This window comes from Vibrio bathopelagicus (assembly GCF_014879975.1).
GTDB lineage: Bacteria > Pseudomonadota > Gammaproteobacteria > Enterobacterales > Vibrionaceae > Vibrio > Vibrio bathopelagicus.
Map to the genome: position 1 here is coordinate 980416 of NZ_CP062500.1, position 115343 is coordinate 1095758.

Below are 115343 nucleotides of genomic sequence, written 5' to 3' on the forward strand. Positions count from 1 at the left end.
AAACGCCATATTCTCGTATGGGCGATGGACGTGCTGTTATTCGATCAACCGTTCGTGAGTACTTATGTAGCGAAGCGATGGCAGGGCTCAATATCCCAACCACTCGCGCGTTGGCGATGATGACCAGCGACACACCCGTATATCGAGAGAAGCAAGAGTGGGGCGCATTGTTGGTGCGTGCTGCTGAGTCACACATCCGTTTCGGTCACTTTGAACATCTGTTTTATACCAATCAATTGGCTGAGCATAAGTTACTGGCTGATAAAGTTATTGAGTGGCATTTCCCTGAATGTCTCGATGAAGAAAAGCCCTACGCTTCAATGTTTAATGAGATTGTTGATCGCACTGCAGAAATGGTCGCATTGTGGCAAGCGAATGGCTTTGCTCACGGAGTAATGAACACCGATAACATGTCGATCATCGGCCAAACCTTCGATTATGGCCCGTTCGCCTTCTTAGATGAATATGATCCAAGATTGATCTGTAATCACTCCGACTACCAAGGTCGTTATGCCTTTAATCAACAGCCTAGAATTGGATTATGGAATTTGTCGGCACTGGCTCATTCTCTTTCGCCACTGGTGGATAAAGCCGATTTAGAGGCAGCGCTAGAGCAGTACGAACCACAAATGAATGGTTATTTTAGCCAGTTGATGCGTCGTAAGTTGGGATTGCTTTCGAAACACGAAGGTGACAGTCGCCTGTTTGAATCGTTGTTCGAACTGATGTTGCAAAATAAAGTCGATTACCCAAGGTTCTTTAGAACGCTGTCTGACCTAGATACCTTGCAGCCGCAAGACGTGATTGACATGGTTATCGACCGCGAGGCCGCAAAGCTATGGCTGGATAACTACTTGCAACGCTGTGAACTGGAAGAGAGTTCAGTGGCAGAGCGCTGTGAAAAAATGAGACAGGTAAACCCTAAATACATCCTCAGAAACTACCTAGCTCAGCTCGCGATAGATAAAGCCGAGCGTGGAGATAGCAGTGATATTGATGCGTTAATGGTGGTGTTGGCAGACCCTTATGCGGAACACCCTGACTACGAATATCTTGCTGCCTTGCCACCTGAGTGGGGCAAAGCCATGGAAATCAGCTGTTCCTCTTAACCTTCTATGATTCTTTGAGTCGCTAAGTACAGGTAGAGGTCACTAAGATGTGATCTTTATCTGTTTGCTCGTCTAACTTTACAAATATGTCAATAATCAAATAATCGGCCAGCCTATACACTATGTGAATAAGTTGTAAATTTAATAGGTTTGGGCGATGCCAACAAATACTCGAATTCTCGTGGTGGATGATGATCAAGAAATCCGCGAGCTGCTGGAAGAGTACCTCACAAAATCTGGTTTCGATGTTTCCTCCGTTGGAGACGGTATCGAACTCGATACCCACCTGCAAAACCAAGGTTATCCTGATCTGATTCTTCTTGATGTGATGCTACCCGGTGACGACGGTTTTACCTTGTGTCAGCGCGTCCGAAAACAATCAAATGTGCCTATCATTATGCTGACTGCGGTATCGGATGAAACCGATCAGATTATCGGCTTAGAAATTGGTGCTGATGATTACATCGCAAAGCCGTTTAGTCCTCGTCAGTTAATGGCGCGTATTAAAGCGTTGTTGCGCCGCGTTCAAGTGGTGGAGGATAAGCCAAGTGATGCATTACCAAAACAGATCATTTTTGGTGATTGGACGCTCGATACGCTAGCACATCGAATCTCTCACAATGAAAATTCAGAAGAGATGGATTTGTCGGGCAGTGACTTTTCTTTGTTGATGTTGTTCTTAACTCGCCCTAACGAAGTTCTTGACCGTGACACCATCTCTTTTGCGACCAGAGGCCGTGAAGCGCTGCCTTTTGAACGTGGCATTGACGTGCAGCTTAGTCGTCTGAGAAGCCGATTGGGCGACAGCGGTAAATATCCTCATTACATCAAAACTATGCGCGGCAACGGCTACATTCTTGCTGTGCCTGTTCAGTATGAACACTAAGAATGACCTACTGTTAATCAAGTAATGCTAATAAAGTATTTCCAATGAAGTATCTCGTATGAACTGGTTGAGCCGGTTAAAGCCAAACTCTTTGGTCGCAAGAACCTTGTTGTTGACCTTGCTAGCGGTGGTGATCGCTCAAGGTATCGCAACGTCTATTTGGTATAGCGAATCCAAAAACAAAGAACTGGAGGGGATTCGTTCTGCCTCTTCGAGCATGGCGAATATGTTTGCCTCGACGGTGACTTTCTTCCAGTCTCTGCCCGTTAAATATCGTCATATCGTGCTGGATCAAATTCGAAATATGGGCGGTACGCGTTTCTTTGTTTCTTTCAATAAAGAGGCGCTGATTGTTGAGCCGATCCCTGACACTCGCTTAAAAAACGCCTCAATTGAGGCCATAGAAAGTGTTTTGAGTAGCAAACTTAATAAAGTGGAATCGGTTCGGGTAGATTTCTCACGTCCAGAACACCTTCGTTTGCTTAAAAATGACATCTACTTGAGCGATCTCCCGCGATCATGGGCTCATCACACGTTAACCTTAGAGCCTCTTAATCCACCTATTCTTGTTGTTCAAATAGAATTAACCAGTCATGAATGGGTGTACATTGCGGCATTGTTGCCAGCGCCATATGTGAAACTCGACGATACGATTCTTGGCAGAGAGCAGGTGATCTTCTTAGTTTCTTCAACGCTCATTCTACTGGTGCTGACTTACTTGATGATTCGTCGCCAAGTGCGACCTCTCAAAAAACTGGCTAGAGCGGCCAATGAAATGAGCATGGATATTCAGCAGCCCCAATTGAAAGAAGAAGGAGCGACTGAACTGGTCACGGCAACCCGAGCCTTTAATCGCATGCAGCAGCGGATTCGTCGTTATGTTGCCGACCGAGAGCATTTGTTCTCGGCTATTTCTCATGACTTGAAGACACCAATCACCCGCCTTAGGTTGCGTGTAGAATTACTGGAAAGTGAAGTAAAGAAAGACAAATTCAACAAAGATCTTGATGAGCTTGAGATGATGGTGAAAGGCGCATTACAAGCGGTAAGAGACACAGACCTTCATGAAAACAATGCCATTATCGATCTCAACGAGATGATGCTCTCCGTGATTGAATTGCACAACCAATACCAAACTCAGGTCGAGTTTGAACCTGCTGTGATTGAGCCTTTGGTTGCCAAACCTTTGGCGATTAAACGCGTGCTCACCAATCTTATCGATAATGCTGTGAAATACGGAAAGTCAGCTGAGGTAGATATCAGCAGTGACTCAGTGTGGGTCATTGTGACGATTCAGGATCACGGCAAAGGTATCCCTGAAGATAAGTTAGAGTTGGTTTTTGAACCCTACTTTAGGCTAGCAACCGACGACCAAGGACACGGTTTAGGGCTCGGGATTTGTCGAAATATTCTGCATGGACATGGCGGAGATCTCATTATTCGTAACTCCTCTCAAGGTGGCTTAGAAGCCAAAGTCTATATACCAAGAGGCCTAGAAGTGTAATGTAACAATTGTGTTACATAGGACTTACCTTTTGTTTCAATCTTATAAATCAGAATAAGTAGACTCTTTATTGAACCGGACGTCGAGTCCGCTAAAACATGGAAGATAATAATGAAAATCAATAAAACCCTACTTACTCTATCTCTTCTTGCTGCCTCAACATTTTCTCAAGCTGGTGAAGTGGAAGTTCTTCACTGGTGGACTGCCGGTGGCGAAGCGAAATCCGCAGCGGTACTGAAAGAGATGATTGAAGAACAAGGCCATACATGGAAAGACTTTGCAGTGGCTGGTGGCGGCGGTGAAAGTGCGATGACCGTTTTAAAAACGCGAGCAGTATCAGGCAACCCACCATCTGCAGCGCAGATCAAAGGTCATGATATTCAGGAGTGGGGTGGTTTAGGTTTTCTAACGTCTCTCGATGCAACTGCGAAACAAGAACAGTGGGATGAACTACTACCAGAAGTAGTGACTAAAGTGATGAAGTGGGATGGCGAATATGTGGCGGTTCCTGTCAACGTTCACCGTGTTAACTGGCTTTGGGCTAACCCTGTTGTTTTAGAAAAATCAGGCGTTACGGTTCCAACTACGTTAGATGAGTTCTTTGTTGCTGCAGACAAGATTAAAGCGGCTGGCTTTATTCCACTGGCTCACGGTGGTCAACCTTGGCAAGACGCAACAGTATTCGAAGCTGTGGCTCTCGACGTACTGGGCAGTGAAGATTACAACAAAGCGTTTGTTGATCTTGATATGGACGTATTATCTGGCGATAAAATGGTGGAAGTGTTCACCAAATTCAAAAAGATGCGTGACTACATCGACAGCAACTCACCAGGCCGAGATTGGAACGTAGCAACCTCAATGGTTATCAATGGTGAAGCCGCGATGCAGATCATGGGTGATTGGGCAAAAGGTGAATTTACTGCAGCAGGTAAAGTACCAGGTAAAGACTACATTTGTGCACCAGCACCGGGTACTGACGGTCAGTTCACCTTCAACATCGATAGCTTTGCGTTCTTTGAGTTGAGTGACAAAGAGAACCAGAAAGCGCAACAAGACTTAGCGAAAACCATTCTTACTAAAGACTTCCAAGAAGTCTTCAACCTTAACAAAGGTTCTATCCCTGTACGTCTAGATATGGACATGTCTAAATTCGACCAATGTGCGTTGGATTCAATGGCAACCTTCAAAGCCAGTGCTGAATCTGGCGATCTTGTTCCGAGTATGGCTCACGGCCTAGCGACGACAAGCTACGCTCAAGGCGCTATCTATGACGTAGTGACTAACTTCTTCAATGAGAAAGATGCCGATCCGAAACAAGCGGCAGCTAAGTTAGCAAAAGCAGTGAAAGCGGCTATCTAATCTAACTTGGTCTAACACCAAACCCCCAGGGTGGGTAGGCTCGTAGGGAGCCTATCTACTCTTCATTCCCAATTCTGATATGCGTGATGCTGATGTGGTGCCGAGAGGTAAGCCATTGGCTCGATTGTGCAACAAGGATAAGTTATGGAGCATGTTTTGACTGAGTCGACTCCAAAACCCACAAGGAGCCAGCCTGCGCCAAAACCAAGTTTTGCTGACAGGTTGCAACATTGGTTACCTAAAATTGTATTGGCGCCCACCGCGTTAGTGACCGTGGTTTGTATCTATGGTTACATTTTTTGGACGGCAGCGTTGTCGTTCACCAACTCTCGATTTCTGCCGAGCTTTAACTTCGTTGGTTTAACCCAATATGAAAAGCTGATGGACAATGACCGTTGGATTACCTCGATCACCAACCTCGGTGTGTTTGGTTTTCTATTCATGGCGATTGCTATCTTATTAGGTGTTGGTTTAGCGGTGCTGCTTGACCAGAATATCCGCCAAGAAGGCGCGATTCGTACTATCTATTTATACCCAATGGCGTTGTCATTCATCGTGACGGGTACCGCTTGGAAATGGATTCTTAATCCAGGTCTTGGCATTGAAAAACTGATGCAAGATTGGGGCTTTACTGACTTCAAATTCGATTGGTTAGTCGATTCCGAAATGTCAGTGTATACCTTGGTTATTGCGGCACTTTGGCAGTCTTCTGGATTCGTAATGGCGATGTTCTTAGCAGGGCTACGCGGTATTGATTCATCAATCATCAAAGCGGCACAAATTGATGGAGCAAGCTTACCCACTATCTATCTCAAAATCATTTTACCTTGCTTGCGCCCTGTAGTTTTCAGTGCGGTAATCATCACCTCACACATTGCGATTAAGAGCTTCGACCTTGTGACCGCAATGACAGCGGGTGGCCCCGGCTATTCATCGGATTTGCCTGCGCTGTTCATGTACGCACACTCCTTTACTCGTGGACAAATTGGCCTTGGTGCTGCCAGTGCCATGATGATGCTTGCCGGTATCTTAGCGATTCTCGTGCCTTATCTTTACTCTGAACTTAGGGAGAAAAAGTCATGATGAATAACATCAACTTTGCTCGAATCTTTATTTATTCAGCACTGCTTTTCTTCTGCTTAGTTTATTTAATGCCGTTGTTTGTTATGGCTCTGACGTCATTCAAAACTCTGCCTGATATCAAGGGGGGTAATTTGATGAGTTTGCCGAAAGAGTGGGTGTTCGATGCTTGGTATAAAGCGTGGGATACCGCCTGTACTGGCGTGAAATGTGAAGGCATCAAAGGCTACTTCTGGAACTCGTTCCAAATGGTGATTCCTGCGGTTGCAATTTCAACATTGCTCGGTGCATTCAATGGTTATGTTGTGACGAAATGGCAATTCAGAGGTTCAAACCTGTTCTTTAGCTTGTTGTTATTCGGCTGCTTCATTCCATTCCAAGTAGTGCTGCTACCAATGGCAACCATGCTCGGCAAGATGGGGCTAGCAAACACAACCATCGGTTTGGTTATTGTGCACGTTATCTACGGCATGGCGTTTACCACACTGTTTTTCCGTAACTTCTATATCTCGATACCTGATGAATTGATCAAAGCGGCAAAGCTCGATGGTGCTGGCTTCTTTACGATTTTCTTCAAGATATTATTGCCGATCTCTACACCGATCATCATGGTGACGGTGATCTGGCAGTTCACCGCTATCTGGAATGATTTCTTGTTCGGGGTGGTGTACTCAGGTTCAGAAACTCAGCCGATCACCGTGGCATTAAACAACTTGGTGAACACCAGTACTGGCGTAAAAGAATACAACGTCGACATGGCTGCTGCGATCATCGCCGCACTGCCAACATTGCTGGTTTATGTCTTCGCAGGAAAATATTTTGTTCGTGGCCTAACGGCAGGATCAGTAAAAGGATAATTACCCATGGCAACATTAGATTTAAAGCAGATCCGTAAAACCTATCGCAACGCGGACAACGAAACGTTAAAGGGCATCGACATCAGTATCGATTCGGGGGAATTTTTGATACTTGTCGGCCCTTCGGGGTGTGGGAAGTCCACCCTAATGAACACCATTGCTGGGTTAGAAAATATTAGCTCAGGTGAGATTGTGATCGACGGTGTAGACGTGGCGCAGGTTGAACCCAAAGACCGCGACATCGCGATGGTATTCCAATCCTACGCGCTTTATCCGAACATGACAGTGCGAGGCAATATCGCTTTCGGTTTGAAGATTCGCAAGATGCCGCAACAAGAGATTGATGCTGAGGTCAATCGAGTGGCAGAAATGCTGCAAATTGAACAATTGCTGGATCGTAAACCGTCGCAACTTTCTGGTGGTCAGCGCCAACGTGTCGCGATGGGTCGCGCTTTGGCTCGTCGTCCTAAGCTGTATCTATTTGATGAGCCGCTTTCTAACTTGGACGCTAAGTTACGCGTTGAGATGCGCCACCAGATCAAGCGTTTGCACCAAAAGCTCAACACCACGATTGTTTATGTAACCCATGACCAAATTGAAGCGATGACACTCGCTGACCGTATCGCAGTAATGAAAGACGGTGAACTGCAGCAGCTCGGCACGCCACAAGAGATCTACACTAAGCCAAATAATATGTTTGTCGCAGGTTTTATGGGTTCACCGTCAATGAACTTCATTAAAACCATGGTGGATTTGGATGAGGAACAGAATCCGATCATCAAGGTGGTTGGCACGGCAGATCAAGAGCACCATATTCGTTTGCCACAAAGTATGCGTGATCAAGATGGCAAGGAGTTGGTGATTGGGTTGCGTCCAGAGCACATCACCGAGCAGCAAGGTGATGATCTGTCAGCAACCACAAAATTGGATTTACAGTTAGAAGTTCTAGAGCCGACAGGGCCAGATACTATCGCGATGGTCAAAGTAAACGACCAAGAAGTGGCGTGTCGCTTATCGCCAGAGTTTGAAGTGTCAGTAGGGCAAATGGCTCCACTTCATTTTGACCTATCAAAAGCGGTTTTCTTTGACGCGCAGACCGAAGCCAGAATTGATTTTTAATTTCTAGACACACCCACACGACTATCTAACACCTCATCACTTGATGAGGTGTTTTGCTTCTAGCCACCTCTTACTTACATTAATGATAAAATCATCAGTAGCGACTATGCTTTATTTGATACTTATTCCTAGGAAAAGGAAAGTTGTAATGAGAGTTCATATAATTGCAGGAGCGGTGACACTCGCTCTGTTTTCCTCTTCTGTCTTGGGGGTGGTAAACCAAGATTTAAGAGATAGCTATATTGTTGTGTTGAAGAATAATACCTCCGTGTCGCGAGCGAGTGATATTGCCCGTGAAGTTGCTAACGGGCACGGTGTGGTTGGATATCAATATAGCCATGTTCTGAAAGGATTTTCACTCAAGGTGCCTGAGCAAGCACTCAAAGGTCTTAAAAATAGGTTCCCTGAAATTGAATACATAGAGCCAGATATTGAGATGCATGCTTTACCGCGAGGAGGAAAACCCGGTAGAGGTGGCGGCGGAGGTGGCAATGTTGAACGAGCTGATCAGCAAACGCCGTGGGGTGTAACGAGAGTGAATGGTGGGACTGTGGATATGAGTAGTTCCTCATCCGTTGCATGGGTGATTGATTCAGGTATTGACAGTAATCATCCTGATTTGAACGTAAATAAATCACGCGGTGCTAATTTTACCCGTGGTAAGAAGACCAACACGAATGATGGGAATGGCCACGGTACACATGTTGCGGGAACGATAGGAGCTTACGACGATGGCTTTGATGTCATCGGTGTTGCGCCCGGTGTGGAAGTGATCCCTGTTCGAGTCCTAGATAATAGTGGCAGTGGTTCAATGTCTGGAGTTATTGCTGGTGTTGAACATGTGGCGATTAATGGTAGTGCGGGTGATTGTGCCAATATGAGCTTGGGAGGTTCAGGGTATTCGGCCGCATTGGAAACTGCTATTCAAGCTGCTGCTGCACAGGGGATCTTTTTCTCTATCGCTGCGGGTAATTCTGGGTTAGATGCGAATGGTTTTACACCAGCGAGTACGAATGGCACAAATATCTTTACGATCTCTGCATTTGAAGAGCTCAATGATAATTTCGCTTACTTTTCAAATTATGGCGCCGATGTTGATTACGCTCAACCGGGAGTCGATGTGTTATCGACCAAAGCGGGTGGAGGCACTGTTTCTTATAATGGTACCTCAATGGCAGCTCCTCACTTCTGTGGCGTCATATTAGCGAGTGGGTTAGGTCATGGTGAAATACCATCAACAGATGGAACGGTAAATAATGACCCAGATGGCAATGCTGATCTTATCGCTGTGAAGTAAGAGACTCCGGCTGGGAATTGACGAAGATCTTTTTGATAAGTGATATACCAGTATCGACATAATAAAAAGCGACCTGATGGGTCGTTTTTTATTGTGAATAATCATCGAGTAGACAGTTAATTATCATCAAAGCTGATATTTAGTGTGATGTGGCTATATAAAGCTGACGTAGAAACGCGTAGGATCGAGCTACTTTAGACTCAATACTAGGTTGCACTTTAGTGCATAAACAGAAGAATACATGAAACTAACAGCAAAACCCTCAGCTAGTAACGCTTTACTTATTTCTATTACGACACCGGATTTTAAAGGTGACGAAGCAAAAGAGTCTCTTGCCGAACTTGCTCGCTTAGTGACAACCCTAGGGTTTAAAGTCGTAGGCACACAATCGCAACACCACAGCTCATCACAACGACAAAACGTGTTGGGTGCTGGTAAGCTTGCTGAAATCGCTCACCTAACTGGTTACCAAGGCTCTATTGAAGAAGCTGAAGATGAAGATTTTCTTGATGAATCAGGCCTGTTCGATTCTGAAATCGACGAGTTAGATTTTGATGATCTTCCAACGGGCAATTTCCAATACGGTGCCGCTGATGTTGTGGTATTCGACTGTGATTTAAGCCCATCTCAACTGCGTACTGTTGAGGCTAGTTTGGGTGTGGAAGTATTTGACCGTACTGGCATCATTATCGAAATCTTCAGTCGTCACGCTCGTACTCGTACTGCTCGTCTGCAAGTTGATATCGCTCGTCTAAACTACTTAGTTCCACGACTTCGTGAAGTGGCTGAGGGTGATAAAGAGCGCCAAATGGGTCAGGGTGCAGGTGAAACTTCACTAGAGCTAGATCGTCGTAATGTACGTGACCAAATTGCTGCGCTTAAGCGTGAGCTGGTTAGTGTACAAGATGAAATGAAGACCCGACGCACAAGGCGCGCGGAGCTTTTCACTGTTGCTCTAGTTGGCTATACCAATGCCGGTAAATCTTCGATGATGCGTGCAATGACCGCAACCGAAGTGGTAGGTGAAGATAAACTGTTCGCAACGCTAGATACTACGGTTCGTGCGCTTCAGCCGATTACTCAGCCGCGTATCTTAGTTTCAGATACCGTTGGTTTCATCAAGAAACTGCCACACGATCTTGTTGCTTCATTTCACTCAACGCTAGCAGAAGCGCATGATGCTTCTTTGTTGCTTTATGTGGTTGATGCTTCAGACGTTTCATTCCGAGCACAGCTTGATGTGGTACACGACGTATTAGCGCAAGTGGGCGTTGAAGGTAGCGAAAAACTATTAGTGCTGAATAAGTGCGATAGATTGACTGAAGAACAGCAATTAGCGCTGATTGAAGAGTTCCCAGATGCGATGCTGACGTCAACTCGTGATCCGTTAGATATCACTAAACTGCATAAATACATCGTTGGTGTTGCTGAAGAAGGCATGATCGAAGAAGAGATCACTATCCCTTATTCTGGACAAGGCATCATCGGTGAGATTCGCTCAAACATGAGTGTGGTTAAAGAAGAGTACGACTACGAACATATTAAATTAACGGTTCGTTCAAGCGCGATTGATTTAGCGCGTTTGAAAAAGCGTATGCAGAAGTCTTAATTGTCTATCTAGTTGAGATAAGAACGTCCAAAAAAAGCGACCTAAGTGGTCGCTTTTTTTATTCGTTGAGCCTAGCTAATCTAAGTTTAGCTAAGTTATGAGTTACTTACGCCATTCTTTGGGTCGGCTTCCAGCGTGCAAGTTTTGGATCAAGCTTGATACCTTGCGAAGTCAGCAGGTTAACACGTGCTAAGTAAGCCGCACCGTGCATCAGGTGCTTGGCTAGGTCTACTGCATTACGTTGTTGGTAATCATCTAGGTAGCTGTCTTTTGCCCATGCGTTGAATGCGCCAAGTGCAGGGCCAGCCCATACTTGATAATCCATTTCACGGCCTTGTTCGCCTGTGTTTGACCAACGGCTAGAAAGACCCAAGTACCAGCGGAAAATCAACGCCATTTTACGTTTCGGGTTGCCTTCAGCACGTTCGATCTGTTTCGGGTCGCGTTCGTTAAAGTGAGCCACAGTGCCAGCCCAAATATCATCCAGTGTTGAACGGAATACTTGCTTCTCTAGTTTCAGACGCTCTTCTACTGGAATCGCTTCAATTGAGTCGTAACGTGTGTATAGCTCATACAGTTTGTTTGCACGCATTGGGAATAAAGTGCCGCGTTTAACCACTTGCAGTTTCACACCCATTTCGAACATGTCTGCCGCTGGGGCCATAGTCACGTCAGCCATTTCAGTTGTCGAAAGCAGCTTACGTGTGTGTTCGCTCGCGCCAGCCTCAACACACGCTTGGTTGATTGAACCAGTAACAATGTAAGCTGCGCCCATGTTAAACGTCGCTAGAGCCGCGTCAGGCGTACCTACGCCACCACCACAACCGACACGTAGCGGAGTTTTGAATTGGTACTGTGCTTGAATTTGCTCTTTCAGTGCAAGTATTGTTGGCAGTAGGGTAACCAGTGGACGGTTATCTGTGTGACCACCAGAATCGGCTTCTGCTGTAATGTCATCAGCCATAGGAACCAGCTGTGCCAGTTCCATCTGTTCTGTTGTGATTCTGCCTTCGTCGACCAAAGCTTGCAGCATTTTCACAGGAGCAGGCTGCATGAACTTACTTGCGACTTCAGTGCGGCTTACCTTAGCAATCACTTTGTTGCCAATCTGAATCTCGCCTTGTGCATCGCGGCTAAGGCCAGCGGCACGATAGTGAACGATTTGCGGTGTTAAACCTAAGAATGCAGAAGCCTCAACCGTTTTCACTTTGTGCTTCAAAAACAGCTCTACACTGCCACGTTCTAGCGCGGGTTCACTTGGACTGTGAATCAGGTTAAACGCGTAAGGGCCGTTTGGCAGTGCTGCTTGAATACGGTTAATCGCTTGCTCAACGCGAGACGGGATTAGGCCTGCCGCACCAAATGAACAAAGAATGCCAGCCTGACCAAGTGCAATCACCAACTCTTCAGATGAAATGCCATTTGCCATTGCACCTGCATAGTAAGCGTATTTTACGCCGTGGCAGCGACGAAAATCTTCGTCGCCTAGGCTTTGTGTACCAAGAGCTGGAGCAAAGGCGCTGACAGGTTGGCTGTTCGCAGAACTTGCTGAATCGCCCGATGCAATCTCAGCTTGTTGGCTTACGCCTAAGCCTTTTTCTGGGTGGTTCACTACGTAACAAGCAAGGCTTAAGTCTTTTAATATTGTCGACATTGCTGCGTTATCGAAATGGGTAGTGCTCCCTTCAATCTGCCAAGGCCACGGAGATAGCTTTTCGTTATTGATAGTGGTTTGAGTTGTCATACTAAATTCTTTCCTAATTCTTTGTCTCTAATGGCGGCTTAAGCTTTATTGATAGCAGGGGCTTTATCGATAACAGGAGCTTCTTCGATACAAATTGCGATGTCTTTCACTTCGTAAATACGCAGACCATCTTTGCTCAGGTTTGCGTCGCCAACGATGATGCGTTTACCGTCTTCGTCTTTAATCGCAGTGATGTGTACATCCAGAGACATCTGCTTGTTCAGAGGGTTAATCTGACCACGGTATTTCCATTTCACTTCAGATTGGATTTGACCAAACTTCGGATTGCGGAAGCCAGCGCCAAGATCTTTGTTTAGCGCGTAGGTTTGCATCAGTTCGATGATCGCTTCGACACCTAGAGAGCCAGGCATTACCGGATCTTGATGGAAGTGGAACTGGAAGAACCAATCGCTTGGGTCAATCGTACGCTCAGCGTATAGGTAACCTAGACCGTCTTTACCACCATCGCTGGTGATCTGCACAGTATCGATAAAGTTCAAGCGACCGCCAGCCAGTTGGTAGTGCTCTTGCACTTCACCAGTAGCAGAAACAGGTGCATTGAAGTAACGAGTCGTTTTGTCTAGCAGGTTGATGTTTACATCTGGTGTGCGGTTGTTATCAACGTGCCAAGGGTGAGTCACTTTACCGTTGTCCAAACCAAGCTGATCTTTCAGTGCTGCGCCTTTGAAGTAACCAAATACCGCGGTACCTTGGTAGAAAGGCACGCCGTCAGTGCTCAGTTCGAAGCTGAAGCTCTGTACGATGTTGGTGCCCATCATTACGGTTGAAAGTAGACGAGAATCGTTGGTGATCGTTTTACCGCGTAAGTCGACGTTACGTAGCATTTTGCCACTGCCATCTAGGTTGCGGAAAAACAGCTCTTCACCTGGGAAGCCCAGTGTTGTACCCATGTAGCCAGAGATAAAGCCGTTTGGCTGCAATGAAATCTCCATCAGTACCGAATAAGGCATCAAGGTGTGGTGGCTGTTTTCATCAAAGTACCATGCATTTTCTGGCACTTCGTATTCTGCGATACATGATGAAGGTTTCTTAAAGTCGCCACGCTTACCATCGATCTCAACCACACGAGTGGTTAGCTGTAAGTCACCACACGGAGTACGTGGTGGAATCATGCCGCGGTAGATTGAGAAGTCAGGGCCGAAACATTTCTCGATATTACCGGTTGCGAACTCGAACATGTGGTATGGCGTGAACGGAACCGTATCGGGTGTGCGGTTCGGGTAATCAGGCGTTACCGGAGCTTCAACGTGTTGAAGAGGTACCACCCCTTTATTTGATGCAGTTTCTAGATCTTCAATTTGCGCCATCAGTGGTGCATTTGCTGAAGCCTGCTGATTAACGGCTGGTGTATGGCCCAAGTTTTCGATGACAGGGGTCGCGACAGCTGTTTCTAAAGAAGGTAGGTAACGAGTACATTCGTCGTCTTCTTTGATCATCACACCCAAGTTTTGGAAATCAACAATCACTTTGCCGTTCAGCAAAATATCGATGTTAGCTTTCGCGTATGGGCGAGGGCTTAGACCAATCTCGGTCACTTCCATGCGGTAAGTCAGTTCTGCTGATTGCGGTAGAACTTGGCCACGACAACGTACTTGTTGAGGTGCATTTTCAAGCGGTTGGAAACGACCATTTTTAACAAGCGTGTGCATGCCAAGGTGCATCATGAAGAATTGAAGCAGTTGACCACAACCTTCTGCCATCAAAGAGCCAGCCATTACTGAGTCATCTTTGAAGTGACAAGGGAAGTACCAATGCTCAGGTTCTAGCTGTTTGTGACCTTCAATCAGACCAAGTCCCCATGTGCCACCTTGTGGTTCAACACGGCTAACCTTTTCGATCATCATGAACTTCTCAGAGCTGAAGCAAAGAGAAGGCTGGTGGCGATCAGATTGGTGAGTCGGGCCAAAACATTCTGCGATATTTGCGCTAAGCAGGTTACGCAGTTCTTGGTGGTTAAACTGGGTTTTAGGGCAGTGCAGAATCGGGTCGAAGCGTTGCTTAGTTGCAAGCTTACGAGCCTTGATTTCGTCTTCTGTGTGGATAACACCTTTGCCGTCAGCCAGTTCTTCGTCTGTGAAGAAGCCAGCACAGCCGTTATCCATTTTCAGGATCATCTTGTCGCCAACGAAACACTCGTACGAGAAGAAGAAAAGTAGCGTGTCGCCATTGCGAGCAAAGCTGTTGATTGAGATGTCGTAACGGAGTGTATCGCCACCACGAGGCAAGTCGCCAAGGAAGGTCAGCGTACAATCGAGTAGGCGATAAACGCGCTCGCCTTTGTTTTCGAAATCAATGCCTAAGTAGCTGATTAGCATTAGGTCACATTGACCAGATTCTACCGCTACTGCCCAAGGGATCTGACCATCAACAAGATACGGCGCATCAACTGGGATGTCGTATTCGGTGGTCATTGTGCTTGGCTTGTACTCGTTCACTGTCGCGTTGAGCTTAGTCACACGAGATACCAATAGGTAGTCGGTGGTTGGCAAACGAACGCGGCGCGAGTAGCTATCGATGATCGCGTAATCAGGGCCAAATACGTTAGCGATGTCGCCTTCAGCGTATTCAACCAGATCATCGTAATCCCAGATACATGGCTTACGAACGGGCTTCACAGGTGCAGGAGTCGCTAATACGTTGACTGGCACTGACTGGACCTGAGCTGGTTGAGCTTGAACAGGCTGAGCTGATGTTTGTTGACCATTCGTTTGTTGAGAAACGGCTGAGCTATCTAAACCAGCCGTAACTGCGTTTAGCTGTGCTTTTAATAGTGCATCAGCCATCTGCATACCTTGGGCACGAGTGTGCAAGAATGCTTTGTGTACTTGCTGCGCTGCTTGCTGATTTTGAGCAAAAGCTTGGTTGTATGGTGTTACAGACGGCTGTGATGCTGCATCCGTATTAGCGTCGATGTTCGATACGCCATTTTTAGCTGATAGGACATGAGTCATATTGCTGTGGTTACCTGTTTGCTGACTGTGGCGAGTTGGCGCCAGAGTAGGGGATACTGATGTAGGAGTTTCAATTACTGGCTCTATCGCATTCTGCGCTAATGCTTTCTTCTCTAACTCTTTTTGCGCAAGGGCTGCTTGAATGCTTGCTGTCGTTGGAGTCGACGCCACTCTTGCTGCTTGTTTGCCAGAAGCTTTCTGCTGAATCGCAGCCAAGTTGGTCACTGGGGTTTGGGCAATATGTTGATAAATATCGCGACCACCTAATGTTACTTGCTTAACCAATTGACGCTTAGCATCACTCGCCAGCTCACTGCTTAAACGAACAGAAAGTGATTGAGATTCAACACTCGATTGGCTTAGTAGCAGCTGTGAACATTGTCCTTCGCTGATGTTGGCAACAATCGCGTTCTTAGAACTGACATTCGGATTCAGAGGTGCAAGGTTCAGGTTGAGCAGACCGTGTAGCAGGCTTGCCATGCCAGAAGCAGCAGAGCAGTGGCCTACACGTTGACTTGCTTGAGTCGTCTTTGTGCTCCCTAAACTTAGAGACGAAGACTGATCTGATGAAAACAGATGTAATGAAGACTCTGGTGCATGGTTAAGCTCAAGCAGAGAAACATCGTTCGAGCTCATGCCAACTTGAGTTAGTAACTCATCAGCAACGGCATTGTTACGCTCGCTTGAACCAAAAGCCAAAGCGTTGATGCTGCCGTAAGCCGTGTCTTGGTTGCTAGCTACTCGACCTTCTTCAACAAGAACAACCGCACCTGCGCCTTCGCCCACATTCCAATTGCCGTCTTGTGGTTGTCCGAACTTTGAAGCAAGCGATACTGTGCTCACGCTGTTCTTCAGAATCACATGCTCTGCACTGCCGCTTAGGTCAACGGCTGCAATCACGACTGCGTCCATTGATTCTTGCGACATTAAGTTTTGCGCGACATCGATACAACGAGCAACCGACTGTTCAGCGGCTGAAATCGTAAAGGCAGGGCCATTAAAGTCCCACAATGAAGAGATACGCGAAGCCATGATATTGCCGATGAAACTGGTGTATTGGTTCAGCTTGGCTGCGTCCATCACACTGTCCATCGCGATGGTTTCTAGCGATTGGTATTCGTCTTGTGTTAGCTCAATACCCATGTTGGCAAAGCTGTCAGCCAGTTGGCTATGCAGGTTTACGCGTCCACGGAATTGGTGCATCTCAAGCTCAGTTTCCATTGCGACGAGTACAGCAACTTTTTGACCAGCAACAAGCTTGGCATCTTTGATCGCTTCGTCTGCAACTTTCATCAGTAGCAACTGCTGAGAGATCAAGCGGTCATCTTCATTAGGTGGCACTTTAAAGCGTAGGAAATCGAGATCGAATTGATCGATGTACGCTCCGTTTGGAATGCCGTGTAAACCAAACTGATTCAGTAGCTCTGGGTGTTGGTCTAAGCCTTTCCAGCGTTTCTTAGGCAAAGTAATGAAAGCATCGTTGTTGGTTTCAATCGCAGTGCTCAGCGCGTTGATATTTTGCAGAGAACCGAAGTGAGATGCTAGGCCAGTAATGCTTAAATTAGACGGCTGTAGGCTTGGGGACGCTGGCTCTAAAGTCTGGTTTACATTACTCGTGTCTGAATACGCTTCAAGCAGTAAGTGAGCGTTACACCCACCGAAACCAAAGACAGAAACACCCGCGCAGCGCTCTGAGTTGCCCGCTTTACTTGGCCAAGGTTGAACCTGAGTTGGTAGGGTCTGTGAACCAAATAAACCTTCTGGCGAAGACAGTGGTTTATCCAAGTTAATACTTGGAGGAAGTACGCCTTCTTTCATCGCAAAGATCATCTTCATGATCCCTGGCATACCTGCCGCAGTCAGCAAGTGGCCGAGGTTTGACTTCGCAGAGCCAATCAATGGCGGGTTAGAACCATTCAACTTGTCAGCAAAGAATCGCTCCATTGAGGTTAACTCAACCTTGTCACCTAGTGGTGTGCCGGTTGCGTGACACTCAATCACTTCGATGCTGTCTGGTGATAAGTTCGAAGCCTCGTAAGCGCGTTCAAAGGCTTGTACTTGTCCTTTGCTATTTGGGCTTAATACGAACTGGCCACGGCCATCGTTCGACAAGCCAATACCGCTGACAACTGCGTAAATATTATCGCCATCACGCTCTGCATCAGCTAAGCGTTTTAGGACTAAAACACCGGCACCTTCGCCAGCAAACAGACCTTTACTGTTGCTATCAAACGGAACCGAAACACCGTGGTCTGGGTAAGCGTGGAAGATGGAAAAACCCATGTTGATAAAGAATGGGTCAGCACCGGATACCGCGCCTGCCAGCATCATGTCGGCTTTGCCCGTGTTCAGGTAATCACACGCTAACTTCAATGAATACACCGAGCTTGCACACGCTGCGTCTAGGCTAAGTTGCACGTTGCCTAGACCCAATGCATCAGCCACTAACTTAGAGGCGTTATGAGCTGCAGCACCATTGATAGGGTTGAGGTCTTGAGCGGTTTCATTGGTTGGTAGCAGTGAAAACTGGTCATTAGCTAATTTATCTTTAAGTGCTTTCTCGACCACCGAGTGATACATCGGCAGAAACAAGTCGTTTGAACGTGTCGTTGGGAACGAAAGGGCACCCATGATCACGCCTGTGCGCTCTAAAACATCGGCATTTAAATCAATACCTGCGTCGGCTAAAGCCTTACGACTGGTATCCAAAGCCCAAAGGAAACTCTGGTCAACACCGTTGAATGACTCTGTTGCTAAGCGATAGCCATTGCTATCGAAATTGAAGTTTTCGATGTAGCCGCCTTTATCACAATAAAAGCGATCCGACTCACCTTGCACACCCTGATAGCTTTCAGGTTTAGCGCCTAACTTTTCGGCGCTTAATGTGGTTCGAGAATCTTTTTTATTCAGCAAGTTTTGCCAAAAGTCTTTTGGCGTATCAGCTTCTGGGTATTGGTTAGCAATACCGACAATCGCGATCTTAGTGCACTTCACTTGCTGTTTGTTCTGATATTGAGAACTCATACTAGCTCTCCTTGATGATTTACTGCTCTGCCTTCAGGTACACCACTTACTTGCTTAGCGGCGGTCATCTGTTGTTCTAGCCCTTGAAGAAGTGGCTCGACAGACAGTGGGATTTGATGAGTAATGAGCTGACCAATGCACTTGATGAGCGTGACAACATCGTCGCCCCCCTTGGCATTGGAAGCGATTGTGCAGTATTGGTCTGCTACGTTGTCGCTACGATTGATCTTGTCGATCAATGTGCTGGTTTGACGATCGGCACCCACTTCGACAAACAAACGCGCGCCTTGTTGACGTACACTCTGGACCAACGCGGTGAAGTCCAGCGTTGAACAGAAAGTGTCGGCAATCGAAAGGGCAATGCTGTCGCTGTCGATATTGATTGGTGAGCCCGTCGGTAGACCTGCAGCGCTGATAAAGCGGATATGCTTTGGCAACTTGTCGAACAGTGGTTGAGTGTAAAACTCACGCACTTGGCTATGCTGGCTCAACGCTGGCGTGGTGTGCATTGCAGTAACACGGTTAGCGGCAATGCCACGTTTACCAAGCTTTTTAAGCAATGCTCGACAAGTATTTTCACAGCCAGCAAGTACGCAAGTGTCACCTTGGATAATTGCAAGATAAGCGCGTGGGAACTCTGGTAACAGAGCCTCAATCGCTTGTGCATCACTGCGAACAACAAAGCTATTCCACTGGATGCTTTCGTCGCTGTTCAGCTGCCAATTTTGACGTACTGCTGTGAGTTCGCCAGAAATAGCCGTCGTGAAAATAGGGCTAGTTTGGGTCATCTCAATCAGTGCATGTGGGTTTCTCCAAACGTTTAAGCTGGCCCACATTGAGGCTTCACCCTTGGAGTAACCCAAGGCGAAATCTGGCTGCACTTTGAATTCATCACACAAGAGCTGAGTCAGTAAATAACTACTGCCCACACCTGCAATGGCTAACTCACTGAGCGACATTTCTTGCGCATCGTCAGCGTAGGTTTTCTCAGCCTGCAGCATCTCTTTCAAGTTACCTTCGCGTTCTAAGCGAGCAAATAACTGTGGGAAATGGTGGTGAAATTCGCGCAACATGCCAGGATAAACCGTGCCAACACCAGGGTAAACAAATGCAACACTACCTTTGCTTTGAGGCTTCGGTGAGAAACAACTGCCTGCTGGCGTTTTGTAGTGGCTATTGTCTGCCATTACTTTTGGCAACGCATTTTCTATCGCTGTGATCTCTTGTAGTGCAGCATCAATTGACGCCGCTTGAATCACGATGTTCGCGCCAAGGTCAGCATTGTGCTGAACGCTTTGGAAGTGATTTAGGTTTGAATGCATCAGGGTGGCGATAGCAAGTTCGCTGTCCGCCGAATCGCTAATGCATTTAAGCTCTGCTTTTAACGAGGTTAACTGAGAAACCAATTCGGCTTGCTCATTGCCTGAAACCACAAACATCAAACGTTCGCTCGATAGCAATGGTTTTGGTTCTTGCAAACCGGTCGCTTGAGTCAATATCAGGCTGGTGGATTTCTGGTTTTCTTCGCTGAAGGTTAACGCAGCAACACGTGCTTTGTTCGGTTCAGTGAACCAATAATGGCTCGGTAATGAACGGCTCGATATCGCCTCAATCATATTCAACAACTCATTAAACTGCTGCGAAGCAGATAGGGTTGAGTATTGCTGTTGATGGCTTAAATCCGAAGTTGGGCGGCGTGCAATATCCAGAGCAAGCTGAACGCTATCTCCATTATCTAGATCAAGAGCTTCGGCAAAGCCCGCCAAATTTGCGTGTGGGTGAATCTTATTCTGAGCAGCATTCAGCGCACTTAACATCAACAATGATGGTGAGTGAGAATCCAAACAGAGTTTAACAGCAGCGCCTTGATTTATAGTCTCAATCGCACGGCTAAGTGCTTGCTTAAAATTGCTGTCAACTACAACAGTAACCATCTCAGGAAACGAAGGTAATAAGTCGGCAGAAAGCCCAGCCGCGTTTGCTGGCTGAGCTAAAAGAGCGATGCGCAATGGCATCGCTTTATTAGTAGGAACAGTCACTATGACAATTGCTCCTTTTCTGCGTTCTTAGTAGCCTCTTTCTTCGACACTGCTGAGCTAGATTTTGGCAAAAATGCGTCATTTAAGCTCTTGCTGATGGTGACTTTGGCACCTTTCATTACCGCGCTTAAACGACCATCTTGGTGGTAAAGCGAGATATCAGCTTGCAGCGAACGAGCCGTGCTTTTTATCACGCTGAGCTCTAGCCAACCTTGGTCACCATTGTGCATTGGTGCGTAACAAATAAACTCACCAATTGCAGACGGTAGGCTTGCCGCGCCGTACTTCAATCGAGCCCATACCAGCATTGCTTGCAACAGATAATCTTCAGCAAATGGTTGGCTATCGCCAAAGTCTTGCTTAGGAATAAATGATCCGCAGTCGCTGTTTTCAATCTGAGGCAACTGGCACTGAGCCAATAAGCCTAAGTCGTCAAAGCGTTCAACTGAGGTAATACCTTGCAATCTTGGTCCATGAAACAGAGTGCCGTCACTGTATAGAGCTTGTGCCGTTGTTACGGGTGCTGAAGTATTGGCTTCAAAACGCTTTACTGACGCTTGTTGAACATCTTCAGACACTTGTACAGAGGCGACTTGCAACTGAGCTTGATACTGTGGTCGCCCTTGGCAACTGATCACCGCTTTTAGCTGATCTTTTGATTTAGCGTCAGAGGAAAGAACCAGTTTCAGCTCTTGCACTTCATCGGTATCAAAAATCACACCTTTCAGCAGTTTGTATTGGTGAACGCTAACGTTCACCCCTAACAGTTGCTCAGCCACTTCACGCATCCATTGGATGGCACACACTGTCGGTAACACTGGGTTACCGGCAATGCAGTGATCTTGAATGAAAGGCAATGCCTTCGGATCAAGATGACGTGTCACAGTGATGCTTGTATTCAGCGGACTCTTTGCAAGATGCATAGACTCCGCATTAAGCTTTTTTACAGCAGCTTCCTTGTTGTCAGAACCTTGCATGCTCGTACCAACCAGCAATTGAATGCCAGTTTCGTTCAGTAGCTGAGAACTAAACAGCTCTGCACCCGCCTGAAGAGGGATCACGTAAACACCGCGCTCTGTAAACATACGTTTCAGTGCTGCGTTGACCATGCCACCGTCCCACGGTCCCCAGTTGAAGCTCATCACTTTCGCTTGAGGGTTACGCGCAGACAATTGCAGAGCCGCTTTGTTTAGGATCTCGTTAGACATCGAGTAATCACTTTGGCCTGTATTTCCGTAGAAACCCGCTGCCGAAGAGAACATCGCAATCAGCTTTAGCTTGCTGCTATCAAGACCACCAAGAACCGCTTCTAATCCACCCACTTTCGTGCCGTAAACCATGTTCAGTTCATCAAGCGTTTTATCTTGAATGTGTTTGTCAGCCAGTACACCTGCACCGTGGATAAGACCCGTAATGCCGTCGAAGTTTGCCAGCGTTTTCGCTACTGACTCATGGTTCGACACATCTAGGCTTAGGTATTCAGCGCTCGCGCCAATCTCGTTGAAAGCGGCAAGTGCTGCGTTGATTTCAAGGCTGCTCAATACAGGTTTTAGCAAGGCATCAACTTTCTTCGGCGTTGGTTTGTCACCTGTTGCTTGTAGGTGAGCGATAGCCGCTGGTTTTAGCTCTTTCTCTTGCTTGCCTTGTGCCCACTGAGGTAGCTCAGCTGAAGTAATATGCTTACTACGACCTGCAAGAATGAAGTGAGACTTACATTGCTTAGCAAGCGTCAGTGCACATTCAAACGTCACGCCTTTAGCACCACCCGTGACGAGAACTTTGTCGCTCTTGGTTAGTTGAGCGCCTGTGTTTTTCGTTTGAGCAGCACCTGGTGTTGTCGCAATCAATGTTGCACGACCAGATTCACCACTTTCCGCTTGGCTAAGGCCGATTTCCACCGTGTTGGTGTCGATATCGAACAGTTCGCCAGTGATAGCTTCAGCAAGGTGACGAGCATCAATAGAAGCATCAGCATCCAATGCACGGCAGAACACGTTTGACCATTCGTGGCTCAGTGTCTTAGTTAGACCAGACAGCGCTGCTTGGTTAAGTTCTGCATTCGCTAATTGCTTAGCCTCTAGGTAACCAAAGCCACCATCGATACGGCTTAGTGTGAAGAACACGCTGCGACCAGAAACCGCATTCAGTTGGCCATTTAGGTGCTTCGCGAATAAGAACGCTGTCGTCAGTGAAGTTCTTGAGTCTGCATTCAAGTTAACAGCTTGCTCGTTGCTTTGCTTAGCATCAACGATAGCTTGTAGGTGAATGAAGCCAGCAATCACTTTCTTTGATGTTTTCAGGTCTGCTTCGATGTCGTTAATAACTGCAGTCACACCAGCATCATCAACACTGTTGAGTGTGTAGCTTGTGATTTCACTGTTTAAAGGTGAAGCGGCAGAAAGAGCACTACGTACTACAGCAACTTGAATGCCGTTAGCGGTCAACTTTTCTGCTAGAACACCGGCGTTGTGACCATCATCGGTGATCACGACACAAGCGTCTTTTGAGAAACAATCGACGAGTTTATCTGCCGCTGGTAGCTTTTTTAGCGCTACCTCATTGTGTGGAGGAAGTTCTGTTGTCGCTGCTTCTGTGATAGGCGTTACAGGTTGAGCTTGAGGAGTCGCTACTGGTGCAGCTGCCGATAGCTTGCTTTGCATGTAAGTAACGATTTCACCCAAAGTACGACACTCAGCTAGGTCTTCAGGGTTTAGTTCTGGCAGCGTTGGTAGCTGGTCTTGAACCGTACCCAGGATCTCAACACGTTTGATTGAGTCGATGCCAAGGTCAGCTTCCATGTCCATCGCTAGGTCGAGCATTTCTGCTGGGTAACCAGTTTTGTCGGCAACCACTTCCATCATGGTTGATTGAACATGAGCAGGGTTTAGGTCGTTGCTCGCGCTTTCTACAGCAGGAGCTTCTGTCGCAGTTTCCGAACTAGGAGCTAGCTTACTGTTCATGTAGTCAACGATTTCACCCAGAGTACGACACTCAGCTAGGTCTTCAGGGTTCAGCTCTGGCAATGTTGGTAGCTGGTCTTGAACCGTACCAAGGATCTCAACACGTTTGATTGAGTCGATGCCAAGGTCAGCTTCCATGTCCATTGCTAGGTCTAGCATTTCTGTTGGGTAGCCAGTTTTATCAGCCACTACGCTCAGCATTGTGCCTTGAACTTGTTCTGCGTTTAAACCGTTTGATACTGCTTGCACTGGTGCAGATACTTGAGTTACTACTGGAGCAGAAGCTGGAAGCTTACTGTTCATGTAGTCTACGATTTCGCCTAGAGTACGACACTCAGCGAGGTCTTCAGGGTTTAGCTCTGGAAGAGTCGGTAGCTCGTCTTGAACCGTACCTAGAATTTCAACACGCTTGATTGAGTCGATACCAAGATCTGCTTCCATGTCCATTGCTAGGTCTAGCATTTCAGTCGGGTAGCCCGTCTTCTCTGCTACCACTTCTAACATGGTTTTTTGAACGACAGCGGCATCTAGTCCGTTGTTAGATGTTACCGGAGCAACTGCTGTTGCTTGTGAAGACACTGGAGCAGAAGCTGGAAGCTTGCTGTTCATATAGTCAACGATTTCGCCAAGAGTACGACACTCAGCTAAGTCTTCAGGATTTAGCTCTGGAAGAGTAGGCAGTTCATCTTGAACCGTACCAAGGATCTCAACACGTTTGATTGAATCGATACCAAGGTCTGCTTCCATATCCATTTCTAGATCAAGCATTTCCGTTGGGTAACCTGTCTTCTCAGCAACCACTTCTAGCATGGTTTGTTGAACGACTTTTGCATCAAGACCGTTAGCTGCTTGAACAGGAGCGGTTGCGCTTGGCTGTGCTGCAACAGGCGCTGATGCTGGCATCTTGCTGTTCATGTAAGTAACGATTTCACCAAGAGTACGACACTCAGCTAAATCTTCAGGATTCAGCTCAGGTAGGTTTGGCATTTCGTCTTGAACGGTACCAAGAATCTCTACGCGTTTGATTGAGTCGATACCAAGGTCAGCTTCCATGTCCATTTCTAGATCAAGCATTTCCGTTGGGTAACCCGTTTTCTCGGCTACCACTTCGAGCATCACTTTTTCAGCATCGGCTGTTTGTACTGCTGCTGGTGCAGCCACAGGAGCTGGTTGCGCTTTAACTGGCACAGGTTGAGCTGCAACAGGCGCTGCCGCTTGAGCCGCTACTTGTGGTGCAGGAGCGGCTTTCTGTACTGGAGCTTGCTGAGCGACTGAATTTTGAACTGGCGCAGCTTGTACAGCGGCTGTTTGCACTTGAGCTACAGGCTGTTGGACGACAGCTGCTGGAGTCGATGGAGCTTGAATCGCTGGCTGAGCATTTACTGGCGCAACGAAGGTTGGTTGTGCCGTTTGCACTGAACCTTGCGTCAGCATATTGAGTGCCGAGTTGTTGTTGTGCGATTGCATCTCTAGGTAATGAGCGTGAGCTTTTAACGTCTCAGCTTGGTGCTGATGGAACATATCCATAGAACGTTGTAGGTTCTCTGGGATTGCTACGCCTGCCGTTGCCATTTTTGCTTGCTCAGACATTAGCGTGTTGAACGTGTCACCGTATTGCTGAGGAATAGCCAAGAATTGCTGATGTACTTCGGCTGCTTGTTGTTGAGCGTTGAAGAACGACTGCAGTGAAGATTCATCAACCGTTACTTGGGCTGCTGGCTGAATAGTCGTTGGTGCTGTTTGCGCGACGAGAGGCTGCTGCGCTGCTGATACTGGCGTACTTGATGCTGGTGCAACTGACGGTTGTACATTTGAAGCTTGAGGAGCCGCAACAGGTACTTCAACGATTTCTGTTTTTATCACTTCTTTTTCCACGATTTTCTCGACTTCAACTTTCACTTCCACAATCTCAGTCTTTTCGGTGACGTTGCCCGAAGCCAATGATTGATCCATTTTCTTACGAGTAGCAGGGCTGATGTAGTTGGTTGCGTTCAGCTTGATGTTCATTGGTGATGCCTTTGCAGGTTCAGCAATGTCAGCTTGGTAAGGGTCAATGTTGTCTAGTGAAACACCTGCCACGCACAGTTGAACCGCAGCTAGGCGAAGCTGTTGGTCACTGTCGCCTTTAGGGCTTGGGTTAATGCTGATTGCGTAAAGTTCTTCGTTCTTATCAGCCAATGTTTTCTCAACCAGCTTTTGAAGAATGTTTTTCGGACCGAACTCAACGAATACACGAGCACCTGCTTCATACATCGCTTCAATTTGCTCGCTGAAACGAACCGATTGCAGCATGTGTTGCTTGAACGCTTTCTTAATAGCTTTCGCGTCTTTGCTGTGCAGTTTGCCCGTTGCGTTTGAGTAAAGCGGCAGCGTTGGAGCGCTAAATGAAGCTTTATCAATTGCAGCAGCAAACGGTTTTTGAGCGTGAGCAACAAGCGGCGTGTGGAAAGCACCAGATACTGGCAGAGCAATTGCTTTGAAGCCTTGTTCTGTTAGCGCTTGTGCTGCTTGTTGAACCGTCGCAGTTGGGCCTGCAATAACCAGCTGAGTCGGAGCGTTGTAGTTGGCAATACTCACGCCTTCGAATTGGCTAATGCAGCTTTCAACGGCTGGAAGCTTGTCTGCGTCTAGGATGACCGCAAACATAGTACCGCTGTCGCCTTGTTCAGGTGTCGCTGCCATCGCATCGCCACGAGCGAAAGCTAGCTGGTAGTAATCGTCTTGCGAGATAACACCCGATGCACATAGTGCACTTAACTCACCAAAGCTGTGGCCCGCGACCATGTCTGCTTTGAAGCCAGCTTGAGTCATGATGTCGAACTGACCCATAGACACAGTACCAATTGCACTTTGCGCATTGGCGGTGTTGGTTAGTACAGCTTCTTGAGCTTTGGTTGCTTCTGGTGTGAAAGTTGGAATTGGGAACAGAATTTGCGACAGAGCCGTTTTCTTGTGCTGACCAAATACTTGATCCGCTTGAGCAAGCTGTTGGCGCATCTCAGGGTAATGACAAGCAAGCTCGCGACCCATGTTTAGGTATTGCGACCCTTGACCTGCAAATAGCGCTGCCACTTTACCTGCGCCGTTTTCTGCAATCAGTGCCGACTCTCGGTAGCTAGTACCGTTTGGCATCTGCCAATGTGCTTTGGTTTGGCTCTCAAGCATAGAAACCGCTTGAGTCAGTTGCGCTTGAAGGTCTGCTTGGTCAGTAACGACTAAACCAAGACGTGCATGCTTAGCGTCAACTTCGCGTAGAGCGTGTTGCTCAGCAAGCGTTTCCAGTTTGAACGCAACATCTGTAGCTTGAGTTGAAACCTGCTTGAGCTCATTGATCAGTGCTTGGCGAGACTCTGCGCTGAACAACAGAGTTTGAGGTACTTGGCGCTGACGGTATTTGTCACCGCGAGCGTGTTCTGGTGTGTACTCTTCCAATACAACGTGGAAGTTAGTGCCACCAAAACCAAATGAGCTAATACCTGCACGGCGCGGTGTGCCGTCGATACGTTTCATCCAAGGACGCGTTTGTGTGTTTAGGTAGAACGGTGAGTTCTCGATATCTAACTTAGGATTCGGAGCTGATACGTTAATCGTTGGCGGCAGTACTTTGTGGTGCAGTGCTAATGCAGCTTTGATTAAACCTGCAGTCCCCGCAGTTGATTTGGTGTGACCTATTTGAGATTTCACAGAACCTAACGCAATGTGTTGCTTCTCTTCGTTGTTCTCACTGAATACTGAGTTTAAGCCACCAAATTCAGCAACATCACCCGCTGCAGTACCAGTACCGTGCGCTTCTAGTAAGCCAAGCGTGTGCGGTGCAAAACCTGCATCATCGTAAGCACGTTTCAGTGCTTTAGCTTGCCCTTCAGGGCGAGGCGCGTAAATACTCTTGAACTTACCATCCGACGAAGAACCCACACCTTTAATTACCGAGTAGATTCTGTCGCCGTCACGCTCAGCATCTTCAAGACGCTTAAGTGCAACCATGCCGATGCCTTCACCAATCATCATGCCTTTTGAGTCGATATCGAAAGGTTGAATGGTTTCATTGGTGGTGAATGCTGGGGTTTTAGAGAAGCTCATGTACATGGTTGGTGAGTTATCAGTACACACACCACCTGTGATCATCATTTCACTGCGGCCTTCAACCAGCTCGCTCAGTGCCATGCGCATAGCGGCTAGAGAACCTGCACAAGCAGCGTCTACTACACAATTGATACCACCAAGGTCAAAGCGGTTAGCGATACGACCTGAAATTACGTTACCCAATGAACCAGGGAATGAGTTCTCTTCCCAGTGGATGTATTGGTCTTGGAATTTTTTGATCAGCATTTCGCTGTCTTCGTCGTTGATACCACTGCTCTTGAATACTTTTTTCAAAACAGGGTATTGAAGACGAGCGTTAAGGCTTTGAGCGATCTTCTGACCACCACCAACACCCAGCGTGATACCGATCTTATCGCGGTCGTAGCCTTCAGGCAGCTTGGCATCTTCAAGTACTTCTTTTGCAACGATCAGAGAAAGCAGCTGTGACGTATCAGTCAGTTCTAGGATATTTGGCGGAAGGCCGAACTCCATTGGGTTGAAGTCCACTTCAGGGATGAAACCACCGCGCTTACAGTAAGACTTGTCTGGCGTAGTACGATCTGAATCGTAGTAATCTTCTGGACGCCAGTGCGTATCTGGCACTTCAGTAATTGCATCGATCTTTTCGCTAATAAGGTCCCAAAATTTATTCAGGTAACGAGAGTTTGCAAACATGCTCGCCATACCAACGATAGCCACAGGCATATCTTTAAGGCGTTTATTCAGTCGAGAATCGTCGACTGATTCCGGTGTATTTGTCTCGGGTTGGCTCATTATGAGTCTCCACTAGAAATCACAGAAAGTGATGTCGTGTTTTGAGGCTGCGCTTTTAAAGCTATAGAAAGAAAATCTGAAACAGATTTAGGGAAGCGCAGCTGAAAATTCAGGTTGCTGAGTGGCGGCAACCAGATAGAAATTAGGCTTTCGAAGTGCGTTGACTTACGAGAGTAGGGGAGGTGTTTCATGCGCGACGGTGGCATTCAAATGTTGAGGCGATGTCCATTAAAATCCTGTTCAAAGTCTGACTAAATGACAAGTCGGTATCCGCAAAGAAAACGTGTGAATTTGTTTAATGGTTGAGCAGGCTACCCGAGGTGAGTTGTCGATACAATGCTCCCAGAGGCCACTATGATCTGTTCAGACCAGATGAATTTGGCATGGTTTTGATTTTTGTATTTTTAATTTAATTAACTTATTGATAATTAATGGGTATGGGTTGTTTTTTAGTGTTTTTACTCTATATTTTGACTTGGTGAGATCTATGTCATATTTTTGTAAGTAACATTTAATGGATGCCTCTTGTCTAAGGCTAAGTGTGATCTGTGTTTTAATTTGTTATTATTTGAAAAATTAGTTTTAAGTCCGTATATGAAGGGTGTTTCCCTCCCGTATTCTCTAGGTTCCGCTTAAATCATAGATGAGTTAAATTTGTTCGATTTGGTTGTTCCAATCGTGTTTTGAAGAGTGGTTTATAGAAGTGAGTTCGAGTTAAATGAAAACTCCAGTTATTGATTTGTGGCTATGCTCTCTGAGTAATTTAAATGACCAACCAAACAAGGTATCGCAGCTCAAAAAGAGACTGACAGCCGATGAGATAACCAAAGTTGAGCGGTATCGAATGCCCTCATCTCAGACTCAAGCTTTGTATGTACGAAATTATCTGAGAGCGATCTTATCGCGCTACGCTTGTTTGTCGCCTGAAGAGTGGAGATTTGAATATGGTGAGAAAGGAAAGCCAAGCTTAATTGAGAAACAACAAATAGAAACCGGCCTGAATTTCAATATCAGTCATAGCAAAGAACATTTGTTAATCGCGGTTTGCCAGAAAGAAGGGAAGCAAGTTCAACTGGGTGTAGATATTGAACATGCAAGAAGCTCAACCAATATCGACTCAATCATGAAGCACTGTTTTTCAGATACAGAATTGACGGATTTACTTGAGCTCAGCAAAGAAGAACAGAGAGAGCGTTTTTTCGATCTGTGGGCATTGAAAGAGTCCTACATCAAAGCGACGGGCAAGGGTCTAGCGACATCGTTGCGAAGTTTTTCGTTCGATTTTTCTAACCTGACGGAACAAACACTGCCACTTCACGCTTCGGATTTTCAACCAAACTTGCAGGATGAAATTAGATTGCATGGTGGAATCCGTGTATATGCCGGAGTTGATTTGCGTGTTGCTGAACAAAGCGATATTTCAACAACATGGCAATGTAGCTTAGGGCGATTGGATGACCAGTACCGATTTGCTGTTACGCTTGGTGGAGTGAGTCTTCCAATGCAATTCGAGATGAAAGTTTTCCCTCCATCTCAATTGCTGGTTTAACGTCTGTTGTCCGAATGTCAGTGATCTCAGTTGAATCACTGACTAAAACTAGAATTAACTCGGCTGCCCAAGCATCGCTTTTAATACTTCAGCAGGCACTGGCTGGAGTTGTTTGTCTTTATCTAAACAGACCATTTCGATATCACCAATCACCGCGGGTTTGGTTGCATCTTTACGCCACACTTCCTGGCGCCATAGCGTTTTGTATTTGCCATCGAGTTCAAAAGAGGTTCGGATGTCGCAGATCTCAGCGAACTCAACCCCATCTTGAAAAGTCATGTTGGCTTTATATACCGCAAAACCTAATCCGTGTTCATTCCACAATGTTGCCAATTTATCGCTACCCAATACATGTTCGCGTGCACGCTCAAAGTACTTTAGAAAGTTAGGGTGATAAACCACACCTGAGTGATCGGTATCTTCATAGTAAATTTGTACTGGGTGATGGTAGATCTGGCTCATTGATATCAACTCTTATTAAGTAGCGTTGTAGTAAATCTGACTAAGTTGTGCAGCACTCTACAGGATAGGTTGAAATTACTTCAAGGCATCATCGGTAAAGTCGCTTTTGGTCAGACCTCATTCATTAGTGATACGTTGGTCAACTCCCACCCATTTACAAATATTCTATGTGTCATTTCCCACCCATTAATATTTACATCAGTTAGTCGATTAGAGCTTATCGATCTTAAGAAGCCTTATGGTTAAAGGCTTGTTAATGTTTTGTTTCAATGTGGCGCGCTAATTGCCTTAGTGAAAGCACGCAGTTCCCATTGATGGGCTGTTTTGTTTACTAAGGAGAATAATAATGTTTAAGCCTCTTACCCTGCTGTCTGTATCTGCTCTGGCACTCACTAGCTTCAATGCTGCCGCTAACTGTGATCCAGGTGAAATTGTGATTAAGTTCAGTCACGTAACTAATACTGATAAGCACCCGAAAGGCATTGCTGCTTCTTTACTAGAAGAGCGAGTAAACACGGAAATGAACGGAAAAGCTTGTATGCAAGTTTTCCCTAACTCAACGCTTTACGATGATAATAAGGTACTGGAAGCCCTGTTAAATGGTGATGTTCAAATGGCGGCGCCATCGCTGTCTAAATTTGAGAAGTTCACTAAGAAATACCGCATTTTTGACCTTCCTTTCCTATTTGAAGATGTAGAAGCCGTTGACCGTTTCCAAAACTCAGAGTCTGGTGAAAAGCTGAAGAATGCGATGAAGCGTCGTGGTCTACAAGGCCTTGCGTTTTGGCACAATGGTATGAAACAGATGTCGGCAAACAAACCTCTTATCAATCCTGAAGATGCGGAAGGTTTAAAATTCCGTGTTCAAGCTTCAGACGTGCTGGTTGCTCAGTTTGAACAACTGGGCGCTAACCCACAGAAGATGTCTTTCAAAGAAGTATACGGTGGCCTGCAAACTAAGGTTATCGATGGCCAAGAGAATACATGGTCAAACATCTACGGTAAGAAGTTCTTTGAAGTACAAGACGGCGTAACAGAAACTAACCACGGTATCCTTGATTACCTTGTAGTAACGTCGAACGACTTCTGGAAAGACCTACCTGAAGATGTACGTACGCAACTTGGCACTATCGTTCAAGAAGTCTCTGAGACGCGTAATGCTGAATCTTCAAAAGTTAACCTAGCGAACAAAAACAACATCATCGAAGCTGGTGGTGAGGTTCGTACTTTGACGCCTGAACAGCGTGAAGCATGGGTAACTGCACTTCAACCAGTATGGAAGAAGTTTGAAAAAGACATCGGTTCAGATCTTATCAATGCAGCGTTAGCTTCAAACCAATAACACCGCTAAGGAGTAGCGACCATGGTTCGCTACTCCTCATTAAAACAATTATAAGCGGAGTCAATTATGGATAATCCTCAAATGGAACAACCAAATTCTAACGAAGCAGCATTAGAGCCTTCTTTTTTTTCTAAAGTCGGAAAAGTTACTGATGTGATTGAAGAATCTTTGATTGCATTTTTCCTTGGCGCAATGACGCTACTTACCTTTGCCAATGTGGTATTTCGGTACGCATTCAACGACAACATTTTGTGGGCATTGGAACTGACGGTATTCATGTTTGCATGGATGGTGTTGGTCGGTGCTTCTTATGGTGTAAAAAAACATTTTCATATCGGCGTCGATGTCATTATTAACCTCGCGCCAGAAAAGCTAAGAAAGATCTACGCGCTGATCGCCGTGACTTGTTGTTTAGCCTTTTCAATCTTACTTCTTATCGGTTCTTGGAATTATTGGTACCCGTTCGCGACTGAACGTGCATGGTATGAAACCGACGATATTCCAATGCCTGAAATGCTGCAATTTATGGCTGATTGGCTTAACGAAGGCGAACGATATGAAAAACTGCCTCGCTTTATTCCTTACATGGCACTGCCGATTGGTATGGCGCTACTGACTTTCCGTTTTGCTCAAGTCGCGTTTCAAATCTTAACTGGAAAACTGGACCGCATGATTGCAGGACATGAAGCCGAAGAAGAGCTGGATGCACTTAAAGCTGACGTACTAGCGGGTTCTGACGAAGATGCGACAGCGGTATTGGACTCGAACACGTCAAATAAGACGAGCGAATCAAATACAAAATCTAACGGTAAGGAAGACTAATCATGGCAATGTTATTTCTATTTTTGATGGTAATTGCGTTCATGTTGGTTGGTGTACCAATCGCGATATCCTTGGGTTTATCTAGCATCCTATTTTTGCTGATGCACTCTGATGCTTCTCTGGCATCCGTTGCACAAACGTTGTTTAACGCATTTGCTGGCCATTACACATTATTAGCAATCCCATTCTTTATTTTGGCCTCTAGCTTCATGTCTACGGGTGGCGTTGCAAAGCGTATTATCCGTTTTGCTATTGCGATGGTGGGCTGGTTCCGCGGCGGTTTGGCGATGGCATCGGTTGTGGCATGTATGATGTTCGCTGCGCTGTCAGGTTCTTCACCGGCTACGGTAGTGGCGATCGGTAGTATTGTTATTGCGGGCATGATCAAAAACGGCTACTCAAAAGAGTTCGCGGCAGGGGTTATCTGTAACGCGGGTACGCTGGGTATCTTGATTCCACCATCAATCGTTATGGTGGTTTACGCAGCGGCGACGGATGTATCTGTAGGTCGTATGTTCTTAGGTGGAGTTATTCCTGGCCTATTGGCGGGTGTGATGTTGATGATTGCTATCTACATTGCAGCGCGTATTAAGAAGATTCCGGCACAGCCGTTTGTGGGCTGGGGTGAGATGTTCGCAGCAGCGAAAGACGCAAGTTGGGGCTTGCTGCTGATTGTTATCATTCTAGGTGGTATCTACGGCGGTATCTTTACTCCGACAGAAGCCGCGGCGGTCGCAGCGGTTTATGCGTTCTTCATTGCCAATTTTATCTACAAAGATATGGGGCCGTTTGCAGACAAAGAGAATAAGAAACCAGCCTTGGTAAAAATCGTTCAAACCTTCGTTCATAAAGACACCAAAGACACGCTTTATGATGCAGGTAAGCTGACTATCATGTTGCTGTTTATCATTGCCAACGCTTTGATTCTTAAACACGTGCTAACAGAAGAACGTATTCCTCAAATGATCACAGAGTCTATGCTTTCTGCAGGTTTAGGGCCGATTACCTTCTTGATCGTGGTGAACGTTCTGCTATTGATTGGTGGACAGTTCATGGAGCCGTCAGGCTTGCTGATCATTGTTGCTCCGCTAGTATTTCCTATTGCTATTGCACTCGGTATCGACCCAATTCACCTTGGTATCATGATGGTGGTGAACATGGAGATAGGGATGATAACGCCGCCTGTGGGGCTTAACTTGTTTGTGACCGCAGGGGTTGCGAAGATGTCGATGATGAACGTGGTCAAAGCAGCACTGCCTTGGGTGGGCGTAATGTTCTTGTTCCTAATCATCGTGACTTACGTGCCATGGGTTTCAACTTGGTTACCAACCACCTTGATGGGGCCGGAGATCATCACCAAGTAGCCAATTGGTTAGATAAATAATTTATCTAGTCAGCGCTCCTATCTTAGTAATGAGCAGCGATAGATGAAGAGTTAAACTTCTTCATCTATCGCTTTATGCTCTGTACGCCTCAATTTATGACGTAAGCGCCTGTCATAGCCTTTCCAGCGTGTCTTCTTCTTTCTTCTATCACGCCCTGATCGTCTTTCCACTTCATAATGGTCGTCGATCAAAACGGTCTCTACGATAATCGGAATGGAGGTTTTTTCATTCATATGCAACTTATTTTTCAGGTTTGCCATATGAATTATGGAAGAGGAAACTTCACTCTTCCACTTTCAATCCGTATTCACTTCAAGTTGCTACTGAGTTATTGAACATTGAGGTTATTTGAAGTTGTCTTTGTCGATTTGATAACGCTGCATTTTATCGTAAAGGGTTTTTCTTGCGACGTTTAATTGAGACATGGTGAGCTTGATACTCCCTTCGTTCTCAATCAACGCCCGTTCAATCGTTGATTTTTCAAATTCTGCGACTTGATCTATGAGGCTAACGTTACTGTTTGCTCCGTTCTCTGGTTGAGGTTCATCAACCAGTTGCGACAATTTACCTAGTAGAATAAAGCGTTCAGCAATGTTACGTAATTCACGCACATTTCCCGGCCAATCATGGGCTAGAAGCTCATGTAGCTGTTTTTGTGGAAGCGCAGGGGCTGTTTTCCCATAGCGAGCCGCAGCAACAAGCAAGAAGTGGTGGAACAGTGCAGGGATGTCTTCTTGGCGACTTCTTAGAGGCGGTAAATCCAAGGTGACGACATTGAGTCGGTAATAGAGATCTTGTCGAAAGGTCCCTTCTTCAGCCGCTTTCTTTAGGTCGACTTTGGTGGCGGCAATCACACGAATATCGAGAGGCACCAAGCTATTGGATCCAACTCTTTCAATGACGCGTTCTTGCAATACTCGCAATAGGCGAATTTGCGCCTGCATCGGCATGGATTCAATTTCATCTAAGAATAAGGTTCCGCCCTGAGCAAACTCGAATTTACCAACGCGTTTGCTTTCAGCGCCAGTAAACGCGCCTTTCTCATGACCATACAGTTCGCTTTCAATCAGGTTCTCAGGAACTGCACCGCAATTGACGGCGACAAAGTTGTGCTCTCGACGACTGCTCTGTTCATGCAGAGAGCGTGCGACCAACTCTTTGCCCGTGCCAGTTTCACCGAAGAGCAAAATATCAGCGTTGGTGTCAGCTACATGAGTGATGACCGAACGAAGCTCGGTCATCGATTGAGTATCACCAATGATTCTCGGACCAAGCGCTTGGCTGGCTTTGAGAGAGCGTTTTAGTTCGAGGTTTTCGAGGGTCAGTTGACGTTTTTCAATTGCTCGCTTGGTGGTTTCAATTAGACGTTCGTTGGCGAACGGCTTCTCAATGAAATCATAGGCGCCGTCTTGGATCGCTTGCACCGCCATGGAGATGTCACCATGGCCTGTGATCATGATGACCGGGAGTTCTTTATCTTTGTGCACTAGGGTATTGAGTAGATCATGCCCTGATATGCCCGGCAAGCAAATGTCAGTGATGATGACATGAGGGAGGCCATCCGCTTGGATAGCGAGCAAAGCGGATTCTGCATCTGGAAAGAATTCAGCATCGATATCAGCAAGTTCAAAACTCTGCGCGATGGCCATTCTTAAATCGGATTCATCATCAATGAAATAGACGTGACACATAGTTATTCCTTTAATCTTTTATTCTTATTATTGGTGAGCGTGTAATGGTTAGCTTAGCGACTAATCTGATTCTTTTGTTGGAACGATGGGTAACTCGATACTAAATCGAGCGCCGCCTTGTGGGCTGACTCCGGTTAACAGCTTTCCGTTAATTCCGCTGATTATTTGTTGAGAAATCGACAGCCCTAACCCAAGCCCATTCTTCTTCGTGGTATGGAAAGGTTCAAAAAAATCACCGTTCGACGGTGAAGAAAATCCCGGACCGTTGTCATCGATATGAATAAGCAGTGTACTCGTTGTGTCTGTGCTTGGTGGTCGTATCTCCAACAAGATAGACAATTGCTTATCGTCTTGTTGATCCATTGCTTGAATGGCATTGGTCAGCAAGTTAATGACGACTTGTTCCAGTTGAATGGCATTGGCGACCACACGAACATTAAAGGCATCGGGTAGCTCATTGATTTTAACCCTCTCGCTCTTGAGTTGAGGCTTCATTAGTTCTTTTGAGGAATGAAGAACCGGTAAAATTTGTAACGTGTGTAGCTCTTCTGCGGTCGATTTCTTGGCAAAGGAACGAAGTTGATGACTGATTTTTGCCATTCGATCGGTGAGCGCTGAGATCCGAGATAAGTTGTCATCAACACGGTCGGTCTTTTCTTTGGCGAGAAAAAGTCGGCCATTGTCTGCATAACTGCGAATCGCTGCCAATGGGTTATTCAGCTCATGACTGATGCTTGCGGACATCTGCCCCAGAACTGCCAATTTTGCGGCTTGTATGAGTTCATCTTGGGTTTGTCTGAGCACGCGCTCTGTTTCGATACGTTGCTTGATCTCTATATGTAGTTCAGAGGTTCTTTCGAGCACTTGAAATTCAAGTTTCTGGTTCGCTTCAGATTGCAACCTGTCGATTTGAGTACGCCTTTGCTGACGATGCGTATTGAGTTGTATTGCTAGATAAATAATTGCGAACACTAAGCTCAAGACTACAAGGTAGGCGATCAAATCCCACCAAACTAAGTGGGTAGGGGAAAAGACTCTGACGGTCAACCTAGGGTCGGATAAGAAGCGTGAAGAGGTAAAGAACTGCTCCTTTACCAATTGATGAGGCGACTTAATGCTACTGGTGGCGCTTTCTAAATCGCCAGAAAAATGCAGACTCTCGATGTTGGTATCTAGGTATTGTTGGCTTTCTTTAATGCGAGATCGTTGCTCTTCGTCCAAAGGCTGAAGGCTTTTGAACAACCATTCCGGGTTACTCGACATGAAAACAATCTGGTCTTTATCATCAGCGACAAAAAAACTCTGTTTGCCTTTCCAACTGGCTTCAATCAGAGAAAGATCCATCTTTACGACGATAACCCCAATAATTTCAGCGGCATAAGAGACAGGGTAAGAGTAATAGTAACCACGCTTTCCAGAGGTTGAACCTAATGCAAAGTATTGGTTTTCATGACCCAGAATGGCCTGTTGGAAATAGGGGCGAAAAGCAAAATTACGTCCAACAAAAGAGCGCTGTTGACTCCAGTTACTGGCTGCAATTGTGGTGCCGATGCTGTCGAGTAAATATGTGTCTGATGCTTGAATCACTGTGTTTACATGGCGTAGGTAGCGATTCGTGAGTTCAATTTGCGCAGAATTACTGGGTGAATGCAGGGCATCAATCAACTCTTTGTCTTTTGATAATAGCTCTGGAATGTGCGCGAATTTGTCGAGTTGGCTCGAAATATGAACCGAAAAACGGTCGAGTTTGGATTGATGATCATTTAACAAACTTTGATGGCTGGTGTTCCATACCCAGTGGCCACCGACAATCATCAACAAGCTATAAGTGATCAATAGTAAAACAGGCACTCTTAGAGCTTGAAACATGGTGGATCTCCGCTAAATCTGGGCAAAATCAACAAGCCTGCATTCTCTGGTTCATGACCGTAAATAATGGTTATTTTTACCGAAATTTAAGAGTTAGCAGCTCAGAATAGGTTAAGGCCTTGTAATGGAGATTGTTGAAAAAGTTATCGACTCTGAGGGGTAAAACAAGAGCAAGATCTCTTTTTAAGGTTTTTAGCAAAAAAAGCCCTCCATTCCCTTGAAAAAGTCGCTATTGTCCCCATTTCTGATGTGCTAAGTGATGATTTGATCGTTTTTGTATCATTTAGTTGGACGAATTTAGAGCATTCATCACCAACCAGAGGTGAACGGCTCGACAGAGATTAAACAGATCGCTAGAATGTCGCGTCTAAAATTTCTGTCCTGAGGCTAATCGGAGATACCTTTCTTGTTTCTGAAAACAAGCTTTATTGCGTTTTAATCGACGCGTGAAGAACGAAGATATCGCTGATTAGTCTGGTGTTTGGTTGAATAATCAATTCAGACATCAATGCTCAATTTTAAATTAGGTGTTCGGATAGAGCACTACACAAGGATGCAGCCAACAACGTCGGCTTTGAATAAAAGCTAAGTTACGGCTCATATGCTCAGATTACTGAGCCAGTTTTGAGGTTTATATAATGCAAGTTACTGTTGAAACGCTAGAAGGCCTAGAGCGCCGTCTTAATATTACTGTTCCTGCTGCTAACATCGAAGATGCAGTTACAGCTGAACTACGCAACATCGCGAAAAACCGTCGTTTCGATGGTTTCCGTAAAGGCAAAGTGCCAATGAAGATGGTTGCTAAAATGTACGGCCAAGCAGTACGTCAAGACGTGATGGGCGAAGTAATGCAACGTCACTTCATCGAAGCGATCGTTAAAGAGAAAATCAACCCAGCTGGCGCACCTACTTTCGCACCAGTTGAAAACAACGAAGGCGCTGACCTAGTATTCCACGCAACTTTTGAAGTTTACCCAGAAGTTGAGCTGAAAGGTCTAGAAAACATCACTGTTGAGAAACCAGCAGTAGAAGTTAAAGAAGCTGACGTTGAAGAGATGATCGAAACTCTACGTAAGCAACAAGCAACTTGGACTGAAGTTGAAACTGCAGCTGACGCTGGTTCTCGTGCAACTATCGACTTCGTTGGTTCTATCGACGGTGAAGAGTTCGAAGGCGGCAAAGCTGAGAACTTCCCACTAGAGATGGGTGCTGGTCGCATGATCCCTGGTTTTGAAGACGGTATCGTTGGTAAAACAACAGGTATGGAATTTGAAATCGAAGTAAACTTCCCAGAAGATTACCACGCAGAAAACCTAAAAGGTAAAGCTGCTAAGTTCGCAATCAAGATCAACAAAGTTGAAGCTCGTGAACTTCCAGAACTAAACGAAGAATTCGTTTCTAAGTTTGGCGCTGCTGACGGTGTTGAAGGTCTTAAAGCTGAAGTTCGTAAGAACATGGAGCGTGAGCTTAAGCAAGCTGTTAAGAACCGCATCAAAGAGCAAGCAATCGACGGTCTAGTTAACGAAAACAACATCGACGTACCTTCTGCTCTTATCGATCAAGAGATCGGTGTTCTTCGTCAACAAGCTGCTCAACGTTTTGGTGGCAACACTGAAGCTGCTGACCAACTTCCACGTGAGCTGTTCGAAGAGCAAGCTAAACGTCGCGTAGTTGTAGGTCTTCTTCTTGGTGAAGTAATCAAGACTGAAGAACTAAAAGCTGATGACGAAAAAGTTAAAGCTATCATCCAAGAGATGGCTACAGCATACGAAGATCCAACTGAAGTTATTGCTTACTACGAGCAAAACGAGCAAATGATGAACAACATGCGCAATGTTGCTCTAGAAGAGCAAGCTATTGATGCAATCATCGCTAAAGCTCAAGTTTCTGATAAAGAAGTTAGCTTCAACGAGCTAATGAATCAGCAACCTGCTTAATATAGTAATATCTGACGTAGAAGGTTGACGTACGGTCAACAATTCTGCTAACAATGGTCCGTATGATTTAATCATTCGGGCCATTTATTTTAGGGACATAAGAATATGAGCTACCAAGAAAAAAATACAATGCCATCGATTATGGACGCACTAGTTCCTATGGTGGTTGAACAGACTTCCCGTGGTGAACGTTCTTACGATATTTATTCTCGTCTATTAAAAGAACGTATCATTTTCTTAACAGGTCAAGTGGAAGACCACATGGCAAATCTTGTCGTGGCTCAACTGCTTTTCTTGGAATCAGAAAACCCAGACAAAGATATCTATCTTTACATCAACTCACCTGGCGGTAGCGTAACAGCAGGCATGTCTATCTACGACACAATGCAGTTCATCAAGCCAAACGTGAGCACAGTATGTATGGGTCAAGCTTGCTCTATGGGTGCATTCTTACTAGCGGGTGGTACTCCAGGTAAGCGTCACGTGCTTCCAAACTCACGTGTAATGATTCACCAGCCACTTGGCGGCTTCCAAGGCCAAGCGTCTGATATTCAAATTCACGCGCAAGAGATCCTAACGATCAAGCAAAAGCTAAACAAACTATTGGCAGAGCATACAGGTCAGCCTCTAGAAGTTGTTGAGCGTGATACAGATCGTGACAATTTCATGTCTGCTGATCAAGCAGTAGAATACGGCTTAGTGGATTCAGTTCTTAATCACCGCGGTCAATAATTGTACGGCAATTGTTTAACGCAAAGTGATTCAAATTGATATACACTCAAGCATAGAGAGTAAAGGCTAAGAGGTTAGCGAATGACAGATAAAAGCAAAGAGGGTGGTAGCGGTAAACTGCTTTACTGCTCTTTCTGTGGCAAAAGCCAACACGAAGTTCGCAAGTTAATCGCAGGTCCTTCTGTTTACATTTGTGATGAATGTGTCGATCTTTGTAACGACATTATTCGTGAAGAAATTAAAGATGTTCTTCCTAAGAAAGAATCGGAATCGCTGCCAACGCCGCGTGAGATTCGTGAGCATCTTGACGACTATGTAATCGGTCAAGAATACGCGAAAAAAGTGCTAGCAGTTGCGGTATACAACCACTACAAGCGTTTGCGTAATGGTGACACGACAGCTGAAGGCGTAGAGTTAGGTAAGAGTAACATTCTTCTTATCGGTCCTACTGGTAGTGGTAAAACGCTACTGGCTGAAACACTGGCTCGTTTCCTAGACGTTCCATTCACAATGGCAGATGCAACAACACTGACCGAAGCTGGTTACGTGGGCGAAGATGTTGAAAACATCATCCAGAAGTTGCTTCAAAAATGTGATTATGACGTAGCGAAAGCGGAACGTGGCATTGTTTACATCGATGAAATCGATAAGATTTCTCGTAAAGCTGAAAACCCATCAATCACGCGCGACGTGTCTGGTGAAGGTGTACAGCAAGCTCTGCTAAAACTTGTTGAAGGTACAATTGCTTCAGTTCCACCTCAAGGTGGCCGTAAGCATCCACAGCAAGAGTTCTTGCAAGTGGACACGTCTAAGATCCTATTTATTTGTGGCGGAGCGTTCTCTGGCCTAGATAAAGTGATTGAACAACGTGTAGAAAAAGGTTCGAGCATTGGTTTTGGCGCAGAAGTGCGTTCAAAAGACGAAGCAAAAACTGTGGGTGAATTGTTCACTCAAGTTGAACCTGAAGATCTCGTGAAGTACGGTCTAATTCCGGAATTCATTGGTCGTCTACCCGTGACGACGACATTGACAGAACTTGACGAAGAAGCTCTAGTTCAAATTCTTTGTGAACCGAAGAATGCGCTTACTAAGCAGTACGCAGCATTATTTGAAATCGAAGATACTGAATTAGAATTCCGCGAAGATGCCCTACGTGCAATTGCGAAGAAAGCAATGGAACGTAAAACGGGTGCTCGTGGTCTGCGTTCTATCTTAGAGGGTGTTCTACTAGAAACTATGTACGAACTGCCATCTTCGACAGATGTAAGCAAGGTTGTGATTGATGAGTCGGTAATTAATGGTGAGTCAGAACCACTATTGATTTACAGCAACTCAGATAACCAAGCCGCGGTTGCAGAGTAGGTCTTTTTTAGACAAGTCACTCAAATTGAAAAAGGAGGTAAGCAATTACCTCCTTTTTTTTATTCTTCCATTGAATCCAGTCGTTTAAGCCCCATATACTGCTTTATAAGTTAAAGCGGAAGAGAGAAATATATGAACTTGGAACGTTCCGAGCGTATCGAAATCCCCGTGCTACCTCTACGTGATGTAGTGGTTTACCCACACATGGTTATTCCATTGTTTGTCGGTCGTGAAAAATCGATTACTTGCCTTGAATCGGCAATGGAAGCTAACAAACAAGTACTACTTGTAGCGCAGAAAGAAGCGGACACTGATGAGCCTTCAATCGAAGACCTATTTAATGTAGGTACCGTTGCTACCATTCTTCAGTTACTTAAGCTCCCTGACGGTACTGTAAAAGTACTTGTTGAAGGTCAGCAGCGTGCAAAAATTCACAAATTTAAAGAAAGTGAATTTTTCCTAGCGGATGCCGAATACCTTGTAACCTCAGAACTTGACGAAAAAGAACAAGAAGTGGTTGTTCGCAGCGCGATCAATCAATTCGAAGGCTTTATTAAGCTAAACAAAAAAATTCCACCAGAAGTTCTCACTTCTCTGAACGGTATTGATGAGGCTGCACGCCTAGCCGATACGATTGCAGCGCACATGCCACTTAAATTGGTAGATAAGCAGCACGTTCTAGAAATTGCAGATGTGACTGAACGTCTGGAATTCTTAATGGGCCAAATGGAGTCAGAAATTGACATCCTACAAGTTGAAAAACGCATTCGTGGCCGCGTTAAGAAGCAGATGGAGAAATCTCAGCGTGAGTACTACCTGAATGAGCAAATGAAAGCGATTCAGAAAGAACTGGGCGAGATGGATGACGCACCTGATGAATTCGAGACTCTGAAGAAGAAGATCGAAGACTCAAAAATGCCTCAAGAAGCTCGTGAAAAAACCGAGCAAGAACTGCAAAAACTGAAAATGATGTCGCCAATGTCTGCTGAAGCAACAGTAGTACGTAGCTATATCGATTGGATGGTTGGTGTTCCTTGGGCTAAGCGTTCAAAAGTTAAGAAGAATTTAGCGAAAGCGGAAGAGGTCTTGAATGAAGACCACTACGGCTTAGAGCGTGTTAAAGAACGTATCCTTGAATACTTGGCAGTACAAAACCGAATTAACAAGCTAAAAGGTCCAATCCTTTGTCTTGTTGGTCCTCCTGGTGTAGGTAAAACCTCACTAGGTCGCTCGATTGCCGCTGCAACGGGCCGTAAGTACACTCGTATGGCTCTAGGTGGCGTACGTGACGAAGCGGAAATCCGCGGTCACCGTCGTACTTACATCGGTTCACTTCCGGGTAAGCTGATCCAGAAGATGTCTAAAGTTGGTGTTAAGAACCCACTGTTCCTATTAGATGAAATCGATAAGATGTCATCTGATATGCGTGGCGACCCATCTTCAGCGCTTCTAGAAGTGTTAGATCCAGAGCAAAACGTTGCATTCAACGATCACTATTTAGAAGTAGATTACGATCTGTCAGATGTGATGTTTGTTGCAACATCTAACTCAATGGACATTCCTGGCCCGCTATTGGACCGTATGGAAGTGATTCGTCTGTCGGGTTACACAGAAGATGAAAAGCTGAACATCGCTAAGAGTCACTTACTGGACAAGCAAGTTCAACGTAACGGTCTTAAGCCTCACGAGATTAATATCGAAGATTCAGCAATCGTTGGCATTATTCGTTACTACACGCGTGAAGCGGGTGTGCGTAACCTAGAGCGTGAAATCTCTAAGATCTGCCGTAAAGCAGTTAAGAATATCCTGCTAGACAGCAGCCTTAAGTCTGTAACGGTTAACATTGATAACCTGAAAGAGTACTTGGGTGTTCAACGTCATGACTTCGGCAAGGCGGATGAGAGCAACCGTATCGGTCAAGTGACTGGTTTAGCGTGGACTCAAGTTGGCGGTGACCTACTGACTATCGAAACTGAATCTATGCCAGGTAAAGGTAAGCTAACGCAAACCGGTTCTCTTGGCGATGTGATGAAAGAATCGATTCAAGCGGCAATGACTGTGGTTCGTTCTCGTGCGGAAAATCTGGGTATTAATTCAGATTTCTACGAGAAGCGTGATATTCACGTTCACGTACCTGAAGGTGCAACACCAAAAGATGGCCCAAGTGCGGGTATCGCAATGTGTACTGCACTTGTTTCTAGCTTAACGGGTAACCCTGTGAAAGCTGAGGTGGGTATGACAGGTGAAATTACCCTACGAGGTGAAGTTTTACCTATCGGTGGCTTGAAAGAAAAACTGCTTGCTGCACACCGTGGTGGCATCAAAACGGTCTTGATTCCAAAAGACAATGAGCGTGATTTGGAAGAGATTCCAGACAATGTTATTGCTGACTTACAAGTGATCCCAGTCCAGTGGATTGATGAAGTACTTAAAGTCGCGCTAGAACGAGATCCGTCAGGGGTCGAGTTTGACGTGAAAAAATAGTGATGCGTAGCAAAAACTAGTAAAGAATTACGCTGATAGGCCCGAAAAGGCTTGTCAGCGTTTTTTTTGGACGCTAAGTTATTCCACTAAAGCGGCAATCCCTTTTGTAATAAGGCTTGCGGCTAAATTAAAACCAAAAATGGAACGTACAGTCATCGAGAAGTAGTCACAGATGACACATAGGGGAAAAACAGTGAATAAAACACAACTAGTAGAATCAATCGCAGAAAACGCAGACATCTCTAAAGCTTCAGCTGGCCGCGCTCTAGACGCTTTCATCGAAGCAGTTGGCACAACGCTACAATCAGGTGACCAAGTGGCACTTGTAGGCTTTGGTACTTTCAGTGTTCGTACTCGTGCTGCTCGTACAGGTCGTAACCCAAAAACTGGTGAAGAGATCCAAATCGCAGAAGCTAAAGTACCTGGCTTCAAAGCGGGTAAAGCACTTAAAGACGCATGTAACTAATTTTTGTTGCTGAAACCTCGAACTTTACGAGGGGAAGGCAGTAATATGCGTTTACTGTTTGAAAAATGATGTTTCATTCTTAGACAGTATATGTGCAAAGCACATTGAACTTATTTAAATTATGCGCATCCTACTGATGCGCATTTCTTTTTCTGATAATATCGCGTGAATAGATTTTTATTTTGAAGCCAATGCTTCATATCCGGAGAGCACTTAAATTATGATGGATCGATTACGCGAAGGCGTGAATAGCATCGCGGTAAAAATTATCCTTGGGTTGATTATCCTGTCATTCGTATTCGCAGGTGTAGGCAGCTACATCACCGGTGGCGGTAACAACGCAGCAGCTAAAGTTGGCAATACAGAAATCGCTCGTGGTGAGTTCGAACAGGCTTACCAAAACGAACGTAATCGCATGCAGTCTCAACTAGGCGATTACTTTGATCAAATGCTTGCAGACCCTGCATACGTAGAGTCTTTCCGTAAATCAGTTCTTGATCGCATGATCAATGACGTTCTACTTGAGCAGCAAGCTGAGTCTTTAGGTCTACGAATCAGTGACACTCAAATCCGTACCATGATTCTAGAAATGCCTCAATTCCAAACGGCTGGTCAATTCGACCAAGAAGTTTACCAATCGGCATTACGTCGTGCAGGTTTCAGCGCGGAAAGCTTCGCTGAATACATGCGTCGTGATCTAATGCGCAACCAGCTTGTTACTGCCCTACAAGGCAGCGAATTCGTTCTTCAAGGTGAGATCGATACGCAAAGCAAGCTTATTGCTCAAACTCGTGACATTCGCACAGTGACATTGTCTGTTGCTGACCTAGCGAAAGATATCGAGTTAACTGACGAACAGATCGAACAGTACTACCAAGAGAACCCAGCAGCTTACACTCGCCCAGAGCAAGCTAAGGTGTCTTACATCGAGCTTTCTGCTGAAGCACTTAAGTCTCAGCTTGAAGTAAGCGATGAAGAAGCTCAGAAATACTACCAAGAGCACCTAGACAAGTACTCAACTGAAGAGCAACGCAAAGTTAGCCACATTTTGGTTGAAGGCGATGACGAAGCGAAAGCCCAGTCTATCCTAGACGAGCTAAATGCAGGCGCTGATTTTGCTACGCTAGCGGAAGAGAAATCTGACGACTTCGGTAGTGCAGACGTTGGCGGTGACCTAGGTTGGATTGAACGTGATGTTATGGACCCAGCATTCGAAGACGCGGCTTTCGCTCTTGAGAATATTGGCGATACTACTGGCCTAGTGAAATCTGATTTCGGCTACCACATCATCAAGCTAGACGAACTAAAAGCATCTCAAGCTCAGCCTTACGCTGAAGTAGCGGCAGAGATTAAGACAGAGCTTCTAGACCAACATGCAGTTGATCAGTTCTACGAGCAACAAACTGAACTTGAAAAAGTAGCGTTTGAATTCCCAGATTCTCTAGACGATTCTGCAGAAGCTATCAATGCGAAAATTACGACGACTGATTTCATCTCTCAAGCTGATGCTCCAGAAGTTCTGATGACGCCTGCAGTAATGCAAGCCATCTTGAGCCCTGAAGTGAAAGAAGACGGTCTGAACTCTGAAGTTATTGAAGTTGCACCTGAGCACGTGATTGTTGTTCGTGTAGAAGAGACTCGTGATGAAACAGTTCTTCCTCTAGCTGAAGTGAAAGATCAAGTTGTCGCTGCACTGTCTGCGGTACAAGCAGAGCAACAAGCGGTTGAGCTTGGTGTATCTCTTGTTAACGAACTTAAACAAGGCAACGAAGCGGTACTTTCAGACAACAACCTTGAGTTCACTGAACTTGAAACGATTGACCGTAACTCTCCACTTGCGCCTTCTGTGTTCGCACTATCGAAACCAGAAGAAGGCCAAGCAGTATTTGGTCAATCTAAAGACCAAGACGGTAACATCGTAGTTGTTGAGCTTTCTAAAGTGACGGCTGAAATCAACCCAGCTTACAGCACTCAAATCGGTGCTCAGTTAGAGCGTGTTGGTAACCAACAAGATCTAACTAACGTATTAAACGTACTACGTAAAAATGCAGACGTTGAATACTACATCGTTGGTCAAGCTCAATAAGCTTTGAATTTACTCGGTGGTCTTCTGCTGAGTAATGCAACTTGAGAGTAGTGCAGCAACTCGGTTTGCGAGCCAATCAACAAGTTGATGAAAATTAGATGTATAACAAAGCGGGTCACTTCGGTGACCCGCTTTATTTTTATCTGGGGTTTGTGTTATCTGCAGCGGTAAATGCATAAGTTACCTTTTTTGTACAAAGGAACGGTTTATGCGCGCGATATATTCAACACTACTTCTTTCATTTCTTATTACCCTGAGCTCCGCAGTGTTTGCTGATAGCCCGACTAAAGCTGAGCTATACGATGGCATTGAGATCACGGTAAACATCAACACAGCGACAGCAGAAGAGCTATCAGCCTTATTAGTGGGTGTGGGCGATAAGAAAGCAAAAGAAATCGTTGATTACAGAGAGAAGAACGGTGAGTTTGCCACTGCTGACAGTTTGGTGAACGTGAAAGGAATAGGTGAGGCCACGGTCGAAAAGAACCGCGAGAGAATTCAGCTTTGATTCGTTCTTTTATTCGTTAGAAATACAACAACAGCCATAAAGCCCCCAGCCAGTGCACCTGCTAGGTGGGCTTCAATGGCGACACGAGCATTAATCAGTTCGCCAGTCGTGCTAGAAGGGCCAACAAACTGCTCCCACGCTATCTTAGCGATTAATCCTAACACCAACAGCCAACTAGAATTCCTGCCGTTTAACGCCTCTCTGAGCGCGAATAAACCAAACAGCCCATGCAAAGTCCCCGACAAACCGACATAGATTTGAATACTCGAAAATAACAGAGCGCCCCCTGTAACTAAACTAATGAAAAGCAATGTGCTGATCAGTTGTTTTTTATTGGGTTGGAACAGATAACTGATGATCCATAAGCCGGCTAAATTCATCAGAAGGTGCGAGTAGTTGGTATGTGAAAAATTTCCTGTTAGGATTCGCCACCATTGCCCATCGGCAATCGCATTGTTATCCCAAACGACCCAAGCTTGTATTGGCTCAAATTGGAATAAGACGCATAAAAGTGAAGTGAAAATTAAAACAGGGTACACATTAAATCCATGTCTCGTTATTGCCGCCAATGCAGCAAGGCTTTGAAAGCTTGTATATGTCAGTGGGTTATGCCACTAGAATCGAACGTTGAGCTTATCATTCTTCAGCACCCATCAGAAGAGCATCGCCCAATGGGAACTGCGCGTATTCTGTCTTTATCTCTAAAAAACAGCGTGACGCTTGTGGGTGAAGACTTTTCAGAGAATACACAACTTAATGAGTTGCTGGCTGATGAGCAATATCAGCATGTGATTTTATACCCAAGTGAGCATTCTGTTTCGGTTGAGTCCGCCACGTGCCCAAGTAAGAAGTTACGTGTGATCTTATTGGATGGCACGTGGAAGAAGGCATTCAAGATGTGGCAGGTATCGAGTAACTTGCATGCGTTGAACACGGTTCATTTGCCGAAAGACCTCAAGGGCAACTATCGAATTCGCAAAGCGCCCAGCGAAAACAGCCTTTCTACCGTTGAAGCTGGTTATCATTTGCTTAGCTTGTTAGAGAGCGACCGAGATTTCAGTCCGCTGCTAACGGCATTTGACCAAATGATTCAGTTTCAAATCAATCAAATGCCCCCAGGTGTGTTTGAGAAAAATTACTTAGATTAAGATTAAGCCGTTTCACTAGAACGAGTCATAAATTAAAACTCGGTATGAGCCGAGAACAATTGCTGGTGCATTTTCTGCGCAAGATCATCGGTCATTGATGAGATGTAATCGGCTATCACGCGCATCTTTCTCGATTCATCTTCATGCAGCAGCCATTGCTTCTTGATTGGCAGTGGCAACAAACGTTCAGGATCTGCACTGAATGCTTCAAACATGTCCATGATGATCTGCTGCCCCTTATATTCGATCACTTGAACCTGTGGAACTTGGATTACAAACTCGCTGACAAAGCGCTTAAGCCTATCCAACGTGCCATCCATACTCGGCTCAAGAAAAGCGTTATAAGCCAGCAGTACGTTCTCAAATTCTGTATCAACGGGCTTGATAGAGATACTAGTGAGTAGCGCGTTGACTATCCCACCTATCGCATCTTTTCTACGATATTGCTCTCCCGAAAAAAGCATTTCAGTAATTGAATCTAAATGCTCACAAATCCAAGGGTCAGCCATCTCTTTGAGTTGAGGGTAAGCTGACTCGGTCCATTGTGCTTTAGTGACCGATCCAAGCACAATTGCATCTTCCAAATCATGCACGCCGTAAGCGATGTCATCAGCCAGTTCCATAATCGAACAGTCGAGTGATTTGTATTTGGTTTTGTTGTGTTCAAGTGGTTCGGTATGCGACTTTCGCTTCTGCTTCAGACGTTGTTGGTCGTTGTCTGAAAGTGGCTCAAGCACCCAGTTGAACAACTCTTCATCATGATCGTATATGCCCTTTGCTGGCATCCAATCCTTCGCACGCAGTTGTCTTTGGTGCTTAACGGGTTGATGTTGAGATTGGGAGTGAACCTCGCTCAGTAGCGATGGGTATTTGATCAAACCTAGTAGGGTGCGTCTTGATAGGTTCATTCCATGATGCTCAGTATAGGGTTCTAGCTGAGTCACTATTCGGAAGGTCTGAGCATTACCTTCAAAACCACCATGATCGCGCATCATATAGTTCAACGCGACTTCACCACCGTGTCCATAAGGTGGGTGGCCAATGTCGTGAGCCAGACATAATGAATCGATCAAACTGTCTGAAGGCAACAATTCACGAAACTCAGGCTGTTTTTTCTTTAGCTGAGCGACAATCCCCGTACCAAGTTGAGCAGCTTCTAGTGAGTGCGTTAAGCGGGTACGGTGAAAATCATTCACTGTGGTGCCATGCACTTGCGTCTTCGCTTGTAAACGACGGAATGCAGCGGAGTGAAGCACGCGAGCACGATCGCGTTGATATGGGCTACGGTGATCGTCTCTTCTGATCTTATGCTCATCGTTGTTTCGATCTTGCCATTCTTGCTCGAGTACAAATGGTGGTTCGATTGGAGAAGTCAAAATAGCACCTATCAAATTGATTTTATTTAGATAATTACACTCAACTTATACCTAGCTAGCTGATTTCGTCTAGTGATAATTCGAAACTGGGTGCAAATGTCGTCAGAAAGTAATCCATCTCCGGACTTTTGCGTTGTGATAGCGTTTCTTCAAGCCTGCGTTTGGCCTGTTCGTATTCGTGGTTTCCGGCGCTGAGTTCTTCCAAGCATTTGAGGTAAGCACAGATAGTATCAGCTTGTTTGACGATGCTTTGTTCTTCTTTGTTTGCCGTACCAGATATTAAAAAAGGGGCGAAATCTTCTTGAAACTCTTCCGGCAACATAGAGAGTAACCTTTGTTCTGCTGCAGCCTCGATTTTCTTATACTCCAGAGCAATGTCTGGGTTGTAATATTTGACGGGTGTAGGCAGGTCACCAGTGAGTACCTCGCTGGTATCGTGGTACATGCCAAGCAGAGCAATGTGCTCGGGGTTGAGCTGACCATCAAACTTCTTATTTTTAATCAATGCCAAGGCATGTGCGACGAAAGCCACTTGCAGGCTGTGTTCTGAAATGTTCTCGCTTGAGATTGAACGCATCAGCGGCCAGCGCTGGATGAGTTTCATGCGTGCTAAATGGGCAAAGAAATGGCTTTGTTTCATAAGAGTCCTTTCTAAACAATGATCCACTCGTACTGGTGTTCAATACAGAGATACGAGACAGCGGATACAAAAAAGGCTCCCAAACAGGAGCCTTTTAAGCATAGAAGTGATTGATTACAAGTTAAAGTCTTTTAAAACAGCAAATTGTAGTCATAACTCTTTGTGTCAATTAAGCCTCGGTGAGATCGTCTTGACTGTAAGTCTGCAAGAAGCGCTCAAGACGGCCAATGGCAACTTCAAGGTCTTCAATGTGCGGCAGAGTTACGATGCGGAAGTGATCCGGTTTCGGCCAGTTGAAGCCAGTACCTTGAACCAATAGCACCTTCTCTTGCTTAAGGAAGTCGAGCACAAACTTCTGATCGTCTTTGATGTTGTACATGTTGGTGTCAATCTTAGGGAACAGATACATAGCGCCCTTAGGTTTCACACAAGAGACACCTGGAATTTTGTTGATCAGTTCCCATGCACGGTCACGTTGCTCAAGTAAGCGACCGCCAGGCAGCAACAGTTCGTTGATACTTTGATAGCCACCCAGTGCAGTTTGGATTGCATGCTGCATAGGTACGTTGGCACACAAACGCATTGAGGCGAGCATCTCTAATCCTTCGACATAGCCTTTCGCGATATGTTTTGGACCGGTTAAGAACATCCAACCACCACGGAAACCACATACACGGTAAGCCTTAGACAGGCCGTTGAATGTCACCATGAGTACATCTTCAGCTAGCGTTGCGATCGAAGTGTGTACTGCGCCATCGTAAAGTACCTTATCGTAGATCTCATCGGCAAAAATGATCAGATCATTTTCACGAGCGATATCAACCACTTTAAGTAGGAAGTCGCGACTATAAACGGCGCCCGTTGGGTTGTTTGGGTTGATCAGTACAATGCCGCGCGTCTTTGGCGAAATCTTCGCGCGCATGTCGTCTAGATCTGGATACCAATCAGCATCTTCATCACACATGTAGTGAACAGGTGTGCCGCCAGAAAGCGCAACAGACGCTGTCCACAGTGGGTAGTCTGGAGCGGGAACTAAGATTTCATCACCATTATCCAGTAGCGCCTGCATAGACATAACGATAAGCTCTGATGCGCCGTTGCCAATGTAAACGTCTTCTACATCAAGGTTACGTAGGCCTTTTTTCTGGTAGTGCTGAACAACCGCTTTGCGGGCTGAATAGATGCCTTTTGAGTCGCAGTAACCTTGAGATGTCGGTAGGTTACGGATTACGTCAACAAGGATTTCATCAGGGGCGTCAAAACCAAATGGGGCGGGGTTACCGATATTAAGCTTCAGTATTTTATGCCCTTCTTCTTCCATGCGCTTAGCATGTTTGAGTACAGGCCCCCTGATTTCGTAGCATACGCTGTTGAGTTTTGACGACATCCCGATATTTTGCATTGCCGATTTCCTGAAATTAATTTAAATACTTTATTAAAGTACCGCAAAATGGGGTTTGATAGAATAAAAATCTGATGAATGTCGCATTTCAGTGTCACGTTTGGTCTTTTTGTTGTCACTCTTTTCTAAATCTTAATTAATCGCTTTCTTTGTTATTAGCTAAGATGAATAAAGAGGCTGGATTGCTTAAAATCACAGGAATGTTCAAAAGATATAGTACATTCTTGATCTAAGTGGGTGCTGCCCATAAAGTATCAAACTAATATAATAATAATTTAGATGTGAACGAGGTCGATTTGTCACATTTCCAGCAAACTATCTCCGCTTTGATTGAGCGAGTACAAAATGCCCAAGCAAGTGAAGTTCGTTGTGTTGAAGTTCTAACGCAAAAACCATCGTTTGCATTTATAGAATGGCTTCATGCTCAACCGCTCTTTCCAAAGTTCTACTGGCAGTCACGCGACACTCGTGAAGAAGTGGTCGCGCTCGGTCAATTGCACACTTTCTCCGATCCTGCTCCCGCGTATGCCATTCTTGGTGAAGACCAGCGAATTTGGGGTGGACGTTCATTTGATGGACATACCGCAAAGAACCGTCGTTGCATGGAATCATTTTTTTTCCTTCCTCAGGTTGAATTAATTCGCTTTGACGACACTTGGTCGCTAGCGGTTAATTTGTCTCCTGATCGCGTTGCTTCCATTAATGCTTTGAATAAGCTTTCTGTAGAAGCAGCGATATTGGCCCCTTTGTCGGCGCACATTGAGCAGATTAACCACATTCCAGAACGAGAACAGTGGGGCAATCTGGTCGATAAAGTGCTTCAGGGCATCAGCGATGAAGAATATAAGAAAGTCGTATTAGCTCGTAGAACCACATTGCAATTGGATGCGCCAATCTGTGCGGCTCAGTTACTTAAGGCCAGCTACCTGCAAAACCATCACAGCTTTCACTTTATGTTGGTATTGGATTCCAAACACAGCTTTATCGGCTCAACGCCAGAGCGTTTGTACAGTCGATATGGCACAGAGCTTGATACTGAAGCGCTGGCAGGAACCATTGGTCGTGGAGAAAACGCGACAGAAGATATGGAGTTAGCCAACTGGCTTTCTCAAGACAGTAAAAACCTCAATGAAAACCAATATGTGGTTGACGATATCATTGAGCGTCTCACTCCTCATTCTCAAACGGTACACGTTGAAAAAGAGGCGCGACTTGTGCGTTTGCGTAAGGTGCAGCACCTCAAGCGTAATATTCACGCTCAACTCAATACTGGCGTTAACGGTGTGCAGTTGCTTGCGTCATTACAACCAACAGCTGCCGTTGCGGGATTACCTCGTAAAGAAGCGATGGATTTCATACTTGAACATGAACCGTTTGCGAGAGGCTGGTATGCAGGCTCTGTTGGCTATATTAGCCATCAACGTGCTGAATTCTGTGTCGCGATTCGAAGTGCCTTGGTTGTAAACGATCAAGTACAACTGTTTGCAGGTGCGGGGATCGTGCCGGGATCAGTTGCTGAACATGAGTGGCAAGAGTTGAACAAGAAGATGTCGACTCTGCTCAGCTTAATTTCAGATCACCCACCTTTGGGTGTGGCGTCATGAACCACGACCAAGCCGTATTAAATAGAGTTTGGTGTCACACGTTACTTGAAGAGTTAGCCCGTAGTGGCGTTGAACATGTTTGTGTCGCGCCGGGATCGCGCTCAACACCATTAACACTTGAAGCTGAAGCCAATCCAAAACTGACACTGCACACGCACTTTGATGAGCGTGGGCTTGGTTTTCTTGCGTTAGGTTTAGCAAAAGCCAGCGATAAGCCAGTTGCGGTAATTGTTACCTCTGGTACTGCTGTTACAAACCTTCTTCCTGCGACGGCTGAATCTGGGCTGACACGAGAAAAACTGATCTTGTTGACCTCAGATAGACCCATCGACTTGGTCGACTGTGGTGCTAATCAAGCGATTCAGCAGCAAGGCATCTTTTCTTCCCATGTTGAAAGTGCTTTAAATCTACCAAGCCCGAGTACACAAGTTTCTTTGAACTGGCTACTGACATCGGTTGATAACGCGCTGGCGAAACAATGCAATGTTGGTGGTGCGATTCATATCAACTGTCCGTTCCCAGAGCCTCTATATTCTGCGAATAGCGCTGAAATGTATGCAGAATACACCTCCAGTGTCGCTGGGTGGAAGTCGGGAACAGGTTGTTACAGCCAAACGTTTTTACCTAATCAAGTGAACACACAACCTATCGCACCAGGTGAGTATCTTGGACGCAAGGGTGTGGTTATTCTCGGTTCGCTAGATATTGAACAAGCAAAAAAAGCTCAGCAGTTTGCCACAGCATTAGGCTGGCCAGTTTTTTGCGATCCTCAATCCGGTGTCAGCAGTGATTGGAAGCATTATGATCTGTGGTTGCAGAGTGACTCAGTTAAAGAGCAACTTAATCAGTGTGATTTCATTCTGCAGTTTGGTGAGCGCATAGTTTCCAAGCGATTAAACCAGTGGATGAAGTCACAATCAGCATCCTTTGATTGCACGCAATATGTTGTGGTTTCAGCTGATGCACATCGTATCAACCAAGATCATCTGCCTCAAACCCATATTGTCGCCAATATCGAGTCATGGATAACAGAGCAACACCTGCCAACATTGTTAGGCAAACATTCGGGTTGGGCGGCACCTTTAATAGAGGTAGCAAATACCGTTCAGCAACTCGCACTCGCACAAATATCCAATAATGACCAACTGACAGAGTTGAGCGTTGCAGTTGACTTGTCGACTAGACTTAAAGACAGAGAGCTATTTGTGGGAAATAGCTTGATGGTAAGGCTGGTGGATATGCTGTCATCAATATCTGCAAATCAAGTTTACAGTAATCGTGGCGCATCGGGCATTGATGGCTTGGTGGCGACGGCTGCGGGCGTGGTAAAAGCCAACCAGACTCCTTTGATTATGTTGATTGGTGATACCTCTTTGCTGTATGACCTCAACTCACTGGCTCTGCTTACTCACAATGTAACGCCGATGGTTATTGTTGTGACGAATAACGATGGCGGTGCGATCTTTGACTTGTTGCCGGTTCCAGAGCAACAAAAACAGTCTCTATATCAAATGCCTCATGGTTTCAGTTTTGAGCACGCGGCTGCGCAATTTCAGCTTGGCTACGCTGCGCCAGAAACCTTGAATTGCTATCAAACGATTATCGAACAACATTTTGAACAGGGTCAGGGTACCTTGCTCGTTGAAGTTAAGACGCCTCCCGAACAAGCGTCTACTTTACTGAAACAATTCAGTTCAATGCTTACCGAGGCATTAGCCTAAGGACTTTACATGCTTTACTCCAGTTATTACCCAGCTGTACAAGAGTCTTCTGACAAACCGTTGCTTGTTTTTTTACATGGTTTACTTGGGAGTGGGGATGATTGGAGCGCATGTCATCCATATCTAGAGGACTTTCCTCGTCTTTGCATAGATTTGCCCGGGCACGGACAAAGTCGCTTTATTGATCCGGTAGGCTTTGATCATTGCTGCAAGAAAATCGTTCAGTGCATTACTGCTCAGCTTGCTCTTAACGATCTTCCGGCGGATTACCCTATCGTGGTCATCGGCTACTCTATGGGAGGAAGGCTCGCCATGTATGGGGTGACAAGCCCTTGCTTCGAAACACTCAACCTAGAGAAAGTCATTATTGAAGGTGGCAACTTTGGTCTGGAGCATGATGAAGAACGAGCACAAAGGTTAGTACATGATACGCAATGGGCCGTTCGCTTTGCGCAGCAGTCGATCGAAGATGTTTTAGACGATTGGTATCAACAAAGCGTCTTTTCTTCACTAAATCATGAGCAAAGACAAACTTTGGTCATAAAGCGTAGTGGTAACCTTGGAGTATCCGTAGCAAATATGTTGTTATCTACGTCGTTAGCTAAGCAACCGGATTTACGTGCCACATTGAAATCTCATGAGCATCAATTGCATTATGTGTGTGGTGAAAAAGATCGTAAATTCATGGAGCTAGCTGAGAATAGTGGCTTTGAATATAGTCAGGTTGATTACGCTGGTCATAATGTTCATTTCGAGCAACCAGAGTTGTTTTCCAACCTGATCATCCAATGTATCGCCAGTCGCCGCTAAATTGACTGAGCGATTCTCTCGTATCAAGCACTATCAAAAGCAGAGCAACACCGTCACGACTATTCGTTAGTCGTGGTCTCTAATAGAACAATGGGAATCACCATGGCTAAAACAGTAGGCATCACAGAAGAAGAACTTTACGCAGCAGTTAACTGGCGCGATGAAAGCAGTCAATTTGAAGATATTCAGTACCATAAGTCTGACGACGGTATTGCGAAAATCACGATTGCTCGTCCTCAAGTTCACAATGCGTTCCGTCCACAAACCGTAAAAGAGATGATCAATGCACTGGCGGATGCTCGTTATGACGAGAAGGTTGGCGTAATCATTTTGACTGGTCTTGGTGAGAAGGCATTCTGTTCTGGTGGTGACCAAAGTATCCGTGGTGACTACGGCGGCTATCAAGATGATTCAGGTACACACCACCTGAACGTGCTTGATTTCCAACGTCAAATTCGTACTTGTCCAAAACCAGTTATCGCCGCGGTATCTGGCTGGGCAGTCGGTGGCGGTCATGTTCTTCACATGATGGCAGACCTTACCATTGCAGCTGAAAACGCACAGTTCGGTCAGACGGGCCCTAAAGTAGGTTCATTCGATGGCGGTTGGGGTGCTTCGTACATGGCTCGTATCGTTGGTCAAAAGAAAGCGCGTGAAATCTGGTTCTTGTGTCGTTTCTACGATGCTCAAGAAGCATTGGACATGGGCCTAGTGAATACCGTTGTACCTGTTGCTGATCTAGAAAAAGAAACCGTTCGTTGGTGTCGTGAAGTACTTCAACACAGCCCAATGGCACTGCGTTGCTTGAAAGCGGCACTCAATGCTGACTGTGATGGCCAAGCTGGTCTTCAAGAGTTGGCAGGTAACGCCACCATGATGTTCTACATGACTGAGGAAGGCCAAGAAGGTCGCAATGCGTTTAACGAGAAACGTCGACCTGATTTCGACAAATTCCCGCGTAACCCATAGCCTTTTCCTCTTCAGAATGAGTCGCTAAATAGCGGCTCGTTTTGTTTTGATGTTCCCGTTTTTAGGACACCTTATGAACTCAGTGAATTCTCAGCGTCACGCTAAACTCTATCGTTATCAATTACCTATGGATAGTGGTGTAGTACTTCGTGATAATAAGTTGAGCGAACGAATTGGTTACATTATCCAACTTGAGTGTGATGGTAAAACTGGTTTTGGTGAAGTTGCGCCTCTGCCAGGTTTCAGCCTAGAAGATGCCGAGCAAGCCGGTATTCAACTGCAACACGAATTAGAGCTTTGGAGCCACAACAACCCTCAAACGCCATTTGATGAGTTATATCCTTCTGTCGCATTTGGCTTTTCGATGGCGATGATGGAACTACGCGGCGATCTTAACGCAGAAGGTAACTATCAAGCTGCGCCTTTGTGTACTGGCGATCCTGATGAGTTGATCCCTGTGCTCAATGAGATGAAAGGCGAGAAGGTTGCTAAAGTAAAAGTTGGCCTTTATGAAGCGATCCGTGATGGCATGTTGGTGAGCTTATTCCTTGAATCGATCCCTGATTTAACCCTAAGACTTGATGCTAATCGCGCGTGGAAGCCGGAAAAAGCTAAGCAGTTCATCAAGTACATTGCGCCTTCACTGCGTCAACGTATAAGTTTTATTGAAGAGCCTTGTCAGAAGCCAGAAGACAGCTTGGCATTTGCCATTGACCATGGCGTTGCGATTGCATGGGACGAGACACTACAAGAAGCGGTAAGAAGCCCTGAGTTTAACCTCAGCGATCTTACGGGTGTTAAAGCGGTAGTGATTAAACCAACTTTAATTGGCTCAGTAGAGCGCTGTGTTGCTATCATTGAACGCGCGCAGCAACTCGGTATCAAACCAGTACTAAGCTCAAGCATAGAGTCTAGCCTTGGCTTAACTCAGATTGCACGATTAGCGCAACAATACTTGCCAAATGAAGTTCCAGGGCTTGATACGATTGGCTTGTATCAGCAACAGCTAGAAGTCTCTTGGCCTGGTTGTCAGCTTCCAGTTTCAACTCTTGAGCAACAAAATCTGATTTGGTCTTCTTAGACCGATCTGTTTTATGAGCTAGTTTAATCACTATTTAATTAGCTCAGTCAGTTCCTAATCTATTTTTTGGTTATCTTATGATGCGCCCACAATCTATTCATCACCCGCTCTGGGTACAGTGGGCGCAGCAGAACCCACATCAAACAGCGTTAGTGACTCCTAATCTCGCATACACTTGGCTGCAAGTCTCAGTGTTAGTGAGTGAGTACCAACAACAATTATCCCATCAAGGTTTATCTAAAGGTGATGTACTGACGATTGTCGGTAAGAACCAAGCTGAAGTGATTCCTGTGTATTTTGCAGCCTTAAATCTAGGTGTGGTTTGTGCGTTTACAACGCCTCAACCAGCAGCTCGTTTAACGCAAAAGCTTGAATCTCTCTATGGTTCACCGGATAGACGGTACCTGTGGTTGTTAGATAGTTGTGGGTTAGATCATTCTGATGCTGTTGACCTCAGGACTATATTGGTGACGTTACCTTGCTTGAACGAAGTGAAGGTCGATGGTGATGACAAGCCAACAACACCGAAAAATCCTAACTTTAATCCTCAATCTTTAGCGAGTATCGTCTTCACTTCTGGCTCTACCGGAAACCCGAAAGCGGTGGCGCATACGTTGCAGCAACACTTACGTTCGGCAGACGGTTTACTCGACGTTTTCCACTTTGAATTGGGTGATACTTGGTTGCTTAGCTTACCGATGTACCACGTGTCAGGATTAGCGATAGTTCACCGTTGGTTGGCTGCTGGTGGTTGCATCAAAATAGGTACAGGTCAGCTTGAATCAGACATCGAAGACTGCAGTCATGCATCGCTAGTTGCGACTCAGCTACATCGGTTACTAAAGAGTAAGCAAGCACTTACTTTAACTCATGTGCTGCTGGGTGGTAGCCATATCCCAGAAGCGCTAGGGCTTGAAGCGCAACAAATGGGTATCGAAACATGGCTCGGATACGGCATGACAGAAGCCGCTTCGACTGTGACCGCGAAGCCCGTCGATGGTACCAAAACGGCAGGCTTTGTTCTCGACCAGCGCCAATTGAAAATTGAAGATCAGCGCATCTATATTGGCGGTAATACACTTGCTTCTGGTTATTACTATCAAGGTAACTTAATGGCATTGGTTGATGATCAAGGGTGGTTCGATAGTAAAGACCTCGGTGAATGGGATGGCGAACAAGTGTCGATTATTGGCCGAGCGGATAACCAGTTTATTTCCGGCGGTGAAAACATTCACTGTGAAGAAATTGAGATAATACTTAACCAGTTATTTGAAGTTAAACAAGCCTTTGTGGTACCCGTGAAAGACAGTGAGTTTGGCTTTAGACCTGTAGCGATTGTCGATTGTGACGAGCTACCGACTAAAGAGTGGTTTGCAGAGCAACTGAAAGGAAGCCTAGAGCGATTCAAATTTCCTATCGAGTATTATCAAATGCCTGAGCAAGAACAGCAGGGTATTAAGGTCTCGCGCGCAGGGTTGGCGCAATGGTTACAGCAGATGCATTCTAAATAGAACTGAGAGCAATAAAGCGAAGCGCAATACACGGTGACTAGTCGTAATTGCGCTTCAGGGGGTTGTGATGGTGGTGAAGCCATCACAAATTCTTAGCATTTTATCTTTGGATCTAGCTGTTTAGCTTAAGCGAGTGCCTTCTTCATTTGTTCAGCAACCTTATCTACTTTACCTAAACCGATGATGACTTGTAGGCCACCTTTTCCAATAGGAACAACGCCTGCAGCACCTAGTTTTTTCAGTTTGTCACTGTCTGCTGCTGAAGAGTCTTTTACTGTTAAGCGTAAGCGTGTAATACAGTTATCCACTTCTAGAATGTTGTCTGCACCACCAATAGCTTCGATGTAGTTGTTGGTTAGGCTAACTAATGCTTCTGGAGACTTTGTTTCGCTTTCTGCTTCCATCTCTTCACCACGACCCGGAGTACGTAGATTGAACTTGATGATAGCGAAGCGGAAAATACCGTAGTAAAGCGCGAAGAACACCACACCTTGAACTAATAACATGTACCAGTTAGTCGCTAACGGGTTTTGGCTTGATAGCACTAAGTCAACAAAGCCCGCAGAGAAGCCGAAGCCTGCCATCCATTCCATGCTTGCTGCAATGTAAAGCGACAAACCTGTTAACACAGCGTGTAGTAGGAACAACACCGGAGCTAGGAACATAAAGCTGAACTCTAGAGGCTCAGTGATGCCTGTGAAGAACGAAGCCATGGCTGCAGCAAGCATGATGGCGAATACTTGGTTCTTGTTTTTCGCGTCAGCGCAGTGGTACATCGCCAATGCTGCTGCAGGTAAACCAAACATCATGATAGGGAAGAAGCCTGCTTGGTACATGCCTGTTTTCCCCGGAATACCCGTACCGTTAGCGATAGATTGAGCACCACCTAAGAAGTTTGGAATGTCGTTGATACCAACAACGTCGAACCAGAACACAGGGTACAACGCATGGTGCATACCTATTGATAGGAATAAACGGTTAAAGAAGCCAAACAGACCTGCCCCCACCGCGCCCATGCTTTCTAGTTTAATACCTAGAACGATCAGAGCATCATAAACAGCTGGCCAGATGTATAGCAGAGCAAAAGAGAGTGCCATACCAGCGATTGAAGTAAGGATAGGAACTAAACGCTTACCGCTGAAGAACGCTAAAGCTTGAGGAAGCTCGACGGTTGAGTAGCGGTTGTAGATCTCAGCAGAGATGATACCCACGATGATACCCACGAATTGATTGCTGATTTTACCAAATGCCGCTGGAACTTCACTTAATTCAACATCCAGTAATTGAGCGACAGAGCCCGGAGCAAGCAATGTGGTAACGACCAAGAACATCACAAAGCCAGACAATGCGGCTGAGCCGTTTTTATCTCGGCTTAAACCAAAAGCCACACCCACAGCGAAAAGTACTGCCATGTTGTCGATGATTGCGCCGCCAGATTTGATCAAGAATGCGGCTAAGATACTTTCTGACCCCCAACCCACAGGATCTAACCAGTAGCCGATCCCCATTAGAATTGCTGCCGCAGGTAATGTTGCCACTGGAACCATCAGTGCCTTACCTACTTTTGCATATATCCGAGTATATTCATTTGAACCCCTAATATGTATTAATTATTTTAATGTGCTAATTGACGACCACTTCCGAATAAAGGTTGATGTCACTAGCAATTTAAGAATCTTCGGATATTAGAAACTTATTTATCGATGCAAACAAACGAAACGAGTAGTACCATGGATTAAAAATTTTAATGGGTATTGATGTGGCTAACCAACAACTGCTACTCAGAAACTTACACACATTTAATGTGGCAGCCAAAACCATGAGCTTTACTTTGACGGCACAAGAGCTGCACTTAACACAAGGCGCTGTGAGCCATAGGATTAAGGTTCTTGAGCAAGAACTCGGGTTCAATTTGTTTGTAAGAGGAACTCGTAAGCTTGAATTGACCAGTGAGGGCTATCGTTTTCACTCGACGCTCTCTAAATCGTTGCACAGTATTTTTTCAGAAATTGATGAGATCAATGCAACAGAGATGGCGGGTGAGATCAACATCGCTACTTCTAGTGGGTTTGCTAATGGCTGGCTGTTACCACGTTTAGCCGATTTCAAAGCTAAGTATCCGAAGTTCAATATCAATTTGTTTGCTCATGAGGAGCAGCAGGATTTCCACATTAATGATATTGAAGTTGCTATCTACTTCGACTCAGAGCATCACACAAATGTGTATCGAAAGCGGTTGTTTGGCGAGAAATATATCCCGATATGTTCACCTAAATACGCGAAGCAACATAATATTTATGAGGATGGGTTAGAGTCTCTAAAGCGTATCAACTTCATTCATGCTTTGGGATCAGATGCTTGGCAACGTTGGGTCAATCATATGGATCTGGACGTTGATATTTTCAAACAATTTTATTGTGTGAGTCACCGAGAAATGGGTTTCTTAGGAGCAACTCATGACTTAGGTGTCGCGATGGGGCGCTATCATTTTGTTAAGCAGTACATTGAGACTGGTGAGCTCATAACGCCTTATCCGAGCATGGATACAGACAAAGGGTATGATTTAATTTGCCCGCTAGGTACGGAAAAGCGCCCTAAGGTAAGAACCTTTATTAAGTGGTTAGAGGGGCAATTACGCTAGGTTAGTTAATTTAGCAATTAGATAGTTCAAAACAGAATTTATTATCTTTATAACCATCCATCATAATAAACCCTATAAATAACGGATTATAGAATAAGGTCTTATTATGAAAATTGCCCTCATCATCGCGGTTTTACTGCAGATAGGCCAAGCAGTGACTTCGGCTGGGCTGACTCGATCGTTGGCTGAACTCACAGCATTTGTATTGGTTGTGCTACTTGTTTTGATGAAAAGAGAGAGCAAAAAGAGTGAAAAGCCCGTGTTTGACTAGTGATTGTTGTAGCAATGTATACATACGATAAAGGCAAAGCCCATTTGAGCTTTGCCTTTTTGTTTTGTCGCTCGCTAATCTGTTTGTCTGGCTAACACACAAACCAATCTAAAGTGCTTCTTTGCGTATTAGACGTATTCGGCGAGAGTTAACCACGCTAATGAGCCTGTCGAAATCATCGTCCACATTGTAATACCAAACATTAATGGCTTCGGTCCTGCTGCTTTAAGTTTCTCAACTGAAATACCGCAACCAATCAAGAATAGACACACCACCAATGCACGCTTAGATACATCAAAAATACCTTGGTAGACCATCTCAAATTGTGGCAATAAGTCACTGACAGCGATAGCAGCGCAGTAGAAGAAAATGAAGTAAGGAATCGTAATCTTCTTTTTATCGTTCTTGAAGATCATCGCACTGACCAAGGCGATCGGGATAATCCAAAGTGCACGTGCTAGCTTCAACGTTGTCGCTGTAGTCAGTGCTTCTTCGCCATAAGCTGATGCTGCACCAACAACTGAAGATGTATCATGAATCGCAATTGCAGCCCATGTACCGAAAGTTTGCTGGCTTAACTCAAGAGCATGGCCAATCATCGGGAACAAGAAAAGGGCGACCGAATTCAACACGAAAACAGTGGCTAATGCCAAGCCAATCTGTTCATCATTTGCTTTAATTGCTGGTGCTACGGCGGCAATGGCGCTACCACCACAAATTGCGGTACCAGAAGAGATGAGATAACCCGTAGTGCGATCCAGCCCCATTCGTTTAGCCAAGAACCAACCAATGACTAATGTACCAATAATCGTCGTTACAATGAGACCAATACCATCGCCTGTTACCGCTAATGCTTTTTCAAACTGAATACCAAAACCTAAGCCGACAATAGAGTAGGCCAGTAGTTTTTTGGTGAGTTTGCCTACTTCAAGGTGCTCAGGAACTAAACCTAAACTAGCAAGTAGGAAACCGATAACGAGGGCTGTCGGTGAGCTAACCCAAGGCGTTAAGCAAAACAGTGCAGCAAGATAAAATGGAACGGACTTTTTTAGGTTCATTGTATTTAGAGTCTTGTTTTGTTGTGGCGTTATTGTGATGAGACCACTATACGTTCAATAAAATGATAAGTAAGTCTAAATGAATTGAACAAACGTTAAGGAAAATTTAACGCTTGTTCAGTTGATATGAATAAAGGGTCGATTACTTAGCGTAGCGATCCACGAAGATCAGAGACTGACTGTCGAAGAGTTTCGCATGAGGCATCTTTAGGTAAAATAGGCTCGCCAACTTCAATCTCTAGCTTAGTCCAGAAGCGGGTTGGTAACCCTTTGCAGGCTCTGCCTTTGTAACGACTGAAGTAGCTACCCCATAACCCTTTGAGGGCCATTGGAATGACAGATACAGGAGAACGTTTGATAATCAGCTCCATTCCACGCATGAACTCTGCAACCTCACCATCAGACGTTAGCTTTCCTTCTGGGAAAATACACACGATGTGGCCTTCATGCAGGGCATGTTCTACTTCTTTGAAAGCATTTCGAATCGAGCTACGGTTCGTTGCGGAGATTGGAATAACCCCCGCTCTTTTTAAGAAACGTCGAATTGGCGGCAATTCGGTGTAATCTTCTTCCATCACAAAGCGGATCAAGCGAGGGCAAACGGCATTCAGCAATAATGCATCCATATAACTCACGTGGTTGCAGACAATCAGCGCCCCGCCTTTCTCTGGTAAGTGGTGAAGGTTCTTATGCTTTACTCGGTACATGGTGTGAGTCACCACCCACGTAAAGAAACGGAAAGCGTAAATAGGCACCTGATAAAACAGGTAAAGCATAACTAAAGTGTTTCCCACCGCGAGCAACACAAACAGTTGTGGAATCGAAAACTCTAGAACGCTGAGGCAAACAATACCTAAGACTGCACTTCCAACCATGAACAGTGAGTTATAGATGTTCAAGCCCGCGATAACTTGCGCTCGTTCATTTGGTTTGGCTCTAAACTGCATCAAAGAGTACAAAGGCACGATGAATATGCCGCCCGATATGCCAAGCAGCAGTAGATAGGCAAATAGAGGCCATAATTCTGAGTAAGACACGAAGCTTTTGAACGAATCGAATTCAGGAAGTGCATCTGGTATCGACACGGCCATTAAAAATCCGAAAATAGAGATGCCTAGGCTGCCCATGGGTACAATACCGATCTCAATTCTGTGGTTGGATAACTTGTCACAAGCCAATGAACCAATGGCAATACCGACTGAAAACAGCGCTAATAAAAACGCGACAGCACTTTCCGTACCGTTTAGGTAAACCTTGGTGAAGTTGGGAAACTGAGTGAGATAAGTAGCCCCTAAGAACCAAAACCAGCTTATCGCAATCAGTGCTTGGAACGTAGGTCGATCCTTCTTAGCAATCGCAAGTGTTTGGCGTGTCAGTGTAATTGGTTGCCATTTCACTTTTAGATTAGGCGCATTGCTTGGCGCTTCAGGAATGAAGTGACTGGCTAAATAACCGAGCACCGCAAACGTCACGATGCAAACTGCGGCGATCAGCTTTGAATTCTCTTCTGAGGCAATAATCCCAGCGCCTAAGGTGCCGATCAAAATAGCTAAGAAGGTGCCTGTCTCGACCAAAGCGTTACCAGAAACCAGTTCTTTCGATTCTAGCTGCTGAGGAAGTAGGGCGTATTTTACAGGGCCAAAGAAGGCACTTTGTGTTCCCATTAAAAACAGCAATAGAAGCAGAATCGCGTAGCTTTCGTAGATAAAACCAATGGCACCCAGTGACATGATCACGACTTCAAGAAGCTTAACCTTACGGATGAACCAAGATTTTTCGTACTTATCCGCCAAGACACCTGCTAAAGCAGAAAAAAGAAAGAAGGGCAGAATAAAAAGACCAGCGGCCAAGTTAATGAACAAATTGCTGGAAATTGGCAAGGTGTCTACGCTTGCGAAGGCAACAAATAGCAGCAGGACATTTTTGAAGATGTTGTCGTTAAAGGCTCCCAAAAATTGGGTAATAAAATAGGGTAGGAACCTTTTTTGGGCTAACAGCGAGGATTGGCTGTCATTGTTCATTATCTATCCTTCGATGATTACCAGTTAGTGAGGTAGTTTGAGATTAGGTTATTAATCAGTTCTTTACCATCAATGGGTTCAGAAGCGAAAAATTTATCATCAACACTCAGCAGGGTTATTCCGTGAACACCAGACCATAACACACGGCTTGCTTTCACAACTTCACTTTCGGTGTGTTCAGGCGCAATGGCCATTAATAATTGCTCTAGCATGCCCGTCATTTTATCGATTCGATTAGATTGCCACTCAGGAAGGTTTTCACCATTCATGTTGTGTTCGAAGATAAGCTGCCAGCGATGAGGATTTTTCTGTGCGTAGTCGTGGTAGCAATAAGCGAGGTTGAATAAAGCTTGCTGTGGATTACTTGATTTTTCTACGGCTGATGCGGATTCAGAGGCTAGTTCGTCTAGTGTTTGAGCGACAACGTGCAAAAGCAACAGGTTATAGTTACCAAACACATTCACAAGAGTACTAGGTACATACCCAATCATATTGGCGATTTTTCGTAAACTTAACTCGTGATAAGAGTGCTCTTCTAGGAAGTCCGTCACTGTCTTTAAGGTGAGCTGAACCAGTTGTTCTCGAGTGTGATCGTTTCTTCGTGCCATGAGTAGTATCTAGTAAATGAACATCGTTCAATATTTTAATGCTGCCCCAGAGTGCCGTCAATCCTTTAGCTACATTAGTAAACAATTAATAACCGCAATATTATGATACATGTGTAAACGCCGTGAATATTTCATTGTTCTTTGTTAACGAGTATGATTAAGGTGTCGAAAGATAAAGAAACCTATAAAGGATAATAATGAAACGATTTTTCTCACTAGTCGCGATCCTGTTGGTAACAGTCGCGGTGACGCCAATCGCGGAAGCGAAAAAGTTTGGTGGTGGTAAGTCATTTGGCAAAAGCTTTAAAACGGCTCCAGCACCAAAGCAACAAAATACGAATTCGATCCGACAAGATCAAACTGGTAAGAACACAGCAGCTAACTCTAGCAAGAAAGGCCTTATGGGTGGTCTGCTAGGTGGTTTGCTTGCTGGTGGTCTATTAGCTGCATTCTTCGGTGGCGCATTTGAAGGTATTCAGTTTATGGATATTCTGATTATGGGTCTGATTGCTTTCCTTGCGTTCAAATTCCTACGCGGAATGTTGGGGGCGAAGCAAGGCTCCATGAATCAGCAGAATGCACGTGGCCAACAGCCAGCATTCGGCGGCATGGGTCAGAACAAGTTTGAACAACCGCAGCAAAAGCCTAATGTTCATAACTTCGAGCAAGCACAACCTCAATCTCAAGGCGCTGCTGGCGGCTTTGGTTTTGGTGCGCAAAGCGATGTTCCACACAATTACCCACCGGGCTTTGATCAAGCAGCTTTCATCAATGGCTCGCGTGAACACTACCGTACACTGCAAGGTGCATGGAACCACAACGAGTTGAATACAATTGAAGAATACGTTTCTCCAAGCCTATTCGAAGACCTGAAAGCTGAGCGTGATAAGCTTTCTGGCGAGCAACATACAGACGTAATGTACGTTGATGCTGAAATCGTTCGTGCTGACCATGACGGTAGCAAGGCTCAATTAAGCCTACAGTTTAGCGGTCGTTACCGTGATACTGCGGATGGTGTTGAAGAAGATATTACAGATATCTGGCACTTAGAGCGTGATCTAACTACTGACAATGCGCCTTGGTTAATTGTTGGTATCCAAGGCTAATTCCAAGAGTTAACTAAACATCAATATGATGTAGTTATTAGGAATGACACCCAATAATAGAAAGCCCCTGCTGAGAAATCAGCAGGGGCTTTTTTGTGTTTAATGATATGTATCTGTAAGTCGCTGCAGGGAAGTTGGCTTTGAGCTTGTGGGGGAGAGTTTTAGTTTCACGGGGGCAATGCCAATATGACGAAAAGTGCGGAACAGACAAAGAACATGAGTGGAGGAAGAGTGTCATCACGACAAATATTAAGAGATGCATCTTGCTCAAAGAGTGGATTAAGCTGAAGGTAATCGACTGATTTTATTTGGATGTAATTAGCAATGACAAAGTTCTTTGAACTCGTATTGGAGTCTGAGATTACTTTGCAGCAGAAACAGGTAATTGCGAATGAATGCGAAGAATATGTATCGACCAGTTGTTTAGGCTACGCTGCTTGTCTGGTTTGTGAGCGTTATGCTGAAGTATGGATCACTGATGTTTGAATGAGCTAGATCGCTTAGTCTTTTTTGTAGTAGTAGGTTGATGTTTAGGAAGTTGAGGGCAGTGTTTATAAAGATACAAAGCTCAGAAACGAAAAAAGCCAACTCAATGAGTTGGCTTTTCGATTTTCCAATTAAGGAGAATATGGTGGAGGGAGACGGATTCGAACCATCGAAGGCAGTGCCGGCAGATTTACAGTCTGCTCCCTTTGGCCACTCGGGAACCCCTCCAGGGTGTGTCTTACTCTTCACAAAGTAAGCCTAAATTGATGTTTTCCCATAAGCCCATCAACTAGGTTGTTCTCTTAACTCTCGAAAGAGGTAAGAAGAATATGGTGGAGGGAGACGGATTCGAACCATCGAAGGCAGTGCCGGCAGATTTACAGTCTGCTCCCTTTGGCCACTCGGGAACCCCTCCAGGGTGTGTCTTACTCTTCACAAAGTAAGCCTAAATTGATGTTTTCCCATAAGCCCATCAACTAGGTTGTTCTCTTAACTCTCGAAAGAGGTAAGAAGAATATGGTGGAGGGAGACGGATTCGAACCATCGAAGGCAGTGCCGGCAGATTTACAGTCTGCTCCCTTTGGCCACTCGGGAACCCCTCCAGGGTGTGTCTTACTCTTCACAAAGTAAGCCTAAATTGATGTTTTCCCATAAGCCCATCAACTAGGTTGTTCTCTTAACTCTCGAAAGAGGTAAGAAGAATATGGTGGAGGGAGACGGATTCGAACCATCGAAGGCAGTGCCGGCAGATTTACAGTCTGCTCCCTTTGGCCACTCGGGAACCCCTCCAGGGTGTGTCTTACTCTTCACAAAGTAAGCCTAAATTGATGTTTTCCCATAAGCCCATCAACTAGGTTGTTCTCTTAACTCTTAAAAGAGGTAAGAAGAATATGGTGGAGGGAGACGGATTCGAACCATCGAAGGCAGTGCCGGCAGATTTACAGTCTGCTCCCTTTGGCCACTCGGGAACCCCTCCAGGGTGTGTCTTACTCTTCACAAAGTAAGCCTAAATTGATGTTTTCCCATAAGCCCATCAACTAGGTTGTTCTCTTAACTCTTAAAAGAGGTAAGAAGAATATGGTGGAGGGAGACGGATTCGAACCATCGAAGGCAGTGCCGGCAGATTTACAGTCTGCTCCCTTTGGCCACTCGGGAACCCCTCCAGGGTGTGTCTTACTCTTCACAAAGTAAGCCTAAATTGATGTTTTCCCATAAGCCCATCAACTAGGTTGTTCTCTTAACTCTTAAAAGAGGTAAGAAGAATATGGTGGAGGGAGACGGATTCGAACCATCGAAGGCGGAGCCGGCAGATTTACAGTCTGCTCCCTTTGGCCACTCGGGAACCCCTCCAGGGTGTTTTTCCTAACTCATAATGGATAGGCTAAAGAGATGTTTTTCCCAACGCATCTCTCAAGTGCGGAGCGCATCATAGCAAACACGTTAAACCTGTAAAGAGTTTTTCTTATGGTTTTGTGTTGAATGCTGCCTTTTTGGGCAAAGATGGCGAAAAGTACGCATATTGCTCGGGAAGTGAACATCTGTACTAAGGTTTACGTATTAATAGGTAACACCTTGAGGTAACTGGCTTTCTGTACTGTGTTTGATTTGTGGAATTCGCTAGGAAACGTAAATGGAATTTAATCTAGATTTACACTTCTTGACGTTACAGCATTCATCAGTTGATAGAATACGGTTAATTTCATTTATAGATATTAAATCTTACTTGCAGACCATTATTATGAAGCGTAAATCTGTTTTAACCCTGCTTAGCTTGTCTATTCTTATGGCGTCTCCAGCCGTACTCGCAAAACGTCAGGGGCCTAGTACTGTGACGGTTGTTACTGAGCAGGTTGATATTCACCAAGTTAGCCAATCTCTTTCTTTGGTTGGTAAGTTAGAAGCCGAGCAATCTGTAATCATTACTTCTGAAGTAGCGGGCAGAGTTGACTCTATTAACATCAAAGCCAATCAAGATGTGACTAAAGGGCAAATGTTGGTTCAATTAGATGACGACAAAGCCAAGGCTGCGGTTGCAGAAGCGCAAGCGTACCTAAAAGATGAGAAACGTAAGCTAGCGGAATTCCAACGACTAGTGAAACGTAATGCGATCACGCAAACTGAAATTGACGCGCAGAAAACCAATGTTGAAATCGCCAATGCTCGATTGGCGGCCGCAAATGCCAACCTTAAAGATCTTCATATCAGCGCACCTTTCTCTGGCACCGTCGGTTTTATCGACTTTAGCCGCGGTAAAATGGTGACATCAGGCACTGAGCTTGTGACCTTAGATGATTTATCAGTGATGCAGTTAGATCTTCAAATCCCCGAGCGTTACCTTTCGAAACTGTCCAAAGGCATGACAGTAACGGCTCGCACCAGTGCGTGGGGTGAGACTCAGTTCACGGGTACTGTGGTTGGTATTGATTCACGTATCAACGCTGAAACCCTGAACTTACGAGTTCGAATCCACTTTGATAACAACAATGATTACTTGAAGCCAGGTATGTTAGTGGCCGCTGATATGGATTTCCCACCAGTCGAAGCACCGATTATCCCTGTTCAAGCGTTGGAGTACTCAGGTACGAAGCGTTTTGTTTATGTGATTGGTGAAGACAACAAAGCAACTCGAACAGAAGTGTTCTTGGGTGCGCGTATCGATAACGAAGTCGTGATTGATAAAGGTATTGAGATTGGTCAGAAGATCGTGGTGCAAGGCATCGTGAACATGCGCGATGGTGTGTTGGTTCAAGAACTTGCCGTTAATCACCCAGCTAAACTTGACGGCGATACCGCTAATTTTGATGGCAATACAGCAACACAAGAAGGTGCGAACTAATGTTGTTATCTGATGTTTCTGTAAAGAGACCAGTAGCGGCTATCGTATTGAGCTTGCTCTTGGTTGTGTTTGGTATTGTATCGTTTAATAAGCTGGCTGTTCGAGAGATGCCCGACATCGAAAGCCCAGTGGTGTCGATCAGTACTCGCTATGAAGGTGCATCAGCCACCATCATTGAAAGCCAAATAACCTCCAATCTCGAAGACCAACTCTCCGGTATCAGTGGTATCGATGAGATCGAATCCACAACGCGTAACGGTATGTCGCGTATCACGATTACTTTTGAGCTTGGTTACGACCTCAATACCGGTGTTAGTGATGTTCGTGATGCCGTAGCTCGTGCGCAGCGTTCATTGCCCGATGAAGCCGACGACCCCATTGTTTATAAGAACAACGGTAGTGGTGAAGCTTCGGTCTACATCAACTTAAGCTCGACGGAGATGGACCGAACGCAGTTAACCGATTACACCGAGCGTGTATTGATTGACCGCTTTAGTTTGATCTCTGGTGTGAGCTCGGTGGATATTTCTGGCGGTTTGTACAAAGTAATGTACGTGAAGCTGAAACCTGCGCAGATGGCTGGTCGTGGCGTCACTACCTCGGACATCACCTCTGCATTAAACAGTGAGAACATTGAAAGCCCGGGTGGTGAAGTTCGTAACGATGCGATTGTGATGTCGGTTCGTACGGCTCGTTCGTATACCCAAGCTGAAGATTTTGAGTACCTTGTTGTTAAGCGTGCTTCTGACAACACACCTATATATCTGAAAGACGTAGCGGATGTTTACATTGGCGCTGAAAACGAAAACTCGACCTTTAAGAGCGATGGTGTTGTTAACGTTAGTATGGGTATTGTGCCTCAGTCAGATGCCAACCCACTTGAGGTTGCTGACTTAGTACATAAAGAAGTTGAGGCGATTCAAAAGTTCTTGCCTGACGGTACTCGTCTAGCGGTGGATTATGATTCAACCGTCTTTATTGATCGTTCGATTTCAGAGGTATACAGCACACTCTTTATTACGGGTGGCTTGGTTATTCTCGTGCTTTATGTCTTTATCGGCCAAGCGCGCGCAACGTTAATCCCAGCGGTGACGGTGCCTGTATCTTTGATTTCGTCGTTTATTGCGGCGTACTACTTCGGCTTCTCTATCAACCTGATTACCTTGATGGCACTTATCCTGTCGATCGGTTTGGTGGTCGATGATGCAATCGTGGTTGTCGAGAATATTTTCCACCACATTGAACGCGGCGAATCGCCACTGCTTGCCGCTTATAAAGGGACACGTGAAGTAGGCTTTGCGGTAATCGCAACCACTCTAGTACTGGTAATGGTGTTCCTACCAATCTCATTCATGGATGGCATGGTAGGGCTTTTGTTTACTGAGTTCTCGGTACTGTTGGCGATGTCGGTGATCTTCTCGTCTGTTGTGGCATTAACGCTAACGCCAGTTCTGGGCAGTAAGATTCTGAAAGCGAATGTGAAACCGAACCGTTTCAATCGATTTGTTGAACGCGTGTTTGGCAAGCTAGAACTTGGATACAAAGCCGTATTACGCCGTGCACTTTCTTGGCGTTGGGCTGCTCCAATCATTATTATTGCGTGTATGGGCGGTAGTTATGGCTTGATGCAACAAGTGCCGTCGCAACTAACTCCACAAGAAGACCGTGGTGTTATATTTGCGTTTGTTCGTGGTGCTGATGCAACTAGTTATAACCGTATGTCTGCCAACATGGACATCGTTGAAGAGCGCCTAATGCCGTTGCTTGGTCAAGGTTTCTTGAAATCATTCAGCATTCAATCACCAGCGTTTGGTGGTAATGCGGGCGACCAAACTGGCTTCGTTATCATGATCTTAGAAGATTGGGACGAACGTGATGTCACGGCGCAAGAAGCCTTGAATGAAGTTCGAAAATCTTTGAATGGCATTCCTGATGTGCGTGTATTCCCATTCATGCCTGGCTTCAAAGGTGGTTCAAGTGAGCCAGTTCAATTTGTTCTTGGCGGTTCTGATTACACTGAACTTCAAAAATGGGCAGAGTTATTAAAGCAAGCGGCTGAAGACTCTCCAATGATGGAAGGTGCGGACATCGATTACTCTGAGAAGACACCAGAGTTATTGGTTACCGTAGACAAGCAGCGTGCAGCTGAGTTGGGTGTAAGCGTGTCGGATATTTCAGATACGTTAGAAATCATGCTTGGCGGCCGCAGTGAAACGACCTTCGTTGACCGTGGTGAAGAGTACGATGTTTACTTACGTGGTGATGAAAACAGCTTTAATAACGCCAATGACTTAAGCCAAATCTACATGCGAACTCAGTCTGGCGAGCTTGTTACGCTCGATACACTGACGCACATTGAAGAAGTGGCATCATCGATTCGTTTGTCGCACTACAACAAGCAGAAGTCGGTCACCATCAAAGCTAACCTAATGGAAGGTTACACGCTGGGCGATGCTCTAGATTTCCTTGATGAACAAGCGATTGAGCAGCTACCGGGTGATATCTCTGTGAGCTACTCTGGCGAGTCTAAAGACTTCAAAGAGAACCAATCGAGCATCCTAGTGGTGTTTGCGCTAGCGATGTTGGTAGCGTACTTGGTATTGGCCGCGCAGTTTGAAAGCTTCATTAACCCGTTGGTGGTGATGTTCACCGTGCCCATGGGTATCTTTGGTGGCTTCTTAGGCTTAGTACTGATGAGTCAAGGACTCAACGTATACAGCCAGATTGGTATGATCATGTTGATCGGTATGGTAACCAAAAACGGTATCTTGATCGTAGAATTTGCCAACCAACTTCGTGACCGTGGTATTGAGTTTGAAAAGGCGATTATTGATGCTTCGGCTCGACGTTTGCGTCCAATCATGATGACCGCGTTTACCACGCTAGCAGGTGCAATTCCATTGATTACTTCAACAGGCGCGGGTTATGAAAGTCGAGTAGCAGTGGGTACGGTTATCTTCTTCGGTATGGGCTTCGCGACTTTGGTTACTCTGTTCGTTATCCCTGCGATGTACCGACTGATTTCTGGCTCTACGCGTTCTCCAGGTCACGTGGAAGCGGTTCTAAATAAAGAACTCAGCCATGATAACGTGGGAAGAACCAGTCACGGTTAAGCGGATTCGCGACTGACATTTATTAAACAAGCCCGACAACTTGCTCGTTGTCGGGCTTTTTTTTGGGGTGCTGAGAATGGTGTCTGAAAGGAAATGAGACTCTATTGCTCGCTTAGGTACTGAATGGTTTTGAGCAGTTCTTCCATAGAGCGGTGGCCTCTTAGTTTCACCATATAGCACCCATTAATAATAAAGCTCGGAATACTGCTAATCGACGCTTGCTCTGTCTTTGAAACAGCATCTTCCATAAACTTGGCCCAGAGCTGTTGTTGGTCTTGAGTCATGTCTTCTTGTTTCACAAGGTTATGTTCTTTGAAAAAGTGGTCAATATCCGTTTCTTGAAGCGGATTGTTAGTTTGAACCAACGAAAACAATTCACTCAAAAGCTCATGAGATAGATCCGGTTTTTGAGCCAAAACGGTGTAGTAAAGACTTGCCGCTTGTAAGGTCGAGTCGTTAAAAATCACGTGAGTACGATGCAATGTTAGCTCACCAGAAGCTTCTTTATCTTTGAGCAACTCCGTCATCTGCCAACAAGGCATGCAGGTCAATGAAAAGAACTTGTCTACTTGATACTCGGTCGAATAAGGCTTATCCAGAACCGTGTATTGTTTTCCCTCTGTTGGAGACGCACAAGTCGCAGCGCTTAGAATAAGAGAAGCTAACAGGATAAATACGTTTTGTAATCGTTTCATGGGAGTTCCGGTTTATCGGTGTAGTGACAAAAAATGCCCATCACACAAGGTGCAATAGGCTTTGTATTGGTTTATTGATGAATGTTTTGAAAAGCCTGTGTTTGCTCCTAGCGAAATGCGGTCTTTTTTTGTATAACAATATCTGCTCAACACATTAAAAAATGAAAACTATTAAGGGACACTAAAGTGGCTGAATTTAAATACAAAGATCTTTCTCAAGAAGAACAAGATAAGCTGGATGCAGCAACCTTTCGTCGCCTATTAGCACACCTAGATAACAATAAAGATGTGCAGAACATCGACCTAATGATCTTGGCTGGCTTCTGCCGTAACTGTTTCAGCAAGTGGTACAAAGCGGAAGCTGAACAACAAGGTTTAGATCTTGATATCGATGATGCTCGTGAGCGCGTGTATGGCATGACTTACGATGAGTGGAAACAAAACCACCAACCCAAAGCGACACCAGAACAACTGGCTGCATTTGAAGCGAAGCAAAAACCAGAATAATCTTGTTTCATCGGTTACGAATGACACATAAAAAGAGCCCGTCAGGGCTCTTTTTATTTTGGAACGGGTGCTTATTCTCGGGCTTACGCTAGCTCACCGGTTTGCGAGAAAGCTTCTAGCTTTGCCGCGTACGGTTGTAGGTCACCAATGTTGTTGTTTACCCACTCATCGTTGAAGTAAGTGTCTAGGTAACGTTCGCCGCTATCACATAGCAAAGTCACGATAGAACCTTTCTCACCACGCGCTTTCATCTCACTTGCTAGCTGAAGCACACCGTACATATTGGTACCTGTTGATGCGCCAACCTTACGACCAAGAATGTCAGACAACCAATGTGTGGTTGCGATGCTTGCTGCGTCTGGGATCTTACGCATTTCGTCAACCACACCTGGAATGAAGCTTGGTTCTGCACGTGGACGGCCAATGCCTTCAATCTTGCTGAATGTGCTGCCTTTCACGTTCGCATTGCCTGTTTGGAAGTATTCGTGGAATACAGAGTTCTCAGGGTCGACAACGCATAGTTTAGTTTCATGCTGTTGGTAACGAATGAAACGACCGATCGTTGCTGAAGTACCACCAGTACCTGGGCTCATTACAACCCAAGCTGGAACCGGGTGATCTTCCATCTGCATTTGGTTGAAAATCGAGTTCGCGATGTTGTTGTTACCACGCCAGTCGGTTGCACGCTCAGCGTAAGTAAATTGGTCCATGTAATGACCATTTAGTTCCGCTGCTAAACGACGAGATTCATCGTAAATTTCATCTGAGCGGTCAACAAGGTGCGCTTGGCCGCCATAGAATTCAATTTGCTCAATTTTTTTCTTCGCTGTGCACTTAGGCATTACCGCAATAAATGGAAGACCAAGCAGGCGAGCAAAGTACGCCTCAGACACAGCTGTGCTGCCAGATGAAGATTCAATGATCGTTGTTTCTGGGCCAACCCAACCGTTACAAATCGCGTATAAGAACAGAGAACGCGCTAAACGGTGCTTCAAAGAGCCTGTTGGGTGTGTGCTTTCATCTTTAAGGTAGATATCAATGCCTTCGATGCTTGGAAGGTCTAGCTTGATAAGGTGCGTATCCGCTGAGCGTTGGTAGTCGGCTTCAATTTTACGAATCGCGTTGTTAATCCATTGATGGTCAGTGCACATAAGCGTTCTCCTGATCTTGTGTAGGAATTTTTTGTAATTGGTATGGTTCTAATTTATCTAGAATTCGAGAGAAAAACTTTGCCATATTTGCTTTGTTCTGACTAAAATGTAGAAAATTATTCTCTTTAAATGCGATTTGGTGAAAGTGTGATAGATGCCGTAGATAAAAAAATATTAGGTTTGCTGCAAGAAGACAGCACGCTGTCATTGAACGATATTTCAGAGGCGGTCAACCTAACAACCACTCCCTGTTGGAAAAGACTGAAGCGTCTTGAAGAGAACGGTATTATTGAAAAAAGAGTGGCGTTGCTGAACCCTGAGAAGCTTGATCTTGCTTTTACCGCGTTCGTATTGGTGAAAACAAGCAACCATTCTCATGAGTGGTATGGGCGCTTTGTGAATACTGTGTCGGACTTTCCAGAAGTGATGGAGTTCTATCGAATGGCTGGCGAGTATGATTATATGATGAAGGTTCAGGTTAAAGACATGAAGTGCTTTGATGATTTCTACAAGCGTTTGGTGAATAGTATTGATGGTATCTCGAATGTGACCTCGACGTTTGCTATGGAACCATTGAAGTACACGACAGCTCTACCGCTTTAAACTATACCTAGCCTCACGTTACATCTTGTCTCAGTTTAGACATCGCCTCTGCGATAAAGAAAAGGATTATTCATGTTTGCAAAAATCTCTACCGCGATCCAATTAGTGTTAGCCATCGCCATTTTTTACTTAGGCTACACCATCTATTCGTTTACCAATAAAGTCGGTGATATCGTCGATACTTATCCGCAGGTTATCGAAGACTTATCTGTCTTGACCAAAGGCCTTAAAGTCGAAGAATGGCTAGAGTTTGCAGCTCATGTCGACGAGCTTGCTCCACAAGTTTTAGATACTGTCGAAGACGTGAGAAAGACAGTGGACCAAGTCAATCAAACTATTGTCTCTGTCGACAGTAAGATTCCAAGTATTCTCGAAGAAGTAAAAAATGTACGCACTGAAGTCGAAAATGTGAGGGTGGATGTTATCCCTCCAACGCTTTCAGAAATGAAAAGCTACCGAATTGATGTTGTTCCTCCTGTGTTGGCTGAAAGTAAGTCCTACCGCGAGCAGACTATCCCTGTGATTGTGACTGAGTCTGAAATGCTAAGAGCGGAAGTGCCGGGTATTTTGGCACAGGCTAATTTGTTAGCTGATAAGAGTAAGGAACTAGCTCAGGGCGCTGCAGAAGGTGCGGTGAAAGGAGTTGTGCTATCCCCGTTTAACTTGCTTAGAGATGCGGGCGATGGCATTAAAACGCGAGTGCAAGGTGAATTTGAGCCTACGCTAGAGACTGAATAGAGATTGTTGACTATTGAGTAACAGCCTTTGCTTGGCGTTATGGAAAAGAAAAGGGGCTAGGTTATACCTAGCCCCTTATTGTTGGCTGGTGCTGGTGCTGGTGCTGGTGCTGGTGCTGGTGTATTGTTTGTAAAAAACGTCTACTCATTACTTAGTAAAGCGCATCACACCTTCTTGAACCGCAGTCGCGACTAATTCGCCTTTTTGATTGAAGATCTCGCCGCGCACTAGGCCACGAGTGTTTGCTGCTGTCGGGCTCTCAATCGCATAAAGCAACCATTCGTCCATCTTGAATGGGCGATGGAACCAGATTGAATGATCAATCGTCGCGACTTGGAAGTTTGGTGTCATGATTGAAACTTCATGTGGGTGAAGCGCAGTAACCAAGAACCCCCAATCTGACGCGTAAGCAAGCAAATATTGGTGAATGAGCTGGTTATCTGGCAACGCACCATTCGCTCTCACCCACAGATATTGCTTTGCTTCGGCCTTTTTAGGCTTCAGTGGGTTAACGACAGTAACAGGGCGCATTTCAATCGGCTTTTCGCCACAAAAAGTCTTACGCAGTTTTTCAGGCAAGAACTCAGCAATATGGCTCGCTAGCTCAGTTTCAGATGCAAAGTTCTCTGGGCCTGGGATGTTTGGCATTTCATTCTGATGTTCAAAACCTGGAGCATCACCATGGTAAGAAGCCGTGAGATAGAAAATAGGGCGGCCATTTTGAATCGCTTTAACACGGCGCGTGCTGAAGCTGCGTCCATCTCTTAGGTTCTCAACATCGTAAATAATGGGCTTTTCAGGGTCACCAGGAAATAGAAAATAACTGTGGAACGAGTGAACACTGCGGTCGTCTTGAACGGTATAACGAGCCGCAGATAGCGCTTGCCCTAATACTTGACCACCATAAACCTGTGGTAGGCCGAGGTTCTCACTTTGCCCGCGGAACAGACCTTCTTCCAGCTTCTCTAGCTGGAGTAAACTTAATAATTCTTGCAAAGGTTGACTCATCGCCAGCATGCCTCTTGGTAAAATGGATGTCAGATTATTGTGTTAATCATTCAGCTTAGTCAGATATCTGTCAATAAATCATAGGGTTTCAAGACAGAATATGAAAGCTCTCTTATAATTGATGAGTAGATTTGCCGAGTCCGGCAAACATGTTGAGAGAAATTGAATATGAAAAAGGCTCTAATTCTTATTACGTCTTTAGTATCGTTTGGCCTACTTGTTGGTTGCCAAGCAACATCAGAAACGAACACTTCTCAGGAAGTGGTTGCAGAGAACGCTCAAGTGATTTCAGGAACAGTAAGCTATCGCGAAAGAATTGCATTGCCCGAGAATGCAGTGGTTACCGTAACGCTAGAAGATATTTCACTGGCTGACGCGCCATCGACCGTTATCGCGACTCAAGAATTCACTACCGATGGTAAGCAAGTACCGTTTGCATTCGAGTTGAGCTACGACAACAACAAGATCCAACCGAACCACCGTTACAACATGCGCGCAACGATTCACGTTGACGGTAAACTGCGTTTCACTACTGACACGATTAAGTCAGTGATTACCGACGTAGAAAACACGCAACAAGCAGACCTACGCTTGGTTGGTGTTCGTTAATTAGAAATGGATGCCGCTGTTAAGGCATCTTGATTGGATTAACTTAGCCAGTTGAATTGGCGATTAGTGGCAGCTCTAGGGCTGCCATTTGTATATTCTGAGTTTCACCTTTCCTGCGTCGCTCACTTCAATCCCTTCTTCGACAAGACGCTTCTTTTGGCGATCAAACGAATCACCTTTCAAAGAAAGTTCACCCTTACTGTTGATCACTCGATACCAAGGCAGTTTGCTACCTTCCGGTAAGTTTCCTAATGCTCTACCTACATGTCGTGCATACCCCGGAAAACCTGAAAAACGTGCTATGTCTCCATAAGTTGTTACTTTTCCATATGGAATTTGGTGAATCACTGCAAAGATTTGGGACAAAAATTGGTCCATACTAAAAATTCCTAGTTCATTAATACCACGGATCGGTAGAAGGAGAGGGCTATGGTATTTTCAACGTTTCAGTTCTTGATAACCACATTATTAGCCGTTGTTTGTGCGAGAGCAATCAGTTTAAGTGAGGGAGATATCCCAGTGCTTGCAATGGTCATTCCTGCATTATGGATATTACCGCAGGGCGGCATTGCAGGATTAGTTCTGCTTGTTTCCATGACGACCTACGGCTTAACGCTGCCCCTACAACCCATCACACTCTCTGTGAGTGCGTGGGTGCTATTCCCATTATTGATGGTGGTCTTTTCAAAACGCAGTAGCTTGTCGGTTGTTATTATTTCGGGATTAATTGTCGCGACCTTACAAGTTGGTATTATGGTGACCCAATCTGCGGGTAAGCTTGATGGTGCACCTTGGATTACCACGCTGCAAACCTTGTCGATTATCATGATTTGGTGGGCGGCGAATCACCTTAAGCCCGCCAGCCGTCACAGCTGGTGGTCATTAGGTTTGATTCTTCCATTATGGATCGCCGATTTACCTTACGCGGCTTTGGTTGCCTTGTGTGTTACCGGTATTATGGCATCGATGGAAACACTTACTCGCTTGAAGACCTTCCGTTGGAATAAGTTACTGTGTTGGACATTGCCGACTGTTGGCTTTGCGGCTTTGGTCATTACACCCAGCATTGAGGTACCAAGCCCAGTCTTTGTGGTGTGGTTATGCTTGTTGGGCACCGCATGGATGACAGACTACATCATCCGAACGGAAGAGAACGAAGACGCAGACCTTTAGCTGAAGTGAATGATATTCTGTTCGTAAGGATAAAAGCGAGCACATGTGACTTGAATGAATGCGTTATGAAACAAAGACAAAGCTGATGCTTTATCCGACAGTTTTACGGTGTGTTGGGTAAAGGGTAATCACTTAAACCACATTTGTTTAAAAAGAGTCGCTTTGTGCTTGCAATGGTTGCTGCGATGCTTAATAATCCAATCACTCTTTGAGGCAAGCCTCTTAGAAAAAGAATCTATGGAGGCTCTGGTCCTCCCGCAACACTAACTTGTGAACTCGGTCAGGCCTGGAAGGGAGCAGCCGCAGCAGGCGACGTGTGTGCCGGGATGTGGCTGGGGCTTCCACCCATATAAAAAGCCGCTCTTAATGAGCGGTTTTTTGCTATTTGAAGCTTTTAATTGTAGTTTTCAAATAACGCCTTCAAGTTTATTCATCTGCGCCCCTAGATCTTACTTGTCTCGCTCTAATCGCTCTTTATCTAACAATACGCGTTTACGTTCTAATCCCCAGCGATAGCCACCTAGCTCACCGTTGCTTCTTAGCACACGATGACAAGGTATCAGCACGCCAATCCGGTTTTTACCACAAGCAGATGCCACAGCTCGAACGGCTTTTGGTTTGTCGATCTCATCAGCCACCTCACTGTAGCTGATGAGATCACCTTCTTTAATACTCAATAAAAATTGCCATACCTTAATCTGAAATGCGGTTCCTCGAATATCGAGTGGTAAGTCAGGTCTTGGGGCGCCTTGGCTTATGTGTTGATCGAGAGCTTCTATCCAGAAATCCAATTCGGGCGTATCTTGCGAAGCGGAAATTGTCAGCTCAGCTTTTGGAAATTCACTACTTAATTGCTCTAATAGTGCTTGCTCATTGTCACCAAATTGCACGAAACAGACGCCGTTATCGGTCGCGGCCATCATCATGAAACCGAGTGTAGTTTGGCGGCATGCGTAATTGATCGTCTCGCCTGCACCTCCCGCTCGATAGGCTTTTGGCGCCATACCGATGTTGCGAGTTGCTTCTCCATATACACGACTGATAGAGCCAAAACCAGAAGCGTAGATTGCATCGGTAACGCCATCCCCTTGCTTTAGAGAGCGCTTGAAGTGACGCATTCGAGCTGCATCTTGATACGCTTTAGGCGACACCCCGAATGCTTCTTTGAACAGTCTTTGTAATCGTGAGGGAGACAGCTCCGCAATTTCACTTAAGCTAGAAAGTGTGAGTTTCTCATCGGCGTGTGCTTCAATGTAGCGTGCAACCTCGACCAATTTTACCACTCGAGAGTTTCCCGGAAAAGGGTGGCAGCGTTTGCATGGCCTAAAGCCTGCTAACATCGCCATTTCGATGCTTTCAAAGAACCTTAAGTTCTCAGGTTTGGCCGGTCGCGCCGAACACGATGGCAAGCAATAAACGCCCGTTGTGATAACACCATAGAAAAATTGCCCATCGAAAGACTGGTCTCTGACGGCTATCGCTTTTCTCATTTCGATCTCTGGTGGCATTGGCATGGCTCAATCTCTACTCAATTACTGGTCTACGATTATCTAACCGTATGTTCGGTGATGGTTCCATCCGTTTCTTGCTGACTAATTTTTATTATAAGCTCCTGAGGTTCAATAGCTTTGGGGTTGAACAATATAGATATAACGCAAAATTCGGATGTTTTGTATTCCTGTGGGTCGCTAAGATTGATCACATACCAATTATTAGAGAGTGAACTGAACCATGACATCGACTATCAATATCTCAATGAATGCACGAGTGTGGGCAATGCTGATTCTGCTTTCCATGTTATGGGGAGGATCGTTCTTCTTCGTTGGTGTTGTGGTTACTGATCTTCCTCCGTTAACCATTGTCGCGCTCAGGGTAGGAATTGCCGCAATCACTTTGTGGATTATTGCTTTGATGATAGGACTTCGTCCGCCTAAAGAGTGGCGCGTTTGGGGGGCTTTTTTAGGAATGGGTTTACTCAACAATGCTGTCCCGTTCGCGCTTATTGTATGGGGGCAAACTCAAATTGCATCAGGGCTAGCATCGATTCTTAACGCCGCGACACCGATCTTTGCGGTTGTGGTGGCAGGAATACTCTTGCCTGACGAGCGCGTCACATCGTTAAAACTTGCGGGTGTCGGTATTGGTTTTGTTGGTGTTGTTGTGATGATAGGGTTACCTGCCTTGAGTGGCGGTGGCAGTTTAATTGCCCAGTTGGCAATCATAGCGGCTGCTTTGTCATACGCATTTGCTGGTGCGTATGGGCGTCGATTCAAAACGATGGGAATTAACCCAATTATTACTGCGGCAGGGCAAGTGACTGCATCAACGATTGTATTAACTCCAGTCGCATTAATGGTAGATGGCCCACTTGATGTTGTGGCAATGAGTGGAGACACATGGTCGGCCATAATCGGGCTAGCAGTTTTATCGACAGCGGTCGCTTATGTTCTTTATTTCAAAATCTTAGAGATTGCGGGAGCGACCAACGTATTACTTGTTACTTTGTTAGTTCCTGTTTCCGCTATCTTACTTGGCTTCCTGTTCCTCAATGAGTCGTTAGAAGTGATTCACTTTGTTGGCATGTTGTTGATCGCCATTGGTTTGTCGGCCATTGATGGAAGATTATGGCGCCGTATTAAGTTGGCAAAGGCTTGAGTTTAGTTTTATGGGCAAGGCATGATTGACCTTGCCATCATTAGTTAAAAATATTGCTGTGTTTACAATCAAAAGACAAACAATCGCAGTCAGCAATATTTGAAAGGTATTATGTTATTCATAAATACTGTATGAAAAATACTTACTTGCGATTTTTTGATGCTGACCATTGTCGATCAAGCGTTGTATACCATCATCAATAAGATCTTTGAGTTCATTGTCTTGTTTTCGTACCGCTACACCAATACCACGTCCGAACCACTTTTCTTCTGTAAATTTAGGACCCGTAAAGTGATAGTCTTTACCCTGATCAGTTTCAAGAAAGCCCGCATTGAGCCCCATCGAGCCGCCAAATACGGTATCAAGACGGCCGTTGAGTAAATCAGTAAAAGCTTCATCGAATGAGCCGTAACGTTTAATGTCTACATCAGGGTAGATCTCAGAAAGGTATTTATCGCCAATAGTTGCTCGCTGAACCCCGATAGTTAGGTCATTCAAGCTGTCGTCGCCCATATTGATCTCTCGATCTTTCTTCATGACAAAACGAGCAGGAACTTTGGCGTAAGGGATAGTGAAGTTAACTTTCTTTTCACGTTCTTCGGTAATTGTCATCGCCGCTATTATCGCATCGTTCTTTCGGCTTAGAAGTGATGGGATAATACCGTCCCAATCTGTTTTTGAGATGATGCATTTCACCTTTAGCTCGATACACAGTGCGTTGGCCAAATCGACTTCAAATCCCTCTAATTCACCGTCCTGCGTTGTCCAACTGAATGGAGGGTAAGCCCCTTCAACAGTAAATCGAATTTGCTTCCAATCTTTTGCGTATGTGAATACAGAGAAAACACTGACGAATGCAACAAGTATCCATTTCATTTGTTATTTCCTTATAGTAATAATGGATACTGATAATTAACCACTTGTTAACATTTATCAACGCGAATACATATTGATGTGAGCAAAGGCATGCATGGTAATCAGTTTGTTTTAGCTTTATTCCTAGAGGTGGCTTTTGTGCATCACATTGAGTTGAGTTGAATTAATTAACTTATCAATTAGCAGGCAGCACCACTGCCGATGCTTCTTCCTCGGACTCCTCTTTGTCTTCTACTTGCTCGGCAACCCAATCAATGGTCTTTGTCAGGTAAAGTTTGTTGGTTTCTGTATCACACCAACGCTTTGATAATCCTCTACGATTAAACTCACTGCCAATCGCCGCAAGTGTTTGGTTACTTGAGCGTCCGTAATACAAGGTGTCACACAGTTCTAGGTTAGACATAGATTGTGGATACGTATTAACTGAAGAGGCGTTCATGCTGAGAGCTTTGGATTGATTGTGTGTGCATCCGGTTAGGCTCAAGAAAAAGAACAGGATTAAGGTTTTTTTCATGATGTCTCTGGTCTATTGCCGATGGTTTTCAGAGATTATTGGCATGATTCAGCTACTGATTTGTCAATTTCCCGCTAACTGCTTACATAGCAAGATCTTCATCCAAGTCAAAACCGTATTATCGGTCGCTTTAAGCCAATGACTAAAACGGTATTAAAGATCAAAAGCGCAATTTTGTACAAAAGCTAAAAGAGCCTATAGAGTAGACTGATAAGTCGCTCGATAATTAACAGGCTTGGGAATTGTTATGGAGAACAAGAAGCGCTCTAAAGAAAAGGCCGAATATAAGATCACAGAAGAGCTCGGTGGCCTTGAAATCTTGAATGCTGAATACGAAAAGCAGAACTTCTCACGTCATAGCCATGAGGGCTACACGCTTGGTGTTATTGAGCAGGGAGCTCAGCGCTTCTATAGAACGGGCGGGCATCATATCGCACCTCAAGATGCCATTATTCTGGTGAACGCCGACGAGGTTCATAGTGGCCATTCTGCGACTGAAGGTGGTTGGGCGTATCGTGCAATGTATCCATTGCCAGAGCAACTTGCCAAAATCACTCAAGAGCTTAACTTACCTAATTACGGCGCGCCTTACTTCCTAAGAGCGGTTGTTGAAGACCCTGAACTCGCTAACCAATTAAGGCTAGTGTTCAATGCGATTGATGAATCGGATAATCGCTTGTTACGTGAAACCTTGATGTACGGGATGTTGGTTAAGCTGATTAGCCGACATGGAAAATCGCCGCTTAATCCTCAACTCGATGGAAGAACTCAGCGTCAGCTTGTTCTGGTTAAGGAGTTTTTAGATGACTTTCCACAAGCCGATGTGTCCCTGGAGGAGCTATCTAAGCTAGCGGCTTTGAGCCCGTTTCATTTAGTGCGCTCCTTTCAAAAAGAGTTTGGTCTTCCGCCTCATGCGTATCAGATCCAATCTCGGTTAAGGCTTTCGCGTAAGTTATTGAAGCAAGGGCATACCATTTCAGATACTGCTCAAGAGTGTGGCTTTCACGATCAAAGCCATTTCCATCGACACTTTAAGAAAGCCAATGGCTACACGCCGGGGCAATACATCAAAATGCTCTAAATTGGACAGATTGATTTAGCCGCGAAATCGAGCAAGTTTGTACAATCGAACCGACTCAACTCTTCTTACATTGAATAGCTAATGTGAAGACAGCATAGAATTATATGGATAGTGGAAAAATGGATAGACGAACACAGTTATGGAAGGGCGTTTTAGCGGGAATGCCTTTGAGTATTGCAGTTATCCCTTGGGGAATTCTAGCAGGATCATATGCGATAGATGCCGGATTGAATCAACTTCAAGCGCAGGCAATGTCGGCTATTTTGTTTGCTGGCTCAGCTCAACTTGTCGCTGCGGGTATGTTCAAAGCGGGTATTGGTTTAGGCACCATGCTATTGACTACACTGTTCATCACCTCAAGGCACTTTTTATATAGCGTATCGATGCGCGACAAAATCAGTCACCTTCCAGCTCGCTGGCGTTTACTGCTTGGTTTTTGGCTCACCGACGAACTTTTTGCGATTTGCAGTGGGCAATCTCAGCAAGAGTTTAATCGTTGGTATGCGGCGGGTGTGGGCGGCGGTTTTTATCTGGTTTGGAATATCGCGAGCTTTGTTGGCATTGTCGCAGGAAGCCAAATTCCGTCATTGAATGAAATTGGCCTTGATTTCGCGGTAGCAGCGACCTTTATTGCGTTAGTTTTCCCACTAATCAGAACATTACCTGTTGTCGTGTGTGTGGTGGTTTCACTCGTTACCTCGGTCGCGATGTCGGTTAACAATATTGACGGTGGGCTAATGATTGCGGCGATTGCTGGCATGTTAGCGGGCTTTTTCAGCGAGTCGTTTCAAGAGCGAAACAATGGTAATAAGCCAATCGTGGAGGGGAAGTAGAGATGATTTGGTTAACGATATTACTCATGACAGCGATTGTGTTCTTTAGTCGGTATCTGTTTCTAGAACCTGCAATCCCACTTCGCTTAAATCAAACTGCGCGACGTCTGTTACGTTATTCAAGCCCAGCGGTGCTAACTGCGATTTGGGGGCCGATTGTTTTTTCACCAGAGCAAACATTTTGGCCAAGTATCGAAAACCCATATTTGATAGGCGCTCTTGTGACCGGATTGTTGATATGGAAAACAGGCAATGTGTTGCTAACGATCGGCGTCAGCATGGCGGTGTTTTTGTTCTATAACCTTGTCGCGGTTGATTTCCTTTTCTCTTGATTTCTATTATTGATTTTATGTTTTACCCATAATTTAAGAGCTATATAAATATGATTACTTGTTATGTTCGATATGTGATTGATCCTAAGAAGATAAAGGACTTCGAGACCTACGCAAAAATGTGGATTCCTTTGGTCGCTAAATTTGGCGGTCAACACAATGGTTACTTCTTGCCATCAGAGGGCGCGAATAATATCGCGTTGGCACTATTCTCTTTTGATAGCTTGGCGGCTTATGAAGAGTACCGTAATCAGTCGCTAAACGATCCTGAGTGTATCAAAGCCTTCGAATTTGCTGATGAGGTCGATTGTATTGTTAGCTATGAGCGTAGCTTCTTTAGACCTGTTTTTGACTGATTGGCCTTGCAACGTATGGCATGGTGACTTCTAATGTATTGATTCACTATTTGTGTATTTAGGTTTTGGTAAGGAGTTAATTTGGCTAAGAAGTATTATGTGGTTTGGAAAGGTCGTACACCGGGTATTTTTACTACTTGGAATGAGTGTAAGTCGCAAGTTGATGGTTTTGCTGGTGCGAGATATAAATCGTTTCCAACATTAGGCGAAGCAGAGTCTGCTTTCGGCGGTAAAGCATCTTCTGCGTCTCGTTCTGCTTCAACATCTGGATTTTCATCGACCAAGCCAAGTGCTGCGGGTAAGCCTAAGAAAGCGAAAGTCCCGCCTCTTTCTGAGCAGCAAATCGCTGAAATGCCTTTCGATATCAAGATATACACTGATGGCGCTTGTGAGCCGAACCCTGGTGAAGCAGGAACAGGCTTAGCGGTCTACTTGAATAACGAGTTAACCGAGTTGTGGTATGGCTTATATCAGCAGGTTGGTACTAATAATACGGCAGAGCTGCATGGCTTGAAGCAAGCGTTTATTTTGGCTAAAGAAAAGCTGAAAGCTGGCTTATCTGTCGCGATTTATTGCGATTCTAAGTACTCGATTGACTGCATTACCAAATGGGCTACAGGTTGGGAGAAAAAAGGCTGGACGAAGTCGGGTGGTGAGATAAAAAACCTCGACATCATTAAGCCTGCGTATGCGCTTTACCAAGAGTTGGCTTCTCAAATTACCATTTACCACGTTAATGGCCACGTTGGTATTGAAGGTAACGAGCTTGCCGACCGAATGTCTATTGTGGCGATTGCTTCTAAAGAGCAAGACTTGAGTCGATATACTGAAACTGACGATCTAACTGAGATCTTAGCTTTGCGAGCGGGTTAAGAAAGGTTGATAGTTAGAACATGACTATCGAAGCGTTACAGTGTGCATCAATGTAACGCTTTGTTCCTGCCTCCTTTTATGAGGCTTATTTCTCAGGGTGTTAAGCTGGGTTTTCTATCCAGTGAGACAGTTGTTGAGCTTGCTTCAACGAATTAAAACTTTGCTCCACTCTTGTTCTTGCTCTCATTCCCATCTCTGTTTTGTCATTGCTGCTCAATTGCGCAAAATGCTCAATTGCTTCCCTTAATTCTTCAACGTTTTTTTCGCGAACCACAAATCCTGTTTCTGGTGAGACGATTTCTTTGCACCCCATTATATTGGTCGTAATGACAGGCGTTCCAACAGCCATCGCCTCTTTCAAAACCAATGGTCCTGTATCTACACATCCGGTTTCGGAAAAACAGAATGGCGCGATCAAGCTATCGTAATTCGGTAGATTCTCTTTCACCCATTCATGGGGCTTAGCTCCTAAAAAGGTTACGTTTCGAGTGAGCCCTTGTTGTTCTACCTGAGCTTTTAGTTGTTGTTCTAAATCACCAGTGCCGACGATATCAAGGTGAATGTCGAGAGGTTGGGCTATCGGTGCTAGTGCATCAATAAGATGGTGGATACCTTTTTGTTCAACTAAGCGGCCAAGAAAAACGAAGCGAAGTTGTTTAGCTTCGGTTTTTGGGTGCAGTTGAAATTGTTTAATATTTACTCCACAGTGCAGGAGCTTAACGTTGCCTTTCGCCATGCTGTTAAAGTCGGTTAGCATGTCTTTACATACAGCGACCACAAAATCGCTCGATGAAATTTTCTGTTCAATATCATAAGCGAATTCGTAAACATCGTGACCGTGGGCAACGAACGAGCAGGTGATGTTCAACAGTTTTGCAGCGACAATCGCGTGAGCAGCGGTGTGTTGGCAGAAGTGAGCGTGAACGTGGTTTATGTCTTTTTCGGCAAGCTGTAGTGCCAATTTGAATCCATAAGCGAACAATGACTTTTTAGGCATACTGGTCTGTTTTGATACAAATGATATCGCCTTGATAAAGCCGAACCAGTTTATGTTTACTATCTCACCAACTCGAATATCTCGCCCGATTTTCACAATATCATAGTCAAATGATTTTTCGCTCTCTTCTATTTCAAATGTCATCACGCAAACATCGTGTCCACAAGATTTCACGGAGGCGACTTCTGTTTGAATGAAGGTCTCACTGAGTACCGGGTAAGTTGGCGCCACAAATGCTACTTTCTTCATTCTTTACTCCTCAAATCCATGTGATTAAAGCTATTAAGCCAAGCTAATAACCAATAAAGCAAGATACGAACCAAGATCAAACCGTAGCTTTTGAGGGCCTTTCTATTGTTTTCCGAAGGTTAGCCCCAAGAAGTTGCCCATTTTCTCAAATTGATAATCAAATTGGAGTGGTAGGCTTTTCGACCAGCTATGTTTTTTCGTCATTTTGGGAATAGGCGCGTAGGCGACTGATCTAGAAGTAATTTCATTGCAATACACTCTCGGCATAGAACATGCAACGTCAGCCATATAACGTATAAATCTGAGGGCGTCATTATGGCTAAAGTAAGTGTTGTTATTCCTACCTATAATTGTTTGGATTACCTGCCTAAGGCAATTGGCAGTGTACTTAAGCAGACTCATCAAGACGTTGAGTTAATTATCATTGACGATAATAGTAATGATGGGACGTCGACTTATCTCTCGTCGATACATGATGAGCGCATCATTAAATTATCAACTCTGGGTGTGGGTGCGCCTCAAGCGAGAAACCTTGGTATAGAAAAAGCGACGGGGGAATATATCGCTTTTTTAGATGCTGATGACTTTTGGTTCCCCGAAAAGCTCGAACGCCAACTCGAATTTCACCAAAGATATCCAGACCTCGCGATGAGCTTTACTAACTACGAACATCTTACTGAAGAGTACCAAGTGATTGTCGACTGTTTTAGTTATTGGTCGCAGTTTCAAGGCCAAGACGAGTTATTCGTTAATATTGAGAATCCACTAGAGTTCATTATTGAAAATAACGTTATTGGCACCTCAACCGTCATGGTGAAAGCCGATGTGTTTTCTCAAACAGACAGCTTCAATGCCGATATTAAGTATGCGGAAGACTGGGAGCTGTGGCTTCGAATGAGTGAGAACCACCAGATTGGCGTATTGAACTCGGTGCAAGTTGGCTATTTAATGAGAGCAAGTTCTGTCACTCAAACTGAAAGTCTCAAATTGAGAAATTTACAGTCTATAGAAACTATTCTTCAGCGTTACCAAAATGACCCTCAACGATGGAACCTGCCAGCGTCTAGCTTCAAGATAGCAAAGGCGAGAATATTAGAGGGCTACGCTGACTATTACCGAGGTTTACAGAAAAACCGCTTGGCCATCTCTTATAGCATCCGCTCGTTGGCGTTGGTTCCGCAAAAACGAACCTTACGACATCTTCTAGGAGACTGTAAGAGCTTCCTAACTCCGGCATGGTAGGGAATCGGTGACTCCTATGGGCTCATTAAAACAGTCTGCTTATTACGCTATTGGCATCTTGATGATGAAAGGGATCTCACTCGTGATGATCCCCTATATCACTCATAAGATGACGTTGGCAGAATACGGTTCTTTAGAGGCCATTGTCTTGTTGGCCGATATCGGGACGATATTATTTAGCTTCGGTATTGTTGAAGCAATGTACCGATATGTGGGCGTCGCTGAGGGTGAAGAAAAGAGAAAGCTTGTCTCGAACTGTTTTACCTTGAGTGTCTTAGTCTGTGTGTTAGGAGGCGTCTTAATTGTTTTTAGTATGCCTCTGTTACTGCTGATGTTGCCAGTCGAGTTCCAACCTTATCAGATCATTCTTCTACTTATTCCTACGATGCTCGATGGGGCAATATCCATCCCGCTTACTTTGATGCGAATGAATGCAATGGCGAAGCGATTTTGCCAACTCAATGTGTTGAAAGCCGGTGTTCAGGCGATTATGACATTTGTTCTGCTTGAAGCCGGTTATGGCATTGATGGTGTACTAGTTTCTGCCGCAGCTTCTAGTGTGTTATTGATGGTTTGTCTGGTGCGTTATCAATGGCAGCAGATGGGCAATCTAGGTTGTTTCCAGTACTCAGCAAAGATCTTGAAATTTGGCCTGCCAACGCTGGTCGGTGGTGCATCCATTTATATGATCACCGGGTTAGATCGCTGGGTGATGGCAAGCTTTGTTGGGGTAGAGGAGTTGGCCGTTTATGCGGTTAGTGGTAAGTTTGCGTTGATTCTAGGCTTACTGTTACAACCTTACGCGCTTTGGTGGTTTCCGAATCGAGTCGCCATGCTTCAGCAACCCGGCGGTAGCAAAATGTGTGCAGACAGGGCCTTAATCGGAGTTAATCTAGCCATAGTGTTAGGAGGCTTGATGATCTTAACTGTCCCAGGCTTCATTTCTCTTATCTTACCAAGCAGCTATCATCAGGCTGGGGTTATAGTTGTCGCACTGCTGGCCATCGCTGTTATTAAAAGTGCGGGCGACTACCTCAACTTAGGCTGTTTCAGTGGTGACTCAAGTCAATCACAGATGTGGATCCAAGGTGGTTGTGCGGTATTGGCGGCAATCGGTTATTTTACCATTACCCCAACTTACGGTGTGTGGGGCGTCATTGCTGTTCTGTGTGCGATTTATATCTTGAGGCTACTGCTTCTGTATTTTGTAAGCCAATCGATGGAGTGTTTGCCTTATGACCACCGCAGATGGATAACAGCAATCAGTATTGCCATTGTCGCTATTGTTTGTGACCGTGTTCTTGGATTGATCCTGGTTGATGTCCATGAGTTTGTTTTAGGGGCCGTCGTCGCGTTGATCACGCTGGTGGCTTTTGTGAAATATTCGGTGATCGTTGTCCCTCAGGCTCTGCTTGATAAGTTCATACCGGAAAAACAGTCGCACGCAAACTGAATAAAACACTGCTCATAATTAACTAGAGTAGATAGTATTTATAAATTCAATGAATGCTAACTATGGAAAGATATATGAATAAGTGGATTGTACTCTCAGCGTTTTGATCAACTCTATCGCATGCTTCTGCTGAGCTTGCCAGCCAAGATTTATTGTCTAACCATTTTGATGCGTCAGAGTTCTCATCTATGGAAACGCAGCATAGCGTTTGTACCAGCCTTGTCTGTAATTCAATATCCGAGCCACAGTTAGTTCCTGCTGCGGGGGATTTTCCTGAACGCGAATCTAACCCAACGATAGATACGATAGCTAGTGCGATCTACTTCGTGGGAGAGGTAGGCATTGCTGAAAATCTATCGACTCCGGAATATGAGAAATTTTTTGAGAACTAGCTGAAAGGTTACATTTACCGAGAGGCACTTCTTTTTAGTCCTATTACAAAGTACATAAAATGCTGTTATAAAAGGTTCTATCGCATTTAATGATTCGATTACCTGATACATGACGACTAGGACATCCCGATGGAAATATGGAAGTTGCTGCTGTTTATTCCAGCGTGCTTTGCGCTGAACATGACGCCTGGCCCAAATAATCTATTGTCGATGAATAATGCCCGTTGCTATGGCTTTCAAACGGCATTGATCGCGGGGCTAGGCAGAATTGTTGCCTTCTCTGGCATGATTGCGTTGGCGGCATCCGGCTTGGCTGTCGTGCTTTATACCTCTGAAACTTTGTTTTTCCTTATCAAGCTATTTGGCGCGATGTATCTATTATGGATTGCGTTTAACCTATGGCGATCTCAAGCCAGCCCTATCTTAGGTATTGAACGTAATAAAAACAGGCTCGGCCTAGTCAAACAAGAGTTCGCTCTTGCCGCGGGCAACCCAAAAGCGATACTTATCTTTACTGCATTCTTACCTCAATTTGTTGATGTATCAGTCAATGTAAACTCACAGTTCTTCATTCTAGGTGGTACATTCCTAGTGTTAGAACTGCTTGCGATATCTATCTACGCCGCTTTTGGTTTATATCTCAGAAACTGGCTCTCTAAGCCGCAAATGGCAAAACGTTTTAACAAAGCGTGCTCGGTTTTTCTTGCACTATCCGGTGCTAATCTGTTGGTTAGTCGACAGTAGTTTTCGATTTTAATTATCTTGGTGCAGCTTAAAGCAGGGAAGGGAGCTGATGAGTAACAAAGACTTATCCAAAATGGGTTTGGCTAAGGTATCACTGGTCGAACTTAACGGTGAACCTTGCATTCGCAAGCAAGGGGCGGGTGAGGTTGAGATTTCTTTTTACCAACATGCTGCACAACATTTGTCTGGTGTGAATAGCCCTAAGTTATTGGCTGTGGAAGGAAATGATCTCTTTATTGAACATATTCCGCACTCTTTGACATTAAATGAGCTTCAAGCCTCCACAGAGGTGTATCAGCAATTATCTCGTATTCATCAGTGTCCATACTCGCCGAGCTTTACAGTCAAAGAGCACGGTTGGCATGCCCATGGCACCGAAGCTGCATTAGCATCTCTTAATTTACCTCAAGTTACTCAAGACAGCTTACTGTGTATTCAGCAACATAGTGATGCTCTGTTTAACCATAACACCTTGGTCTCTGGGGATGCGAACGAAGGAAACTGGGGCAGGAGAGATAACGGTCAGCTCGTGTTATTTGATTGGGAGCGTTTTGGTTATGGTAGCCCAGCTATTGATTTAGCACCGCTCGTTTCCCGAATGGGTACTTTGTCTGACTATGAGTTTATTGTTGACCAGTACCTGCCTCATAACAGTCTGATTTCGCGTGAAGATTTAATAAGGCAATTGATCATCGCGAAAAGCTGGATCGTAGTCGAAGTCACGAATATATTAGTCGCACGTAACAACCCCGAAGCTTCGAAATACATCCAGTGGTACAGAGAACAAATACCTACTTGGTTGTCTTTAGTTGAAGGCAGATTGTAGTTGAAGGGAGGAGTCATATCTATAAAGGTCTATCTATGAATATTGTCTGTGCGGAAAAACAGGAACTGGCTGAGATTTACCAACTTGAACGTGCTTTGTTTGGCGACCATGCCTACCCGCAGTTTTTCTTCCGTCAGGCATTTGATTGCTGGGGAAAAGGCTTGTTGGTAGCCAAGCAAGAATCTAAGGTTGCGGGCTATGTATTGATGACACCAACAGACAAGCCACAAGAGTATTGGGTTCTGTCACTGGCCGTTGATGGTCACTATCGCGGGATGGGAATTGGTCGTTCATTGATGGAGCATGCGATAGCGACACTGCCGGAAGAATCGAAGATATTGCTGACTGTGGATCCCAATAATACATCTGCTTGTGCGCTTTATGCATCTATAGGTTTTGTCACAATCAAAGAAGAGTCGAACTATTTTGGCGATGATGAACCAAGGTTGGTGATGCAACTGACGATGTAACCTGTGCTTTAAGTCGGTTAAAAAGGTGAGTTGTCGTTAGCGAGAACACAATATAATTTAATGATTATTCATGCTTTTTATGGTGTATTTGTATTTAGCACTTATCGATATGAAATTTAGGGGTAATAGATGAAGTTTATTTGGTTGAAAGTCGCCGTTACAGTATTGGTATTCGCTGCACTGTTTGGCATCGTTTACTACAAAGTCGCTAGTGGTATGTCTTAACTCATCACTATTTAGTGCAGCTGTTTCCGTTGCACCGTGACTTTCCGGTTAGCCAGAACGAAATCTTGTATCGATTCTTGGCAAATCTTAGGTAGCACCAGTCTGTAATTGGCTTGAATATCGCCCAACGTAATGGAGCATAAAGCCAACCTTTTCCTACTAAGTTCCATGCTTGGTAAGTCACGTCTAAGCCAAGTAGCAGTTTTCCGTGCTCATCGAGTGCATGCAAAATCGTATTGGCTGCCTCTGCATCTATTTGCGGGTAGTTTGAAAACGCCTCACTGTAGATATCGATGGTTTGGATCTTATTGTCGGTATCATGCTTGGCAAGCGCGGCCATCTCTTTCGCACACAATGGACATGTTCCATCATAAAATATCGTAAGTTGTGTCATCGTCTGTTCGCCTATCATTTCACGACCTGAACCTTCTGTTACCCATTAAGCCGTTACCAGTCAATTCAATCGCTTGTTATTCAATAATCTAGTATTGGCTACGTTATTGCACCTTTTAAAGTTCACTCACCTCGTATCAAAGCTCTAAAAGGAGCCTGACGTAGACACTTTGTTCACCTTTTCAACTCATTGATTGTTAGGTCAAATCTCTGCTTTATGGACAAATGATAACAAAGCGTCCAATAAAGGTGTGTCTTCCATATATAAACATCAAGCAATTCAATAAGTTGAACTTGGCTTGGAATATGCTCTTTCGAACCTACGAATTGCTAAAGGATTTTCTCCAATTTGGGTATGGAAGAAAACTCTAAAAGCGTAAGTATGGATAAATGGAGAGAGAACATGAAGGTTATAAATTATTTATTTTGCGTACTTTTGTTGTTCAGTATTCCAAATGTCGCTGGTGCTACTGTTGATGTGATGGAACTTGATGGTAATGCGACCAGTGATAATAGTGGTATTGATTGGGACGATGTCAATGATCCTAACAGCATGGTTGGGATTGCAGAATTTTTTCAAAAAGACCGTAACGGTATCGACCAAATCTTTTGGAAGGGTGGGTCAAAAGATGATTCCGACATTACAGATTGGGCGTTCCGTACCGCGTCACCACAACCAAAAGATGACTTTACCAATGCGTATGCTGCTGCCTTTGAAAGCGGAGGTGACTTGCTGATTTACTTTGGTGCAGACCGATATGCGAACAATGGTGATATGTACATTGGCTTCTGGTTCTTACAAGATCAAGTAGGGTTGCCGGATGGGAAGACTAAGGGCGACTTTGTTGGGCAGCATGTCAATGGAGACATCCTTGTGCTGATTTCATTCCCACAAGCGAGTGGCGGTAATCCGTACATAGAAGTGTTGCAGTGGGATTTGAATAATGGCGATGTCACCGACAACATGACGAGAATTTTCCAAACAGACGGTGACCCTAAATCGAATGATTTCGTTGGTGCAAGATGTGGCAGCGGCGCTGTTGGTGTCGAGAAGATCTGCGCGATTTCAAATGATGATTCTATCGGGGCAATTGCTTTACCCAATGTACAAGGTTGGGACTATCTAGCTAAAACGGGTGAAACAACAACGATTCCAACAGAGAGCTTTGTGGAAGGTCGATTAAACTTGTCAGCTCTGTTGAATGATGAGTTTGGTATTGAGGATATTCCTTGTTTCAGTAGCTTCTTAGTGGAGTCACGAGCTTCTCGTTCGATTGATGCATCTTTGGCTGACTTCGTTGTCGGTTCATTCAGTTTATGTAGCATCAATATAGCGGCGACTTGTAACACAACCAGCTTTACGGTTGATGGCATGTTTAATATCGATTACACCGTGACGGTAACCAATACCGGCCCTGGTTCGTTAGGCACCAATGGTGATTACGAAGTGGCCTTTTTATCTGAGTCACCAATCTTAGGTGCGCTTCCTGTCGTGGGTAACGGTGATGAAGTGTGGAGTGTTGGTGAGTCATTCTCAATCATGGGGAATTATCTGTCTGTAAATAACGGTGCCGTCGGCGTGATAGATGGTGCGGTGGATCTTGATGGGCTTATCGTGAATGCTCAAGCGCCAGTGGCTTACAATTGTCCACCAATAGACTTGAGCCCGATGGTTGAGATTTCTAAGGTGTGTAATAGCTTCTTAGAGGTTGATGGCGGTCAAGTTGTGCTTAAGAAAACCTATGATGTTGAAATATGTAATACCGGTGATATCCCATTGGCCATTGAATCGCTAGTGGACTCTAAGGATGACTCTTTGAGCCGTTCTGATTTACCTACTGAAGTAGTCAACAGCAGTTATTACCTCGATTTTGCTTTACCTTGTAATGATCTTGAGGATGTGACCACATGTGGTGCTGGCAATATGTGTAGTGCATTAAGTGCCGACCCTGAGCTGTTTGCTTGTAAAACGGGTGAAGGAGAATGGATACCGAACTTTGGTGATGCGATTGGTCAAGTGTGTACACAAGTCAGTAAAACTTATGCGCCAAATGTGTTACCGACCGGAACTGCAGGAATGCTATCTAATCAAGTTACAGCAACGTTTGACTCGTTGTTCTTGCAAGAAGCATTTATGGAAACATCGAACATTGCAACCTGTGATGTTTGTCCATTCACTGTACCTGAGCCATAAATACTTTCATCAATTGTACTCAATTAAACTCTAAAGCAGCCTAGTTCGTTAGGCTGCTTTATTAGTTCGTTAGGCTGCTTTATTAGTTAGCTAGCTTAGCTAGCTAGGCGACTTAAATTATTATCTGATGTTTTTTGATCAGCTTGTATAAGGTTGTCCGAGAAATAGACAACGCTTTAGCTGATTGAGAAATATTGTAGTGGTGTTGCTGAATCACTCGACGAACATTTTTTGAAGAAAGTCGAGTGTCATTCTCAGTGTCGTGCGACGCGTCTTTCAATTGAATCCCCATATGACGAGTAGAGAGGGCACTTGAATTAGAAAGAACAATCGCTCTTTTTATGCAGTTGAATAATTCTCGGACATTGCCCGGCCAATGGTACTGTTTCATTTGCTCAAGGGTGTCACTAGGCAGTTTGGTTTTGGATGCGTAATTGTGCTTCAGTTCAAAGCGAACCAAATCCTCAATGTCTTCTTTGTGATCATTGAGTGGCACTAAATCCAATGGAAGTACATTGATCCGGTGAAAGAGATCCTTTCGAAATTTACCCGCAGCAACGGCCTGTTCGATGTTGACGTTGGTGGCGAAAATTACGCGGCAATCTACGGGTAATTGGTTGTTACTGCCCAATCGCTCTATCAAGTTATTTTCTAGAAAATGGAGTAAGTAGGTTTGTAGTGACAGTTCAAGATCGCCGATCTCATCCAAAAATAGCGTGCCACCATTCGCTCTTTCCACGTGTCCGACGTAGCGTTTGTTTGCTCCCGTGAACGAGCCTTTTTCAAAGCCAAATAACTCTGAGTGAATTAGGGATTGTGGAATAGCGCCACAATTGACAGCGATGAAAGGTTTTTGACTGCGTGCTGAGGCCTCATGTATTAAACGCGCACATAGGCTTTTTCCTGTTCCTGTCTCTCCTTGAATCAGCACTGGGAAATCGTTGTTAGCGATCTTAGCTATCTTCTTTTTAAGTTGCTGGATGGTGTTTGATTGGCCCACCAATTGATACTCACCGATCGAGACTGGCTTGGACTTGTTTTGCTTGCAATCTATCATGCCATACGCGTGCCCTAAGCTACGGGCAAGCCATTCGGTATCAATGGGCAGATGGTAATAGTCCCAGAAGGTTTGCTTAATGAGTGGCAAGTCGTGACTTGGTGGCAGGCTACAGATAGCGATTGCTTTTAAACTTGGAGAATGAGCCTTCAGTGCTGAAATTTGCTCACATTGTTTGTCGATTGAAGATGATGTTAGACAGGAAACGACAATTGGTGTGCAGCAGTGACTGTGGGAATTGAGCAAGTGAATGGCCTGCTCGCTGGTTTCTGCAAGTTGAGCTTTCCATTTATGGAGACGCAGTTCCTCTACCCACTGTTTATGATGCAGGCATGCGGTGTTGCATAACAGAATCACGGAACGAGTTGTTGGTTCAGGTGATACTCTTTTTGATGGCATTGTGCTCACTCTTCATGTTTCTATCCATGATGAAACCTTTAGTAAGCCCCCTAAATACCCCATAAGCTTAGAAGTAAAATTCAATTAATTCGAGTACACAAATTCGGGAACGTTGAGTTAACAAGTGGCATTACCTTAAGAGACAACGTCAATCTGAAGCTTTACTTACTGATAGTTATGCTTATTAATAAAGGTATTAACTAATATCGTGTTTTTACTGTTTTGTGCACGGTTCACAAGGTAAACTTCGCGTAAGTCACTAAATATAAAGAGCTGATATCTATGAGAATTAAATTATCGAGAATGATCATTCCAGTTGTTTCAGCGTTGATGTTAGGCGGGTGTGTTAGCTATAGCGTTACTGAACAAGAAATGACGAACTATCTTCAAGATTCTGTGATGTTAGAGCAAGAAGTCGGTGTGCAAAACGTTATGTATGCGCAAGTGGCTGTCGATGACTTAGCGGTGAAAATTGGCCGAGCTGATGCCGAGCGCGTTTCTGTTCTGGCGAATACCAATGCACAAGTTCAGGTGTTTAACGTGCCGAACATGAGGTTGGATCTTGATATCGAGTTCAGTGCGATTCCTGAATATGACAAAGAGAGTGGCGAGATTTATTTGAAATCACTGCGTTTAGAGCGCTTTGAAGAAAAAGACAAACAGCTTTCGCCTGAGATCGCCAAACTACTTAAGCCTGCCGTTTCTATGATTGGTTTTGCGTTGTCTCAGTCGCCAGTTTACAAACTCGACAGCAATAAGGTTCAAGAGTCATTGATTAAGTCTTCGGAACCTAACCTTGTGATTAAAGACAACAAGCTGGTCATCGAGTTATTCGATTAACCTTTCACGTTTAGCTTAGACTCAGTAAAACACAATGGCTGCCAGTTTGGTGGCCATTTTTGTTTGTGTTGAACAGGCAATGCTTCTTTTTTTAGGCTGTCTATTAAGCTTGCTTTCTCAGGCTCATTTATTGAATTAGCCGCGTATCTCACCTTTACTTTACTCTTGTGAGCAAGTCATCGCTGCAGTCATCAAATCATAAGAAAGAAAAGGTGAACGAACTATGAAGAATCCAGTGATAGCGGATACCAAGCCCATCAAAGTGGAGCTAACAGAAGGGGAGGAGTATTACTTCTGTACCTGTGGTAAATCGAAAAACCAACCTTACTGCGACGGCTCTCATGCAGGAACCGGCTTCAAACCGAAGAGTTTCGTGGCCGAGGAAAACGGCGACGCCTATCTGTGTCGCTGTAAGTATTCAAACAATCTTCCTTTTTGTGATGGTACCCATAAACAGTTTACGGCTGAACAAGTAGGTCAAGAAGGCCCCGATGTTCATATCCAAGCGGCAACGCCAGATCGCTCGCCAGCGGCTTCTGCAACCAAAGAAGAACCCACGGTTGAGTTCATTCATCAATTAGCACGAGATGGTTTATCTAAGGTTGGGCATCACGGGCCAATGACATCGATGGGTGTTCCAAGATATCTATTACCTCATTGGGATGATATTCAAGTGATGGTTGCACAAATGGCGACGAAACCTCTGTTGGAACATGTGCCAGTAGGTACTGAGCTTATTATTGGGCCAAAAGCGAAAAAACCGCTCAAATTGAACATCTCCTTGTTTGTATCTGATATGAGTTTTGGTTCTTTGTCTGAAGAAGCCAAGGTCTCTTTAGCGACAGGTGCGGAGCTCGCGGGAACGGGAATCTGCTCGGGTGAGGGCGGTATGTTGCCCGAAGAGCAGGCTGCGAACTCTCGTTACTTTTATGAATTAGCCAGTGCTCAGTTTGGTTACGATGAAGCGAAGCTCAAAAATGTCCAAGCCTTCCATTTTAAAGGCGGACAAGGGGCTAAAACCGGAACAGGCGGTCACTTACCGGGGGCTAAGAATATCGGCAAGATTGCAGAGGTGCGCGGCATTGAAGCGGGTACAGCTGCGATATCTCCACCTACCTTTGTTGATCTAAAAACCGTCGAGGATTTCAAGAAATTCGCTGACCGAGTTCGAGAAGTGACGGGCGGAATCCCAATTGGCTTCAAGTTGAGTGCCAATCATATTGAAGAGGATATTCAGTTCGCATTGGATGCCAGTGCCGATTACATCATCTTGGATGGGCGTGGCGGTGGTACTGGGGCGGCGCCAGAAATGTTCCGCGACCATATCAGTGTGCCAACGATTCCAGCTTTAGCTCGTGCTAGAGCCTATCTAGACAAGCAAGGTGTCAGTGACAGAGTCACATTGATTATCACGGGTGGTTTACGTGTGCCGATGGACTTTGTGAAAGCGATGGCGCTTGGCGCTGATGGTGTCGCTATCTCAAACAGTGCCATGCAGTCGATAGGTTGTGTGGCGGCGAGAATGTGCAACACCAATAATTGCCCAGCGGGTATTGCGACTCAGAAGGCCGATTTACGCCAGCGTTTAAATGTGGAGAAGGCATCGAATCAGCTTAAAAACTTCTTCGAGGCGTCGACAGAATTAATGCAAGTGATGGCGAGAGCGTGTGGGCATGATCACTTGAATCAGTTTAATCCTCACGATTTGGCAACATGGAATCGTGAAATGGCAGAACTATCGGGCGTGACATATTCTGGTGTCAGTCCACTAAACCCACTTAAGTAAACAGCACATCGATAAAGCACACTCACTGTATTTATGGGTGTGCTTGTTTTCGTCTGTGTAATACTAATCTATATTTATCCTTTCGTAATTAACTGCTTTATAAGCACTTTTAAATTATTTCCTATTTTTTGAAAATATCGCTTTACCTCAAGTTAACTTGAGGTTTTATCATCGTCCCCAATCTAAAAACATAAAGCATCACCTTGTCACTTTTAAGGGCAGCAAGCTCAGTAGAAGCAAGTCATGAGATGACAAAAACGAATCAGGGGTTAGGTATGGAACAGAGTCAAATCAGCGAGTATTTTTCAAGGATCGGCTTATCTCAACCAAGCGATACCACAATAGAGAGCCTAAAGGCGATCCATCAACACCAACACAGAAGTATCCCGTTTGAAAACTTTGATGTGGTTCAGGGGTTGCCGATTCAGCTTTCAGCAGACGCACTGCATGAGAAGCTAGTAGTAAATCAGCGAGGCGGTTATTGCCAAGAGTTAAATGGACTGTTGTTGAACGTATTAAGCCACTTGGGCTTTGAAGCGAGAAGTTTACTTGGCCGTGTTCACTTAGCTGGTGAGCCTACAGGGCGTAGCCATCGCGTGACCTTGGTAACGATTGAAGGCAAACAATGGCTGGTGGATGCGGGCTTTGGCACCTTTACCCCTCGAGCGCCGTTACTACTAGAAACCAACTTAGAACAGTCTAATGACTTACAAACCTTCCGTTTCATAGAAGACGAACTGTACGGCTTGCTATTGCAAATCAAGCAGAGTGAAGAGTGGATGAACGTCTACAGCCTAGACATGACGTATGTGTGTGCCAACGACCTAGAGTCGAGCAACTTCTTTACCTCAAACAGTCCGAAATCGATTTTCACATCAAACTGTATTGCAGCGCTGCCGATTGAAGGTGGGATTGTCACGCTACTTAACCAGAAAATTAAAATTAGCAAAAACGGCTCAACAGAAGAGTGGTTACTTGAAGACGAGCCTGCTTATTTTGCTGCATTACAAACGTACTTTGGTCTAGCGCCAAATGCGCCTTTTCAAACTTTAGAGAAATGTTTCTAACCAAATTCGAGGATCAACAATGAAAGTATTAGCGATTGGCGCGACCAACAGTAAAGCATCGATTAACCAACAATTAGCAGCGTACACCGCAAGCTTAGTCGAGGGCGCGCAAGTAGAGGTGCTGGATCTTAATGATTTCGAGATGCCTATTTATAGTGAAGACAGAGAAAAAGAGTCCGGCGTTCATCAACACGCGCAGCGCTTTTTTAGCAAGATTGGTGAAGCTGACGCTGTGGTCATCTCCTTTGCAGAGTACAACGGCTCATACACCGCGGCCTTTAAGAATGTGTTTGATTGGACATCACGAATCGACATGAAAGTGTATCAAGGCAAGCCTGTAGTCATGCTTGCTACCTCTCCGGGCCCAGGTGGTGCGACTTCGGTGTTATCTTCTGCGGTTAACTCTGCGCCTTACTTCGATGCCGATGTAAAAGGCTCAATGTCAGTGCCAAGCTTCTACGATAACTTCAATATGGAAACTGGTGAGATGACCAACCTAGAGATGATCGACAATCTTAAGATGATTATGAAAAAGATCGGCTAAGTGGTTTTAGTACATTCAGTTCATTCGGCTCATTCGGTTCATTCAGTGAGTGGGTAGATCTTAAAAGTAAAAGGCAGCCATAACGTAATGGCTGCCTTAGGTGCTGTATTAGTTTGATAACTCAGCGGCGGTATCAACGAAGATACCTTGAATGTCTTTCGCTTCACGTTCAGTTTGACCGCCATGTTTTAAGAATGCTGCAATGATGGCTGCTGTTTTTTGCTCTTTTGCACGCTCTAAGAAGTAACGCGGTTCTAGCTCTGCGCCCGCTTGCTCATCTTTGATTGAGGTTGCGATGATCTCTTTGTACATCACGATGTCACGCACTTCCAATTGGCTGATCACACCAAGTGTTGCCGCTAAGAAATCTTCAAGCTCTGCTTTCGGTACGAACTGAGTGATGATATTGCGACTTTCAGCTTGTTGAGCCGTAAAATCGTTACCGAGCAACAATGCTTGCAGCGCTTTGTTTTTACCCATGCGTCTTGCAAACTGCACCGCGCCTTGACCACCGGTTGGGATGTTTACATGAATTTCTGGTTGTGCGAACGCTGAGTTTTCAGTGCCATAAGCAAGGTCACACGCCATCACAAATTCATTGCCTCCACCACGAGCGACACCATCAACAATAGCCACAGAGACTTGTTTCATCGCTTTGATGTTTTCAATCATGTGGTTGAATTCGATTGAGCCAGCTTGCCCACCTTGGGTGCCGTTGATCACGTTTAGATCTAAATGAGCAAGGAAGAACTCAGCATGCCGTGATTTGAATACCACCACTTTAGTATCGCGGTCATCTTTTAGCGAAAGAACAAACTCATTGATTTCATTAATTAAATCGAAAGTTAATACGTTCGCTGGTGGATTGTTGATTGATACAGTAGCAATGCCATTTTGAGTAGAAATAGATAGTAATGCCATTTTAGTTTCCTCTAATAATTTGGGACTGAATGTTGTCTCCGTTATGTGCAGCTACTATAGATTTGTAATAAGATGAGAAAAATAGTCATATTGGCACCTAATTGGTGCTTCAAATGCAACAAAGGGCGTTATGGATACATCAAGTCGTTTATTATTGCTGTTGGAAGTGATCGAACTAGGCTCATTCGTCAAAGTCGCTGAGCAGAGGAACGTTGACCGTTCTGTCATCTCTAAACAGATCAGTCGTCTTGAAGAAGAGCTCGATGTCCGACTGTTGAACAGAACCACTCGCTCTTTGTCGCTCACTGCCGCTGGCAACGAGATGGTCAACCAAGCCTATCAATTGCGAGCCTTGCTCAATGACACACAACGCTTGGCACAGAACTACCATTCAGAGCCTAGAGGCCTGTTAAGAATTACGAGCTCTACCATGTTTGGTAGGCAGTATGTTCAGCAAGCCATATCAGTGTTCCAGAAACAGTATCCGGATGTCGATTTTGAATTGAGGCTCGAAGATCGCATCGTTGATATGGTCAAAGAAGGGTTCGATATTGGCTTTCGTATTGGTAAGCCCAAAAACTCTAGCTTAATCAGCCGCAAGATAGCGCGAAGCCGACTCTTGATTGTCGCGTCTCCTGAGTTCATCGATAGACATGGGGCAATTGACACTATCGAAAAACTAGAGTCACTGCCTGCCACCATTTATGCCGCACCGGGGTTGGTGATCGACAAATTCTCTTACCGTGATGGAGAGGGCAATACACAGCATTTTCAGCTCAACGCGACCTATAAGGTGAATGATGTGGAGATGATTCCGAAGAGCGCACTAACAGGTAATACTTTGGCGGTGGTTACGGCACAGATGATCACTGATGAAGTATTAAAGGGCGAGTTAGTACCTATCATGACGCATTTGCCATTGGATGATTTTGGTACCTTCTATGCGGTTTATCCTCATCGAGACGCGCCGATAAAAACCAAGCTTTTCATCGACACTTTAAAATCGATAGTCGGGGAAGAACAGCCTGTTTGGGAGCAAGGTATTGCGGGCTTTGATGGGATGTATGGTAATCGCAGAATGAAATCATAAGCCGCTTATCACTGAGGTGATTGTATAACACTCAGTTGAATTTGTTACCTAAGCTCAAATTTAGATCTAAAGTTAAAGTGAACTCTATTGTTCTGTATATATTAGATAGTGCATTGGATACTCGAAAAGGGAAGTAAGGACATGAGAAACGTAGTGTATTTAACGATTGGTCAACTATCAGAGCGCAGTGGTGTTGCGCCTTCGGCTCTGCGTTTCTACGAAACCAAAGGACTGATCGCCTCTATCCGTACCAACGGTAATCAACGCCGTTATCAATCAGCGATGCTGAGACGAATTGCCCTTATTCAAGTTGCGCAGTCGATAGGCTTTACTCTTGAAGAGATCACGGAGGAGCTGTCTACCTTACCGATGAATCAGACCGCGACTAAGCGGGATTGGGAACGAGTCGCTAAGAAGTGGCAAGGGCAACTCGACAGCAAGATGGCACAAATCCGTTCGTTACAAGAAAACCTGACAGGCTGTATTGGCTGTGGTTGTTTAAGTATGCAGAAGTGCCATTTATTAAACCCAGAAGATATTCTTCATGATCAAGGGCAGGGCGCACAGCGGATCGGTGAGTAGCCTCGATACCGCCTTGATTATCGATTTTGACTCGTTAATAGGTCATCAAACCCAATACACTCAATTTGGTTGTCATCAAGCCACACTTTTAGCTTTGGGTCAGTAAGGAGTTGATATTCTTCTGCACGTTTATGACTGTAACTTGATAGTGACGTGAGTTGCTCACTGGCTGTTATAGAAGGGTGACACATCAACTCAACTACTCCTTTTGGCATGATGGCTTGATAGCTTAGTAGTAAGTCCTGGAGTTTTTCCAATGACACTCCGTCATCGAAAAATCGCATATCGAATGCATCAGGGGTTGGAACTTGGAGATGTTGTTGTCCTTCAATGATGTTATCGATACGACGAACGGGCAACCCGAGTTGATTGGCAAAATGTGTAAAAGCTTCTTTCAAGGGTTTAAACACCCCACTAAAGTGATGGCTGTCGATGTGGTTTATTGTTAATCCAGCATCTAGAGTCGCTTGATACTGTGCCTTAAGCTCTAGTGTCACTTCGTTAGGGCAAACATCGGATTTGTTCATTAGCGTCGTTTTATCCCAAAACAAACCATTATCATCGACCAAGCTTGGAACTAACTCTGGGTCTGATAGCGGTTTTCCGGAAGTCACTGTAAAGTGCAAGCCAACCTCTGGGACTAAACCTTGGTGATAGAGCTCGATAGCATGTTGCGTTCCGGGTTGGTTCATCATGATAGTGGTTGATTTAACTATCCCCGCTTTAAAGCAGTCGACGATGCCATGGTTCACGCTTTCAGTGAGGCCGAAATCATCGGCGTTGAGTATCAATTTCATGATGACCTCTTATTAAAAAATTTGGATTCAATATCTGAATGAGCTCAGCTCTCACGGAGCTCATTAGCTGCTAACAAAGTGCCACACTAAGCGAGTCGATGAGCGAACGCAGGCATGAAGTCTAAGTTCTCGCGAATGGTTTCTAGCAAGGCCTCATCGATGTGCGAACCACTATCGACAATCGGGTTTAAGATCAGAGCTCGTTTTGCTAACGCTACATCACCTGACATCGCCGCTTGGACGGTGAGAGTTTCAAACTCTTTCATTTGCTGTATCAAGCGCAGCGTGTCGCTATCAAAAGGTTCAACGTTGAGTGGCAAGATTGCGCTGCTAGTGATCACCGAGCTCACTTCTACCGCACAGTCATCGGGTAATCCTTGAATCGCGCCATTGTTACGGGTGTTAACATGCATGATAGAACGTTTGTTATTGTGGATACTGCTCATCAGCTCACATGCTGCTTCAGAGTAGTATGCGCCTCCTCTCTCTTCTAATAATTGAGGTTTGGTATCCAGCATCGGATCTTTGTATATCTCTAGCAGTTGTTGTTCGACCTTTGCAACTAGGTCTGCACGATTGGTGCTATTTTCAGAAGCCACAAACTCTTTGTCTAAGATGTCTCGTGACTGATAGTAGTAACGTAAGTACGCACATGGCACTAAGTTCAGTGAGCGAATAAGCTCGCCGTCCCATTCGAATGGCGGGATGTTTTTTGGCATCATTTGATCGTTGCCACCAAGGAGTTGCTCGATGATCTCGCCCAGCTTATCTTGACCTTCATGGAGCACTTTACGAGCCCACACTAGGTGGTTCAAGCCCGCAATTTGTATCGTAATATCTTCACGTTTTGCGCCAAGCATTTTGGCTGCACCAAGCTCCATGTTGACTGGAACGTTACACAGACCAACGGTTTTAATCGACGAGTGTTTAAGCAGAGCTTCGGTAACCATGCCTGATGGATTGGTGAAGTTGAGTAGCCATGCGTTCGGGCACAGTTCTTCCATCTCTTTTGCTATCTCGAGTGCAATTGGGATAGTTCTACATGCATTAGAGAAACCACCTAAGCCATTAGTTTCTTGGCCAATCATGCGATATTTTAATGCGATTCGTTCGTCGCGTAGCCTGGCCTCCATTCTTCCAGCGCGAAACTGTGAGCAGACAAAATTCGCGTCTTTCAGGGCTGATTTTCGATCCGTGGTGAGGTGAACATTAATCTCACAGCCTGCTTTGTTTATCATTCGCTTAGTGAGGGCCGAGATTATCTCTGCTTTTTCCATTCCTGCTTCGATATCGACCAACCACAGATCAGAGATAGGTAATTCGTGATGGCGCTTGAGTAGGCCTTCAACGAGCTCTGGGGTGTAACTTGATCCACCACCAATCACGGTTACTTTGAGTTTTTGATTCTGTTGCATGCTGTTCACCATTTAATGTTGTAGATTACTTGGTTTAATTTATATGATGGTCACATACACTGACAAACCAGTTATGACGACTTATGAATTAGTGAGGTTAATCCATGGGGCTATTCGAAAACCGCCAACAAACGCTGTCACTGCTGCACACCTTTAGTGTTTCGGCCAAGCATCTAAGCTTTACGCTTGCAGCCGATGAGTTGTGTTTGACTCAAGGTGGGGTAAGCCATCGCATCAAAAAATTGGAACAACAACTGAAGTTCAACCTGTTTGTGCGTAAGACAAGAAAGCTAGAACTAACTCCAGAGGGACAGCGAGTTTTATCCATGTTGAATGTCTCATTTGAGTCAATTTTTTCTGAACTGATGGACATTCAAACCGGTGGACTAAGTGGTGAGTTGTACATCGCGACATCGCCTTATTTTGCATCATCTTGGCTAATGCCGCGCTTGCCAGAATTCAGACGATTGTATCCAAATCTAAGCATTAAACTGCAAACGAAACAGAACCAATCCGACTTCCAGTTTGAACCTTATGATGTGGCAATTTTCTATAGCGAAGGCCACTATCCCAATCACTACAGCGAGCGGTTGTTTAATGGGATAAGAACACCGGTGTGCAGCCCTGAATACGCGAATAAATTTAGTTTGGAAAAGGGTATTAAGTATTTAGATGGTGTTCAATTCATCCATAGTGGAGACATTACAGCTTGGCAGCGCTGGTTGTGTGAAGCTCAGAGTGATGTCGATTGCACTTTGCAGTGTGACTATTACAGCGATAACCGCTTGGCGATGGATGCTGCGATATTATCGATGGGGCTAGCATTAGGGCGGTTAGAGTTCATGAAACCGCAGATTGAACAAGGCTTGCTAGTCGCGCCTTTTATGAGCATTGAATCGGGCAAAGGGTATGACTTAGTGTGTCCTAAAGGGATGGAGCAACGAACTAAGTTTCAGGTGTTTACTCAATGGGTTAAGCAACAGTTGTGACCGAATAGCGTGCCTAGACAAACGCAAATTATAGGTCTAGTTTAGGGTGTTCTTTCAATAAAAGAAGAGGTTAGTTATGTTCAGCCATGTATTTCTCGGTACTGAAAATATTGAACGCGCAAAGTCTTTCTACGACTCTATTATGACGGTGCTTGGTTATTGCGAAGGCTCTGTGGATCCTAAAGGACGTTGTGTTTACGTCACTCAAACGGGTGTATTGGGTTTAACGAAACCGATTGATGGTCAGCCTGCTACTCATGGTAATGGTATGACTGTGGGTTTTCTAGCGAGCTCACCAGACGCTGTCGATGAATGGCATCGTATCGGAATAGAGAATGGAGGCACAAGCATTGAGAATGGGCCGGGTATGAGAGGGACCGATGAGCGGCCACTTTACATGGCTTACCTGCGAGACCCTGATGGAAACAAGATCTGTGCAACTCACTTTATGCCATAGTTCATTTTATGCCATAGTGGCGTATAATTAGGGAGTGTTGATTGTTCAGAGTTAGCTAATGGCAACTCTTGAGCTTTCTCATTATTCGAAGGATTGACGGATTATTGCAAAGGACCTGCTAGATGACACCGAATGAACTGTTTTATGAGAGCTTTGAGCGTTGCCGGATTGACCAAGAATTCTTGGAGAGTTTTCTAGCGGATTTCTGCAAACATAACCCTAGATTTTCGGAGAGATTCGAAAGTATAGGCTTAGAACAACAAACCAAGATGCTCAAGGCCTCGATCATTCTTATTTATAACTCTTCTGGCCTGCCAAGTGTGCGGAACTCCGTTAAGAGGCTGGGTAAAAGGCATAAAGACTTAGGGTTGGATATTTCAGAGCAAGAACTTAACGAGTGGTTTAATTCTTTGCTTAATACGGTTAAGAAGTATGACCCACTTTATGACGCTCGAGTTGAGCAAGCTTGGGCTGAAACCCTCGCTGCGGGCCTGAATATTATGAAGAAAGAATGCGTGGTTCCAAGCTCTGTGAATAACTAGATCGTTGATTCTGCGATTCTCAGTTTTGCTTGTTCGTTATTTAAAGCGGGCAATAGCGTCTGAAAGGATGACATTGTAAGGTAAGCCTAACGATATCAGGCTTACCTCTTATTATTTGACTAAAAATGAGCGGCCCAACCAATCAAGAAACCTTGTGATGCCGTATCGTACTCAAAAGTGCCTTTGTTTTCGTAATCAACCCAAGTCGATTTGTATGCGATGTTTAAATCAGACCAACTGTTTATCTGGTATCGAACTCCAGTCAATAGAGATGAGGTAAAGTCGGTATCACTGCCAAGCCCTGCATCAATAGTTGTGTGAAACTTCCAATCCTTATTGATCTGCGTTATCCATCTCACACCTATTTGATAGTCTATCCAATCTTCATCAAGTGATCGGTCGACACTTAGACTACCGCCTGAACCGTAAAGCTTGGCATCAATGTCGTTATCCCACCAACGAAGTCCAAATAGATAGTCAATCGTGCCAAAATCGTATTGGTAGCGCTTAAAACCTTTTATATCTAAAACACCTTGTCGGATATCAAGATTGCCTTTCAATATCTCTAGGTTGGCATCTAACACCGAGTTTGTTTTTCCACTTAGCTTCATGAAGCTGTAGTCAATGTAATAGCCCCACTGATTGTTATAGATACCCTCTAAACGCACCATAGCGGTCATATCAAGGTGATCCATGATGAATGAAGGATCAACATCGACATCTGCTGACAAGTCACCAATGGTGCTGTCTCCACGAATATTGAGTGCGAGTGCGTAGATTTCGAAGCTATGCTGCCACTTTTTTGTATCCTCTTGTGCGCTTGCTTCTTGCGCATTTACGGTTGAACTAGCAGCCAGTGCTGATGCGAGTAGGTAACGCCATTTAGCCATGTTGATATCCCTATCTTAGCTGTGAAACAGAACAACTGTGAATGCATACTCCCAGCGTTCACTTTTCACATATGCAACTTGTATATTGCTGATTGTAGACTATGTTTTTTGAAAAGAGCCAAATTCAAAGAGTTAAGACATGAAGCCACAAAGTGTTTTTTTGTTCATCGCTGTTTTAGGGTTAACACCGATTGCGTTGTCGTACGGTTATGCCCCCGTTATCTCCCTCGATTATCTTTTCGGAATTGATGCAAGCCCTATCAATGTCACTCATATCTTTCGTGCCGTGATGGGGTTGTACTTAGCATTGGCGTTGTTTTGGATAGCAGGGGCGTTATTAAAGAAATATCGACTGCCAGCACTCTACAGCTTGGTGGTGTTCATATTGGGTTTGGCTGCAGGTCGTGTCATTAGCTTGGTGTTAGATGGCATGCCTCATTGGCTGCTTTTTGTCTATCTAATATTGGAGCTTGGCTTTGGCTTGGTAGGAATAAAAATGGTTCATAAAGAACAATCTGAAACAGTATAAGGACATTCTATGAAAAGGATCTTCCATCTTCTTATCCTGAGTGTGTTAAGTAGCTTTTCGTTATCGGCATGGTCAGCTCAAGAGCAGCCCAATATTTTTGTTATCTTCACGGATGATATTGGGATATCCAACCTGAGTGCCTATCACAATGGTGTGATGAGTAGTGAAACGCCGAACATCGACAGTATTGCCGAGAAGGGCATGCTACTCACCGATTATTACGCTCAACCCTCTTGTACGGCGGGTCGTTCTGCTTTCTTAACAGGGCAGCTACCTGTGCGAACAGGCATGCACTCAGTCGGGTTGCCGGGTGGGCCAGTTGGTTTAAGTGCTGACACCCCAACGCTTCCTGAAATCCTTAAGACCATGGGTTATGTTACGGGGCAGTTTGGTAAGAACCACCTTGGTGACCGAGATGAATTCCTACCGACAATGCATGGTTTTGATGAGTATTGGGGTTGGCTATATCACTTGAATGCAATGGAATACACAGAAGATCCAGATTGGCCAAAAGATGGATCTTTGGATGCCTTTGCACCTCGTAATGTCATTTATGCAAGATCAGACGGTAAAGGTGGTCAAACGATCGAAGACGATGGCGCATTGTCGATCGAGCGTATGCGTACTCTGGATGATGAAGTGAATAAACACGCCATCAACTTCATCGAAAGGGCGGTTGAAGCGGATAAGCCATTCTTCACTTGGTACTGTCCATCACGTGGTCACGTTTGGACGCATCTGTCACCTGAATACGAAGCAATGCTCGGCCAAAACGGCTGGGGGCTTCAAGAAGTGGTGATGAAAGATCTTGATGATCATGTTGGTGAAATGATGGCAAAAATGGAAGAACTCGGTATCGCCGACAACACCATCATCATTTTCACTGCCGATAATGGCCCGGAAATCATGACTTGGCCTGATGGCGGTATGACGCCTTATCACGGTGAGAAAGGGACAACTTGGGAAGGTGGTGTAAGAGCGCCTGCACTGGTTAGCTGGCCTGGTAAGATTCCAGCAGGAAGCGTGGGTAATGGTATTTTTGATGGTATGGACTGGTTACCAACTCTCGTTGCAGCAGCTGGTGGTCCGACGGATTTGAAAGAGAAGATGCTTAAAGGTCACGATGGCTTTAAAGCGCACCTCGATGGCTACAACCAAGTGGACATGCTGACAGAGAAAGGCGAGTCGAATCGTAAAGAGATCTACTATTACGAACGAGACAAGCTGCAAGCGGTGCGAGTGGGTGATTGGAAGGCACATTTCATCGTGCAAAATCACGGTTGGAGTGGCCCTAAAGAAGAGCTAAACGCCCCATTACTGTTTAACTTGCGCCGTGACCCATACGAGCGAGCGGCAGAAGAGTCGGGAATGTACCTAAAGTGGATGGGACAAAAAATGTGGGCATTTGGCCCAGCTCAAGCTGCTGTGCAACAACATCTAGCAACCTTCCAAGAGTGGCCTCCAGTCACACCTGATTCTCCGGCAGAGAAGACCGGTGGTGTGGGTAATTAGTCAAATTCCATAAAAAATCCCGCTCGGTGTGAGCGGGATTTTTTTGGAATACGTATTAACCTTGGTTCTATTTTAGCGTCGTTTTTCGTTCTATGAACTTCACTGGCACCATCAGCTTAACCAAGCTGGTGTCTTGCTCTTGAATCTGTCTAACGATAATTTTCACTGACTCACGGGCAAGGCGTCTGAAATCTTGCTTGAAGGTAGTGAGTTGGTAGTTCAACCACTGAGTTTGCGGGATATCATCAAAACCAATCACTTGAAGATCTTCTGGAATACGCAGGTTGAACTCTAAGCGTGCCACATCCATTACCGCCATCGCTAGGTTATCTGTCGCACAGAAAATCGCTTGAGGATGTGTGGGTTCTGAAAACAGAGTTCGAATGGTATCGAGTGCATCAAGGTAGTCATAGTCAGCTTCAATAACTCGAGCTTGCTTACCCGTCAGGTCTTCGAATTCTGAGCAAAAGCCCGCTTCACGTTCGCCGTTAGTGTAGGTGGGTACGTTACCTGTTAGGTAAATCGCTGACTTGGTTCCTACGCTATGCAAATGCTGAGCAGCAACTTGGCCAGCGGCGTAGTTATCACTCACTACATGGCTACTTTTGGTACCTTCAACCACACGAGCATACTGAACGATAGGGATATCGAACTCTTCACACTCTTCATAAAGCGACTTGTTGAACGTCGCAGAGGCGGCAATCACGCCATCAACACGATATTGAAATATGTTAGGGATCGAGTGGTTGTCATTACCATCAACCTGCCACGGAATAAGCACCGCAGAATAGCCCTGTTTTTGTAACTCAGTAGAGATGAGCTGTAGGGTTTTCATGTGAATTGGGTAATCAGCATCAGGGAAGACCAAACCAATCAACTTAGATTCGTTGGTAGTTAAGCTTCGAGCAAAGGCATTCGGGCGATAGTTGAGTGCTTTCGCGGCTTCGAATACTTTCTGTTTGGTCTTTTCAGATACCGAACTGCCCGGAACAAATACGCGAGAAACGGTAGATTGAGAAACGCCAGCCAGCTTAGCGACATCTTTTGAAGTAACGGTTGGTTTTGACGCCGTGGAGTGTTTTGGAGAGTTCATAGACCATGCTTGTTAGCCAAATTAACAACCCACAGAGTACCATGTTTAGGTACGTACTCATAAAGCAATAACAAGGAATGATATGAAAAATAAGGAATATTGATTATTCTGAATTAAATGTTGGGTATAACCCATTGCTTGTGTTGAATAAAAAGTGCACTTATAAAAAGCTCTGCATAACAGCAGAGCTTTAGATTACGAATCTACTCATTAAATGAGTGACATACCGCTAAGCCGCTAGCTACTTAAGCCATAAGCTATTAGAAGTAGTAACGAATACCCGCAGCAAATTGGTCATCGCTGTTTTCGTAATGGTTACCAACAGACTTGTCGTTACCATTATCAAACTGGTACTCCGTCCACACTAAGAACTTGTTCTTCTTAAAGTGGTACTCAAGGCCAGGGATAATCAACTGACGCTCGTAGCCGTTAGCTTTGTCGTCTGTGTCCGTTAAGTAGTTAATGTTAAAGGTTGGACGCAGACCGTTTTCAAAGTGGTAGTAAGTGAAGAATTCAGCACCACGGTGGTCATAAAACTCGGCTTGGCTGGTGGTTTCCCAGTTTGAACCTTGGCTGTAAGTGAAGCCAACAAACAAGCCATCATTGGTGTAGTTCACACCCAATAGACCAATGCGCTGTGTATCGCCATCTTTGATGTTTTTAACACCGGCATCGACATCATCAAACTCATTCTGGTGGTAGGCTAAACCAATGGTTAGGCCATCCATAACTGTGTATAGCGTTGATGCGCCCATACCGTTTTTCAGCGTTGCTGTTAGGCTGTCAGCCAGGCCGACATCTTCGCGAGTGGTTTGGTAGGTGAAGCCGTACTTCCAGTTGTCATTGATGTTGTTGCGGTAAGTAATTGAGTTTTCAGCTCGGCCTGTACCGGAAGCAATACCCCAGTCAGATAGGTTGTAGTAGCCAGAACCACGTGAACCAAATACACGGCCCATATCGGTAAACCAAGCCACATCGTAGAAGGTAGACCATTGTTTTGTGCCGGCAGCGATTTTGCCGTATTTCTCGTGCTCAACGCCTGCGTATAGAAGTCGGTCGTAAATATTGTCGCCGTTAGCTCCTGAGTTGTAACCCCATTCGGCATGGCCAAAGCCAGTCCAGTCGTTGTCTAGCCCCATTTGACCTTTTAGGCCGAAGCGAGAGCTACCGCTGTTCCATTCGCCGTTGTCTTTTTCCCATGAATTTGTATCTGAGTTAAAGACTTCTCCTTTGTCTTGGTAACGAACGTCAAAACGGCCATCTAAAGTGAGGCTATCGCCCGCGTCATTGGTAAAAGTATGTGCAGCAAAAGCAGAACCTGAGGTAAGTGCTGTCAGGATCACTGCTGAAAGAATCGACTTTTTCATTGTTATTCTCTTTATTCGAGCCGTAGAAAGCCGCCGTGCTTTCAAGCCCGTTATATCAGTAATGGTTTGGCAGGGTGTACCCCGTCCATGAGGTACTAATTGGATCAATTATTGGTGGAGCAATGATTGATTGGTGAAGCATTTATTAGTTGTTGGAGCACTTGCTAGGAGCGAGAAGGGTCTCCTAGCAAGTCATAGCAACCCAAATCAGATGTCTATTTAGGTTGCCACTGTTTCGTTTCAATCTTTTGGATTAAAGCGTTTCGATTACAGCGTTGGGTTCATGATAGTAGAAGTGCGTTCGAACACGTCCAGACCTTGCTGTTGTAGCCAGTAAGGAAGATCGATAAGAACCCAGTTCTCAGACAGCTTGTCACCGTCACGGTAGTACACGTCAACCACTTGCATGTTTGCGCGTACTTCGCCGCCAGTCATACCTAGGAAGCCACCTGTTGGTGTGTTTGATAGGTTTGGCCAACCGAAGAAACAAGAGAAGTTACCTTCAGCGAAACGACAAACGTGGCCATTGAACTTCTTGTCTTTCAGGTTGTTACGGAAAGGAAGTTGGTGCTGTTGCTGGTAACGAGGAATCGTGTAAGACGCACCGATACCACATGGGCCGTACCAAATCATGTCTTTTGACCAGCTCTTCGCGAGTACTTCTGGTGGACAACCCATCGCGCCGCTGTCATTAAGTGCAGAAAGGTCATCAACCATTTTGTTTACAAGCGCTAGTGTTGCAACGCCTTCTTCTGGAGCCGCAT

General features: G+C 45.0%; 94 protein-coding genes, 7 tRNA genes, 1 other RNA gene and 2 pseudogenes (2 of these 104 only partly in view). 64 read left to right on the forward strand and 40 right to left on the reverse strand.

The window, feature by feature from the left end; translation table 11 throughout:
- The 9 genes from IHV80_RS04485 to hflX form a co-directional block, all read left to right on the forward strand.
- Nucleotides 1–1109: the 3' portion of a protein adenylyltransferase SelO gene (locus tag IHV80_RS04485; protein ID WP_192890185.1), read on the forward strand. It extends 349 nt beyond the left edge of the window; only the last 1109 of its 1458 coding nucleotides appear in the window; its start codon lies off the left edge, out of view; it ends in the stop codon at nucleotides 1107–1109.
- A 157-nt stretch (nucleotides 1110–1266) separates the two neighbouring features.
- Nucleotides 1267–1995 carry a response regulator gene (locus tag IHV80_RS04490; RefSeq protein WP_192890186.1) on the forward strand — a complete coding sequence of 243 codons (729 nt, stop codon included), beginning with the start codon at nucleotides 1267–1269 and terminating at the stop codon, nucleotides 1993–1995.
- A gap of 58 nt (nucleotides 1996–2053) precedes the next feature.
- Nucleotides 2054–3499 carry an ATP-binding protein gene (locus tag IHV80_RS04495; RefSeq protein WP_192890187.1) on the forward strand — a complete coding sequence of 482 codons (1446 nt, stop codon included), beginning with the start codon at nucleotides 2054–2056 and terminating at the stop codon, nucleotides 3497–3499.
- Nucleotides 3500–3610: 111 nt separating this feature from the next.
- Nucleotides 3611–4858 carry an ABC transporter substrate-binding protein gene (locus IHV80_RS04500; RefSeq protein ID WP_004736057.1) on the forward strand — a complete coding sequence of 416 codons (1248 nt, stop codon included), beginning with the start codon at nucleotides 3611–3613 and terminating at the stop codon, nucleotides 4856–4858.
- Between the two features lie 144 nt (nucleotides 4859–5002).
- Nucleotides 5003–5941 (forward strand): carbohydrate ABC transporter permease, encoded by a 939-nt coding sequence (locus tag IHV80_RS04505; protein WP_009848503.1) that lies wholly within the window; start codon nucleotides 5003–5005, stop codon nucleotides 5939–5941.
- Nucleotides 5938–6795: a carbohydrate ABC transporter permease gene (locus tag IHV80_RS04510; protein ID WP_192890188.1), complete on the forward strand. Its 858-nt coding sequence runs from the start codon at nucleotides 5938–5940 to the stop codon at nucleotides 6793–6795. Before IHV80_RS04505 ends, IHV80_RS04510 begins: the two co-directional genes overlap by 4 nt.
- Before the next feature lie 6 nt (nucleotides 6796–6801).
- Entirely contained in the window at nucleotides 6802–7914 is a 1113-nt protein-coding gene (locus IHV80_RS04515; protein ID WP_192890189.1) for an ABC transporter ATP-binding protein, read from the forward strand.
- Between the two features lie 148 nt (nucleotides 7915–8062).
- Nucleotides 8063–9211 carry a S8 family serine peptidase gene (locus IHV80_RS04520; RefSeq protein ID WP_192890190.1) on the forward strand — a complete coding sequence of 383 codons (1149 nt, stop codon included), beginning with the start codon at nucleotides 8063–8065 and terminating at the stop codon, nucleotides 9209–9211.
- Between the two features lie 241 nt (nucleotides 9212–9452).
- Nucleotides 9453–10820: a GTPase HflX gene (gene hflX, locus IHV80_RS04525; RefSeq protein ID WP_192890191.1), complete on the forward strand. Its 1368-nt coding sequence runs from the start codon at nucleotides 9453–9455 to the stop codon at nucleotides 10818–10820.
- A gap of 106 nt (nucleotides 10821–10926) precedes the next feature.
- Here hflX and pfaD read toward each other — a convergent pair whose 3' ends face one another.
- The 5 genes from pfaD to IHV80_RS25395 are packed head-to-tail and all read right to left on the reverse strand — an operon-like array spanning nucleotide 10927 to nucleotide 28607.
- Entirely contained in the window at nucleotides 10927–12564 is a 1638-nt protein-coding gene (gene pfaD / locus IHV80_RS04530) for an eicosapentaenoate synthase subunit PfaD (protein WP_192890192.1), read from the reverse strand.
- Nucleotides 12565–12602: 38 nt separating this feature from the next.
- Nucleotides 12603–18560, reverse strand: coding sequence for a beta-ketoacyl synthase N-terminal-like domain-containing protein (locus tag IHV80_RS04535; RefSeq protein ID WP_192890193.1), 5958 nt, complete (start codon nucleotides 18558–18560; stop codon nucleotides 12603–12605).
- On the reverse strand, nucleotides 18557–20599 hold the full coding sequence (locus IHV80_RS04540; protein ID WP_192890194.1) for a PfaB family protein: 2043 nt from the start codon (nucleotides 20597–20599) through the stop codon (nucleotides 18557–18559). The genes IHV80_RS04535 and IHV80_RS04540 overlap by 4 nt, the downstream gene beginning before the upstream one ends.
- A complete protein-coding gene (locus tag IHV80_RS04545; RefSeq protein ID WP_192890195.1) occupies nucleotides 20599–28416 on the reverse strand; it encodes a type I polyketide synthase in 7818 nt (2605 codons plus the stop codon). The genes IHV80_RS04540 and IHV80_RS04545 overlap by 1 nt, the downstream gene beginning before the upstream one ends.
- Nucleotides 28416–28607 carry a hypothetical protein gene (locus IHV80_RS25395; protein WP_020628682.1) on the reverse strand — a complete coding sequence of 64 codons (192 nt, stop codon included), beginning with the start codon at nucleotides 28605–28607 and terminating at the stop codon, nucleotides 28416–28418. The genes IHV80_RS04545 and IHV80_RS25395 overlap by 1 nt, the downstream gene beginning before the upstream one ends.
- 527 nt (nucleotides 28608–29134) lie before the next feature.
- Between IHV80_RS25395 and IHV80_RS04550 the strand changes: the two genes are divergently transcribed.
- Complete coding sequence (locus tag IHV80_RS04550) at nucleotides 29135–29965, forward strand: 4'-phosphopantetheinyl transferase family protein (RefSeq protein ID WP_192890196.1); 831 nt, start codon at nucleotides 29135–29137, stop codon at nucleotides 29963–29965.
- Between the two features lie 54 nt (nucleotides 29966–30019).
- Here IHV80_RS04550 and IHV80_RS04555 read toward each other — a convergent pair whose 3' ends face one another.
- Complete coding sequence (locus IHV80_RS04555; RefSeq protein ID WP_192890197.1) at nucleotides 30020–30427, reverse strand: thioesterase family protein; 408 nt, start codon at nucleotides 30425–30427, stop codon at nucleotides 30020–30022.
- A gap of 346 nt (nucleotides 30428–30773) precedes the next feature.
- On the opposite strand from IHV80_RS04555, the gene IHV80_RS04560 reads away from it, so the two are divergent.
- From IHV80_RS04560 to IHV80_RS04570, 3 genes are all read left to right on the forward strand, one after another.
- On the forward strand, nucleotides 30774–31769 hold the full coding sequence (locus tag IHV80_RS04560) for a TRAP transporter substrate-binding protein (RefSeq protein WP_102435319.1): 996 nt from the start codon (nucleotides 30774–30776) through the stop codon (nucleotides 31767–31769).
- Between the two features lie 66 nt (nucleotides 31770–31835).
- Nucleotides 31836–32591, forward strand: coding sequence for a TRAP transporter small permease (locus IHV80_RS04565; RefSeq protein ID WP_192890198.1), 756 nt, complete (start codon nucleotides 31836–31838; stop codon nucleotides 32589–32591).
- Nucleotides 32592–32593: 2 nt separating this feature from the next.
- Nucleotides 32594–33955, forward strand: a complete 1362-nt coding sequence (locus IHV80_RS04570; protein ID WP_192890199.1) for a TRAP transporter large permease — start codon at nucleotides 32594–32596, stop codon at nucleotides 33953–33955.
- Nucleotides 33956–34320: 365 nt separating this feature from the next.
- Here the strand turns inward: IHV80_RS04570 and IHV80_RS04575 are convergent, their stop codons facing one another.
- Together IHV80_RS04575 and IHV80_RS04580 are read right to left on the reverse strand one after the other, a co-directional pair.
- A complete protein-coding gene (locus IHV80_RS04575; protein ID WP_192890200.1) occupies nucleotides 34321–35667 on the reverse strand; it encodes a sigma-54-dependent transcriptional regulator in 1347 nt (448 codons plus the stop codon).
- Between the two features lie 60 nt (nucleotides 35668–35727).
- Nucleotides 35728–37536 (reverse strand): sensor histidine kinase, encoded by a 1809-nt coding sequence (locus IHV80_RS04580; RefSeq protein WP_192890201.1) that lies wholly within the window; start codon nucleotides 37534–37536, stop codon nucleotides 35728–35730.
- 162 nt (nucleotides 37537–37698) lie between these two features.
- Between IHV80_RS04580 and IHV80_RS25400 the strand changes: the two are divergent.
- The 8 genes and pseudogenes from IHV80_RS25400 to IHV80_RS04620 form a co-directional block, all read left to right on the forward strand.
- Nucleotides 37699–37881: pseudogene (locus tag IHV80_RS25400) on the forward strand (hypothetical protein); the annotation flags it as partial.
- Between the two features lie 293 nt (nucleotides 37882–38174).
- Entirely contained in the window at nucleotides 38175–39473 is a 1299-nt protein-coding gene (gene tig, locus IHV80_RS04590) for a trigger factor (RefSeq protein ID WP_192890202.1), read from the forward strand.
- 105 nt (nucleotides 39474–39578) lie between these two features.
- Nucleotides 39579–40205, forward strand: a complete 627-nt coding sequence (clpP, locus tag IHV80_RS04595) for an ATP-dependent Clp endopeptidase proteolytic subunit ClpP (RefSeq protein WP_004736080.1) — start codon at nucleotides 39579–39581, stop codon at nucleotides 40203–40205.
- An 81-nt stretch (nucleotides 40206–40286) separates the two neighbouring features.
- Nucleotides 40287–41567 (forward strand): ATP-dependent protease ATP-binding subunit ClpX, encoded by a 1281-nt coding sequence (gene clpX / locus IHV80_RS04600; RefSeq protein WP_192890203.1) that lies wholly within the window; start codon nucleotides 40287–40289, stop codon nucleotides 41565–41567.
- 132 nt (nucleotides 41568–41699) lie between these two features.
- Entirely contained in the window at nucleotides 41700–44051 is a 2352-nt protein-coding gene (gene lon, locus IHV80_RS04605) for an endopeptidase La (protein ID WP_192890204.1), read from the forward strand.
- A gap of 193 nt (nucleotides 44052–44244) precedes the next feature.
- Entirely contained in the window at nucleotides 44245–44517 is a 273-nt protein-coding gene (locus IHV80_RS04610; protein WP_004736083.1) for an HU family DNA-binding protein, read from the forward strand.
- 220 nt (nucleotides 44518–44737) lie between these two features.
- Complete coding sequence (gene ppiD, locus IHV80_RS04615) at nucleotides 44738–46603, forward strand: peptidylprolyl isomerase (RefSeq protein ID WP_192890205.1); 1866 nt, start codon at nucleotides 44738–44740, stop codon at nucleotides 46601–46603.
- Between the two features lie 208 nt (nucleotides 46604–46811).
- A complete protein-coding gene (locus tag IHV80_RS04620) occupies nucleotides 46812–47111 on the forward strand; it encodes a ComEA family DNA-binding protein (RefSeq protein ID WP_102351290.1) in 300 nt (99 codons plus the stop codon).
- On the opposite strand, the gene rrtA is transcribed toward IHV80_RS04620, so the two are convergent.
- The gene (rrtA, locus tag IHV80_RS04625) at nucleotides 47102–47650 is read right to left on the reverse strand and encodes a rhombosortase (RefSeq protein WP_192890206.1); all 549 of its coding nucleotides are present in this window, start codon (nucleotides 47648–47650) and stop codon (nucleotides 47102–47104) included. The two genes, IHV80_RS04620 and rrtA, sit on opposite strands and share 10 nt — an antisense overlap.
- A gap of 9 nt (nucleotides 47651–47659) precedes the next feature.
- On the opposite strand from rrtA, the gene IHV80_RS04630 reads away from it, so the two are divergent.
- On the forward strand, nucleotides 47660–48259 hold the full coding sequence (locus IHV80_RS04630) for a tRNA-uridine aminocarboxypropyltransferase (RefSeq protein WP_192890207.1): 600 nt from the start codon (nucleotides 47660–47662) through the stop codon (nucleotides 48257–48259).
- Nucleotides 48260–48291: 32 nt separating this feature from the next.
- On the opposite strand, the gene IHV80_RS04635 is transcribed toward IHV80_RS04630, so the two are convergent.
- The 3 genes from IHV80_RS04635 to IHV80_RS04645 all read right to left on the reverse strand — a co-directional run bounded on the left by IHV80_RS04635 (nucleotide 48292) and on the right by IHV80_RS04645 (nucleotide 51677).
- Nucleotides 48292–49635 carry an anti-phage deoxyguanosine triphosphatase gene (locus tag IHV80_RS04635; protein WP_192890208.1) on the reverse strand — a complete coding sequence of 448 codons (1344 nt, stop codon included), beginning with the start codon at nucleotides 49633–49635 and terminating at the stop codon, nucleotides 48292–48294.
- Nucleotides 49636–49690: 55 nt separating this feature from the next.
- Nucleotides 49691–50275, reverse strand: coding sequence for a 5'-deoxynucleotidase (gene yfbR / locus IHV80_RS04640; protein WP_192890209.1), 585 nt, complete (start codon nucleotides 50273–50275; stop codon nucleotides 49691–49693).
- A 169-nt stretch (nucleotides 50276–50444) separates the two neighbouring features.
- A complete protein-coding gene (locus IHV80_RS04645) occupies nucleotides 50445–51677 on the reverse strand; it encodes a pyridoxal phosphate-dependent aminotransferase (protein WP_192890210.1) in 1233 nt (410 codons plus the stop codon).
- A 296-nt stretch (nucleotides 51678–51973) separates the two neighbouring features.
- Here IHV80_RS04645 and IHV80_RS04650 point away from each other — a divergent pair, with 296 nt between their 5' ends.
- The 6 genes from IHV80_RS04650 (at nucleotide 51974) to menE (ending at nucleotide 59373) form a co-directional block, all read left to right on the forward strand.
- Nucleotides 51974–53281, forward strand: coding sequence for an isochorismate synthase (locus IHV80_RS04650; protein WP_192890211.1), 1308 nt, complete (start codon nucleotides 51974–51976; stop codon nucleotides 53279–53281).
- Nucleotides 53278–55002, forward strand: a complete 1725-nt coding sequence (gene menD, locus IHV80_RS04655; RefSeq protein ID WP_192890212.1) for a 2-succinyl-5-enolpyruvyl-6-hydroxy-3-cyclohexene-1-carboxylic-acid synthase — start codon at nucleotides 53278–53280, stop codon at nucleotides 55000–55002. The genes IHV80_RS04650 and menD overlap by 4 nt, the downstream gene beginning before the upstream one ends.
- A gap of 9 nt (nucleotides 55003–55011) precedes the next feature.
- Nucleotides 55012–55812 carry a 2-succinyl-6-hydroxy-2,4-cyclohexadiene-1-carboxylate synthase gene (menH, locus tag IHV80_RS04660; RefSeq protein ID WP_192890213.1) on the forward strand — a complete coding sequence of 267 codons (801 nt, stop codon included), beginning with the start codon at nucleotides 55012–55014 and terminating at the stop codon, nucleotides 55810–55812.
- A gap of 102 nt (nucleotides 55813–55914) precedes the next feature.
- Nucleotides 55915–56781, forward strand: a complete 867-nt coding sequence (gene menB, locus IHV80_RS04665; protein ID WP_010439547.1) for a 1,4-dihydroxy-2-naphthoyl-CoA synthase — start codon at nucleotides 55915–55917, stop codon at nucleotides 56779–56781.
- 73 nt (nucleotides 56782–56854) lie between these two features.
- Complete coding sequence (menC, locus tag IHV80_RS04670; protein ID WP_192890214.1) at nucleotides 56855–57862, forward strand: o-succinylbenzoate synthase; 1008 nt, start codon at nucleotides 56855–56857, stop codon at nucleotides 57860–57862.
- A 77-nt stretch (nucleotides 57863–57939) separates the two neighbouring features.
- The gene (menE, locus tag IHV80_RS04675; RefSeq protein WP_192890215.1) at nucleotides 57940–59373 is read left to right on the forward strand and encodes an o-succinylbenzoate--CoA ligase; all 1434 of its coding nucleotides are present in this window, start codon (nucleotides 57940–57942) and stop codon (nucleotides 59371–59373) included.
- Between the two features lie 125 nt (nucleotides 59374–59498).
- On the opposite strand, the gene nagE is transcribed toward menE, so the two are convergent.
- Nucleotides 59499–60920 carry an N-acetylglucosamine-specific PTS transporter subunit IIBC gene (gene nagE, locus IHV80_RS04680; protein ID WP_192890216.1) on the reverse strand — a complete coding sequence of 474 codons (1422 nt, stop codon included), beginning with the start codon at nucleotides 60918–60920 and terminating at the stop codon, nucleotides 59499–59501.
- A 212-nt stretch (nucleotides 60921–61132) separates the two neighbouring features.
- Between nagE and IHV80_RS04685 the strand changes: the two genes are divergently transcribed.
- On the forward strand, nucleotides 61133–62014 hold the full coding sequence (locus IHV80_RS04685) for a LysR substrate-binding domain-containing protein (protein ID WP_192890718.1): 882 nt from the start codon (nucleotides 61133–61135) through the stop codon (nucleotides 62012–62014).
- Between the two features lie 106 nt (nucleotides 62015–62120).
- Nucleotides 62121–62285, forward strand: a complete 165-nt coding sequence (locus IHV80_RS04690) for a hypothetical protein (RefSeq protein WP_192890217.1) — start codon at nucleotides 62121–62123, stop codon at nucleotides 62283–62285.
- Nucleotides 62286–62413: 128 nt separating this feature from the next.
- Here IHV80_RS04690 and IHV80_RS04695 read toward each other — a convergent pair whose 3' ends face one another.
- The 3 genes from IHV80_RS04695 to IHV80_RS04705 form a co-directional block, all read right to left on the reverse strand.
- On the reverse strand, nucleotides 62414–63343 hold the full coding sequence (locus IHV80_RS04695; protein WP_192890218.1) for a YeiH family protein: 930 nt from the start codon (nucleotides 63341–63343) through the stop codon (nucleotides 62414–62416).
- 146 nt (nucleotides 63344–63489) lie between these two features.
- Nucleotides 63490–65364, reverse strand: coding sequence for an MFS transporter (locus tag IHV80_RS04700; RefSeq protein ID WP_192890219.1), 1875 nt, complete (start codon nucleotides 65362–65364; stop codon nucleotides 63490–63492).
- A gap of 17 nt (nucleotides 65365–65381) precedes the next feature.
- Nucleotides 65382–65972, reverse strand: coding sequence for a TetR/AcrR family transcriptional regulator (locus tag IHV80_RS04705; protein ID WP_017110059.1), 591 nt, complete (start codon nucleotides 65970–65972; stop codon nucleotides 65382–65384).
- Nucleotides 65973–66169: 197 nt separating this feature from the next.
- Here IHV80_RS04705 and IHV80_RS04710 point away from each other — a divergent pair, with 197 nt between their 5' ends.
- Nucleotides 66170–67078 carry a Tim44 domain-containing protein gene (locus IHV80_RS04710; RefSeq protein ID WP_192890220.1) on the forward strand — a complete coding sequence of 303 codons (909 nt, stop codon included), beginning with the start codon at nucleotides 66170–66172 and terminating at the stop codon, nucleotides 67076–67078.
- A 324-nt stretch (nucleotides 67079–67402) separates the two neighbouring features.
- Nucleotides 67403–67564, forward strand: a complete 162-nt coding sequence (locus tag IHV80_RS04715; RefSeq protein WP_192890221.1) for a hypothetical protein — start codon at nucleotides 67403–67405, stop codon at nucleotides 67562–67564.
- Nucleotides 67565–67707: 143 nt separating this feature from the next.
- On the opposite strand, the gene IHV80_RS04720 is transcribed toward IHV80_RS04715, so the two are convergent.
- The 7 genes from IHV80_RS04720 to IHV80_RS04750 form a co-directional block, all read right to left on the reverse strand.
- Nucleotides 67708–67792: transfer RNA gene (locus tag IHV80_RS04720), tRNA-Tyr, on the reverse strand.
- 102 nt (nucleotides 67793–67894) lie between these two features.
- A tRNA-Tyr gene (locus tag IHV80_RS04725) sits at nucleotides 67895–67979 on the reverse strand.
- Nucleotides 67980–68081: 102 nt separating this feature from the next.
- Nucleotides 68082–68166, reverse strand: a tRNA-Tyr gene (locus IHV80_RS04730).
- A 102-nt stretch (nucleotides 68167–68268) separates the two neighbouring features.
- Nucleotides 68269–68353: transfer RNA gene (locus tag IHV80_RS04735), tRNA-Tyr, on the reverse strand.
- A gap of 102 nt (nucleotides 68354–68455) precedes the next feature.
- A tRNA-Tyr gene (locus IHV80_RS04740) sits at nucleotides 68456–68540 on the reverse strand.
- A 102-nt stretch (nucleotides 68541–68642) separates the two neighbouring features.
- Nucleotides 68643–68727, reverse strand: a tRNA-Tyr gene (locus IHV80_RS04745).
- A 102-nt stretch (nucleotides 68728–68829) separates the two neighbouring features.
- Nucleotides 68830–68914: transfer RNA gene (locus IHV80_RS04750), tRNA-Tyr, on the reverse strand.
- A gap of 388 nt (nucleotides 68915–69302) precedes the next feature.
- On the opposite strand from IHV80_RS04750, the gene IHV80_RS04755 reads away from it, so the two are divergent.
- Complete coding sequence (locus IHV80_RS04755) at nucleotides 69303–70400, forward strand: efflux RND transporter periplasmic adaptor subunit (RefSeq protein ID WP_192890719.1); 1098 nt, start codon at nucleotides 69303–69305, stop codon at nucleotides 70398–70400.
- Entirely contained in the window at nucleotides 70400–73513 is a 3114-nt protein-coding gene (gene vexH, locus IHV80_RS04760) for a vibriobactin export RND transporter permease subunit VexH (RefSeq protein ID WP_192890222.1), read from the forward strand. Before IHV80_RS04755 ends, vexH begins: the two co-directional genes overlap by 1 nt.
- Nucleotides 73514–73614: 101 nt before the next feature.
- Here vexH and IHV80_RS04765 read toward each other — a convergent pair whose 3' ends face one another.
- A complete protein-coding gene (locus IHV80_RS04765; RefSeq protein WP_192890223.1) occupies nucleotides 73615–74208 on the reverse strand; it encodes a thioredoxin domain-containing protein in 594 nt (197 codons plus the stop codon).
- Nucleotides 74209–74394: 186 nt separating this feature from the next.
- On the opposite strand from IHV80_RS04765, the gene IHV80_RS04770 reads away from it, so the two are divergent.
- Nucleotides 74395–74715 (forward strand): DUF1244 domain-containing protein, encoded by a 321-nt coding sequence (locus IHV80_RS04770; RefSeq protein ID WP_004736423.1) that lies wholly within the window; start codon nucleotides 74395–74397, stop codon nucleotides 74713–74715.
- Nucleotides 74716–74798: 83 nt separating this feature from the next.
- On the opposite strand, the gene IHV80_RS04775 is transcribed toward IHV80_RS04770, so the two are convergent.
- Nucleotides 74799–75866: a PLP-dependent cysteine synthase family protein gene (locus tag IHV80_RS04775; RefSeq protein ID WP_192890224.1), complete on the reverse strand. Its 1068-nt coding sequence runs from the start codon at nucleotides 75864–75866 to the stop codon at nucleotides 74799–74801.
- Between the two features lie 129 nt (nucleotides 75867–75995).
- On the opposite strand from IHV80_RS04775, the gene IHV80_RS04780 reads away from it, so the two are divergent.
- Together IHV80_RS04780 and IHV80_RS04785 are read left to right on the forward strand one after the other, a co-directional pair.
- Complete coding sequence (locus IHV80_RS04780; RefSeq protein ID WP_318842411.1) at nucleotides 75996–76469, forward strand: Lrp/AsnC family transcriptional regulator; 474 nt, start codon at nucleotides 75996–75998, stop codon at nucleotides 76467–76469.
- A gap of 72 nt (nucleotides 76470–76541) precedes the next feature.
- A complete protein-coding gene (locus tag IHV80_RS04785) occupies nucleotides 76542–77207 on the forward strand; it encodes a hypothetical protein (RefSeq protein ID WP_192890226.1) in 666 nt (221 codons plus the stop codon).
- Between the two features lie 147 nt (nucleotides 77208–77354).
- Here IHV80_RS04785 and tesB read toward each other — a convergent pair whose 3' ends face one another.
- The gene (tesB, locus tag IHV80_RS04790) at nucleotides 77355–78215 is read right to left on the reverse strand and encodes an acyl-CoA thioesterase II (protein WP_192890227.1); all 861 of its coding nucleotides are present in this window, start codon (nucleotides 78213–78215) and stop codon (nucleotides 77355–77357) included.
- Nucleotides 78216–78383: 168 nt separating this feature from the next.
- On the opposite strand from tesB, the gene IHV80_RS04795 reads away from it, so the two are divergent.
- Nucleotides 78384–78824: a YbaY family lipoprotein gene (locus tag IHV80_RS04795; protein WP_065103959.1), complete on the forward strand. Its 441-nt coding sequence runs from the start codon at nucleotides 78384–78386 to the stop codon at nucleotides 78822–78824.
- Nucleotides 78825–78899: 75 nt separating this feature from the next.
- Here IHV80_RS04795 and IHV80_RS04800 read toward each other — a convergent pair whose 3' ends face one another.
- Nucleotides 78900–79202: an MGMT family protein gene (locus tag IHV80_RS04800; RefSeq protein ID WP_192890228.1), complete on the reverse strand. Its 303-nt coding sequence runs from the start codon at nucleotides 79200–79202 to the stop codon at nucleotides 78900–78902.
- Nucleotides 79203–79253: 51 nt separating this feature from the next.
- On the opposite strand from IHV80_RS04800, the gene IHV80_RS04805 reads away from it, so the two are divergent.
- Together IHV80_RS04805 and ffs are read left to right on the forward strand one after the other, a co-directional pair.
- Complete coding sequence (locus IHV80_RS04805) at nucleotides 79254–79997, forward strand: VP0952 family biofilm-associated protein (protein WP_102560036.1); 744 nt, start codon at nucleotides 79254–79256, stop codon at nucleotides 79995–79997.
- 244 nt (nucleotides 79998–80241) lie between these two features.
- An RNA gene (gene ffs, locus IHV80_RS04810) (signal recognition particle sRNA small type) lies at nucleotides 80242–80338 on the forward strand.
- A gap of 108 nt (nucleotides 80339–80446) precedes the next feature.
- Here ffs and IHV80_RS04815 read toward each other — a convergent pair.
- Nucleotides 80447–81511 carry a bifunctional transcriptional activator/DNA repair enzyme AdaA gene (locus IHV80_RS04815; RefSeq protein ID WP_192890229.1) on the reverse strand — a complete coding sequence of 355 codons (1065 nt, stop codon included), beginning with the start codon at nucleotides 81509–81511 and terminating at the stop codon, nucleotides 80447–80449.
- Nucleotides 81512–81728: 217 nt separating this feature from the next.
- On the opposite strand from IHV80_RS04815, the gene IHV80_RS04820 reads away from it, so the two are divergent.
- Nucleotides 81729–82652, forward strand: a complete 924-nt coding sequence (locus IHV80_RS04820; protein WP_192890230.1) for a DMT family transporter — start codon at nucleotides 81729–81731, stop codon at nucleotides 82650–82652.
- 114 nt (nucleotides 82653–82766) lie between these two features.
- Here the strand turns inward: IHV80_RS04820 and IHV80_RS04825 are convergent, their stop codons facing one another.
- Nucleotides 82767–83528: a transporter substrate-binding domain-containing protein gene (locus tag IHV80_RS04825; protein WP_192890231.1), complete on the reverse strand. Its 762-nt coding sequence runs from the start codon at nucleotides 83526–83528 to the stop codon at nucleotides 82767–82769.
- Nucleotides 83529–83703: 175 nt separating this feature from the next.
- Nucleotides 83704–84042, reverse strand: a complete 339-nt coding sequence (locus tag IHV80_RS04830; protein ID WP_192890232.1) for a hypothetical protein — start codon at nucleotides 84040–84042, stop codon at nucleotides 83704–83706.
- Between the two features lie 247 nt (nucleotides 84043–84289).
- On the opposite strand from IHV80_RS04830, the gene IHV80_RS04835 reads away from it, so the two are divergent.
- The 5 genes from IHV80_RS04835 (at nucleotide 84290) to IHV80_RS04855 (ending at nucleotide 87517) form a co-directional block, all read left to right on the forward strand.
- Entirely contained in the window at nucleotides 84290–85123 is an 834-nt protein-coding gene (locus IHV80_RS04835; protein ID WP_192890233.1) for an AraC family transcriptional regulator, read from the forward strand.
- Nucleotides 85124–85227: 104 nt separating this feature from the next.
- Nucleotides 85228–85956: an AzlC family ABC transporter permease gene (locus IHV80_RS04840; RefSeq protein ID WP_192890234.1), complete on the forward strand. Its 729-nt coding sequence runs from the start codon at nucleotides 85228–85230 to the stop codon at nucleotides 85954–85956.
- A gap of 2 nt (nucleotides 85957–85958) precedes the next feature.
- A complete protein-coding gene (locus tag IHV80_RS04845) occupies nucleotides 85959–86288 on the forward strand; it encodes an AzlD domain-containing protein (RefSeq protein WP_192890235.1) in 330 nt (109 codons plus the stop codon).
- Nucleotides 86289–86338: 50 nt separating this feature from the next.
- On the forward strand, nucleotides 86339–86644 hold the full coding sequence (locus tag IHV80_RS04850; RefSeq protein ID WP_192890236.1) for an NIPSNAP family protein: 306 nt from the start codon (nucleotides 86339–86341) through the stop codon (nucleotides 86642–86644).
- A gap of 81 nt (nucleotides 86645–86725) precedes the next feature.
- Complete coding sequence (locus IHV80_RS04855; protein WP_192890237.1) at nucleotides 86726–87517, forward strand: ribonuclease H family protein; 792 nt, start codon at nucleotides 86726–86728, stop codon at nucleotides 87515–87517.
- A 100-nt stretch (nucleotides 87518–87617) separates the two neighbouring features.
- On the opposite strand, the gene IHV80_RS04860 is transcribed toward IHV80_RS04855, so the two are convergent.
- Nucleotides 87618–88763: a glycosyltransferase family 4 protein gene (locus IHV80_RS04860; protein WP_192890238.1), complete on the reverse strand. Its 1146-nt coding sequence runs from the start codon at nucleotides 88761–88763 to the stop codon at nucleotides 87618–87620.
- Between the two features lie 315 nt (nucleotides 88764–89078).
- Here IHV80_RS04860 and IHV80_RS04865 point away from each other — a divergent pair, with 315 nt between their 5' ends.
- The 6 genes and pseudogenes from IHV80_RS04865 (at nucleotide 89079) to IHV80_RS04885 (ending at nucleotide 93890) form a co-directional block, all read left to right on the forward strand.
- Nucleotides 89079–90005 carry a glycosyltransferase family 2 protein gene (locus tag IHV80_RS04865; protein ID WP_192890239.1) on the forward strand — a complete coding sequence of 309 codons (927 nt, stop codon included), beginning with the start codon at nucleotides 89079–89081 and terminating at the stop codon, nucleotides 90003–90005.
- 16 nt (nucleotides 90006–90021) lie between these two features.
- Complete coding sequence (locus tag IHV80_RS04870; RefSeq protein ID WP_192890240.1) at nucleotides 90022–91458, forward strand: lipopolysaccharide biosynthesis protein; 1437 nt, start codon at nucleotides 90022–90024, stop codon at nucleotides 91456–91458.
- A gap of 74 nt (nucleotides 91459–91532) precedes the next feature.
- Nucleotides 91533–91850: pseudogene (locus IHV80_RS25155) on the forward strand (hypothetical protein).
- 129 nt (nucleotides 91851–91979) lie between these two features.
- Nucleotides 91980–92594: a LysE family translocator gene (locus tag IHV80_RS04875; RefSeq protein ID WP_192890241.1), complete on the forward strand. Its 615-nt coding sequence runs from the start codon at nucleotides 91980–91982 to the stop codon at nucleotides 92592–92594.
- Between the two features lie 49 nt (nucleotides 92595–92643).
- Nucleotides 92644–93420, forward strand: a complete 777-nt coding sequence (locus tag IHV80_RS04880) for a phosphotransferase family protein (protein ID WP_192890242.1) — start codon at nucleotides 92644–92646, stop codon at nucleotides 93418–93420.
- 35 nt (nucleotides 93421–93455) lie between these two features.
- Nucleotides 93456–93890 carry a GNAT family N-acetyltransferase gene (locus IHV80_RS04885; RefSeq protein ID WP_192890243.1) on the forward strand — a complete coding sequence of 145 codons (435 nt, stop codon included), beginning with the start codon at nucleotides 93456–93458 and terminating at the stop codon, nucleotides 93888–93890.
- 232 nt (nucleotides 93891–94122) lie between these two features.
- On the opposite strand, the gene IHV80_RS04890 is transcribed toward IHV80_RS04885, so the two are convergent.
- On the reverse strand, nucleotides 94123–94509 hold the full coding sequence (locus IHV80_RS04890) for a thiol-disulfide oxidoreductase DCC family protein (protein WP_192890244.1): 387 nt from the start codon (nucleotides 94507–94509) through the stop codon (nucleotides 94123–94125).
- A 402-nt stretch (nucleotides 94510–94911) separates the two neighbouring features.
- Here IHV80_RS04890 and IHV80_RS04895 point away from each other — a divergent pair, with 402 nt between their 5' ends.
- On the forward strand, nucleotides 94912–96702 hold the full coding sequence (locus tag IHV80_RS04895) for a hypothetical protein (RefSeq protein WP_192890245.1): 1791 nt from the start codon (nucleotides 94912–94914) through the stop codon (nucleotides 96700–96702).
- Nucleotides 96703–96814: 112 nt separating this feature from the next.
- Here IHV80_RS04895 and IHV80_RS04900 read toward each other — a convergent pair whose 3' ends face one another.
- Nucleotides 96815–98158, reverse strand: a complete 1344-nt coding sequence (locus IHV80_RS04900) for a sigma-54 interaction domain-containing protein (protein WP_192890246.1) — start codon at nucleotides 98156–98158, stop codon at nucleotides 96815–96817.
- A gap of 282 nt (nucleotides 98159–98440) precedes the next feature.
- Here IHV80_RS04900 and IHV80_RS04905 point away from each other — a divergent pair, with 282 nt between their 5' ends.
- From IHV80_RS04905 to IHV80_RS04920, 4 genes are all read left to right on the forward strand, one after another.
- Nucleotides 98441–98998 carry a DUF1439 domain-containing protein gene (locus IHV80_RS04905; protein ID WP_192890247.1) on the forward strand — a complete coding sequence of 186 codons (558 nt, stop codon included), beginning with the start codon at nucleotides 98441–98443 and terminating at the stop codon, nucleotides 98996–98998.
- Nucleotides 98999–99221: 223 nt separating this feature from the next.
- On the forward strand, nucleotides 99222–100784 hold the full coding sequence (locus tag IHV80_RS04910) for a glutamate synthase-related protein (RefSeq protein ID WP_192890248.1): 1563 nt from the start codon (nucleotides 99222–99224) through the stop codon (nucleotides 100782–100784).
- 275 nt (nucleotides 100785–101059) lie between these two features.
- Nucleotides 101060–101851 (forward strand): arylamine N-acetyltransferase family protein, encoded by a 792-nt coding sequence (locus tag IHV80_RS04915; protein WP_192890249.1) that lies wholly within the window; start codon nucleotides 101060–101062, stop codon nucleotides 101849–101851.
- A gap of 19 nt (nucleotides 101852–101870) precedes the next feature.
- Entirely contained in the window at nucleotides 101871–102395 is a 525-nt protein-coding gene (locus IHV80_RS04920; RefSeq protein ID WP_192890250.1) for an NADPH-dependent FMN reductase, read from the forward strand.
- 108 nt (nucleotides 102396–102503) lie between these two features.
- Here the strand turns inward: IHV80_RS04920 and IHV80_RS04925 are convergent, their stop codons facing one another.
- Entirely contained in the window at nucleotides 102504–103316 is an 813-nt protein-coding gene (locus IHV80_RS04925; protein WP_192890251.1) for an enoyl-CoA hydratase/isomerase family protein, read from the reverse strand.
- Between the two features lie 130 nt (nucleotides 103317–103446).
- Here IHV80_RS04925 and IHV80_RS04930 point away from each other — a divergent pair, with 130 nt between their 5' ends.
- Together IHV80_RS04930 and soxR are read left to right on the forward strand one after the other, a co-directional pair.
- Nucleotides 103447–104406 (forward strand): LysR family transcriptional regulator, encoded by a 960-nt coding sequence (locus tag IHV80_RS04930; RefSeq protein ID WP_192890252.1) that lies wholly within the window; start codon nucleotides 103447–103449, stop codon nucleotides 104404–104406.
- 141 nt (nucleotides 104407–104547) lie between these two features.
- Nucleotides 104548–104988 carry a redox-sensitive transcriptional activator SoxR gene (gene soxR, locus IHV80_RS04935; protein ID WP_192890253.1) on the forward strand — a complete coding sequence of 147 codons (441 nt, stop codon included), beginning with the start codon at nucleotides 104548–104550 and terminating at the stop codon, nucleotides 104986–104988.
- A gap of 17 nt (nucleotides 104989–105005) precedes the next feature.
- On the opposite strand, the gene IHV80_RS04940 is transcribed toward soxR, so the two are convergent.
- The gene (locus IHV80_RS04940) at nucleotides 105006–105785 is read right to left on the reverse strand and encodes a carbohydrate deacetylase (protein ID WP_192890254.1); all 780 of its coding nucleotides are present in this window, start codon (nucleotides 105783–105785) and stop codon (nucleotides 105006–105008) included.
- 86 nt (nucleotides 105786–105871) lie between these two features.
- Nucleotides 105872–107200, reverse strand: a complete 1329-nt coding sequence (locus IHV80_RS04945; RefSeq protein ID WP_192890255.1) for a 6-phospho-beta-glucosidase — start codon at nucleotides 107198–107200, stop codon at nucleotides 105872–105874.
- Between the two features lie 104 nt (nucleotides 107201–107304).
- Between IHV80_RS04945 and IHV80_RS04950 the strand changes: the two genes are divergently transcribed.
- The 3 genes from IHV80_RS04950 (at nucleotide 107305) to IHV80_RS04960 (ending at nucleotide 109188) form a co-directional block, all read left to right on the forward strand.
- Entirely contained in the window at nucleotides 107305–108189 is an 885-nt protein-coding gene (locus IHV80_RS04950; RefSeq protein ID WP_192890256.1) for a LysR substrate-binding domain-containing protein, read from the forward strand.
- Between the two features lie 76 nt (nucleotides 108190–108265).
- A complete protein-coding gene (locus tag IHV80_RS04955; RefSeq protein WP_086712287.1) occupies nucleotides 108266–108646 on the forward strand; it encodes a VOC family protein in 381 nt (126 codons plus the stop codon).
- A 122-nt stretch (nucleotides 108647–108768) separates the two neighbouring features.
- Nucleotides 108769–109188, forward strand: a complete 420-nt coding sequence (locus IHV80_RS04960; protein WP_192890257.1) for a globin — start codon at nucleotides 108769–108771, stop codon at nucleotides 109186–109188.
- A gap of 119 nt (nucleotides 109189–109307) precedes the next feature.
- Here the strand turns inward: IHV80_RS04960 and IHV80_RS04965 are convergent, their stop codons facing one another.
- Nucleotides 109308–110078: a DUF481 domain-containing protein gene (locus IHV80_RS04965; protein WP_192890258.1), complete on the reverse strand. Its 771-nt coding sequence runs from the start codon at nucleotides 110076–110078 to the stop codon at nucleotides 109308–109310.
- A gap of 139 nt (nucleotides 110079–110217) precedes the next feature.
- Between IHV80_RS04965 and IHV80_RS04970 the strand changes: the two genes are divergently transcribed.
- Both IHV80_RS04970 and IHV80_RS04975 read left to right on the forward strand, forming a co-directional pair.
- Entirely contained in the window at nucleotides 110218–110607 is a 390-nt protein-coding gene (locus IHV80_RS04970) for a DUF4345 domain-containing protein (protein WP_192890259.1), read from the forward strand.
- 9 nt (nucleotides 110608–110616) lie between these two features.
- Nucleotides 110617–112119, forward strand: coding sequence for an arylsulfatase (locus IHV80_RS04975; protein WP_192890260.1), 1503 nt, complete (start codon nucleotides 110617–110619; stop codon nucleotides 112117–112119).
- A gap of 67 nt (nucleotides 112120–112186) precedes the next feature.
- Here IHV80_RS04975 and IHV80_RS04980 read toward each other — a convergent pair whose 3' ends face one another.
- The 3 genes from IHV80_RS04980 to IHV80_RS04990 all read right to left on the reverse strand — a co-directional run.
- Nucleotides 112187–113212: a LacI family DNA-binding transcriptional regulator gene (locus IHV80_RS04980; protein WP_192890261.1), complete on the reverse strand. Its 1026-nt coding sequence runs from the start codon at nucleotides 113210–113212 to the stop codon at nucleotides 112187–112189.
- A 260-nt stretch (nucleotides 113213–113472) separates the two neighbouring features.
- A complete protein-coding gene (locus IHV80_RS04985; RefSeq protein ID WP_192890262.1) occupies nucleotides 113473–114579 on the reverse strand; it encodes a porin in 1107 nt (368 codons plus the stop codon).
- Between the two features lie 267 nt (nucleotides 114580–114846).
- A protein-coding gene (locus IHV80_RS04990) for a nuclear transport factor 2 family protein (RefSeq protein ID WP_192890263.1) crosses the window boundary here: on the reverse strand, nucleotides 114847–115343 show its final stretch. Its footprint extends 520 nt past the window's final position; only the last 497 of its 1017 coding nucleotides appear in the window; its start codon lies beyond the right edge, outside the window; it ends in the stop codon at nucleotides 114847–114849.

Excerpts from the sequence above, each read along its gene's own strand:
- IHV80_RS04490 (WP_192890186.1), top strand. The coding sequence starts at position 1,267 with ATGCCAACAAATACTCGAATTCTCGTGGTGGATGATGATCAAGAAATC.
- IHV80_RS04495 (WP_192890187.1), top strand. The coding sequence starts at position 2,054 with ATGAACTGGTTGAGCCGGTTAAAGCCAAACTCTTTGGTCGCAAGAACC.
- IHV80_RS04500 (WP_004736057.1), top strand. The coding sequence starts at position 3,611 with ATGAAAATCAATAAAACCCTACTTACTCTATCTCTTCTTGCTGCCTCA.
- IHV80_RS04505 (WP_009848503.1), top strand. The coding sequence starts at position 5,003 with ATGGAGCATGTTTTGACTGAGTCGACTCCAAAACCCACAAGGAGCCAG.
- IHV80_RS04510 (WP_192890188.1), top strand. The coding sequence starts at position 5,938 with ATGATGAATAACATCAACTTTGCTCGAATCTTTATTTATTCAGCACTG.
- IHV80_RS04515 (WP_192890189.1), top strand. The coding sequence starts at position 6,802 with ATGGCAACATTAGATTTAAAGCAGATCCGTAAAACCTATCGCAACGCG.
- IHV80_RS04520 (WP_192890190.1), top strand. The coding sequence starts at position 8,063 with ATGAGAGTTCATATAATTGCAGGAGCGGTGACACTCGCTCTGTTTTCC.
- hflX (WP_192890191.1), top strand. The coding sequence starts at position 9,453 with ATGAAACTAACAGCAAAACCCTCAGCTAGTAACGCTTTACTTATTTCT.
- pfaD (WP_192890192.1), bottom strand. The coding sequence starts at position 12,564 with ATGACAACTCAAACCACTATCAATAACGAAAAGCTATCTCCGTGGCCT.
- IHV80_RS04535 (WP_192890193.1), bottom strand. The coding sequence starts at position 18,560 with ATGAGTTCTCAATATCAGAACAAACAGCAAGTGAAGTGCACTAAGATC.
- IHV80_RS04545 (WP_192890195.1), bottom strand. The coding sequence starts at position 28,416 with ATGAGCCAACCCGAGACAAATACACCGGAATCAGTCGACGATTCTCGA.
- IHV80_RS25395 (WP_020628682.1), bottom strand. The coding sequence starts at position 28,607 with ATGAAACACCTCCCCTACTCTCGTAAGTCAACGCACTTCGAAAGCCTA.
- IHV80_RS04550 (WP_192890196.1), top strand. The coding sequence starts at position 29,135 with ATGAAAACTCCAGTTATTGATTTGTGGCTATGCTCTCTGAGTAATTTA.
- IHV80_RS04555 (WP_192890197.1), bottom strand. The coding sequence starts at position 30,427 with ATGAGCCAGATCTACCATCACCCAGTACAAATTTACTATGAAGATACC.
- IHV80_RS04560 (WP_102435319.1), top strand. The coding sequence starts at position 30,774 with ATGTTTAAGCCTCTTACCCTGCTGTCTGTATCTGCTCTGGCACTCACT.
- IHV80_RS04565 (WP_192890198.1), top strand. The coding sequence starts at position 31,836 with ATGGATAATCCTCAAATGGAACAACCAAATTCTAACGAAGCAGCATTA.
- IHV80_RS04570 (WP_192890199.1), top strand. The coding sequence starts at position 32,594 with ATGGCAATGTTATTTCTATTTTTGATGGTAATTGCGTTCATGTTGGTT.
- IHV80_RS04575 (WP_192890200.1), bottom strand. The coding sequence starts at position 35,667 with ATGTGTCACGTCTATTTCATTGATGATGAATCCGATTTAAGAATGGCC.
- IHV80_RS04580 (WP_192890201.1), bottom strand. The coding sequence starts at position 37,536 with ATGTTTCAAGCTCTAAGAGTGCCTGTTTTACTATTGATCACTTATAGC.
- tig (WP_192890202.1), top strand. The coding sequence starts at position 38,175 with ATGCAAGTTACTGTTGAAACGCTAGAAGGCCTAGAGCGCCGTCTTAAT.
- clpP (WP_004736080.1), top strand. The coding sequence starts at position 39,579 with ATGAGCTACCAAGAAAAAAATACAATGCCATCGATTATGGACGCACTA.
- clpX (WP_192890203.1), top strand. The coding sequence starts at position 40,287 with ATGACAGATAAAAGCAAAGAGGGTGGTAGCGGTAAACTGCTTTACTGC.
- lon (WP_192890204.1), top strand. The coding sequence starts at position 41,700 with ATGAACTTGGAACGTTCCGAGCGTATCGAAATCCCCGTGCTACCTCTA.
- ppiD (WP_192890205.1), top strand. The coding sequence starts at position 44,738 with ATGATGGATCGATTACGCGAAGGCGTGAATAGCATCGCGGTAAAAATT.
- IHV80_RS04620 (WP_102351290.1), top strand. The coding sequence starts at position 46,812 with ATGCGCGCGATATATTCAACACTACTTCTTTCATTTCTTATTACCCTG.
- IHV80_RS04630 (WP_192890207.1), top strand. The coding sequence starts at position 47,660 with ATGTCTCGTTATTGCCGCCAATGCAGCAAGGCTTTGAAAGCTTGTATA.
- yfbR (WP_192890209.1), bottom strand. The coding sequence starts at position 50,275 with ATGAAACAAAGCCATTTCTTTGCCCATTTAGCACGCATGAAACTCATC.
- IHV80_RS04645 (WP_192890210.1), bottom strand. The coding sequence starts at position 51,677 with ATGCAAAATATCGGGATGTCGTCAAAACTCAACAGCGTATGCTACGAA.
- menD (WP_192890212.1), top strand. The coding sequence starts at position 53,278 with ATGAACCACGACCAAGCCGTATTAAATAGAGTTTGGTGTCACACGTTA.
- menH (WP_192890213.1), top strand. The coding sequence starts at position 55,012 with ATGCTTTACTCCAGTTATTACCCAGCTGTACAAGAGTCTTCTGACAAA.
- menB (WP_010439547.1), top strand. The coding sequence starts at position 55,915 with ATGGCTAAAACAGTAGGCATCACAGAAGAAGAACTTTACGCAGCAGTT.
- menC (WP_192890214.1), top strand. The coding sequence starts at position 56,855 with ATGAACTCAGTGAATTCTCAGCGTCACGCTAAACTCTATCGTTATCAA.
- menE (WP_192890215.1), top strand. The coding sequence starts at position 57,940 with ATGATGCGCCCACAATCTATTCATCACCCGCTCTGGGTACAGTGGGCG.
- nagE (WP_192890216.1), bottom strand. The coding sequence starts at position 60,920 with ATGGTTCCAGTGGCAACATTACCTGCGGCAGCAATTCTAATGGGGATC.
- IHV80_RS04690 (WP_192890217.1), top strand. The coding sequence starts at position 62,121 with ATGAAAATTGCCCTCATCATCGCGGTTTTACTGCAGATAGGCCAAGCA.
- IHV80_RS04695 (WP_192890218.1), bottom strand. The coding sequence starts at position 63,343 with ATGAACCTAAAAAAGTCCGTTCCATTTTATCTTGCTGCACTGTTTTGC.
- IHV80_RS04700 (WP_192890219.1), bottom strand. The coding sequence starts at position 65,364 with ATGAACAATGACAGCCAATCCTCGCTGTTAGCCCAAAAAAGGTTCCTA.
- IHV80_RS04705 (WP_017110059.1), bottom strand. The coding sequence starts at position 65,972 with ATGGCACGAAGAAACGATCACACTCGAGAACAACTGGTTCAGCTCACC.
- IHV80_RS04710 (WP_192890220.1), top strand. The coding sequence starts at position 66,170 with ATGAAACGATTTTTCTCACTAGTCGCGATCCTGTTGGTAACAGTCGCG.
- IHV80_RS04715 (WP_192890221.1), top strand. The coding sequence starts at position 67,403 with ATGACAAAGTTCTTTGAACTCGTATTGGAGTCTGAGATTACTTTGCAG.
- IHV80_RS04755 (WP_192890719.1), top strand. The coding sequence starts at position 69,303 with ATGAAGCGTAAATCTGTTTTAACCCTGCTTAGCTTGTCTATTCTTATG.
- vexH (WP_192890222.1), top strand. The coding sequence starts at position 70,400 with ATGTTGTTATCTGATGTTTCTGTAAAGAGACCAGTAGCGGCTATCGTA.
- IHV80_RS04765 (WP_192890223.1), bottom strand. The coding sequence starts at position 74,208 with ATGAAACGATTACAAAACGTATTTATCCTGTTAGCTTCTCTTATTCTA.
- IHV80_RS04775 (WP_192890224.1), bottom strand. The coding sequence starts at position 75,866 with ATGTGCACTGACCATCAATGGATTAACAACGCGATTCGTAAAATTGAA.
- IHV80_RS04780 (WP_318842411.1), top strand. The coding sequence starts at position 75,996 with ATGCGATTTGGTGAAAGTGTGATAGATGCCGTAGATAAAAAAATATTA.
- IHV80_RS04785 (WP_192890226.1), top strand. The coding sequence starts at position 76,542 with ATGTTTGCAAAAATCTCTACCGCGATCCAATTAGTGTTAGCCATCGCC.
- tesB (WP_192890227.1), bottom strand. The coding sequence starts at position 78,215 with ATGAGTCAACCTTTGCAAGAATTATTAAGTTTACTCCAGCTAGAGAAG.
- IHV80_RS04795 (WP_065103959.1), top strand. The coding sequence starts at position 78,384 with ATGAAAAAGGCTCTAATTCTTATTACGTCTTTAGTATCGTTTGGCCTA.
- IHV80_RS04800 (WP_192890228.1), bottom strand. The coding sequence starts at position 79,202 with ATGGACCAATTTTTGTCCCAAATCTTTGCAGTGATTCACCAAATTCCA.
- IHV80_RS04805 (WP_102560036.1), top strand. The coding sequence starts at position 79,254 with ATGGTATTTTCAACGTTTCAGTTCTTGATAACCACATTATTAGCCGTT.
- IHV80_RS04815 (WP_192890229.1), bottom strand. The coding sequence starts at position 81,511 with ATGCCAATGCCACCAGAGATCGAAATGAGAAAAGCGATAGCCGTCAGA.
- IHV80_RS04820 (WP_192890230.1), top strand. The coding sequence starts at position 81,729 with ATGACATCGACTATCAATATCTCAATGAATGCACGAGTGTGGGCAATG.
- IHV80_RS04825 (WP_192890231.1), bottom strand. The coding sequence starts at position 83,528 with ATGAAATGGATACTTGTTGCATTCGTCAGTGTTTTCTCTGTATTCACA.
- IHV80_RS04830 (WP_192890232.1), bottom strand. The coding sequence starts at position 84,042 with ATGAAAAAAACCTTAATCCTGTTCTTTTTCTTGAGCCTAACCGGATGC.
- IHV80_RS04835 (WP_192890233.1), top strand. The coding sequence starts at position 84,290 with ATGGAGAACAAGAAGCGCTCTAAAGAAAAGGCCGAATATAAGATCACA.
- IHV80_RS04840 (WP_192890234.1), top strand. The coding sequence starts at position 85,228 with ATGGATAGTGGAAAAATGGATAGACGAACACAGTTATGGAAGGGCGTT.
- IHV80_RS04845 (WP_192890235.1), top strand. The coding sequence starts at position 85,959 with ATGATTTGGTTAACGATATTACTCATGACAGCGATTGTGTTCTTTAGT.
- IHV80_RS04850 (WP_192890236.1), top strand. The coding sequence starts at position 86,339 with ATGATTACTTGTTATGTTCGATATGTGATTGATCCTAAGAAGATAAAG.
- IHV80_RS04860 (WP_192890238.1), bottom strand. The coding sequence starts at position 88,763 with ATGAAGAAAGTAGCATTTGTGGCGCCAACTTACCCGGTACTCAGTGAG.
- IHV80_RS04865 (WP_192890239.1), top strand. The coding sequence starts at position 89,079 with ATGGCTAAAGTAAGTGTTGTTATTCCTACCTATAATTGTTTGGATTAC.
- IHV80_RS04870 (WP_192890240.1), top strand. The coding sequence starts at position 90,022 with ATGGGCTCATTAAAACAGTCTGCTTATTACGCTATTGGCATCTTGATG.
- IHV80_RS04875 (WP_192890241.1), top strand. The coding sequence starts at position 91,980 with ATGGAAATATGGAAGTTGCTGCTGTTTATTCCAGCGTGCTTTGCGCTG.
- IHV80_RS04880 (WP_192890242.1), top strand. The coding sequence starts at position 92,644 with ATGAGTAACAAAGACTTATCCAAAATGGGTTTGGCTAAGGTATCACTG.
- IHV80_RS04885 (WP_192890243.1), top strand. The coding sequence starts at position 93,456 with ATGAATATTGTCTGTGCGGAAAAACAGGAACTGGCTGAGATTTACCAA.
- IHV80_RS04890 (WP_192890244.1), bottom strand. The coding sequence starts at position 94,509 with ATGACACAACTTACGATATTTTATGATGGAACATGTCCATTGTGTGCG.
- IHV80_RS04895 (WP_192890245.1), top strand. The coding sequence starts at position 94,912 with ATGAAGGTTATAAATTATTTATTTTGCGTACTTTTGTTGTTCAGTATT.
- IHV80_RS04900 (WP_192890246.1), bottom strand. The coding sequence starts at position 98,158 with ATGCCATCAAAAAGAGTATCACCTGAACCAACAACTCGTTCCGTGATT.
- IHV80_RS04905 (WP_192890247.1), top strand. The coding sequence starts at position 98,441 with ATGAGAATTAAATTATCGAGAATGATCATTCCAGTTGTTTCAGCGTTG.
- IHV80_RS04910 (WP_192890248.1), top strand. The coding sequence starts at position 99,222 with ATGAAGAATCCAGTGATAGCGGATACCAAGCCCATCAAAGTGGAGCTA.
- IHV80_RS04915 (WP_192890249.1), top strand. The coding sequence starts at position 101,060 with ATGGAACAGAGTCAAATCAGCGAGTATTTTTCAAGGATCGGCTTATCT.
- IHV80_RS04920 (WP_192890250.1), top strand. The coding sequence starts at position 101,871 with ATGAAAGTATTAGCGATTGGCGCGACCAACAGTAAAGCATCGATTAAC.
- IHV80_RS04925 (WP_192890251.1), bottom strand. The coding sequence starts at position 103,316 with ATGGCATTACTATCTATTTCTACTCAAAATGGCATTGCTACTGTATCA.
- IHV80_RS04930 (WP_192890252.1), top strand. The coding sequence starts at position 103,447 with ATGGATACATCAAGTCGTTTATTATTGCTGTTGGAAGTGATCGAACTA.
- soxR (WP_192890253.1), top strand. The coding sequence starts at position 104,548 with ATGAGAAACGTAGTGTATTTAACGATTGGTCAACTATCAGAGCGCAGT.
- IHV80_RS04940 (WP_192890254.1), bottom strand. The coding sequence starts at position 105,785 with ATGAAATTGATACTCAACGCCGATGATTTCGGCCTCACTGAAAGCGTG.
- IHV80_RS04945 (WP_192890255.1), bottom strand. The coding sequence starts at position 107,200 with ATGCAACAGAATCAAAAACTCAAAGTAACCGTGATTGGTGGTGGATCA.
- IHV80_RS04950 (WP_192890256.1), top strand. The coding sequence starts at position 107,305 with ATGGGGCTATTCGAAAACCGCCAACAAACGCTGTCACTGCTGCACACC.
- IHV80_RS04955 (WP_086712287.1), top strand. The coding sequence starts at position 108,266 with ATGTTCAGCCATGTATTTCTCGGTACTGAAAATATTGAACGCGCAAAG.
- IHV80_RS04960 (WP_192890257.1), top strand. The coding sequence starts at position 108,769 with ATGACACCGAATGAACTGTTTTATGAGAGCTTTGAGCGTTGCCGGATT.
- IHV80_RS04965 (WP_192890258.1), bottom strand. The coding sequence starts at position 110,078 with ATGGCTAAATGGCGTTACCTACTCGCATCAGCACTGGCTGCTAGTTCA.
- IHV80_RS04970 (WP_192890259.1), top strand. The coding sequence starts at position 110,218 with ATGAAGCCACAAAGTGTTTTTTTGTTCATCGCTGTTTTAGGGTTAACA.
- IHV80_RS04975 (WP_192890260.1), top strand. The coding sequence starts at position 110,617 with ATGAAAAGGATCTTCCATCTTCTTATCCTGAGTGTGTTAAGTAGCTTT.
- IHV80_RS04980 (WP_192890261.1), bottom strand. The coding sequence starts at position 113,212 with ATGAACTCTCCAAAACACTCCACGGCGTCAAAACCAACCGTTACTTCA.
- IHV80_RS04985 (WP_192890262.1), bottom strand. The coding sequence starts at position 114,579 with ATGAAAAAGTCGATTCTTTCAGCAGTGATCCTGACAGCACTTACCTCA.